Source organism: Dietzia sp. 179-F 9C3 NHS (assembly GCF_045369825.1).
GTDB lineage: Bacteria > Actinomycetota > Actinomycetes > Mycobacteriales > Mycobacteriaceae > Dietzia.
Genome location: NZ_JBIQES010000004.1, coordinates 1 through 112,651, shown reverse-complemented (window position 1 = coordinate 112,651; position 112,651 = coordinate 1). Strand labels below are relative to the sequence as shown.

The following is a 112,651-nucleotide window of genomic DNA, read 5'->3' as shown; positions in this document are numbered from 1 at the left end:
CCAGCGCGAGCGAACCGACCATGCCACCCAGCGAGCCCGACGCCTCCGGGACGTCCGAGCCGGTCGAGCCCGTTGACCCCGCAGACCCGGCCGAGCCCGTGATCAGCCCGATGACCCCGGCCAGCCAGTCGAGGGACCCGCCCGAGGACCCGCCCGAGGACCCGTCGCCGGGGCCGGGCGGCCCACAGTCGCACGAGCTCGGGATGGTCGCCTCGTCGGGCGGCGACGTGGTGGTGCCGCCGGACGGGGGCGTCCCCTCGGCGGTGGCGATGTTGCGCACGGCGCCAGAGTCGTGATCGGCCTGCGTCACGGTGTACTCGACCACGCACGTCTCGGTGCCGCGGGCGGCGAGCTCGGCGACACACGGGATCGGCGTGGCGGACACCCGGGGGTCCACCACCTCGACGTTCCGTAGCGGGACGTCGCCGGTGTTGATGACGGTGAAGGTGTAGGTGAGCACCTCGCCGACGTCGGCCCGTCCGTCGCCGCTCGCGTCCCGCACCTTCTTGACCATCGTCAACGACGAGGCGGGGGAGGCGGGCGGGATCGTTGCGCTGTCGGGCGGCGAGACCACCGGGTCACCGGCCGGGGTGGTGCCCGTCGCATGGGCCACGTTGACGAGCGGCTTCTGCGCGTCCAGGTCGGCCTGGACGACGGTGTACGTCGCCGTGCACCTCGCCACCTCCCCCGGCGCCAGGGTCGTGGGCTCGCAGACCGGCGTCGGGAGATCCCCGGTGCCGGAGAACGACTCCTCCGTCACGCCCACTCGGGTGAGCGTCACGTCGCCGGTGTTGCGCACCGTGAACGTGTACGTCAGCGTCTCGTCGAGCTGGGCGATCCCGTCTCCGGAGGCGTCGGTGACCCGCTTGTCCACGACCACGCCCGGGTTCTGCGTGGCCGGCGGGATCGTGGCCGAGTCCTCGTTGGACGGGAACTCGACCCCCGTCGGATCGGTCGCCCGGGCCACGGCGGTGTTGGCCAACAGGGGCTCCACGGTGTCCAAGTCCGCCTGCGTCACCCGGTATGTCGCTGTACACGTGGTCGAGGCGTTCGGCGCCAGCGTCGTGGCCTGGCAGGACGGGGCGTCCAGGGAGGACCTGTCGCCGGTGCCGTTGAACTCCGTCTCCACGATCCGCAGTCCGGTCACCGTGACGGGGCCGGTGTTGGTCACGGTGAACGTGTAGTTGAGCAGTTCGCCCGCCTGGGCGACGCCGTCGCCGGAAGCGTCCGTCACGCTCTTGTCCAGGGTCAGGCCGGCGGTTCCGGTCGAGATAGTCGCATCGTCAGGCGCCGACTCGACAGTCGCGCCGTCGCGGGTCGTCCCTTGCGCGGTGGCGGTGTTGACGATCGTCGGCCCGGCGGCGACGTCGGTGGCCGTCACCCGGTAGGTCGCGGTGCACCGGTCCGTGGCGCCCGGCGCGAGCGTGGCGAGGCACTCGAGGCGGCCCCCGGGGAGCCGGTCGTCGATCACGACGATGCCGGTCACCGTGGTCTCGCCGGTGTTGAGCACCGTGAACGTGTAGGTGAGCACCTCTCCCACCTGCGCGATCCCGTCACCCGAAGCGTCCGCGACGGTCTTTTCGAGCGCTAGCCCGTCCCGTGCCGGTTGCGTCGGGATCGTCGCCTCGTCGGGCGGCGACTCCACCGGGTGTGCCGGATCAGCCGGGTTGTGGGCGGTGGCGGTGGCCTCGTTGAGGATCGCTCCGGCCGCGATGTCCGCCGCCGTCACTTCGTAGGACACGTCACACGTGGCCGTCGCCCCCGGCGCCAGCGTCTCCACGCACAGGTGGTTCGGTAGCCCGAGCCGGGGATCGTCCACGAACACGTTCCTCAGGTCCGTGGTCCCCGTGTTGGTCACAGTGAAGGTGTAGACGATCCGCTCCCCGAGCTGGGCGATGCCGTCGTCGGACACCCCCTCGACGGGCTCGCCGTCCATGCCGGTCCCGGTGTCGTCCACGGACTTGCTCAGCTCGAGCTCCCGCGAGGACTCGGTGGTCACGGTCTCGGTGTCGGAGGAGTTGATCTCCGCGCCGGACGGATCGGTTCCGGAGGCCGTCGCCGTGTTGTCGTACGACCCACGGTTGACGTCGTCCTGGGTGATCACGTGCGTGCCCGTGACCGCGCACGTCACGCTCTGCCCGACGGCCAGAACCTCCGCACACGTCGTCGGCTCGATGCCCAGCTCGTCGTCGCTGATCGTCACCGGTTCCAGGCGCGACTCGCCGGTGTTGGTGACGGTGAAGGTGTAGGTGACGACGTCGCCGACGCGGAGGCCGGATGTCGGGCTCGCCACCTTGGCGACGGCGAGCCCGGGCGTCTGGACCATGGTGACCGTCTCGGTGTCGGTCGCGGTGACCGGCTGTCCCGCGGGCGGGGTGCCGGTCGCGGTCGCGGTGTTGTCGAACCGGCTCGCCAGGACGTCCGCCTGGGTGAGCGTGTACCGCCCGGTGGTCGAGCACGTCGCCGTGTCGCCCGGGGCGAGGGAGTCCACACACGGGGAGTCGGGGATCCCCAGCGTCGGATCCGACACCGTCACCGGCGCCAGTGTCACGGTCCCGGTGTTCTGCACGGTGAAGGTGTAGTTCACCACGCCGCCGGCATAGCGGCCCTTCGGCAGATCCGCGGTCTTGGTGAGTAGGAGGGCCGCCTCGCCCGTCAGCGTGACCGTCTCGGTGTCCTCGCCCGTGATGGGGGCGCCCCCGGCGGGCGGGGTGCCGGTGGCGGTCGCGGTGTTGACGTACTGTCCCGCGTCCACATCCGCCTGCGTGATCGTGTGGGTCCCGGTCGTCGTGCACGTCGCCGTCGCTCCCGGGGCCAAGGACGCCACGCACGGTTGTCCGGTGATCCCCAGCCGGGCATCGGTGATCGTCACCGGCGCCAGGGTCACGTCCCCGGTGTTGGTCACCGCGAAGGTGTACGTCACCGCCTCGCCCACCTCGACACCTGTCGAGGGGTCGGCGATCTTGTCCAGGGTCAGGCCCGCCTCACCGTCCGTGGTGACGACGGCCTGCCCCTGGGCGGTGACCGCCCCGCCGGACTGCGGGGTTCCGGTGGCGAAGACGGTGTTGGTGACACCGCCGGCGTCCACGTCGGCCTGCGACACCGTGTATGCGGCCGCGGTGTCGCACTCCACCGAGGCGCCCGGTGCCAGCGAGTCGGCGCACGGCTTAGCGTCCAGGTCAAGCAGCGGATCGGTGATCGTCACCGGCGCCAGGGTCACGTTCCCGGTGTTGGTCACCGTGAACCGGTAGGTCACGCGGTCACCGGCCGCCACGTCGGAGGAGGGAGCGGCGGTCTTGGCTACCTCGAGGGCCGGAGCCGCTGCCGTGGTGACTATCTCGGTGTCGGCGTCGGCGATCGTCTCGCCCCGGGGCAGGGTGGCCGTCGCGGTGGCGGTGTTGACGAACTGCCCCTCGTCCATGTCCGCCTGGGTGATCGTGTGCGTGCCCGTGGCCGTGCACGTGGCCGTCTCCCCTGGCGCCAGGGAGCCGACGCACGCGGCGTCCTCGATTCCCAGCGCCGCGTCGGCGATCCTCACCGGCGCCAGGGTCACCGCGCCGGTGTTGGTCACGGTGAACGTGTAGCTGACCTCGTCGCCCACCACCAGACCGGCGGCCGGGGTGGCCAGCTTGTTCACGCTCAGGCCGGCCGTCCCGTCGGGGCTCACCACGGCCACGCCCTGATCGGTCACCGCCGGTCCCGACGGGGGCGTCCCGGAGGCGGTCACCGTGTTGACGAACTGCCCCGCGTCCACATCCGCCTGCGTGATCGTGTGCGTACCCGTGGCCGTGCACGTGGCCGTCTCCCCCGGCGCCAGCGAGTCGACGCAGGGCACATCGGTCATGTTCAGCAGCGGATCGGTGATCGTCACCGGCGCCAGCGTCACCGTCCCCTTGTTGTGGACGGTGAAGGTGTACGTCACCACGTCACCGACCTCCGTGCCAGCCGACGTGTCCGCGGTCTTGACCACGTTGATCGCCGGCACGCCCGCGGTCGTCACCGTCACCGAGTCCTCGCCCGTGACGGCTGCGTTCCCGCCGGGCGTGGTGCCGGTGGCGGTCGCGGTGTTGTCGAACTGCCCCGCGTCCATGTCCGCCTGGGTGATCGTGTGCGTGCCCGTGGCCGTGCACGTGGCCGTCTCCCCCGGCGCCAGGGAGTCGACGCACGCGGCGTCCTCGATTTCCAGCGCCGCGTCGGTGATCCTCACCGGCGCCAGGGTCACCGCGCCGGCGTTGGTCACGAGGAAGCTGTAGCGCACCACGTCGCCCAGCACCAGACCGGAAGTCCGGTCCGCCACTTTGTCCAGCACCAGACCGGTGGTGGAGGCCGTGGGGAGGGTGGCCGAGGACTCCGACGTGAGCACGCCGCCGGCCGGCGGTGTGCCGCTCACGATCGCGGTGTTGGCCACCGATCCGGCGTCGACGTCCGACTGCCTCACCGTGTACTCGTACTCCGGGCAGGTGGCGGTGGCCCCGGGGGCCAGCGACTCGACGCAGGGTTCGGAGTCCAGTCCGAGGGTGGGGTCGTCGATCGTCACCGGCGCCAGCGGCACCTGACCGGTGTTGGTGACGGTGAACGTGTAGGTGAGCGTCTCACCAACCTCGGCGATCCCGTTCTGCGAGGCGTCCGCGACGGTCTTGACCAGCTCGAGGCCGGGTGTGCCGGGCGTGATGACGACGTCCGCAGTGTCCCGTGCCATGACCGGCGACGACGTGGAAGTGCCGGTCCCTGTGACAGTGGCCGTGTTGGTGACCGTCTCCGGGCCGGTGGCGGTGTGGCTGTGCGTCAACGTCTGCCGACACTCGTAGGTCCAGGTTTCCTTGAGGTCGAGGAGACCGTCGTTGTTGGCGTCCCCGCCGACACGGGTGAGGGGGGAGCACCGGTCGTCGGCCACCGCGACGTCGCGGATCGGGTCCGTCCCGAGGTTGACCACCCGGTAGGTGTAGACGACCTGCCCGGTCTCGGTGAGGGTACCGGGGTCGGCCTCCTTGTCGACGGCGATCTCCGAGCGGTTGATCGGCGTGATCGTCTGGTCCTGGCCGCCCGGCTGGGTGGGGTCGTCGGTGGGCGTCGGGTCGATCCCCACATAGTCGTAGACGCCGGAGTTGACGATCTGCGTGACGTCGGCGGCGAGCGGGTTGTCCACCCGCACCGTGACCGTGATGGTGGCGGTGTCCCCGGCGGGGACGACCCCCGGGACGGTCGCGGTGGAGCCGGTGACGGGCTGCGGGGTGGCCCAGTAGTTCACGCCGCTCGTGCCCACGGGCCGGCCGTTGAGGGTCGAGGAGACGTAGGTGGTGTGGGTCGGGATGAAGTCCTGGAACGTCACCTCCGTCGCCGCCGCCGTCCCGATGTTCTTCATCTCGATGGTGTAAGTGATCAGGCCCCCGGCCTGGGTGGCCTGTACGTCGGAGGTCTTGGTGACCTGCAGTTCGGGCTTGGGGAGCGCGCAGCTCGCCAGGTCGGCGAGCTGACCGAAGGTAGAGCTGGGGATCGGAGCGCTCACCGGGGTCGCGCCGCCCGTGGAGGTGTTGACGGTGTAGAGGAGCGAGCTGGCCGCGCTGCCGACGTTTGACGCCGACGCGTGCAGGGTCCCGTTGGGCGCAAACGCGAGGCCGTTGAACGTCACCCCGGTCCCCATCGACCCGACGAGGTTTGCCGTGTTAGTCCCGGAGCCCACCAGCCCGGCCGCGGAGATGGTGTAGAGGCTGTTGTTCGAACCGTTGGAGGCGATGAGCCACATGTTGCCGAGGCCGTCGAAGACAATGTCGCCGGAGGAGAGTGACGCGAGGTTGGCCCCGGCGTCGGACTCCACGGCGCCGCGGTCGGTCCAGGTCGTGGCCCCGGAGGACAGGGAGTAGAGCCGGCCGTTGGAGGCCCAGCTCCACAGCGTGCCGTCCGAGCTGAACGCGAAGCGGTTCGTGGTGGTGGCCGGCTCGTGGGGGGTGGTGACCTGTTGTTTCTCGGTGGTGGTGACGTTGTACCGCCACGTGCCGGCGTTGAGCTTTGGGTCATTGCGTATTCGGGGGACGTAATACACCCACTGAGGGTCCCGCGGGTTGATCGCGAGGGAGGTGACGGAGCGGTACTCGCTTCCGTTGTACGTCACGCTCGGGTCGACCCTCGGCGTGGCCCCGGAGGCCGAGACCGTCCCCAGCGAGGTGGGCCCGGTCGAGGCGCTGTAGGAGCTGTACCAGATCTGATCGCACGTGATCGCGCCGGCCGCGACGTTCACCGACTCCGTGGCCCGCGCGGTGCTGGTGCTGCCATCCGCGGGGTCGGTGAACTGGGCCGTGACGGTGTTGGTGACGGAGGTGGTGACGGTCACGGTGCACCTGAACGTGGCGGTACCGCCCGGGGGCAGGAAGAAGTCGCCCCGCGCGTCCCTGCTCATCCCGGACACGTGGCCGACGTTGGCGCACCGATCGTCCGTGATCGAGGAGTAATACAGGGTCCGCGCGGCGGACGTGTTCTGGACCGTGTACGTGTAGGTGACGGGACCGCCGCCGACGGGAAGTGCCGTGACGGAGGCGGTCTTGGTGACGCGGAGCTTGCTGTCCGGCGAGGTGCCCGTCCCGGCCACCGCGACGGGCGTCATCGGCGCCGGGGGGAACGCGGAGACGCCCGCGCTCAGGCCCAGGACAAGAAATACGGTCCAGACGAGACTCCACACCCTGCGCCCGATGCCGCGCCCCCCGTTCGTACCCATCCACCGATCCTTCGACTCGCGCCCCGCGCCGCCCGAACCTGAGCAGACGCTCATGTCACTCTAATATAGGGCACGGATCACATCGAGCGCTACGGTTCGAGGGGTACGCGCCCGGCGGGCCGGGCGACAGCGCGAGCCGGTCCCGCGGCTCAGCGCTGGGCGACGTCCGTGGGCCGGACCGGGGCGGGCAGCGCGGTCTCGCCCATGAGGTAGCGGTCCACCGCGGCGGCGGCGGAGCGGCCCTCGGCGATCGCCCACACGATGAGCGACTGCCCGCGGCCCATGTCGCCGGCCACGAAGACGCCGTCGACGTTGGTCGCCCACCCGGCGTCGCGCCCCACGTTGCCGCGGTCGGTGAACTCCACACCCAGGTCCTGGCAGAGCCCGGCCTTCTGCGCGCCGGTGAAACCCATGGCCAGCAGAACGAGGTCGGCCGGGTACTCGAAGTCGGTGCCCGGGATCGGCTCGAAGCGGCCGTCGACCATCCGTACCTCGGAGCCCTTGAGCGCGGTCACGTGGCCGCCGGAGCCCACGAACTCGGCGGTGGACACCGAGTAGAGCCGCTCGCCACCTTCCTCGTGCGCCGACGCGGTACGGAACATCAGAGGGTAGACCGGCCACGGGGTGGAGGCGGCGCGCGTGGCCGGGGGCCGCGGCATGATCTCGAAGCTCTTCACCGACGCCGCGCCCTGGCGAATGGCGGTGCCGAGGCAGTCGGCGCCGGTGTCGCCGCCGCCGATGATGATGACGTGCTTGTCGCGCGCGTGGATCGCGGGCAGCCCGTCGGCGTCCACCACGTCGTCGCCCACGGCGGCCTTGTTGGCCAGCGGCAGGTAGTCCATGGCCTGGTGGATGCCGTCGAGTTCGCGGCCGGGCACCGGCAGGTCGCGGCGCATGGTGGCACCGCCGCACAGGACGATCGCGTCGAACTCGGCGCGCAGCTGCGAGGCCGTGACGTCCTTGCCCACGTTGACGCCGGGACGGAAGACGGTGCCCTCGGCCTCCATCTGGGCCAGGCGCCGGTCGAGGACCGCCTTTTCCATCTTGAACTCGGGGATGCCGTAACGCATGAGGCCACCGATGCGGTCGTCGCGCTCGAAGACGGTCACCGAGTGCCCGGCACGGGTGAGCTGCTGGGCGGCGGCCAGGCCGGCGGGACCGGAGCCCACGACGGCGACTTTCTGCCCGGTGCGGAAAGAGGGCTTGACGGGCTCCATGCCGCCGTCCGCCCACGCCTGCTCGGCGATCTCCACCTCGATCTGCTTGATGGTCACCGGCTCCTGGTTGATGCCCAGGACGCACGACCCCTCGCACGGCGCGGGGCAGAGACGGCCGGTGAACTCGGGGAAGTTGTTGGTGGCGTGGAGCCGGTCCACCGCCGCATCCCACTGGCCGCGGTGCACGAGGTCGTTCCACTCGGGGATGATGTTGCCCAGCGGGCAGCCCTGGTGGCAGAACGGGATGCCGCAGCTCATGCAGCGGGAGGCCTGGGTCGTGAGCGCATCCCCGGCGAGGGTCGTGGACTCGTAGACCTCCTTCCAGTCCATGATCCGCAGGTCCACGGGGCGACGCTTCGGCAGCTCCCTTACGGTGTGCTTGAGAAAGCCCTTCGGGTCAGCCATTTGCGGCCTCCATGATCGCCTCGTCCACGTTCCGTCCGTCCTTCTCCGCCTGCTCGATCGCGACCAGCACGCGCTTGTAGTCGCGCGGCATGACCTTGGCGAAGTGGTTCACGTTCTGGGCCCACCCGGAGAGGATCTCCCGGGCCCGGGCGGAGTCGGTCTCCTCCGCGTGCCGCTCCACGATCCCGCGGAGGAAGTCGACGTCGTCGGCCTCCAGCGGCTCGATGTCCACGAGCTCGCCGTTGAGGTTCGCGCCCAACTCGTCGTCGGGGTCGTAGAAGTAGGCCACGCCACCGGACATGCCGGCGGCCACGTTGCGGCCGGTGGCGCCCAGGACGACGACCCGGCCGCCGGTCATGTACTCGCAGGCGTGGTCGCCCACGCCCTCGACCACCGCGGTGACGCCCGAGTTCCGGACGCAGAAGCGCTCGCCCACGATGCCGCGGAGGAACAGCTCACCGGCGGTGGCCCCGTAGCAGAGGACGTTGCCGGCGATGATGTTCTCCTCGGCCACGAAGTCCGGCGCCGCGTCCTTCGCGGGCCGCACCACGATGCGGCCACCGGACAGGCCCTTGCCCACGTAGTCGTTCGCGTCGCCCCACACCCGTAGGGTCACGCCGCGGGCGAGGAACGCTCCGAGCGAGTTGCCGGCGGACCCGGTGAAGGTCAGGTCGATGGAGCCGTCCGGGAGGCCCTCGGCGCCGTGCTCCTTGGAGATCTCGTGGCTGAGCATCGTGCCGACGGAGCGGTTGACGTTGCAGATCGGGTAGTCACGCGCGACCGGCCCGGAGGCCGGGTCGGTGACGACACCGCGGACGTCCGCGAGGATCCGGTTGTCCAGCGCCTCGTCGAGCTTGTGGTTCTGCTCCTTGGTGCAGCGCAGGTCCTGATGCATGAACGGCGAGTCGACCTGGGCGAAGATCGGCCGGAGGTCGAGCTTGGCCACGCGCTCGTTGTGGGCGAAGGCACGGGACATGTCCAGACACTCGGAGTGACCGATCGCCTCGTCGAGGGTGCGGAAGCCGAGCTCGGCGAGGTACTCGCGCACCTCCTCCGCGACGAACTCCATGAAGTTCACCACGTACTCGGCCTTGCCGGTGAAGCGCTCGCGCAGGACCGGGTTCTGGGTGGCCACGCCGACGGGACAGGTGTCGAGGTGGCAGACGCGCATCATGATGCAGCCCGCCACGACCAGCGGCGCGGTGGCGAAGCCGAACTCCTCGCCGCCGAGCAGCGCGGCCACCATGACGTCGCGGCCGGTCTTGAGCTGGCCGTCCACCTGGACCACGATCCGGTCGCGCAGGCCGTTGACGAGCAGCGTCTGCTGCGTCTCCGCCAGGCCGAGCTCCCACGGTCCACCGGCGTGCTTGAGCGAGGTGAGCGGGCTGGCGCCGGTGCCGCCGTCGTGGCCCGAGATGAGCACCACGTCGGCGTGCGTCTTGGACACGCCGGTGGCGACGGTCCCCACGCCCTGCTCGGCGACGAGCTTGACGTGGATCCGCGCTGAGGGGTTGGCGTTCTTGAGGTCGTAGATGAGCTGCGCCAGGTCCTCGATCGAGTAGATGTCGTGGTGCGGCGGCGGCGAGATGAGGCCGACGCCCGGGGTGGAGCCGCGGACCTCGGCGACCCACGGATACACCTTGCCGGGCGGGAGCTGGCCGCCCTCGCCGGGTTTGGCACCCTGCGCCATCTTGATCTGGATGTCGGTGCAGTTGGTGAGGTAGTGGCTGGTCACGCCGAAGCGGCCAGAAGCCACCTGCTTGATCGCAGAGCGACGCCAGTCGCCGTTGGCGTCCGGGGTGAAGCGGTCCACGGACTCGCCGCCCTCGCCGGAGTTGGACCGGCCCTGGAGGCGGTTCATGGCGATCGCCAGGGTCTCGTGTGCCTCGGCGGAGATGGAGCCGTAGCTCATGGCGCCGGTGGAGAACCGCTTGACGATCTCGCTCACGGGCTCGACCTCGTCGATCGGTACCGGCGGGCGGGTGCCCTTGAGCTCGAAGAGCCCGCGCAGGGTGGCCAGGCGCTCGGCCTGGTCGTCGACCAGGCGGGTGTACTCCTTGAAGATCTCGTACCTGCCGGACCGGGTGGAGTGCTGGAGCTTGAACACCGTGTCCGGGTTGAACAGGTGGTACTCGCCCTCGCGGCGCCACTGGTACTCGCCGCCCACCTCGAGCTCGCGGTGCGCCGCCTCCTCGGGACGGGGCAGAAAGGCGAAGCGGTGGCGGCGGGCCACGTCCTCCGCGATCTCGTCCAGGCCGATGCCGTCGATGGGGCTGACGGAGCCGGTGAAGTACTCGTCGCAGAGCTCCTGGCTCAGGCCGGTGACGTCGAAGAGCTGCGCGCCGGTGTAGGAGGCGAGCGTGGAGATGCCCATCTTGGACATCACCTTGAGTACGCCCTTGGCGGCGGCCTTGCGGTAGTTGGCGCACGCCGCGTCCGTGTCGATGCCCGGGAGGTCGCCGGTCTGGACCAGCTCGTCGATGGACTCGAACGCCATGTACGGGTTGATCGCGTTGGCGCCGTAGCCGAAGAGCACGGCCATGTGGTGTACCTCGCGGGCGTCGCCCGACTCCACGACCAGGCCCACGCGGGTGCGGGTCTTCTCGCGGACGAGGTGGTGGTGCACGGCCGCGGTGAGCAGAAGCGACGGGATGGGCGCGTTACGCTCGTCGGACTCCCTGTCGGAGAGCACGACGATCGTGGCCCCGTCCTCGATGGCGCGGGAGACCTCTCGGTGGATCCGGTCGAGCGCGATCCGCAGGCCGCGGCCGCCGTGCGCCACGTTGTACAGGCCCTGCACCGTGACGGCGCGCAGGCCGGGGTGGGTGTCGCCGGCTGCCATGAGGGTGGTGAGCTCGGTGTTGCCGAGGATCGGGTTCTCGAGCCGGATCTGGCGGCACGAGTCGGGGCCCGGGTTGATGAGGTCGCCCTCGGGGCCGAGGGTCACGCCGTAGCTGGTGACGAGCTCCTCGCGGATGGCGTCGAGTGGCGGGTTGGTGACCTGCGCGAAGCGCTGGGAGAAGTAGTCGAAGAGCATCCGCGCCCGCTGCGAGAGCACCGGCAGCGGGGTGTCGGTGCCCATGGAGCCGATGGCCTCGGCACCCTGGCCGGCCATGGGGCTGACGAGGAGGCGCACCTCCTCCTCGGTGTAGCCGAAGACGCGTTGGCGCAGGACCACGCGCTCGTGGCTCATGATCTCGTGCTCGACCACCGGGAGCTGCTCCAGCGGCACGAGCCCCTCGTCAAGCCACTGCCGGTAGGGGTGCTGGGCGGCGAGCTCGGACTTGATCTCCTCGTCTCCGATGATCCGGCCCCGGGCGGTGTCCACGAGGAACATGCGGCCGGGCTGGAGTCGGGTCTTGGTGACGACGGAGTCCTGCGGGATGTCGAGGACGCCCACCTCCGAGGCCATGACCACCAGGCCGTCGTCAGTGACCCAGATCCGGGAGGGGCGCAGGCCGTTGCGGTCCAGGACCGCACCGATCACGGTGCCGTCGGTGAACGTGATGGAGGCCGGGCCGTCCCACGCCTCCATCATCGACGCGTGGAACTCGTAGAACGCCCGCTTGGCGGGGTCCATGGTCTCGTGCCGCTCCCAGGCCTCGGGGACCATCATGAGCACGGCGTGCGGCAGGGTGCGGCCTGCGAGGGTGAGGAGCTCGAGCGCCTCGTCGAAGCGGGCCGTGTCGGAGCCGCCGGGGGTGCAGATGGGCAGCGCGGCGGCCAGGTCCTCGATGTGCTCGCTGGACATGAGGGCTTCGCGGGCACGCATCCAGTTCTCGTTGCCGCGGGCGGTGTTGATCTCGCCGTTGTGCGCGACGTACCGGAAGGGGTGCGCGAGCGGCCACGCCGGGAAGGTGTTGGTAGAGAAGCGGGAGTGGACGATTCCCAGCGCCGATTCGACGCGCTCGTCCTGCAGGTCCAGGTAGAAGTCCGGGAGCTGCTTCTCGGTGAGCATGCCCTTGTAGACGAAGGTGCGGGGGCTCAGCGACGGGAAGTAGACGGTCTCGGAGCCGAGGTCGCCCTTGCCGGCGCCCTTGGAGCCGAGTTCGTGCTCGCAGCGCTTGCGGACGACGAAGCACTTGCGCTCGAGCGCGAGGTCGGTGAGCAGCGCGCCGTCGGCGCCTGCGGCCTTGACGAAGATCTGGGTGATGGTGGGCTGCGCGTCGCGGGAGATGGCGCCGAGGCTCGTGTCGTCGACCGGCACCTCGCGCCAGCCGATCACGGTGACGCCCTGCTCGGCGGCGATCCGCTCGACCATGCGCATGGCGTCCATGGCGAGCATGCGCGACTGGGGGAGAAAACACAGGCCGGTCGCATACGCGCCGGCCTCTGGGAGTTCCACGTCGTGCTCCGCGAGCATGACCTCGCGCAGGAACCGGTCGGGGACCTGGATGAGAAGTCCGGTGCCGTCGCCGGTGTTGTGCTCCGCGCCCACGGCGCCGCGGTGCTCGAGGTTGACCAGCGCCGCGATCGCCTTGTCGACGATGTCCCGTGACCTGCGTCCGTGCATGTCCACCACAAAGGCGACACCGCAGGCGTCGTGCTCGTACTCGGGGCGGTAGAGGCCCTGCGGGCCGGGGGTCATCGTCATGTGCTCGCCTTTACGTGTCGGCGGACGGACACCGAATGGGGTGAACGCCCGCACTCAGGGAACGCTCGGCTCCCTGGCCCGGAAATGATAGAGGCAAAATCCCCTGCTCGCGCAAGAGTGCGCGCGAGCGATGTCGTCGGTGACGTGCGGCGGACGGTCGCCTGTGTGACATATCTCTCTGACGGTGACGGGCCCGGAAACACGCGCGAAACATGCCGGTAACACCCGACCCCGCTCGCCTGGCTCGTGCGCGGCGGACGGGAACGGCGTGCCCGTTAATGAACGTTTGCTTACCACGCGCCGTCGGCGTCGCTCCACCCACCCGTGCCGTCACCGCCCGTCGGCGGGATAGCGACCGGCCGCAGCGATCCGGGGATCAGCTGCGGCCGGCGCATCGACAGGGGCGCCACATGTGAGCCCCCTGAGATGTAGTGTAGGTCACACCGGGGATCGACAAAAGTAACCCAACCGTGATCCGAGGGTCCCCGGCAGTCCACGGCAGTACGGGCACGATGTCTAGGGCACGTCAACGACACGGCGCCCGGCGCCGGGAAACGAGGACACGGTGTCCGACGCCGACCCGTCAGCTCTCATCGCCGACGACGAATCGCTGCACCGCAAGGACGCCGACTACCTCCGCGAGCAGGGGAAGGCCAGCGAGGTCTCCGGCGCGCTCAAGCGCCGCAGCACCATGCACGCCCTCAAGCGGGCGCTCGGCAAGTTCGGCGCCGACGGCGCCACCGACATGGCCGCCGCCCTCACCTACTACGCCGTCCTCTCGCTCTTCCCCGCCCTCATCGCCCTCGTGTCCCTCCTCGGCGTCTTCGGGCAGGGCGAAAAGACCATCGACGCCATCATGGAGATGCTCGAGGGCGCCGTACCCGAGGACGCCATGGCGTTCATCCGCGGCCCCATCGAGCAGCTCGTCAACACCCCCGCCGCCGGCGTCGCCCTGATCGCCGGCCTGCTGGGCGCCCTGTGGACCGCCTCCGGCTACGTGGGTGCCTTCAGCCGCGCGCTCAATCGCATCTACGGCGTCGAAGAGGGCCGCCCCATCTGGAAGCTGCGCCCGCTGTTGCTCGCCGTCACCTTCCTCATGGTGGTCATCGTGGCCTGCGCCGGCCTCATGCTCACCCTCTCCGGCGGGATCGCCGAGGCGATCTTCGACCTCGTCGGTCTCGGCGAGGTGGCGCTCACCGTCTGGGGCATCGCCAAGTGGCCCGCCATGCTCTTCATGTTCGTGCTCGTGCTGGCCACGCTCTACCAGCTCACCCCCAACGTCCAGCGGCCGAAGTTCCGGTTGCTGTCGCTGGGCGGGTTCGTCGCGCTGCTCGTCGCGGGGCTCGGCGGCCTCGGCTTCGGCTTCTACGCCACCAACTTCGGCAGCTACAACGCCACCTACGGCTCACTCGCCGGCATCATCATGTTCCTGCTCCTGCTGTGGATCGTGAACAACGCCCTGCTCCTGGGCGCCGAGATCGACTCCGAGCTCGAGCGCGCCCGCCTCCTGCGCGCCGGGATCGACGCCGAGGAGCACGTGGCCCTGCCCCTGCGCGACGAGTCCGGCGTCCGCAAGGCCCACGAGAAGCAGGCCAAGACCATCGCCGACGCGGCCGACATCCGCCGCGACGCGGTGGCGGAGAACGCCCGCGACCGCTGACCGGACCCCGCCGGCGGGGCTGACGGCCACCTCGTCGTCGTCGCCCCGTCACCCCGACCCCCTAGGCTCACCGGCGTGTCCACCAGCGCCCACACCACCACCGTCGTCACATCACCGCTGCGCCGCATGGCCGACGGCACCGTCAAGCAGATCCACCCGTTCACCGGCACCGAGGTGTGGACCGTCCCCGGCCGCGGCAACCGACCCATCGACGTGGTCCCCGCCCACGTCGCCGCCGCCGACCCCGCCGCGCCCGAGGCGCACTGCGCGTTCTGCGTGACCCGCCTGCGCGAGACCACCCCGGAGAAGGCGCGGCTCGTGCGGCGCGGCGGGCAGGGTGACGACGACGAGGGCGGCGCCCGCTGGACCGTGATCGACGAGGTGTCGCCCGACGCGCTGGACGACACCACCCCCGAGTTCCGGCTGTTCGGCAACCTCTTCGAGATCGTCTCGCTGGACTACTGGAAGGCCAACCACGGTTACCGGATCTCCGAGCGGGCCGCCGCCCATCAGCGCGCATACCTCGCCTCCCCCGCCGGCGCCGACCACGTCCGCGACCTGGTCAAGGTGCGGATCGCCGCCGCGAAGGGCGACCCGACGGCCGTCGACGCCATGGACCCCGCCGACCTGGCCGCGCACTCCGAGAGCTTCTTCGGCGGCTGCCACGACGTCGTGGTGGCCCGGCGGCACCTCCGCGACGGCGCCACCAGCACCGACCGGCACGCCTCCTCCGGCACCCTCACCCCCGCCGAGCACGAGCGGTTCATCGCCTTCACCGTCCGCGCCATGCACGGCCTGTACCGCGACAACCCGCACGCCGCGTACGTGTCGGTGTTCCAGAACTGGCTGAAGCCCGCGGGGGCGTCGTTCGACCACCTACACAAGCAGCTCGTGGCGATCGACGAGCGGCCCGTCAAGGCCGAGCGCGAGCTCGACCGGCTGGCCGTGGACCCCGGCATGTACAACACGTGGGGCGTCGACCACGCCGCCGACGAGGGCCTGGTCCTGGCGGTCAACGACCACGCCGTGGCCGTGGTGGGCGTGGGCCACCGCTACCCCAGCCTCGTGGTGTACTCCCGCTCCGCGGCCAGCGAGCCGTGGGAGCACACGGCCGAGGAGCTGCGCGGCATGAGCGACCTGCTGCACGCCTGCCACGCCGCCACCGGCCCGCTCGTGCCGTGCAACGAGGAGTGGCACACGCGCCCGCCCGGCGTGGATGTGTCCATGCCGTGGCGCGTCGTGCTCAAGTGGCGCATCTCCAACCCCGCCGGCTTCGAGGGCGCCACCGGGATCTACGTCAACACCATCGACCCGTGGACCCTCCGGGACCGGGTGGCGCCGCGGCTGGCCGAGCTGCGGGCCTCCGGGCAGATCGCCTCGATGGCTCTCGGCGACGAGATCCGCCGGCTGCCCGACGGCGGCCGCGGGATGCTGCGCTACGGGCGCTGAACCGCCTCAGGCGCGGCCGAACGGGAGGCCGGCGGCGAAGGCCTCGCGGATCCCGGACACCGACGCCGGGATGACGACCGGCCGGGCCGAGGCCGGGTCGAGCAGCATCGCCGTGGGTGTGGACTCGGAGCCCTGGTTGATGCTGCGGCACAGGGCATGCGCCTCGGCGTCGCGCCAGATGTTCACCCAGTGGACGCGCAGGTTCTCGCGGGCCGCCTGCCGACGCAGCGACGCCGAGTACGGGCAGCCGGGACGCCATAACACCACCACGGCGGGCGCCGCATCCGGCCCGGCGTGGACCGCGTGCAGCGGCTCGTGCCCCACGCCCCGCAGCGGCGAGTACCAGACCGCGACCACGGCCGCGACCACAACCGACGTGACGATCAGTGGCGCCGGCTGGCCAAAGGCGAAGAGGATCCAGGCCACGACGGACCCCACGGTCAGGACCGCCACGGGCCCGAACCAGTGGCCGGGTTCGAGCTGGCGCCCGCCCGGCGAGAAGGGGTAGATCACGCCGACGACCCTACGCCGACACGTGTCGACACCGCTCGGGTGTCACCGAATCGTGACATGGCCACAATGCCGAGGAGCGGTGCGGCGCTAGGCTCGTCGACGCCATGGACCGGATCCTCAGGGTGTTCGACGCCGACTCCGACTGGCGGCGCCCTCTGCCCGCCGGCTATCTGCGCACTGACGCGATCGTGGCCGGCGCCGCCTTCCTGGTGGCCGCCCTCGCGCTCGAACTCGTGCGGTCCGTGGGAGCGCTCGGCTCCGTGAGCCAGCCGCTGTGGCAGCAGTACCTCGCCGTCGGCAGCGCGGCCGCCCTCCTCGTGGGGCGGCGGCGCTACCCCGTCACGGTGGGCGCCGCCGCCGCGATCCACCTCGTCGTGGTGGGGACGCTCCAGCCGGTCGTCATGGGGCAGACCTCTCAGCAGGTGCTGTACTTCGTCGCCGTCTACTCGGCCGTCGCCTGGGCCCGGGACCGCCGCCTCCTCACCGCCACGGCCGCGCTGGTCACGCTCGTCCTGGTGGGCTGGGTGGTCTGGTACTTCGCGCTCGGCCAGGGCATCCAGGAGGTGCTCGACACGGTGGAGGAGCGGGAGTCGCCGTCGGTGGGCGTCCTCGGGCCCGTCCCCGCGTTCATTCTCTATACCTCGCTGCTCAACGTGGCCTACTTCGGCGGCGCGGCCGCGCTCGGGGTGATGAGCTGGCGCTCGGCGCGCGCCCGCGCGCTCACCGCCGAGCAGGCCGCCACCATCGCCGGGCACGCCGAGCAGCAGCGCGAGCGCGCGGTGGTGGACGAGCGGCTCCGGATCGCCCGCGAACTGCACGACGTCGTGGCGCACCACGTGGCCGCGATGGGGGTCCAGGCCGGCGCCGCCCGGACCGTCCTGCCCACCGACCCGGACCGCGCCGCCGCGGCCCTGCGCACCGTCGAGGACTCCTCCCGCACCGCGGTCGAGGAGATGCGCTCACTGCTCGGCACGCTCCGCGACCCGGAGGACGGCGACGACGGGGCAGGCACGTCCCGCCGGTCCGAGCCCGGGCTCGCCGACCTGGGGTCCCTCGTCGAACGGTTCCACGGGCCCGGCTTCCGCGCCGAGCTCGCCGAGGCCGTGGACCCGGCGGTGCCGGTGGACGCGGTCCCGGCCGCGATCGGGCTCTCCCTCTACCGGACCGCCCAGGAGTCGCTGGCCAACGTGCGCCGCCACTCGACCGCCGACACCGCGCGCGTGACCCTGCGGACCGGCCTCGACCGCGCCCGCCGCTACGCCGAGATCGAGGTGATCGACGACGGGCGGCCCCGCACCGGCACCTCGGGCTCCGGGGTCGGACTGCTGGGGATGCGCGAACGCGTGGCCTCGCACCGCGGCACGTGCGAGATCGGCCCGCGCGTGACCGGCGGGTACCGGGTCCGCGTGCGCCTGCCGCTCGGGGAGGGGTCATGACGGCGAGGTCCGACCTCCGCGTCCTGGTGGTCGACGACCAGGCGCTCATGCGCAGCGGCTTCTCCCTGGTCCTCGACGCGGCACCGGACCTCACCGTGGTGGGCGAGGCGCCCGACGGTGCCCGGGCCCTCGAGGTCGCCCGCGAACTGCGGCCCGACGTGGTGGTGATGGACGTGCAGATGCCCGTCATGGACGGGATCGAGGCCACCCGAGCGATCGCCGCGGAGGACCTCGCCTCGGTGCTCATCCTCACGACCTTCGACCGCGACGACTACCTCTTCGACGCCCTGCGCGCCGGCGCGGGAGGATTCCTGCTCAAGACCTCCGGGCCCGAGGAGCTCGTCGAGGCCGTCCGCGCGGTCGGCCACGGCCACGCCCTGCTCGCCCCCGAGGTGACGATGCGGGTGATCGAGCAACTCCACGCCCCGGCCGCGGCCCCCCGCGCGGCGGACCTCGAGCGGCTCACCGGCCGCGAGACCGACGTCCTGCGCCTGGTCGCCCGCGGCATGTCCAACGCCGAAATCGCCGCCGAGCTGGTCCTGGGCGAGGCCACCGTCAAGACGCACGTGTCGTCGTGCCTGTCCAAGCTGCACCTGCGGGACCGCGTCCAGGCCGTGGTCTTCGCCTACGAGTCCGGCCTCGTCGTCCCCTGACCCGCCCCCGAGCCCCTCCCCCTCACGACGGAGGCGACTCCCCGTACGGGGCGCGCGATCTCGGTCGCAGGGCTGATCCGCTCCGGCCCGCTCGCCCCTAGCGTCGGGGACGACCGCGATCGACGACGAGGGGACGGACGATGCTCGAGTTGGACAGGCTCACCCGCCGCTTCGGCGGCGCCGACGGCGTGACCGCCGTGGACGAGGTGAGCTTCGAGGTGGCCGAGGGCCGCATGACCGGCTTCGTCGGCGGAAACGGCGCCGGCAAGACCACCACGATGCGCATGATCATGGGCGTGCTCGCGCCGACCTCCGGCACCGTCCGCTGGCGCGGCCACGAGGTGACCACCGCCGACCGGCGCGGCTTCGGCTACATGCCCGAGGAGCGCGGCCTCTACCCCAAGCAGCCGGTGCTCGACCAGCTGGTCTACCTGGGCCGGCTGCAGGGCCGCGGCGCCGCCGGGGCCCGCCGCGACGCCACCGACCTGCTCGACCGCTTCGGCCTGGGCGCGCGCACGGGCGACAAGCTCGAGTCGCTTTCTCTGGGCAACCAGCAGCGGGTCCAGATCGCCGCCGCGGTGATCGGGAAGCCCGACCTGCTCGTCCTGGACGAGCCGTTCTCCGGCCTCGACCCCGCCGCCGTCGACTCCATGGTCGACCTCCTGCGGGAGCACACCGCGCGCGGCGTGCCCGTCCTGTTCTCCTCGCACCAGCTCGACCTGGTCGAGCGGCTGTGCGACCAGCTCGCGATCCTCGCGTCCGGGAGGCTCGTGGGCTGGGGCACGGTCGAGGACCTGCGCCGCCGGGGCCGCGTGCGACACCGGCTGGTCCTGGACGGCGACGCCGGCTGGGTCCGCGGCGCGGACGGCGTCGACGTCGTCGACGTGGACGGCCCCGCCGCCGTCCTCGAGCTGGCCGACCCGGCCGCCGGCGACACCCTCCTGCGCGAGGCCCTCGCCCGCGGCGGGGTCCGCGAGTACGCCGAGATCGTCCCCGCCCTCTCCGACATCTACCGCGAGGTGACCGCATGACCACCGCTACCGACCACGCCCGGACCGACCACGCCGACTCCGACCGGACCGGCTCCGACGCGCCCTGGCTGATCGTGGCCGGGCGCGAGATCGCGGTCAAGCTCCGCGACCGGGGCTTCATCATCTCCACCCTGTCGACCCTGGCGATCATCGTGATCGCGTTCGGCGCCTCCTTCCTCATGGCCTCCCGCACGGAGACCACCACCGTCGCCGTCGCCGAACCGGCCGCCGCGCAGCTCGTCGCGGCCGCCGACGAGGCCCCCGAGCAGGCCGGCGCCGGCCCCACGGAACTGCTCGTCGAGGAGCGGGCCGACGCGGCGGCCGTGACCGACGCCGTCCGCTCCGAGCAGGTGGACGTGGGCCTGGTCCGTGAGGACGGCGGGTGGACGCTCGTCGGCCGCGACTCGGTGCCCGGCTCGGTGACCGCGTCCGTCTCCTCCGCCGTCGCCGCCGCAGCCCTCGACGCCAACGCCCGGGAGGCCGGCACCACCGTCGAGGCGCTCACCGCCGGCTCCCACGTCGGCGAGCGGCTTCTCGATGAGGGGACGAGCAACGAGGGCGTCCGGTACGTCGCCGGCTTCGCCTTTGTGTTCCTCTTCTACATGGCCGCCATCCTCTTCGGCTACGCCATCGCCAACAGCGTCGTGGAGGAGAAGCAATCCCGGATCGTCGAGATCCTCGCCGCCGCGATCCCCCTGCGCCAGCTCCTCGTGGGCAAGGTGGTGGGATCCACGGTCCTCGCGCTGGGCCAGATGGCGATCTTCGTGGGGCTGGGGCTGCTCGGCCTGAGCTTCACCGACTACTCCTCGATGCTGCCGGCGATCGGCGCCGCCGCCGGCTGGTACCTGGGCTTCTTTTTCCTGGGCTTCGTGGCCCTGGCCGCCCTCTTCGCCGTCGCCGGTGCCCTGGCCACCCGCGCCGAGGACGTGCAGTCCACCGCCTCCCCGATCATCATGGCGGTGGCCGTGGCCGCGTTCTCCGGGCTCTTCCTGGAGGGCGCCGGGCTGACCGTGGCCTCCTACGTCCCGCTCGTGTCGGTGGTGGCGATGCCTCTGCGGCTGCTGGCCGGCGACGCCGCGTGGTGGGAGCCGGTCCTCTCCCTGGGCGTGACCGCCGCGTTCACGGCGGGCGTGATCCTGCTGGCCGAGCGGATCTACCGCCGCTCGCTCATGCAGACTGGGGGCAGGCTCACCTATCGGCAGGCGCTCGCGCTGAAGGAGTGAGGGTCGCCGGGCGGGGCCGGTAGGTTCGAGGGCATGACGCAGAGCGCGCCGCCCCCGACCAGCCCCGCCGGCACCCGCAAGATCCGCGACCTCACCGGGCCCGGCATCACCACCGCGTTCGGGATGGAGGGCACCGACCTCGGCATCTGCGCCCGCACACCGTCGGGACGGATCCTCGCCGTGTTCGGCGACACCTACGCCGGCGCCGGCGTGGGCGCCCCGCACGTGGGCCGGCCCCACCCCGGCATCGAGCAGTGCACCCCCACCACCGACGAGCGCCCGGGCCCCGGCAACCCCGACTGGCGTTCCCCCGTGGGCCTGTTCACCGACACCACAGACCTCGCCGGAGGCGTGGAGTGGGCCGACGCCGCCGGGCCGGGCCCCGAGGACTACGCGGCGCAGTTGCTCGACTACGTCCACGGCCGCGGCTGCTCAACGGTGCTGCCGAGTGACGTTCTCACGATCGGTGACACGATGTACCTGCACGTCATGGTCAACGAGGGCCTGGGCAACGTCCTGCGCACCGAGATCCACCGCTCCACCGACGACGGCCGCACCTGGGAGCCCACCGGCGCCGAGTTCGCCGCCCGCCTCGAGGGCGGCCACCGTCAGCTCTGGACGTGGGAGACCGGCGGCGACGGCTGGGTGTACGTCATGTCCACCGGGTTCCAGCGCGACAAGGGCGTGATCCTCATGCGCGTCCGCGAGGAGCACCTCGCCGACCCGGACCTGTCGCACTGGCAGACCTGGGGCTTCGAGAAAGGCGAGTGGGGCTGGGGCAAGCCCACCACCGTGGTCCTGCCCGGCCGCGTGGGCGAGATGTATCTGCGCCGCTGCGAGGACTTCTGGACCCTCACCTACTTCGACGCCGAGCACTACCGGATCGACTGCCTGACCTTCGCCCACATCGGTGCGGACCTGCTCGACCCCGCCGTCACCACCCGCACCACCCTGCTGCCCGGGTGCGCGTGGGGCGACGAGTCCGACGGCACCGACCCGGCCGCCGGCCCCGCACGCGTCGCCCAGCTCTACTGCGGCTGCCCGATCCCAGGCTCCACCCCCGAGGAATGGCACGTCGTGGTGAGCCAGTGGAACACCCACGACTCCGCCGCCGGACCCGCCGGCTGGCCGTACCGGTCCATGCAGTTCGTGAGCACGATCCCCCGGCCGCCGCGCGGCTGAGTCACTCGCGGGCCCGGTCACTGACTCAGCCTAGGGGCAGCGCACCGACCGCAACGTCTGTGATACTCATCACATATCGGCGCCGGATTCGAGCAACCGACCGCCCGTTCCCGCGCCACCCCCGTAGGGGCCTCCGCGCCGCTCAGGCCCTCCTCATGTCGCCTGCGTGCGCGCGCCGCCGGACGGCCCGATCGGGGGCGTGACGGCACCCCCGGGCCGGTGGGTCAGGGATCGGCATCGGATCGTTACACCAAGCGCCGCTGACCAATTCAGGCTCCTGACAGTCGCAGAGATCGCTTGTAGGGTCGCCGACGCGCCTCGATCCGACCGGGGCGCCCGCGATGAGAGACATCGTGGCCAATGCAGATCGGAGAGCAGTTCTGTGACGAACACCCATCGGAAGACCACCACGAACCGCAACACCGCCCGCATCGCCGCCGTCGGCGCGTTCGGCATCGGCGCCGCGATCGCCCTCCCGGGTATCGCCTCCGCGCAGGAGAGCCCCGGCAGCCTTGAGGCCGTCGCCGATGCCGTCCCGTCCGAGTCCGCCATCGACACCGGCGTGGAGGCCGACCTCGGCAGCCTCACCTTCAACCTCGATCTCGGCGCCGGCGCCACGGCCCCGGGTTCGGTGAGCTTCGGCAGCCTGGGCGTCTCGCCCAACACGGGCAGCGACGTCGTGGACAACGGCTCCGGCGAGGGCTCCTCGCTCCCGGGCTCCTCCGATGACGAGGCCGACGACAACGACGAGAACGACGCCAACGGCTCGCTCGACACGGGCTCGCTGACTGGTGACTCTGGCTCGCTCCCGGGCTCCAGCGAGGAGCCGGCTGACGACGAGGACGACGAGGATCCCGCCGCCGATTCGGGCTCGCTCACCGAGATCCTCGCCGGCCTGAGCGCCGGCAGTGGCGACGACGCCGCGGACGACGCGAAGGACTGATCCCCCTCCCGCATCCACGGATGCACCTTCCCAACCCGGGGTCGCGACGAACTCTGACCGTCGCGACCCCGGGTTCGTGTCTGTCCTGGCCCGGGATGGAATGATGCAGGCGTGACGATCGTCGTGGCCTGCGGGGCCTTCAAGGGTTCCCTCACCGCTCTCGAGGCCTGCCACCATGCCGCCTGGGGCGCGCGCCTGGCCCACCCCGACGCCGACGTGGTGGAGCGCCCCGTCGCGGACGGTGGCACCGGCAGCCTCGAGGTGATGGTGGCCGGCGGCGCCCGCCCGGTGCCCGTCACCGTCCCCGGCCCGACGGGCGAGGCCATCGAGACCTCCTTCGCCGCCATCGACCCCGACACCGCGTTCGTCGAGATGGCCGACGCGTGCGGCCTGCTCCGCCTCCCCGGCGGCGAGCCCCGCCCGCTCGAGGCGTCGAGCCGCGGCGTGGGTGAGGTGATCCTCGCCGCCCTGCGCTCCGGCCGCGGCAACATCATGCTCGGTATCGGCGGCAGCGCCTCCACCGACGGTGGGACCGGCATGCTCTCGGCGCTCGGGGCCCGGTTCCTCGACGACGACGGCGAGGACCTCCCCGACGGCGGCGGGGCGCTCGCCCGGTTGGCCCGGGTGGACCTGTCCGGGCTCGATCCCGCCGTCCGCGGGGCCCGCATCCGGGTGGCCTGCGATGTCGACAACCCCCTGCTCGGCCCCTGGGGCGCCGCCCGCACATACGGCCCGCAGAAAGGCGCCACCGACGAGCACATCAAGGCCCTCGAGGCCGGCCTCGCCCGCCTCGTCGAGGTGCTCCGCGCGCAGGGTCACGACGTGGACGACGACGCCCCCGGCACCGGCGCCGCCGGCGGCGTGGGATTCGCGGCGCGGGAACTGCTCGGGGCCACCCTCGAGCCCGGCTTCGACGTCCTCGGCACACTCACCGGACTGGACTCCATCGTCTCGGCGGCCGACCTCGTCGTCACCGGGGAGGGCCGGCTCGACGACCAGACCATGCACGGCAAGGCCCCCATGGGCGTCGCCGCGCTGTGCCGCTCCCACGCCGTGCCCGTGGTGGCCGTGTGCGGCAAGCTCGACCTGGGCGCCGACCGGGTGGCCGCCGCCGGGTTCGTGGCCGCGGCCGCACTCATGGACCGCGAGCCGGACCTCGCCCGGTCCAAGGCCAACGCCGGGCCGCTCCTCGAGGCCACCACCGCCGAGGTCGTGGGCCGCGTCCTGCCCTGACCGCTGCGCAGTCCCGCGCGCTGGCCCATGATGGGGTCATGCGCAAATGGCTCCTCGGTGCCCCCCTCGCCGCCCTCGCCACCGTGGCGGCCTCCGACCTGCGTCAGAAGAAGTACCCGATCCTGCGGACCTTCCCGATCCTCGGCCACGCCCGCATGGCGATCAGCTCGATCGGCCCCGAACTGCGTCAGTACATCGTGGCGAGCAACGACGAGGAGCGGCCGTTCACCCGCGACCAGCGCGAGTGGATCTACGGGGCCGCCGACGGCGCGGCGACCACCTTCGGGTTCGGCACCGACAACGACGTGGAGTTCGACGAGGGCTACCCGATCATCAAGCAGCGGACCTTCGTGGGCGTCACCGTCTCCGCCCACGCCCACTCCGGCGAAACCCTCCCGCTCCCGCCGGCCAAGGTCCTCGGCGGCGCCCGCGGCCGCGCCCGCGCCTTCCGCCCCGAGTCGCTGGTCAACATCTCTGCGATGAGCTTCGGCTCGCTCTCCGCGCCGGCCGTCGAGGCGCTCAACCGGGGCGCCGCCCTGGCCGGCTGCCTGCACAACACGGGCGAGGGCGGGCTCAGCGCCTACCACCAGAACGGCGCCGACCTCGTCTTCCAGATCGGCACCGCCTACTTCGGCGTCCGCGACTCCGAGGGCCGCTTCGACCTCGACAAGCTCGTCGCCCTGTGTGAGAAGCACCCCATCCGCGCCATCGAGATCAAGCTCAGCCAGGGCGCCAAGCCCGGCCTCGGCGGCCTGCTGCCCGCCGCCAAGATCACCGACGAGATCTCGCAGATCCGCGGCATCCCCAAGGACGAGGACTGCGCCAGTCCGTCCCGGCACACCGCCTTCCACGACGTGGACTCGCTGCTCGACGTGGTGGAGACCATCGCCGACCGGACCGGCCTGCCCGTGGGCATCAAGTCCGCCGTCGGCGACATGCTGTTCTGGGAGCGGCTCGCCGCCGCCATGTCCACCCGCGAGCGCGGCGTCGACTTCATCACCATCGACGGGGGCGAGGGCGGCACCGGCGCCGCCCCGCTCGTCTTTTCCGACGCCGTCTCCCTGCCCTTCCGCCTCGGCTTCCCTCGCGTCTATCGCGTCTTCGCCGAGGCCGGGCTCACCGACGACGTCGTGTTCATCGGCTCCGGCAAGCTCGGGATCCCCGAGAACGCCATTGTCGCCATGGCCCTGGGCATCGACATGATCAACGTGGCCCGCGAGGCCATGCTCTCCGTCGGCTGCATCCAGGCGCAGAAGTGCCACACCGACCGCTGCCCCACCGGCGTCGCCACCCAGAACCCGTGGCTGGTCCGCGGCGTCGATCCCACCGACAAGGCCCAGCGCTGCGCCCGCTACCTGCGCTCACTGCGCCGCGAGCTCATCAAGGTCTCCGGTGCCGTCGGCGTCCCGCACCCCGCACTCATCGGCCCCGAGGACGTCGAGCTGGCATGGGGCACCCGCGAGGCCAAGCCCCTCGCCGAGGTCTATGGCTACGGCGCCGGCATGGGCTTCCCGAGTGAGGACGACCAGAAGGCCATCACCGACCTCATGATCGAGATGGGCGTGGCCGAACACACCGCCGCCTACGCCCCGCCCGGCGTCAGCCCACCTGGCCGGCCTTGATCAGGCCCAGCTCGCGGTTGAGGTTGGCGTGAGCCTGCTTCTCCCACGCGTCCCGCGCGGCGGTGGTGAGGTACACCGACCTGCGCTCGACCAGCCCCTCGAGGGCGGCCCGGCGGCCGGCGACGAACTTCTCGCCCGGAACGTGCGCGAACTCGTGCCGCACGTCCTGTGTGTACGTGTCGTAGGTCTCGGGGTCGGAGCCCAGGACCGCGAGGTCGGCGTCGGAGAGCACCTCGCCGTTGAGGTCGCCCGGCTCCACGCGGTGCCCGCCCATGAGCCGCACCAGGCGCGCGACCTCCTCGACCGGCGCCGCGGGATCGAGCAGCCGCTCGGCCACGAGCGCCGACGCCTCGCTGTTCTCCGAGGCCGCCGGGTCGAACACCGCGCAGTGGAACCACGCGGCCAGGCGCACGGCGGTGCCGTCGAACGCCTCGCCCTCGTCCTCGAGCCGGTCCACGGCGTGGAGCACGGCCCGCAGGTGGGTCTCGTTGTGGTACCTGCGCTGCGGTTCGTTCCAGCGTTCCAGCAGGTCGGCGCGGATGTCGGGGGTGAGGAACTCGACCCGGGCGTCGAGCGGATCGGTCGCGGGGGCTCGGTCGGTGTCCATGCCCCGAGCCTACCGCCGGGGAACCTCCCACCAGGGCGAGTCGGCGGCTAGGGTTCTGGACTGCACACCCCCGCGATCCCGAGGAGATCCCCATCATCCGCCGCCGTCCCGCCGCCGCCGTCCTCGTCGTCGTCACCCTGGGCCTCTGCGCCTGCGACGGTGGCACCGTCCCGGTCACCCCCCGCGAGGATCTCGCCGACACCACCGGCGGCGAGGCCACAGGCGGCGAGCGCGATGCGTCGGGGCCTCCCCGGTGCGCCGACGACCCGCGCACCCGCGACGGCCTCGAGGTGGTGGTCAACCGCGGCGAGATGGACTGCGCAGAGGTCACCGCGCTGCTCGACGAGTACTACGACATGGGACGGACGGGCGAGTACGGCAACGCGCAGATCGTCCCCGACGTCCGCGGGTTCTCGTGCGCCTCCCCCACCGCGCGCAGCTCCGAGCTCGCCGGTCTCGCCACGAGGTGCGACGACGGCGACGTCCAGGTGATCGTCCGCCCCACGACCCCGGAGGTCCCCGGGGTGCAGGTGATGACCAGCGACTTCACCCCCGAGGGCTCGCTCGCCACCGGCCGCTCGTTCTTCTCCCTGCCCTCCGGCGAGGCCGGCTGCGGCATCTATCCGGACCACGACGAGCCGCACGCCACCTGCTACGGCGCGATGCCGCCCGGCCTGCCCGACGTGCCCGATCTCGCCGGCGGCCGCACCGCGCCGAACGCCGTGGACCTGCTCTCCGACGGCGGTGCCGAGCTCGTCAACGCCGCGGAGCGTCCGCACCCGGTGGACGGCGTGCCCTTCGGCACCCTCGAGGAGGGCGAGACGCTGGTCTCCGCCGGGATCGCGTGCACCGTCCTCGCCGAGGACACCGTGACGTGCACCAATCGTGACGACGAGGGGTTCACCTACTCGCCGTCGGACGTGTCGCTGCGCTGACCGGCGGGGCGGCGCGGCCCCTGTTCCGGCCCCAGCCCTACTCCTCCAGGTCCGCGCCGGTCCGCGGCGGGTGGGCGTCGAGGAGTTCCTGCTCGTCGGGCGTGAACGTGCGCGCCCGGGAGAGGAAGCGCCTGCCCGTGGGGTTCTCCAGGCTGAAGCCCGAGCCGCGGCCCGGGATCGCGTCCAGTACGAGCTGCGTGTGCTTCCAGGTCTCGAACTGGGTGCCGGAGATCCACACGCGGACGGGCTCGCCGCCGTCCACGGCACCGTCGCCAGCGAGCACCAACTCCCCCACCAGCACGTCGCGCTGGCCCACGCGGAACTCGCCGTCGGGGTAGCACATGGGCGCCGAGCCGTCGCAGCAGCCACCGGACTGGTGGAACATCACCGGGCCGTGCCGGCCGACGAGCTCGCGGATGAGCTCGACGGCCGGCGCGGTGGCCACGACGCGCGACGGCAGGCCCGGGGGCGCGCCCTCCGGCGGGGTGGCGCGCGCCGCGATGGGCACGCTGCCGCCCGAGGGCAGACCGCACACGTCGTCGGAGTCCATCAGAAGAAGCCCTGCGGCTTGCCCGAGTAGCTCACCAGCAGGTTCTTGGTCTGCTGGTAGTGCGAGAGCATCATGAGATGGTTCTCGCGGCCGATGCCGGACTGCTTGTAGCCGCCGAACGCGGCGTGGGCCGGGTACTGGTGGTACGTGTTGGTCCACACGCGGCCGGCCTGGATCGTGCGGCCAGCGCGATAAGCGGTGTTGCCGTTGCGCGACCACACGCCGGCGCCCAGGCCGTACAGGGTGTCGTTGGCGATCATCATGGCGTCGTCGAAGTCGCTGAACGAGCTCAGCGAGAGGACGGGGCCGAAGATCTCCTCCTGGAACAGCCGCATCTTGTTGTGGCCGCGGAACACCGTCGGCTGGACGTAGAAGCCGCCGGCCAGGTCGCCGTCGAGCTCGGCCCGCGCGCCGCCGGTGAGCACGTCCGCGCCCTCCTGCTTGCCGATGTCGATGTAGGACAGGATCTTCTCGAGCTGGTCGGTGGACGCCTGGGCGCCGAGCATCGTGTCGGTGTCCAGCGGGTTGCCCTGCTTGATCTGCTTGACGCGCTCGATCGCGAGGTCCACGAAGTCGTCGAAGATCGACTGCTGCACCAGCGCGCGCGACGGGCAGGTGCACACCTCGCCCTGGTTGAGGCCGAACATCGCGAAGCCCTCGAGGGCGGCCTGCCGGAAGTCGTCGTCGGCGTCCATGACGTCCTCGAAGAAGATGTTGGGGCTCTTGCCGCCCAGCTCGAGGGTCACCGGGATGAGATTCTCCGACGCGTACTGCATGATGAGGCGCCCCGTGGTGGTCTCGCCGGTGAAGGCGACCTTGCGGATGCGCGGGTTGGAGGCCAGCGGCTTTCCGGCCTCGGTGCCGAAGCCGTTGACCACGTTGACCACGCCGGCGGGCAGCAGGTCACCGATGATCGACATGAGGAACATGATCGACGCCGGGGTCTGCTCGGCCGGCTTGAGCACCACGCAGTTGCCCGCCGCCAGCGCCGGGGCCAGCTTCCACACGCCCATGAGGATGGGGAAGTTCCACGGGATGATCTGGCCCACCACGCCGAGCGGCTCGTGGAAGTGGTAGGCGACGGTGTCGTCGTCGATCTGGGAGATCCCACCCTCCTGGGCGCGGATCGCGCCGGCGAAGTAGCGGAAGTGGTCAATGGCCAGCGGGATGTCCGCCGCCATGGTCTCGCGGATCGGCTTGCCGTTGTCCCATGACTCGGCCAGCGCGATCTTCTCGAGGTTCTCCTCCATCCGGTCGGCGATTCGCAGCAGAACCAGCGACCGCTCGGTGGCCGACGACGAGTTCCACGCCGGCGCCGCCTTCCACGCAGCGTCCAGGGCCGCCTCGATGTCCTCGGCCGTACCCCTGCCGACCTCGGTGAACGTCTGCCCGGTGACCGGGGTGACAACCTCGAAGTACTCGCCCTTCGCCGGCGCGACCCACTCGCCGCCGATGTAGTGCTCGTACCGGGACTCGAAACTCATCACCGCATCGGCGGAACCGGGCTGGGAGAAGACGGCCATCTCGACACCTCTCGCTTCTTCGCGTCGCCCACCCCTGCGGCGGGCGACTGTGATCCGCGACACTAGGCGCCCGGACGTTGCAGCACCGTTGCAGCGGGCCGATCAGGCGCCCAGGCGGTGGTCGAGCACCCGCCCCATCGACGCCGCGGAGGCACGAGCGGCGGCCGGCGCGCCGGGGTTCGCCGCCAGGACGCGCCAGGCCACGGCGTCGTCCCGCCCCGGCCCGGCCACCCACGCCCGCAGCGTCGACACGTCCCCGGCCAGCGCCGCCGCGCGCACCCGGGCGTGGAGCTCCTCGCGGAGATCGACGACGCCGGGCGCGTCCGACGCCGGCAACAACGGACCCGGGTAGGCCGTGACCGCCGCCGCGGGTTCGGCCTCGAATAGCCCGCGGACCCGCGCGGCGTCGGACTCCACGGCCCCCGGCGCCAGGCGGTACGGCCGCGAGAGCAGCACGTCCGGCCCCAGCACGCGCCGCAGCCGCGAGACCTCGGCGCGCACGGACACGTCGTCCAACCGCCCCTCCGCGAGCAGCTCGGCGAGCGCCCCGCCCGACAGTCCCGCGGGGTAGGAGGTCAGGAGCAGCAGGATCTCGGAGTGACGACGAGAGAGCGCGCCGTGACCCGTGAGCTCCGGCCGGAGTGCCCCCAACACGTCGAGGCGCCGCGGTGCCCCGTCGCCGGGCCCGGGCACCAGCACGCCGCCCGGGGTGGCCCGCAGCTCGGCCTCGGCCAGCATTGCGGTGGCCTTGACCAGCGCCAACATCTCGTCCGAGGCCGCCGATTCGCAGCCCGTCACGTCGATACCGCCGATCACCCGGCCCGTCGCGGGGTCGTGGACGGGTGCCGCCGAGCAACTCCACGAGTGGGCGGGGGCCAAAAAGTGCTCCTCGCCGCGGACGCGGACCGGGACGTCGTGGCGCAGCGCCAGGCCGGGCGCGTTGGCGCCCATGACGTCGTCGCTCCACACGGCGCCGGGGACAAAGGCCATCCGCTCGGCCCGTGACCGCACGCCGCGCCGACCGTACATCCACAGGAGTCGGCCGTCGGCATCCGCCACGGCCACGAGGTGTCCGCTGTCCACGACGCCGGAGACCAGCACCTTCTCCACGACGGGCAGCACCGCCGCCATGCGGTGGCCCGCCAGGTGCGCGGACAGGTCGGATCCCTGCAGGTCGACGAGGGGCGACACCGCCGAGGGGTCCGCCCCGCGGCGCCTGCTCCGTTCCCACGACTGCGCCACCAGGGCGTTCGCCGCGGTCCCCGTGCCGCCGGACATGGTACAGAGTGTAACCGAGGCCACACCCCGGCCGTCGCCACCGAGCCCCGGTCCCGATGAGCGTTCCCAAATAGACCGAGCTTGCACCAGGCGGGCGCCCACCCTCTACACTTGCGGGTGACCCAGGCCACATTGACCTAAGGACCTCTTGCGATGACGACCGAGTTCGCCAGCCCGCCCGCCCAGAACCCCTTCCCCGTCGAGAACCTCTCGCGGCTCGTGTTCCGCAACGCGGAGGAGGCCCCGAACGACGTGGCGGTGCTGCGGCTCGTCGGGTCGGAGTGGACGGACGTCACCTGCGCCCAGTACCTCGAGGAGGTCAAGGGCGTGGCCAAGGGCCTCATCGCCCGCGGCGTCAAGCCCGGTGACCGCGTCGTCATCATGAGCCACACCCGCTACGAGTGGTCGCTCATCGCCTGGGCTGTGTGGGCCGCGGGCGCCGTCACCGTCCCGATCTACGAGACCTCCTCGTCCGATCAGTGCGACTGGATACTCACCGACTCCGGTGCCACGATCGCCGTTGTCGAGAACGACGAGCTGCGCGACGTGCTCCTCGGCGGCACCGAGTGGAAGGGTGACGTCCTCGTCATCGAGAACAACCTGGCGGCCGAGCTCACCGCCGCCGGCGCCGACGTCAGCGACGCCGACCTCGAGACGGCCTCGCTCACCGCCGGCCACGAGGACACCTGCGCCATCATCTACACCTCCGGCACCACCGGCCGGCCCAAGGGCTGCGAGATCCTCCACGGGGGCTTCGCCGGCGTCGTCGTGGCCGTCGAGGAGCGCCTCAACGCCGCGTTCAAACCCCACAGCCGCACCCTGATCTTCCTTCCGCTCGCCCACGTCCTGGCGCGCATCGTCGAGGTGGCGTGCTTCTACAAGCGCGTCGCCGTGGCCCACGAGCCGGACACCACCAAGGTCGTCGAGCGCCTACCCGAGATCAAGCCGAACTTCCTCGTCTCCGTCCCGCGCGTGCTGGAGAAGGTCTACAACGGTGCGGCCGCCAAGGCCGAGAACGCCGGCGGCGCCAAGGCCAAGATCTTCAAGGCCGCCGTGCAGACCGCGATCGACTACTCCAAGGCCATCGAGGGTGGCGGTTCCGCCCCGCTCGGCCTGAAGATCAAGCAGGGTCTGTTCTCCAAGCTCGTGTACTCGAAGCTGCACGAGGCACTGGGCGGGCAGTGCGACCGCATCATCTCCGGCGGCGGCCCCCTCGGTTCGCGCCTCGGGCACTTCTACCGCGGCGCCGGCTTCGACCTGCTCGAGGGCTACGGCCTCACCGAGTCGTCGGGCGTGCTCACGGTCAACCCGATCGGCGAGGCCCGCATCGGCTCGGTCGGCACCCCGATCCCGGGCGTCACGATCCAGATCGCCGAGGACGGGGAGATCATGGCCAAGGCCAAGACCCTGTTCAACGGCTACTGGCAGAACCCGCAGGCCAACGCCGACTCGTGGACCGACGAGTGGTTCCACACCGGCGACATCGGCGAGCTGGACGACCAGGGCTACCTCTCGATCACCGGCCGCAAGAAGGACCTCATCGTCACCGCCGGCGGCAAGAACGTCTCGCCGTCGCAGCTCGAGGACCTGCTCGCCTCCGACCCGCTGATCAGCCAGGCCATCGTGGTGGGCGACAACCGCAACTACATCGCTGCGCTCATCACGATCGACCCGGAGACGTTCCCGGCCTGGCGCGACAAGCACGGCAAGACCGGCGAGGTCGAGGACCTGCTGCAGGACGGCGACCTCGTGGGCGCCATCCAGGACGTCGTGGACCGCGCCAACAAGTCGGTCTCCCGCGCCGAGTCCATCCGCAAGTTCCGAATCCTCGCGGCCGAGTTCTCGGTCGAGAGCGGCGAGCTCACCCCGACGCTCAAGCTCAAGCGCAACATCGTGCACGAGCGCTTCGCGGACGACATCGAGCAGCTGTACACCAAATAGGCCGGCGCTCCTCACGAAATCCGCGACTCCGCCGTCGGATCGGCAGGCCCCACACGGGTCGCCGCTCCTACCGCGGAGTCGCGGATTTCGGCGTCAGGGGTCAGCGTGATGGGCTCAGCGGTACAGGGCCTCGATCTGCTCGGCGTAGACCTCGTCGATGACGTGCCGCCTGAGCTTGAGCGTCGGAGTGAGCTCCCCGCGGGCCTCGGTGAAATCGCGTGGCAGCACGGTGAACTTCTTGATCTCCTCGGCGTGCGAGACCAGGCTGTTGGCCTCGTCCACGGCGTACTGGATCTCGGCCCGCAGCGCCGGGTCCTCGACAAGCTGCTCGGGCGGCACACCCTCGCGGTCGTTCTCCTCGGCCCAGCGGGCGAGCGCCTCCTCGTCCACCGCGACGAGCGCGGAGATGAACTTGCGACCCTCACCGATCACCACGGTGTGGCCCACGAGGCGGTGGGAGCGCATGGCGTCCTCGAGCGGGCCGGGGGCCACGTTCTTGCCGCCGGCGGTGACGATGAGCTCCTTCTTGCGGCCGGTGATACGCAGGTAGCCGTCGGCGTCGAGCTCACCCAGGTCGCCGGTGGAGAACCAGCCGTCCCGCAGTACCTCGGCGGTGGCGGGCTCGTTGTTCCAGTAGTGGGAGAAGATCAGCGGCCCGGACAGTTCGACCTCGCCGGAGTCGGCGATCCGCACGCTCATCCCCGCGAGGGGCCGGCCGACGGTGCCGATGCGCTGGCAGCCGGGGCCGTTGACGGTGGCTGCGGCGTGCGACTCGGTGAGCCCGTAGCCCTCGTAGATCGGCACGCCGAGGCCGCGGAAGAAGTGCGCGATCCGGTCCGGGAGGGCGCCGCCACCGGAGATGGCGTATTCGCAGCGCCCGCCGAGCGCGGCGCGGACGGCCCGGTACACGGCCAGGTCGTAGGCCCGGTAGCGGGCGGCGGCCAGCAGCGACGGCTCGCGGCCGTCGCCGAGTCCGTCCCCGCCGCGGGCGACGCTGGTGTCGATCGCGACCTGCTCGGCGCGCCCGAAGATCTCCTGTTGGATCCGCCCCTTGGCGCGGGCCTGGGCCGCGATACCGTCGCGAACCTTCTCGAACACGCGTGGCACGCCGAGGATCATGTGGGGCCGGAAGTCGGCGAGCCGCGGCAGGAGGGTGGAGGTGTCGGCCCAGAAGCCGGTCGTGGCCCCGCCGAGGAACATCGTGTACGTCACCGACCGGGCAAGGACGTGCGCGAGCGGCAGGAACATGAGCGTCTTGTTGCCGCTGCGCCCCACCGTGCCGATCGGGTGGTCGAGCAGGCCGTGGCACTCGGCGAGCAGGTTGGCGTGGGTGAGGACGCAGCCCTTGGGCATGCCGGTGGTCCCAGAGGTGTAGACGATCGAGGCCGGGGCGTCCGGGCTGAGGTTGGCGATCGCGTCGTCAAGGACCTGCGGGTCCACGTCGTGGCCGCGTTCCTCCAGGTATTCGAGGCCCCCGTCGTCGAGGTACACCACGGTCTCACACGTCGCGGGGACCTCGGCGGCGGCCACGACGGCGGCGTGCTCGTCGCCCTCGGCCACGAGGACGCGGGCCGCGGAGTCCTCGAGGATCCACTGGAGCTGCGCGGCGGAGGAGGACGGGTAGACCGGCACCGAGACCGCGCCGGCGGTCCACACCGCCATGTCCACGAGCACCCACTCGAGCCGTGTCGCGGCCATGAGCGCCACCCGGTCGCCCGGCCGCACGCCCGAGGCCACGAGACCGCTCGCGATCTCGTCGACGCGCCGGACCACCTCGCCCATCGTCACCGGGCGCCACGCACCGTCGTGGTAGTGCTCGAAGGGGATGGTGCAGGGGGACTCGGCGGCGCGTTCCCGCGCGACCACGGGGACGAGGTCGGCCCGGTTCACCGGGCGTCCGGCGGGGACGGAGAAGTCGCGCATGGGCGGGGTGGCCTTTCGGGGACGACGACGAGGACCGCCGTCGATTATCCGCCCCGCCCGGGCCGCGCCGCCAGTCACCACCCTTTTCCCCACCCCGCGACGCGTTTCCCGTACACTGCGGAGTAGACAGATCGGTTCATTCTCGAGAACGGAACTTCCCCCATGGCCAAGATCTACTCCGACGTCACCGAGACCATCGGCCGTACCCCGCTCGTGCGCCTCAACGCCCTGACCGACGGCCTGCAGGCCACGGTGCTGGCCAAGCTCGAGTCCGCCAACCCCGCCAACAGCGTCAAGGATCGCATCGGCGCGGCCATCATCGACGATGCCGTCGCCTCCGGCGGCCTCAAGCCCGGTGGCACGATCGTCGAGGGCACCTCCGGCAACACCGGCATCGCGCTCGCCATGGTGGCGGCCGCGCGCGGCTTCAAGGCCGTCATCGTCATGCCCGACACGATGTCGGTCGAGCGCCGCGCCATCATGCGCGCCTACGGTGCCGAGCTCATCCTCACCCCGGGGTCCGAGGGCATGAAGGGAGCCGTCGCCAAGGCCCAGGAGATCGCCGACAGCCGCGAGAACGCCGTCCTGGCCCGTCAGTTCGCCAACCCGGCCAACGTCGACGTGCACCGTCGCACCACCGGCCCGGAGATCTGGGAGGACACCGCCGGTGAGATCGACCTGTTCGTCGCCGGAATCGGCACCGGCGGCACCATCTCGGGCGCCGGCAACTACCTGAAGTCCCAGAAGTCGGACATCAAGATCGTCGCCGTGGAGCCCAAGGATTCGCCGCTGCTCACCGAGGGCAAGGCCGGCCCTCACAAGATCCAGGGACTGGGCGCCAACTTCGTACCGGAGATCCTCGACCGGGAGATCTACGACGAGGTGATCGACGTGACCCTCGAGGATTCGTTGGAGATCGCCCGACGCCTCGGCAAGGAGGAGGGAATCCTTGCCGGCATCTCGTCGGGCGCCAACGTGTGGGCGGCGCTCGAGGTGGCCAAGCGCCCGGAGAACGCGGGCAAGACGATCGTCGTGATCGTGTGTGACTACGGCGAGCGCTATGTCTCGACGATGCTCTTCGAGGACTACCGCGACTGATGAGCATCCTGAGGACCGTTCGCGAAGACCTCGCCGCCGCGCGCGCCCACGACCCGGCCGCGCGCGGCGACGCCGAGGTCGCCGTCGTCTACTCCGGCCTCCACGCCATCTGGATCCACCGCCTGTCCCACCGGCTGTGGCGACGCGGCGGGGCGGCAAAGGGGGCGGCCCGGGCGCTCAGCCAGTTCGCGCGCTTCCTCACCGGGATCGAGATCCACCCCGGCGCGACCATCGGTCGCCGGTTCTTCATCGATCACGGCATGGGAGTCGTCATCGGGGAGACGGCCGAGATCGGCGACGACTGCATGATCTACCACGGCGTCACCCTGGGCGGCGTCTCGCTCAAGCAGACCAAGCGGCACCCCACGCTCGGAGACCGCGTCACCGTGGGCGCCGGAGCCAAGATCCTCGGCCCGGTCGAGATCGGCTCCGACTCGTCGGTGGGCGCCAATGCCGTGGTCGTCAAGAGCGCGCCGGCGGACTCGGTGGTCGTGGGCATCCCCGGCGTGGCCCGGCCGGCCAAGTCGACCAAGGAGGAACTGCGGGAGGCGCAGTTCTACATCGACCCGGCTATCTACATCTGACGCACGCCGGTCGGGGTTACGCTCGTCGGCGTGCGCACGCTGCCCACCACCCCGCTCCTGCGCGGCCCTCTCGTGCTACTGGCGCTCGCGTCGCTGGTCATGCTGTTGCGGATCCCCGACGAGCGCACCCACTGGTGGGGGATCACCGGCAACCTGATCGACATCAACGTCTACCGCTGGGGCGGGCACGCGGTCCTCACCGGCATCCCGCTGTACGAAGCGGCCCTGTTCGGCGACGACTCCGGCCGCTTCTATCCGGCGATGCCGTTCACCTATCCGCCGTTCTCGGCGCTGCTGTTCACGCCGTTGGAGCTGCTCAGCGTGCCGCTCATGGAGGCGCTCTGGGCGGCATTGACCCTGGCGCTGCTCTACCTGGCCATCCGTATGTGCTTCTGCGCGCTCGGCTACGCCCCGGACCGGGTCACCGTCCAGGTCTCGCTTCTCCTCGCCGTCATCGCCCTCACGCTCGAGCCGGTCCGCACGACACTGTGGCTCGGCCAGATCAACCTCCTCCTGCTGGTCCTGGTCCTCGCCGACCAGCTCGCCTCGCGGTCCGGGCGGCCGGGGGCACGGCGGCTCGCCGGCGTGGGGTCCGGCCTGGCCGCCGGGATCAAGCTCACCCCGGCGTTCTTCTGGGCGCACTGGCTGGTCACCGGCCGGTGGCGGGTCGCAGCGGTCTCGATCGGTGCGTTCGCCGCGACCGTCGCCGTGGGCTTCGCCGTGGTCCGCCGCGACGCCGTGCGGTACTGGTCGGGCACGCTCTTCGAGTCGCAGCGCATCGGCGAGGACTCCACCGTGGCCAACCAGTCGCTGCGCGGCGTGATCGCCCGGCTCGCCGGCGTTGACATGGCACCGACGTGGGTCTGGCTCGTGGGTGCCGCCTTGGTGGGATTGGCCGGCCTCGCCGTTGCCGCCCTCGCCCACCGCGCAGGGCACGAACTGCTCGCGCTGGCCCTGTCCGGCATGACCATGACCATGGTGTCGCCGTTTTCCTGGGGGCATCACTGGGTATGGTTCGTGCCTCTGCTGGTGGTGGCCGTGCACCTCGCCGTCGTCGGGGGGCGGTGGTTCCTGTGGGCGTTGCCGGTGCTGCTGTGGGCGGCCGCCGCGAACTGGGTGCAGAGCTTCCCCAACCCGGAGTTCCCCGATGACCGCTGGGTGGCGATGGGCTTGTTCATGCTGGCCGGGGACATCCCGGAGTGGCTCTACGGCATCATCACCAACGTCTACCCGATCGTCTGGCTGGTGACCGTCGTCGCCACCGCCCTATGGTCGTGGCTGGCCCGCGGCGACTCGCGCACCGGCACCGCCGAGCCCGCGTAACGCTCACGGTAGGCACGGCGCGGCACCCCTCGGGGGTCGCCGCGCAGCCCCGGCCGGCTGGGCCTGTACGGCTTCGGCAGCTCCGCCCACCTCACCGCGCAGTCGTCGACGGCCCAGGGCGGGGTCAGCCGTCGCGCGGGTGGCGTTCGACGGAGAAGTACTGCGTGAGCCGGCTGATGACGTGGACCTCGTCGAGTTGTCGGCGCGCCCTGGCGAGCATTCCGTCAGGGTACGTCCGGTATTCGTGCCCGGTCTCGGTGAGGATGATCAGCTCGCCGTCGCCGCGAGGCCCGGGCAGATAGGTCCAGGGACCGAAGGTCTTCTCGAGGTGGTGGTTCTTGCACAGGCAGACCAGGTTCCACTCGGCACTGGGTCCACCCCTGGCCGGATCTGGCTTGCAAAAGGCCAGGACATGATCGATCTCGCAGTCCTCGGCCTTGACCTTGCACCCCGGGTGGCGGCAGGTACCGTCGCGGAGCCGGATGCGGCGCTTGATGGCCTCGGAGAGGAAATAGCGCAGCGGGTCCTGCTCGCTGTCCTGCGCCCCGGGCAGGGGATCGATCATTCGGAACCGGGCGCCACCGTTCTCCTCCGCCAGCACCTGTGAGCAGAGCCAGTCGAAGGAGGAGTAGGCGCCGCGGACGAACTCCACCCGCTCCGGGAGCCCCAGCGCGGCAGAGGCGATGACCGTGACCTCCAACCGGGGCCGCCGCGAGGATCGAGCCGCGGGGCCGGAGCCGGCGGCGGTCCCCGCGCCGAACTCGGTCGCGCCGAACTCGGTCGCGCCGGGCGGGGCGGGCTGGGCCTCGCCGAGGCCGGCCAAAGCGTCGGCGAGGCGCTGGGCGTCGGTGCGTGGATCGCCGGGTTCGGTGTCGGCGGCGGCCGCGGCACGCAGGCGCTGCTCGAGGGCTGCGGCGTCCTCCGTGGGCAGGAGCGCCCACATCGAGCTCATGCCCTGCCCGCGGGGCCGGAAGGACACGCGGCGCTCCTCCCGGGCCTGCTCGTGCTGGCGGTCCAGCTCGTCACGGTCCCTGCGCTCCATGGCGCGGTCGATCCGCTCGCCCAGGGAGCCCCGGGTGGGCGGATCGCCCGCGTCGAGCTGGCGCCTGATCCCGGTCAGCACCTCCTCCTCGACCGCGTCCAACAACCGGTCGGGCACCTTGGCGAGTTTGCAGGCCAGGTCCACGATCAATCCCTCGTCCAGCACACCCTCCCGGGCGTGGCGGGAGAGGCGGCGCAGTCGGGTGCGCATCTGCACCGCCGCGGTAACCAACCGACCGGCGTGCCAGGCCGGGACGCCCATCGCCGTGGTGACGTGCGAACGCACCAGCCGGGCAGGCTCGAGCTGCGCGTACTCCGGGCCCGGCTCACGGCCCGCAACCTCGCCCTCACCCCGCCGGATCCGCTCGCGTCGCGAGACCACCTCGACCATCGCGAACACCGCATCCAGACGGGCCACCGCCGCGAGGTTCTGCTCACGCGTGAAGTCCCGGGAGAGCTCGACAAGCTCGGACAGGTCGAGCGACTCAAGCGGACGCGCGACGTCGATCGCCAGAACCGCCACCGTCACCACCCCCTGCTTCCGCCGATCGATCACCCCTGGATCGAATCTGTGTGCGATTCTACCCCGTCCCGACATATAGCGCAAGAGTTCGAGTTCGCGAATGCTGCCCGGCGCTCGTGTCGGACCGCCCGACTACCCTTCGTCCCATGGGACGACGGACGACGCGACACCCCGCACGGCGGCTCACCTCGGCGGGCGCCTCGCGGCGCGAGGTGGCCACCCTCGCCGTCGAGGAGCCGCTCGAGGTCCGCATCGGCGGCCTGCCCTACGTGGTGGCCATGCGGACCCCGGGCGACGACATGGACCTCGCCGCCGGTCACCTGGTCTCCGAAGGCGTGATCTGGCACCGCGAGCACCTGCCGGAGATCTGCTACTGCACCACGGCGAGCGGGCGCGCCGAGCAGGACTACAACACCCTCACCGTCACGCTCTCCCCGGACGTCCCCGAGCCCGAGCCTGTCCGCGCGGCCACCATGACCAGTGCGTGCGGCGTGTGCGGCGTCGACTCCATCGACGAGGTCCGCCGGTCCACTCACTTCCCCGCCGAGCCCACGGCGCCGCTTGTCGACGTGGACGCACTGCTCGCACTGCCCGCGCGGCTGCGCGAGCGACAGGCGCTGTTCGACAAGACCGGCGGGGTCCACGCGGCGGGACTGTTCACGCCCGGCGGGGAGGTGCTCTGTCTGCGCGAGGACGTCGGTCGCCACAACGCCGTGGACAAGGTGGTGGGCTGGGCGCTGCGCGAGGGCCGGCTGCCGCTGCGGGACACGATCCTGCAGGTCTCCGGCCGCGCGTCGTTCGAACTGGTCCAGAAGGCCTCCATGGCGGGGATCCCCGTCCTGGCGGCGGTGAGCGCGCCGTCGTCCCTCGCCGTGCACCTGGCCGATGAGGCCGGCGTGACGCTGGTGGCCTTCAATCGCGGGGACCGCGCCACCGTGTACACGCATCCGGAGCGCGTGCGGGCCTGAGCGGACCCGGCGCCGGGTCCGAGGAGAAGGCCGGGATGGAAGGACGACGACGAGGTGGACATCGCGGTGACGTGGCGCACAATGGGCCCATGAGCCTGATCCCCCGTATCCGTAGCTCCGCTCCCGTCGACGACATCGACGAGGCCGAGCTGCGCGTCACCGAGCCGGAGATCTCCGCAGCCGGGCCCAAGGCCGTGTCGGTGGCGCTCGAACGGGGGATCTCGCAGGCCGGCGTGTTGCGGACGGCGCGGGCGCTGGCCCGGGTCAACCACCGCAGCGGCACCGACTGCCCGGGGTGCGCGTGGCCCGAGTCGATCACCGGCCCTCGTAAGCCCGCCGAGTTCTGCGAAAACGGCGCCAAGGCCGTCGCCGAGGAGTCCACGACCCGCACCGTGACGCCCTCGTGGTGGGCCGAGCACCCGATCGCCGAATTGCGCGACAAGACCGAGTACTGGCTGGGCAACCAGGGCCGCATCACCGAGCCGGTCGTGCTGCGCCCGGGCGACGACCACTACTCGCCGATCCCGTGGCGCGAGGCGTTCGCCCTGATCGCCGAGCACGTCCATGCCACGACGCCCGACCGCTGCGTCTTCTACACCTCGGGCCGCACGGCCAACGAGACGGCGTTCATGTACCAGCTCCTCGCGCGGAGCCTGGGCACCAACAACCTTCCGGACTGTTCCAACATGTGCCACGAGTCGTCGGGCTCGGCGATGGTTCCGACCATCGGTATCGGCAAGGGGACGGTTTCCCTCGACGACTTCGATCACGCGGACGTCATCCTCGTTGTCGGGCAGAACCCCGGCACCAACCACCCACGCATGCTCTCCGCCCTGGCCGACGCGCGGCGGCGCGGGGCGCGCGTGGTGGCCATCAACCCCCTCCCCGAGGCGGGGCTGCTCCACTTCACCGACCCGCAGTCGCCGGCCGGCCTGGTGGCGGGGCTCGCGGGCCGGCCGGGCGAGACGATCGCCGACGACTTCCTCCAGATCCGCGTGGGCGGCGACCTCGCGCTGTTCCAGGCGCTCGGGCACCTGCTGCTCAAGGCAGAGGAGGCCGCGCCCGGGACGGTGGTGGACCGCGAGTTCGTCGAGGCGTGCACAGCGGGGTTCGCGGAGTACGCGACCGCGCGGTCCGAGATCGACTGGGACGTCACCGAGCGCGCGACCGGCCTGCCCCGCGACCAGATCGAGCGCCTCGCAACGACGCTCGTGCACTCGAAGGGCACGATCATCTGCTGGGCGCTGGGGCTCACACAGCAGCCGCACTCGGTGGACACGCTGCGCGAGATCGTCAACGTGCTGCTCCTGCAGGGGAACTTCGGCAAGCCCGGTGCCGGTGCCTGCCCGGTGCGCGGGCACTCCAACGTGCAGGGTGACCGCACGATGGGGATCTGGGAGAAGCCCGGGGAGTGGCTGCTCAGGGGTCTCGACGACGAATTCGGCATCCGCACACCGAGGGAGCACGGTTACGACTCCACCGAGACGCTCGCCGCGTTCGAGGACGGCCGGATCGACGTGTTCGTCTCGATGGGCGGCAACTTCGCCAAGGCCTGCTCGGACACCGACGTGCTGGAGAGCGGCATGCAGCGCACCGGGCTCACGGTGCACGTGTCCACCAAACCCAACCGCTCGCACGTCGTACACGGCCAGACCTCGCTCATCTTGCCCACGCTGGGCCGCACCGACCGCGACGACCGCCACCCCGGCGGCGCGCAGTTCGTGTCGGTGGAGGACTCGATGTCGGTGATCCGCTCGTCGCAGGGCCGGCTCGAGCCGGTCTCCGACCAGCTACTCAGCGAACCGCAGATCGTGGCCGGCATGGCCGAGGCGATCCTGGGGCATGACCACGCCGTGGACTGGCGGGCGATGGCCGAGGACTACGACGTGATCCGCGACCACATCTCCCGCGTCATCCCCGGCTTCGAGGGATACAACCGTAGAGTGCGGCAGAAGTCGGGCTTCGTGCTGCCCAACCCGCCGCGCGACACCCGCTCTTTCGCCACGCCGTCCGGCCGCGCGCACTTCACCGTCTCGCCGCTCGAGTGGCTCGAGGCACCGCCCGGGCACCTGATCCTGCAGACCCTGCGCTCGCACGACCAGTACAACACCACGTTCTATGGGCTCGACGACCGTTACCGCGGCCTCTCCGAGGGCCGCCGCGTGATCCTGGTCCACCCCGACGACCTGCGGGAGTTGGGGTTCGAGGACCGCGCACTCGTGGACGTGGTGAGCGTGTTCCCGGGCGCCGACGGCGAGGTGAGCGAGCGCCGGGCCGAGGGGTTCCGCCTCGTGACCTACCCGACCGCCCGCGGGTGTTGTGCCGCCTACTTCCCGGAGGCCAACAACCTGGTGCACCGGGAGAACGTGGCGCGCGAGTCCAACACGCCCGGATTCAAAGCCGTCACCGTGAGGTTCGAGCCGCGCCGAGGGTCGGCCCGCCCTGATCAGTCCGCGGCGGCCGGGTCGCCGTGCGGCACGTAGCCGCGACCGGGCGCCACGAAGAGCAGGAGAACGGCGGCGCCGGCGGCCACGAGGCCGAGCGCGAAGAGCGAGCGGCCGATGCCGCCGGCGAAGATGTCGCCGGCGGCGTCGAGCACGCCCTGCGCGGCGGGACCGGCCGCGGCCGCGAACTCCACCGCGCCGGCGAAGGAGCTCTCGACGGCGACGCGGCCGGCCTCGGGCACGGTGGGCAGGACGTCACGGATGCCGGAGGCGTAGTGCCCGGCCAGGATGCTGCCGGAGATCGCGATGCCGATCGCGGCGCCCACCTCGCGCATGGCGTCGTTGACGGCCGCCGCGACGCCCTGCTCGTCGGCGGGGATGTCGGAGACGATGGCCGAGGTCGCGGGCGCAGTGGACAGGCCGAGACCGATGCTGGCCACCATCATCGGCCACAGCAGAGACCAGTATCCGGTGTCGACATCCAGTCGGGAGAGGAAGATCATCCCGGCGGCGATGGCCGTCAGCCCCACCACGGAGACCATGCGCAGCCCGACGAGCGCGGTGATCCGGGGCGAGAGCAGCGAGATCACCATGACCGGCAGGATCATGGGCGCCAGGGCGAGGGAGGCGGCGATCGCGTCGTAGCCCTTGACCAGTTGCAGGTACTGCACGATGAGCAGGAAGAACCCGAAGATCGTGAGGAACTGCATGGCCACCGAGACCGAGCCGGTGGTGAAGCCGCGGCGACGGAAGTAGCGCACGTCGAGCAGCGGGTCGGCGGCGCGGAGCTCCACCAGAACGAAGGCCACCACGGACACCGCGGACAGGATGAGGGCGGCGACGACGAGGGGTTCGCCGAAGCTCGTGTGCGCTCCCTCGATGAGCCCGAAGACCACCCCACCCACGGCGAGCGCGGAGAAGACGGCACCGAGGACGTCCGGCCGTCCGTGCCGGGAGGCCACGGATTCGCCGATGGTGAAGGCGGCCGCCAGCACGACGAGGCCGATCGCGGAGTAGACCACGAAGATCGACTTCCACGACCACATCTGCAGCATGAGGCCGGAGCCGAGCAGGCCGACGATCCCGCCGATGCCCGCGAAGCCGGCCCACGTACCGACGGCGGTGCCGCGCTTGTCGGGCGGGAAGCTGGCGGTGAGCAGCGAGAGCGTGGACGGCATGACGAACGCCGCGCCGACGCCGGCGACCGCGCGGGTGACGATGATCCACGTGGGCGTGTCGAGCCACAGCGGCGCCGCGGAGGAGGCGGTGAACAGGGCCAGTCCGGCGATGAGGGTGGCGCGGCGGCCGAAGCGGTCGCCGAGGGCGCCCGCGGTGAGCACGAGCGCGGCCAGGGCCAGCGTGTAGGAGTCGACGATCCACGTGAGCTCGGCCTGGGTGGCGCCGGTGGCCACGGCGATGTCGGGCAGCGAGGTGTACAGCGCAGACATCGTGGCCACGACCAGCGAGACGGCGACGATGTTGACGAACAGCAGCCAGCGGCGCCGCCCTGCGGACAGTTCGAGCACGAGGTCCCCTCACGGTCGGACGAAGAAACGATACCGTCGGTATCGAATCGGGTCCGTCCACCGTAGCGCACGGGACTTGCCACAATGGCGCCATGCCCTCCCCGACCGACCCCCGCCGCGCGCGCTCGCGGGGCAAGCTGCTCGACGCCGCCACCGAACTCCTGGTGACCGGCGGGGCGGCGGCTGTCACGGTCGACGCGGTGACGCGCCTGTCCGGCGTCGCCCGCACCACGCTGTACCGCAACTTCCCGTCCACGGACTCGCTCATCGCGGCGGCCTTCCGGCGGCTCCTGCCCGCCCCGGAACCATCGCCCGAAGCGGGAACGGTGCGCGAGAAGCTCGTCGCCCTGTGTGCCTCGATGGCGCGGTCCGTCCAGGAAGCGCCCCTGCAGCAGTCCATGCTCGGGTGGCTCGCGATGGGCCGGCACGCGGGTGGTGACGACGAGTTGGGCGAGCTGCGCCGGGGGGTCGTGCGCGCGTATTCCGAGCCCGTCCACGACGTGCTCTCCGAGGCCGAGGCCGCGGGCGCCATCCCGCCCCTGGACCGCGAGCTGGCCGTGGCCCAACTCGCCGGCCCCGTGGTGATGGCCCGGCTCATGGGGCTGCGGCCGTTCACCGAGGCCGACATCGAGCGGCTCGTCGACGACTTTCTCCGTGGCCGGCTCGCCGAGCGGGGCAATGCCGGCGCGACCGGGACGGGGCCGGCGTGAGCACGCGGGTCGCGGCGATCGTCCTCACCGGCGGCCGGGGCAGTCGGCTCGGCGGGGCGGACAAGGCGGCGGTCCGCGTGGGCGGGCGATCGCTCGGCGAGACGGTGCACGCGGCGGCGGCCGCGGTGGCCGGGGCCGTGGTGACCGTGGGCGCCGGCGGGACCGTGCGGGAGGACCCGCCCCACGCGGGACCGGTCGCAGGGCTCGCCGCGGGACTGGCGGCGGTCCCGGAGGCGGTGGAGATCGTCGTCGTCCTGGCCTGCGACCTCCCCGACCTCGACGCCGAGGCCCTGCATGACCTGCTCGCCGCCCTCGACGCCGCGCCCGCCGGGACCGACGCGGCGGTGGGGGTCGACGCGTCCGGCCGCGACCAGGTGCTGCTCGCCGCGTGGCGGCGCCCGGCGCTCGCGGGCCGGCTCGCCGCGCTCGGCGACCCCGCTGGGCGGCCCGTGCACGCGCTGTACGACGGCGCCGCGGTGGCGCGGGTCGGGCTCGGCGGGCGCGCGGGCGACGTGGACACGTGGGACGACGTCGCCGCCCGGGGTCCCGTCGAGCTGGACCAGCTCGGACCCGCGCTCGCGGCGGGGATTGCGCCGTTGCCCCCGCGCGCGGCTGCGACCCTCGACGCCCGTGGAGCGCTCACGGAGCCGCTGACCGCCGCGGACGCCATGCCGCGGATGCCGGTCTCGGCGATGGACGGCTACGCGCTCGCCGGCCCCGGACCGTGGCGACTGCTGGACTGCACGCGCCAGGCGGGCGACGCCGCTCCGCTGCGGATGTCGAGTGGCGAGTGCGTACCGATCGCCACCGGTGCGCTCGCCCCGTCCGGCGCCGACCGCGTGCTGCGGCACGAGCACGTGCGCGTCGAGGACGGCAGCGTCCACGCGCTGCCCACAGCCGACGGCGTCGACGACCTCCGGTCCGTCGGCGAGGACTGGTCGGCCGGCGCGCAGCTCGTGCCCGCCGGGGCGACCGCGGACGCCGCGGTGCGTTCGGTCGCGCTGTCGGCCGGCGTCGCCGAACTGGCCGTCCGCGGGCCCGTCCGCGCGAGGGTGCTCACGACGGGCGACGAGGTCCTGCCCGCCGACGCCCCGGACCCGCTGCCGCCCGGGCGCATCCGCGACACCGCGGGCCCCGTCCTGACCGGGGTGCTCGCGGCGGACGGAATGGAGGTCGCGGGCCCCGTGGCGCACGTCCCCGACGAACCCGGTGCGCTCGCCGCGGCGCTGGGTGCGGGGCAGGAGGGCACCGGGCGTGACGACGAGGTCGAGGTCCTGGTCCTGGTCGGCGCCACCGGGCGGGGGCCGGCCGACCACCTGCGCCCGGTCCTCGCGCGGCTCGGTGCCCGGGTCCTCGTGGACGGCGTCCGGATGCGGCCCGGCGGGTCGCAGATCGTCGCGGAGCTGGCCGGCGGCGCGATCCTGCTGGCTCTGCCCGGCAATCCGCTCGCCGCGGTGTGCGCGGGTGCCGTCACCGGCCGGCTGGTCGTGGACGCGCTCACGCTCCGCGTGCGCACCCCCGAGAGAGTCCGCGTCCCGGGGACGGCCGGGCTCGCCGTACCCGGGCGGGCCCGCGTGCTGCCCGCGCACCCCGACGGGACCGGCGGCTGGGAGGTCGCCCCGAGGGCGCGGACCTCGCACCTGCTCGACCTGGCGGGAGCGGCGGCCCTCGCCGTCATCCCCCGGGGCGCCGGGGACGCGGACCCGGTGGAGCTCCTGCGCTGGGCGTGATCCGTGACGGTCGTGCCCCCCCGCGCCTGCCGATGTCGACGAAGGACGTGGCCACCTACCTGTGACATGTTTTCCGGGGGCGGGTGGTCGCCTCGTCGTCACCTATTCCCCGAGCGGCACGAACCCGGCCTCCACCAGCGCGCGGCGACCCCGGTCCGACGCCACGAGGTCGCGGAAGGCGGCCGCCGCCTCGAGCTCGGCGTCGCCGGCGGACTCGCCCTGCGCCGCCGGCCCGTCTGCGAGCAGGTAGTCGGTGATCCCCACGTCCGGCAGACGAGCGCGCAGGCCGGCGACGTCCTCGGCGTGAACCTCCTCGACCCAGCCGCGCGAGGCCGCCACGTCGGTGCGGAAGACGATTCCCGCGTCGAGTGTGTTGCCGGCGAGCCGCTCGGTGAGGGTGGGCGAGTCGGAGACCCGCTCGTCGACGTCCGCCCCGACCGCCGCCGCCGCGAGGAGTGCCGCGGAGGCGCGTCCGCACGCGCCGTCCACGATGCACAGGCCCACGCGGAGCTCCGGGCGCGCGAGGTCCGCCAGCCTCTCCACCGCCGCGTGGTTGCCGGCCGGGACCGCGAGCACCACGAGGTTGCGGGCGAAGACGCGGGGGGCGGCGGCCGCCCCGGCGTCGACCGCGATGCCCATCGCCGTCTGCCCGGTGGCGGCGAAGACGTGGATGTCGTCCCGCTCCCCCAACCCGCGGGCCAGGTCGACCGAGCGGCCCAGCTCCAGCCGGACGCGCGTGCCGGGGTTCTCGGCCTCGAACTCCTCGGCGAGCTCGGTGAACACCCCGCTCAGCGAGACGCCCGCCGCGACACCGATCTCCGTGACCGGCGTGTCCGGGTCCGGCTGCCCGGTCGCGGTACAGGCGGGCAGCAACGCTGCGGTGGTCGCGGCCACCGCGGCGAGCAGGGAGCGCCGGCCCACCGCCTCACCCCCCGGCGAACGGCGGCAGCACGTCGACGGCGGTGGCGGGCCCGAGCGGCGTCGACGGGTCCCGGGTCGTCTCGTCGCCGAGGAGGAACGACGACACCGTGACGATGCTGGCCAGCGGCTCGCCGTGGCGCTCGCAGATCTCGCGGGCCAGCTCGCCGACCGTCGACGCGTCGGTGTGGAGCCGCTCGCGGGCCGTGCCCGCGGCGTCCTCCGCCGCGGCGTAGTAGCCGACGGTGATCACTCTCGGGGTGCCGCTCACGGTCTCGACTGTAACCCGGCGCGTCGGGCGGGGGCATCCTCCGAACGGACGACTCCGGCGCGGGTCAGCCGCCGATCGCGCCCATCGAGCGCCGCGGTCGCGCGAAGCGGGTGCCGCCGATCCCGTGGCCGGCCTGCTTGCCCCACATCGCCGCGCGCCACGCCTGCGCGACCGCCGCGTCGCCCGCGCCCGAGCGGAGAACGCCGAGGACGTCGGTCTCGTCGTCGCCGAACAGGCACGAGCGCACCGTGCCCTCGGCGGTGAGACGGGTGCGGTCGCAGGCCGCACTGAAGGAGCGGGTGACGGTGCCGATGATCCCCACCGTCGCCGGGCGCTCCCGCCGCGTCCCGGTGTCCCACGTGGTGTGACCGGCCACCTCCCACAGCTCGGCGGGCGCGGCGGGGTCCTCGCGCCCCGCGGCGGTCAGCTCGAAGCGCGTGGAGAGCGATGCGAGCACCTCGGCGGCGGTCACCATCTCCCCGCGGCTCCACCGCTGGTCGGCGTCGAGCGGCATCTCCTCGATGAAGCGCAGCTGCACGCCCTCCGCCAGGGCCCACGCGAGCAGGTCCGGCGCGCCCGCCAGCGTCGCCCGCAGCGGCACGGCGTTGACCTTGACGGGGTCCAGGCCCGCCTCGACCGCCGCCCGCACGCCGCGCAGCACCGACGGCAGCCGGTCCCGGCGGGTGAGCTCGGCGAACTCCGCGCGGTTCACCGTGTCCAGCGAGATGTTGATACGCGTGAGCCCGGCCTCGACCAGGCCGCGGGCCCGGTGTTCGAGGCCCACGCCGTTGGTGGTGAGTGCAATGGGCAGGGCCGGGCAGGCTGCACGCGTGCCGGCGACGATCCGCTCCAGGTCCTGCCGCATGAGCGGCTCGCCGCCGGTGAAGCGCACCTCGCGGACGCCCAGCTCGCGGTGCGCCAGCGCCACGAGGTGCACCACCTCGTCGGTCGTCATCCGCCGGTCCTCGGGGATGGGCGGCAGGCCCTCCTCCGGCATGCAGTACGTGCAGCGCAGCGAACACTTCTCCGTGAGCGAGACGCGCAGGTCCCGGGCCGTGCGGCCGAAGGTGTCGACGAGCAGTGGCGTGGCGGGGCGGCGTGGCGTCGCGGGGTCCGGGGTCGTCATGCCTGCCTCCCTTCGCCGGTTACGGCGGGCGCACCCGGCGTGCGCCCGAGTGTAGGCGCGGGCTACCCCTCGCCGGCGACAGCAGGACCCGCGCTCAGCGCGACCCGCCGCCGCCCTCCGGCATCTCCACGTCCGGGTTCGGCCCCAGCAGCGTCATCTCGTGGATCTCGTCGCGCTCGGCCTGCGCGCGTAGCCCCGGCGCGATCACGCGACCCAGGTGGTGGCCGAGCACCACGACGAGCGTGCCCAGGGCGATGCCGCCGAGCTGGAAATCGTCGGTGAGGTGCAGCGTCGTGTCCCCGACGGCGATCACCACGCCCGCCGCGACCGGCACCAGGTTGAGCGGGTTGCCGAAGTCGACCCGGTTCTCCTTCCAGATCTTGGCGCCGAGCAGGCCGATCATCCCGTAGAGCACCACGGTGATCCCGCCGAGCACGCCGCCGGGCGTCGCGGAGATCACCGCGCCGAGCTTGGGCGAACAGCCGAGCAGGATCGCGGTGAGCGCCGCGACCACGTAGGCGGCCGTCGAGTACACCCTGGTGGCCGCCATGACTCCGATGTTCTCCGCGTACGTGGTGGTGGCCGATCCGCCGAACGAGGTGGCCAGCACGGTGCCGGCGCCGTCAGCGGCCAACGCCCGCCCCATGAGCCCGTCGGTCTCGGTGCGCGTGATCTCGCCGATCGCCTTGACGTGCCCCGCGTTCTCGGCGATCAGCGCGATCACGCCGGGCACCACCAGCAACACGAACGCCAGCGAGAAGTCGGGCGCGTGGATACCCACCACGCCGGCGGCCTCGTCGGTCATCGGCGGCAACCCGATCCACGGCGCCGCGCCGACCCCCGACCAGTCCACGCGGAGGTGTTCGGTCACCTCGCCAGCGGTCGTGCTGAAGGACGTGATGGGCCCCGTCGTCACATCCAACACCCAGGAGAGCACGTACCCGAACACCAGCGAGAGGAAGATCGCGATCCGTCCCGCGAACCCCTTGAGCCCCACCGTCATAAGGATCAGGACGACCATCACCACCAGCGCCACCCACTGGTCCTGCGGCCAGTACGTCTCGGCCACGACGGGCGCGAGGTTGAAGCCCAGGAGCATCACCACGGCGCCGGTGACGACCGGCGGCAGCACGGCCGTCACCACCCGGCCGCCGACGAAGTGCACCACCAGGCCCACCGCCAGCAGTGCCGCGCCGGCCACGAGCATCGCTCCGGTGACCTCCGCGCTCGTGCCGCCCTGGGCCCGGATCGCCGCGACGGCGCCGACGAACGCCACCGACGTGCCGAGATAACTGGGCACCCTGCCCTTGACCACGGCCAGGAAGAGCAGGGTGCACACGCCGGAGAACAGGATCGCGAGCTGGGGGTTGAGCCCCATGATGATGGGGAACACGAACGTCGCCCCGAACATCGAGACGACGTGCTGCGCCCCGATCCCGATCGTGCGCGGCCAGCTCAGCCTCTCCGACGGCGCCACCACCTCACCGGGCCGGATGGTCTTGCCGTCCCCGTGGACCGACCACGGTCCGGTTCGCGCGGGTGTCTTATCTGACCGGGTCTTCGTCGTCGTACCGTCGTTCTTCTTCTCCGCCACGTCTCGCCCGTCACCTTTCGCCGTCCGCGGACCGCCGCGCGCGGGCCGTAGGCACCCTACAACGCGGTTACCGTGGAGGCATGGCCTCCTCCCACAGCGACACCGCGCGCCTGTCCCCCGACGGCTACCGCGAGCTCGTGCGGACGCACCTGGCGCCGATGCTGGTCCGCGCCGCGCGGTCCACCCGACTGCCGCTGATCGCGTGCGCCGACTCTGTGCTGGCCCGCGACCTTCGCGCCGCCGTGGACCTGCCGTTGTTCGTGAATTCGCAGATGGACGGCTACGCGGTGCGGTCGGCGGATGTGGCCGAGGCGAGCCCCGACGTGCCCGTGCGACTACGGGTGGTGGGGGCCGTACACGCCGGCCAGGAGCCGGGCTCACGGGTCGGCGACGGCAAGGCCTGCAGGATCATGACCGGGGCACCCGTCCCCGAGGGCGCGGACTGTGTCGTTCCCGTGGAGGACACCTCGCCGGACCCGGACGAGGGCTCGGTGGTGCTGGTGCGGGCACCTCGCGCGCGGGGCGAGTTCGTCCGGAGTCCCGGCGACGACGTCCGGGCCGGTGACGTGGTGATCCCGGCGGGCGTACAGCTCCGGGCGCGTCACCTGGCGGCGGCGGCCTCTCTCGGGGAGTCGGCGCTGGACGTGCGGCCGCGGCCCCGGGTCGGAGTGGTGGCCACGGGTTCCGAGCTGGTCGCGCCCGGGCGGCCGCTGAGCCCGGGGCAGATCTGGGACTCCAACTCGTTGACCCTGACGGCCGCGCTCAAGGCCTGCGGCTGCGATGTGACGGCCACGCTGACCAGCAGCGACGACCGCGACGAGTTCTCCACCGCCCTCGATTCCGCGGTCTCCGGCGCGGACCTGGTGGTGACCGTTGGCGCGGTGTCGATGGGTGATGCCGAGGTGGTGCGGCAGGTGCTCGACGGACGCGATGGTTCGCGTTTCGCGCCGATCGCCATGCAACCCGGGGGACCGCAGGGGATCTCGACATGGCGGGACACGCCCGTCGTGTGCCTGCCGGGTAATCCTGTGAGCGCGCTGGTGTCGTTCGTGGTGCTGCTGCGACCGGTCATCCTCGAGGCGGTGGGGCGGTCGCCTGTCCAACCGGTGCGGGCCCGGCTCTCGCACGACGTCACCTCCCCGGCAGGGAAGGTCCAGTTCCTGCGGGCGGCACTCGGTCCGGACTCCGGCGACGGCATCCCCGTCGTCGAGCCGGTCTCGGGCCCCGGCTCACACCTGGTTGCCTCGATGGCCCGCGCTGACGTGCTGGTGGAGATCCCTGCGGATGCGATCTCACTGGCGGCCGGGACCGAGGTCGAGGCGGTGGCGCTGTGACCCGCCACGCCCGAACGCCAACCGGACTGCCCCTGCCCACGTTCTCCCCGAAACCGGACTCGCCCGGCTCCGGACCCGGGGCGAGCGGTATCCGGTCGCGCCGAAGGGTCGTAGGGTCGGGGATGGCCGTGGGGCCGGCCCGGCCCGTCGGCGACGAGTTCACCACCAGTCGGAGGCATACATGCCCACACGTACCACGGTCGCTCGACACATCATCGACACGCTCCACGCCTCGGGGGTCCAGCGGGTCTACGGACTTCCCGGTGACTCGCTGAACGGCGTCACGGACGCGATCCGGCAGACCGACGGCGTGGACTGGGTGATCACCCGGCACGAGGAGGCGGCCGCGTTCGCCGCCTCCGCAGAGGCCGCGCTGACGGGGAACCTCACGGTGTGCGCCGGTTCCTGTGGGCCCGGCAACCTGCACCTGATCAACGGCCTGTTCGACGCCCAGCGTTCCGGGGTCCCGGTCCTCGCACTGGCCGCGCACATCCCGTCAGAGGAGATCGGGACGGGATATTTTCAGGAGACCCATCCACAGGAGCTGTTCCGCGAGTGCAGCGTCTATGCGGAGCACGTCTCGTCAGCCGAGCAGGCGCCGCGGCTGCTGAGGATCGCTATGCGTGCGGCCATCGAGAAGCGCGGCGTGGCCGTCCTCGTCCTGCCCGGCGACGTGGCGCTCGAGGAGACCACCGCCGAGGTGGCCGCCGTCCGCCCCACCACCAGTGAGGTGGTCCCGGCCGAGGAGGATCTCGCTCGCGCCGTCCGCGTCCTCGACGGCTGCGAGGACGTGACGATCCTCGCCGGCGCCGGCTGCGCGGGCGCCCATGACGAGCTGCTGCAGATCGCGGAGACGCTCAAGGCGCCGATCGTCCATGCGATGCGTGGCAAGGAATGGGTGGAGCACGACAACCCCTACGACGTGGGGATGACCGGTCTGCTCGGGTTCTCCTCGGGCTACCGCGCCATGATGTCGGCCGAGACCCTGCTGGTTCTGGGCTCCGACCTGCCGTATCCGCAGTTCTACCCGGACGCCACGGTGATCCAGGTCGACATCCGGGGCGAGCGGATCGGTCGACGCACGCCTGTCGAGGTACCGCTGGTCGGCGGAGTCGGGGAGACGATACGGGCGCTGCTCCCCAGACTGCGCACGCACACGGGCCGCAAACATCTCGAGGGCGCCACGAAGCACTACGCCAAGACGCGGCGCACGCTGGACGATCTCGCCACGCCGTCCAAGCGGACCATCCACCCGCAGTATCTGACGCGGTTGATCGACGAGGCGGCGGACGACGACGCGGTGTTCCTGCCGGACGTCGGTAGCCCTGTGATCTGGGCGGCCCGTTATCTGACGATGAACGGGCGCCGACGGATCGTCGGGTCGTTCACCCACGGGTCCATGGCCAACGCCCTGCCGCAGGCGATCGGAGTCCAGGCCGCCTCACCCGGCCGGCAGGTGATCGCGCTCGCGGGCGACGGCGGACTCTCCATGCTGATGGGCGAGCTGCTCACGCTCGTCGAGCACGACCTGCCGGTCAAGGTGGTGGTGTTCAACAACGCCTCGTACAACTTCGTGGAGGTGGAGATGAAGGCCGACGGCTTCGTGAACTACGGCACCGATCTGTCCAACCCCGACTTCTCGAAGGTCGCGGAGGCCTGCGGGCTCGCGGGGTTCCGGGCGGACAAGTCCAAGGATCTACCCGGGACCGTCAAGCGGTTCCTCGCCCACGACGGGCCCGCCCTGCTCGAGGTGGAGGTGGAACGTCAGGAGCTCACGATCCCGCCGTCCATCAGCGCCGCCCAGGCCAAGGGGTTCACGCTCTACTCGCTGCGCACCGTGCTCTCCGGCCGCGGTGACGAGCTGGTGGACCTGGCCAAGGCGAACCTGCGGCAACTGTTCTAAGACCCTGCCCAGGGCCCCTCGCCGCTGTCGAGAGCCTGCTGCCAGAAGTCGATCTCCAGGCGGGTGGCCGTCCGGAACACGTCGGTGAGCTCGTCCAGCCGACGGTCCGACAGCCCGCCCGCGGCCAGGGCATCGAGCTGGGCGATCGCGGCGCGGGAGGCGGCGGTGAACTCCTCGCCGGAGTACTCGCTGATCCACTCGCGGTACGGGTGCTCGCCACTCTGTCCGCCGTGCTCGGCCAGGCGAGGTTGGAGCCTGGCGCCGATCTCGGCGTAGCCGATCGTGCACGGGGCCAGTGCAACGCTCAGGTCGAGCAGGTCCCCGGCCATCCCCGAGTCCAGGACATAGCGGGTGTAGGCGACGGTGGCCTGCTTCTCGGGAGCGGCCTCGAGCTCGGCGCGCGGGATGCCCCAGCGCTCGGTGAGCGTCAGGTGCAGGTCGGTCTCGGCGAGAATCGCCCCGGTCGCGGCGTGCGCGGCCTTGAGGTCGGCGAGCGTGCGGCTCTTATACGTGGCCAGGGCGTTGGCGCGGACGAACTGGACGAGGAAGTGGAAGTCCTGGACCAGGTAGTCCTGGAAGACCGGCAGCGGCAGGGTGCCGGCGCCGAGCCGCTCCACGAAGTCGTGCCGGGTGTAGGCGTCCCATTCGTCGCGGCAGCGGGTCTTCAGGGTCTCGAACAGGCTCAACTCGGGCCTCCTTCAGCGCTCGGTCGACAGGCGGGCGACGATCGCGCCGTGTGGCCGGTGCCCGGGCCCTGTCCTGGTGTAGGGTCTCGATCACCTCGAAGTGTGCCATCCGCGTTACAGGCCCCGCTCCCGTAGCCGGCTCGGAGACACGCCCTCCCAGCGGGTGAACGATCGGGTGAACGTCGCGGTCTCCGAGTATCCGAGCTCGCGCGCCACCTCGGACACCGCCGCGCCCTGGGCGAGCAGTTCCAACGCCCTGCCATGCCGCACCTCGTCGACCAGCCTCCGGAACGACGTGCCCTCCGCGGTCAACCTCCGCCGGAGCGTGCGCTCGTCGACGTGCAGGTCGGCGGCCACATCCGCCATGGACGGCCAGTCACCCCGCTCGTGTCGCAGTCGGCTACGCACCTGCCCGGCCACACCGACGCGGGACAGCCGGGCATCCAGCACCTCCCGGCACTGCTGCTCGAACAGCCGCGCGGTGTTCTCATCCGCCTGCGGCAGCCGCTCGTCCAGGCGTTCGCGCGGGATCGCCAGCCGGTTGGTCGCGCACCGGGGAAACACGGCCGCAGGATCGAGCCGCCACGCCTCCGCCAGCAGTGCCGCGCTAGCGGGCCCGAGTGTGGTCTCGATCCCGACCAGCTGCAGGTCGATCTGCGCGCCACGAAACGCCGCCGCCAGCCCGGCCAGGTCCCGTTCCACCACGAAGGCGCGCACATCGGGCGGGATCTCGTCGTCGGAGGCGACCGCGTACACGACTCCGTCGCCCTCCTCCAGCGCGAACCGCAGGTGCGTCGGCGACAGCGCGAGGTAGGGGATCGCCCGCTCGAGCGCCGCGCGCACGGTGGGCCCGGCGAGCATCATGAACCCGATCACGCCGGTCCGTCCGATCGTCGAATACGCCCCGATGCCGGCTCCCAGGCCGGGCAGGTCCCCGAGCTCGGCCAACAGATTGCGGATCACCGCGAACTCTTGATGCGCCCAGATCTGCGCGTTCTCATCCGCGAGATCGGGCGGCTGGATTCCGGTACCGGCGAGGCACCTCGTCGTCGTCATCCCCTGCGCCACGGCGCCTTCCACCATGATCCGCACGCCCTCCGTGCCGCGCGGCACCGCCCACACGGGCGACCCCGACGACGACCGCGACGACGACAACGACGGCTCGGACATCGCCCGAACCTATCAACCCGTCCACCCACTTGTCCGGAAATGCCAACTTCCCGACCGGAAGCGCCATTCCGCCGGCGCGGATGCGTGGCTACGGTCACAGTCATGACCCCCGTCGGCTCCCCTGACACCGCCACCGACACCGGGCTCGCGGCCGAGCTCGGCGACCTCTACGTCCGCGCCAAGGCCGCGGTCGGCGCCGAGGACCTGGCGCACATCCGCAACGTCACCGCCTACGGCGAGGCGATCGATGCCCGCCGTCGCGAACTGCTGCGCGAGGGTGGCCCCCGCGCGATCCGCCGCGCCACCGCACTGGAGATGGCGTACCGCCTCATGCAGTTCTCCGAGCTCGGCCACAACATCATCCATGGCAGCTACGACCACCTGCCGGACTGCGGCGAGTACCACTCCGACCGCTACCGCTGGGACTTCAACGTCGACACCGACCAGTGGAAGACCATGCACCACGTGGGTCACCACCCCAACACCAATATCGTCGGCAAGGACCACGACCTGGGGTACAGCCTGTTCCGCGGCAGCGCCGGCCAGGACTGGTACGGCCACCACCTCGGGCAGGTCGCGATGATCTCGGCACTGGCCACGATGGCCCCGCTCGTGGCGCCGTTCTTCCTGGCGAACATCGCGCGCAAGGTCGAGGGACACGGGTTCTTCAGCTCCTACACGCTGCGGTCCCCCGCCCGGATCGCGGGTGCCGACATGCGCCGCCGATTCGTCGACGAGCCGTTCCGTTCGGGAGGCAAACCGCTGCAGACGCTCGCCGCGAACTACCTCGGTGGGGTGACCGGCTACATGTCGGTGCTGTTCCTGGTGTTCATCGAGCACCACGCCGGCGAGCTCGAGCTGTTCACCGACCCCGGCCCCGATGAGACCGCCGACCAGTACTACGAGCGTCAGATCCGTGCGACCCGCAACTTCCTGCCCAGCGCGCAGATGGACGACGCCCTCGCGCGGCTACTCGAGGAGGAGGTGCCGTTCGAGAACCGGCCCGACCTGCGCATCTTCTACGGCGGGCTGGACACGCACGTCGAGCACCACCTGTTCCCGGACCTCCCGCCGTCGATGCAGCGAAAGATCGCCCCGGAGGTCCGCGAGATCGCCGCGCGGCACGGGTTGCCCTACCACGAGACGCCGCTTCTGGAGACCGTGCCGCTCATCGCCAAGACGCTCACCGGACTGTCGGTGCCGTTCGGCGAGCGAGAGTTCTCCCGGCCCGGCGACCTGCTGCGCGATCCGGCTTCGCTCGTTCGCCGCGTCGCGGCCGGGCTGCGGTACCGGCGGCTGCCCGAGTCGCCCTACCTCGACAAGCCCCGTTTCCACAACGTGCCGGCACGGGTCGTGGCGGCCACCCCGGTCGCCGACGGGCAGGCCCTGTCGGTGCGCCTGGCTCGCCCGCGCGGGTGGGAGGACGTGCGGTGGGACGCGGGCGCGTACGTATCGGTGCGCCACAAGGTCGACGACGACGAGCTCGTCCGCCAGTACAGCCTGGTCCACGACTCGGTGGAACCGGCCGGGCCGTCCGACCTGGAGTTCTGCGTCAAGCGCGTGGCTGACGGCCGCGTCTCCAACCGGCTGAACGACACCCTGAGGCCGGGGGCCTACGTGACGCTCGTGGGCGTGCCGCAGTCCACCGGCGACTTCGCCCTGCTGACCGCGGACAACGGCGTCGGCACACCAAAGTCCCTGCACATCGCAGGTGGAGTGGGCATCACCCCGATCATCGCGCTGCTGCGCCGCCTCGCCCGCGACGCCGGCGCGGGCCCCGACTCCCCCGGCACGGACGCGACGCTGCTCTACTTCAACCGCGACGAACGCTCGATCATCTTCGAGTCCGAACTTCGTGAGCTGGCGCGCGACGCCGGGATCACGCTGCACCTGTTCACCGACGCCCCGGCCGCACGCGACGACCTGCGCACGGGCCGGCTCTGTCCGGAACTGCTGGCCGAGCTGGTGCCGGATCTGGCCGAGCGCGAGACCTACGTCTGCGCCCCGGCGGCGGTGATCGACCTGGCCCGCGGGTGGCTGGGGGAGCTGGGACAGCCCGCCGAGCGATTCCACGCCGAGTCGTTCACCGCGCCCGAGCTGGATCGGCCCGCCGACGACGGCAGCCGCTACACCGTCAGCTTTGCCCGCACCGGGACATCTGTAGAGATCGACGGCGGCACCACATTGCTGGAGGCGGCCGGGCGCGCGGGGATCCCGGTGCCCACCGGCTGCGAGCGGGGGTTGTGCAAGGCGTGCGTCACCACCAAGCTCGCCGGCACCACCAGCGCCGGGCAACCCGGTGCGCAGCAGGAGCGGATCACGGTATGCAACTCGCTGGCCTCCTCGGACATCGAGCTGGATCTGTAGATCAGTTCCACTTCCCCCGCGTGTACTGCGGCGGGTACGGGGCGTCGCGCCAGTCCAGGCCCAGCTCGGCCGCGGCCCGCTGCGGCCAGGCCGGTTCGCGCAGGGCGACGCGGCCGAGGAACACCACGTCGGCGCGGCCGTCGACCAGCAGGCTCTCGGCGTATTCCGGGTCGCTGATTAACCCCACCGCTCCGGCCAGCACCACACCGGACGCGCGGACCTCTTCGGTCAGCGGTACCTGGTAGCCCTGCTCGAGCGGCACGGGCGGCCGGTCGGGGGTGTTGGCGGCCGACGAGACGTCCACCAGGTCCACACCGTGCTCGGCCAGTCGGCCCGCCAGCCAGCGCGAGTCCTCCGGAGTCCAGCCGCCGTCGACCCAGTCCGTCGCCGAGATGCGCACGAACAGCGGTTTGCCGCCTGGCCACACCTGCCGCACGGCGTGGCAGACCTCCAGCAGCAATCGGGCCCGGTTGTCGCGCGAGCCGCCGTAGGCGTCGGTCCGCTCGTTGGACAGTGGCGACAGGAACTCGTGGAGGAGGTAGCCGTGGGCGGCGTGGATCTCCACCACGTCGAACCCGGCCTCGTCGGCGCGCCGGGCGGCATCGGCGAACGCGGTGACCACCTCACGGATCCCGGCGGCGTCCAGCGCCTCGGGGGTCGCCATGTCGCCGAACGGGATCGCCGACGGTGCGACCGTCGTCCAGCCGCCCTCGGAGACCGGCACGGAGCCGCCGGGGTAGCCGGGCCACGCCCGGTAGGTCGACGCCTTGCGCCCGGCGTGCGCCAGTTGGATTCCCATCGCCGCGCCCTGGGAGTGGACGAACTCCACGATGGGCGCCCACGCGTCCCGCTGCCGGTCGTTCCACAACCCGGCGTCCTCGGGGCTGATGCGCCCCTCCGGCACCACTGCGGACGCCTCGGCGATCAGCAGCCCGAACCCGCCCTGCGCTCGCGCGCCGAGGTGGACCAGGTGCCACGGCGTCGGCACGCCGTCGCGGTCCTCGCACGAGTACTGGCACATCGGGGACAGCCACGCCCGGTTACGGATTTCGAGGTCACGGATGCGGATCGGTTCGAAGAGCAACGCCATTCCCGCGATTAAACCCCACCCGGGCCGCCGCGCCGCCGGCCCCCGGTCACCGGGGAGGTCAACCCCGATCCGATCGGCCACACACGGCGCCTCGGACTAGCGTGGAGGTCATGGCAGATCCGCATCACGCCCCCTCCGGCCTCACCCACCTCGACCCCGAGGGCCGCGTGCGGATGGTCGACGTCGGCGACAAGGCCGTGACTACGCGCACCGCTACCGCCGAGGGCGTCTTCCGCACGCGCCCGGAGGTGGTGACGATGGTCACGGGCGACGTGCTCGGCAAGGCGGATGCCCTGGCCACCGCGCGCCTGGCCGGCATCGGGGCCGCCAAGAAGACGTCCGAGCTCATCCCGCTGTGCCACCAGATCCCGCTCGACTCGGTGAAGGTGCATTTCGACCTCGACGAGGAGTCCGGCGAGATCCTCGTCGGCGCCACCGCCAGGACGACCGGTCGGACGGGCGTGGAGATGGAGGCGCTCACCGCTGTGTCGGTCGCGGGGCTCACACTGCACGACATGGTCAAGGCGGTCGACCCGCTCGCCCGGATGGACGGGGTCAGGCTCCTCGAGAAGACCGGCGGCAAGCGCGGCCACTGGACCCGGGAAGCGGGGTCGGAGGACCTCGCCGTCGACCGGGCTCACGACCCCGTGGGGCGTACCGGGGTCGTGGTGGTCTCGTCCACCGCGGCCGCGCGCGGCGAGCGCGAGGACACCACCGGCCCCGCGATCGAGGCGTGGCTCCTCGAGCGCGGTTTCGGCCCCGTCGAGGTCCACGTGGTGGCCGACGCCGACATCACCGGCGCCGTCACCGAACACGTCCGGCGTGCGCCCACCGCGCTGATCACCACGGGAGGCACCGGCGTCGCCCCCGACGATCGCACTCCGGAAGCCACCGCACCGCACCTCACGGTGGAGCTGCCGGGCGTGGCCGAGGCGATGCGGGCAAAGGGGCTGCGCTCCACCCCCACGGCGGCGATGAGCCGTGGCCTCGCCGGCTTCGCCGGACGTACTCTGGTCGTGAACCTCCCGGGATCCACGGGCGGCGTCCGCGACGGACTGGCGGTGCTCGACGACCTGCTGGACCATCTGCTCGACGTGCATGCCCGGGGCGGCGGCCACTAGCGACCGCCCGCCCTCCCCGGGACCGTCCCGCTGGGAGGAGGCGCCGTGCCCAGCTTGTGTGCTCTCGCGCGGATCGACGAAGCCGTGCTCGATCCGCGAGCGGTGGAGGAGGCCGTCTGGAGTCCCTCCGACGGCGCGGTCGTCACCTTCTCCGGCGTGGTCCGCAACCACGATTCCGGCCGCGAGGTGCTCGAGATCGAGTACTCCGCGCACCCCACCGCCCCCGAGACCCTCGCGCGGCTGTGCGACCTGGTGGCGCACGAGCACACATCGCCCAAGACCGAAGACGGCGAGCCCGTCGATCCGATGCGCAGCGTGCGCGTGGGCGTGGCGCACCGGGTGGGCACGCTCGCGGTGGGCGAGGTCGCCGTGGTCGTGGTAGCCGTGGCGCCACACCGCGATGCGGCCTTCGCCGCGTGCGAGGACCTCATCCACCGGATCAAGCACGGCGTGCCCGTCTGGAAGCGTCAGCGGTTCACCGACGGCGTCTCGGAGTGGGTGGGTATCAACGAGTGTTGATCAGCCATGCGGCGCCTACCGCCTACCCCAGCCGCGTGCCCACCCACTCGGCGAGCACCCGGGCGCACGCGTCCACCCCCTCGGTCCACGTGGAGCCCGCGGACTCATCGGCCGGGTCGGAGACGTGCTTGACCAGGCGCGTCGGCAGGCCGAACGCCGCCCCGGCCGCCGCGACGGCGTAGCCCTCCATGTCCACGAGGTCGGCGACCCCGGCCAGCCGGTCGCGCAGCGGGCCGCCGGCCACGAAGCTGTCGCCGGTCGTGAGCACGGGCGCGGCGGCGCCACCGGGCGCGCGGGGCGGGGGCGCCGCCTCGGGGACCACGGCGTTCGTCGGGGAGAGCGTCAGCGGCGGGCCGTCGTGGCGGCCGGTGACGGCATGGAGGGCGACGTCGTCGAAATCGTGTTGGAACACCGTCACGATCTCGTGCGTGCCCTCCACACCGGGATGCAGCCCGCCGGCGGTGCCCACGTTGACCAGTTCGCGCGGGCGCACCCCGCCGCCGAGGACGTGTGCCACAGCGAGCGCGGCACGGACCTTGCCCACGCCGGTGACCAGCACGGGGAAGTCGGTGACGAAGTGCCGCGCCTCCTGCTCGAGGGCCACCACGACGAGGGGGTGCGCCGCGTCGACGCGTCCGAGGAGTTCCACGCCCGCCCACGCTAGTCCGCCGCCCCGCGCGGTTGTGCACCACCCGCGATGGCACAACACCTGCTGGGCAACGGCCGAGAGGACCCCGAGCTGGTGTTGTGCAAACCGGGGAGGCGGGCGGCGGAGGCAGGCGCGCCACGCAGGCGAGCCACGCAGGCGCGCGGCCAGGTCAGTCGCCGGGCCCCAGCGGCAGGCGGGCCACCACCTCGTGCCGGGCGCGCCCGCCACGGGCCTCACCGAGAAAGGAATCGACGAGCGCGATCTCCTCGACCGACCACGGGCTGCTCGCGAACGTCTCCAGCACGCGCAGCCACCGGGTGGCGTCGGTGTTCCCACGCAGCCGGGCCAGGGTGAGGTGCGGACGGAACCGGGCGCCGTCGGGGGCCCCGCCGACGGCGTTGGCGGCGTTCCGGGTGGACGTGGCCAGGGCCCGCAGGCGGCCGACCTCGTCGTCGTCACCGGCGCCCCGGACCCCCGCCCACAGCACGCGCGGCCGGTCGACGGAGGGGAAGGCACCCGCGCCGGCCAGGCGCAGGCGGAACGGCTCGTGGCGGCGGGCGGCGGCGGCGAGGCGGTCGGCGAACTCCTCGATGCGCCACTCGTCCACGTCCGGGCAGAACGCCAGGGTGAGGTGCCACTGCGAGGGCGCCGTCCAGGTGAGGCCGGGCCGCGGTTCGAGGAAGCGCTCGAGCTCGTCGCGCACCTCCTCCGGTGGCAGGACCGCCACGAACATCCGGTGCCCCATGGCAGGCCAGGGTACCCGCAGGATCACACCCCGCCGAGCCACAGCCCGCCGAGCCACAGCCCGAGCAGCGCGGCCAGGACGGTCGCGAGCATCGTGGCCACCGCGTACGCCAGGCCGGTGCCGCGGTCGCCGGCGCGGGCCAACCGGATCGCGTCGTGGCTCGCGGTGGAGAACGTGGTGTAGCCGCCGAGGACTCCGGTGCCGAACAGGGCGAGCAGGGTGGCCGAACCGCTGCCCGGCGCGGAGCCGGCCGCAGCGCCCCCCGCCGGGTCCGTCAGCGCACCCACGAGTAAACCCAACAGCAGGGAGCCGGAGACGTTGACGACGAGGGTGGCCAACGGGAATGGCCGTCGCCACCGGGCCGTCACCGCCACGTCCACCGCGTAGCGCAGCGCCGCCCCCATCCCGCCGCCGAGGGCCGCCCAACCGACGAGCGCCGCGCTCACGCCCCGGCCCCCCGCCCCGGCCCGGCGTGCGCGCGCCCGTGCCCCGTACCGATCCGGCCGCCCAGCAAGATCCCGCCGAGCGTGGCCACCGCGCCCAGCAACAGTGTGACGACGGCGTAGGCCACCGCCGTGACGGTGTCGCCGCCCCGCAGCAGCTCCGCGCCCTGCACGGCGACAGCCGAGTAGGTGGTGAAGCCGCCGCAGAAGCCGGTCCCCAGCAGTAGTCGCGCGGCGCCGAGCCGGCCCTCGTAGCCGCGCGCCCCGCCGCCGGAGAGCGCCTCGAGCAGCACGGCCAGCCCGAGCGCGCCCAGCACGTTGACGACGAGGGTGGCCACGAGCGGCGCGCCGGGCAGCGCGAGGGCAACTGTCTCGCGCAGCGCCGAGCCGGCGGCACCGCCCAGGGCCACCAGCGCCACGGCGGCCGGAGTGGGGATCACCGCGTGGCTCACACCGCGAGCCCGGCCTCCAGGGCGGCGTCGAGCGCCTGCCGGTCTCCGGACACCTCGAGGTCGGGAGCGTCGGCGCGGACGCGGCCCCACAGCAACAGCGCGAGGGTCTCCGGCGGGCCGGCCACCTCGACCTCGGGGGCGCCGTCCTCGCCGGGGATCGTCCACTCGAGGTCCCCGCCGGCGCCCGGGTCGGCCGACCCCACCGGCTCGGCCCCCGTGGACAGCCCCTCCGGGGCGTGCAGCACGGCGCGCAGTCGCAGCGTCACCGGCGGCGCACCCTTGGCCATCGCCATGAGCGGGCGCAGGGCACCACAGAACTCGTCGATCGTGTCCACGGCCACGTCCTCCGGCAGCGGGGTGGTGGCGGCGTCGCCGCCGAGCGCCTCCTCGAGATCCCAGCGGTGGACGGCGGTCTCGTGGAGCTGTCGGCGCAGCCAGTACGCGGCCTCGCCGGGGCCGGAGAAGGTCCAGGCGGGCGCCGCGGGGTTGGCGGCGGCGAAGGTCGCGAGCATTTCCCCGGCCTTCCCCGCGTACCAGTCGGCCAGGGCGGCGGCACCCTCGGTGGCGGGCGGGGCCGACTCCATGACCTCGCGCATCCCGCGGGCGCGCGAGCCGGGGTCGGCGGCGCGGACATTGGCGCCGCCCCGCCAGTTGGCGGTGCCCAGGTGGACGACGAGGTCGCGGGCGTCCCAGCCGGAGCACTCGGTGACGGGCGCGGCCAGGTCCGTGGCGTCGTCGGTGAGGGCGAACCGCACGAGGCCGGCCTGGGCCTCGAGTGCGTCGAGCAGCCGCTCGCGGGTGAGTCGTCCGGTCATGCACGCGTCCCTTCGTCGGAGGTCCGCATCGATCCTCCCCCGGCGCGGCGCGCGGCGAAGTCGATCTGGCGACCCGCGTTGGACACGGCTACCACGGCGCCGGCTCCGAAGATGCCGTCGCGGTCATAGAGGGTGGCGGTGCCCACGGCCACACCGGCGTCGCTGAGGTGTTCATCGGCCTCGAGCCCCAGGTCGCCGGAGCGGGGCAACCGGGCCAGCGTGAGGGTGAGGTCGGCGTTGATGAACCCGATGCCCTCCGACCCCCAGTGCGTCATGAGGCTCGTCGACTCGGCGAGCATCGCAGCGCGCTGGAACGGGGTGGCCGGCTCGGCGTCGACCACGTCGAGGGGGTGGTGCCAGAAGCGCTTGCGACCCGGCCCCTGCTGTGCGCCCATGTCGGTGGACCACGGTTCCGGGGCGGTGTCGCTTCCGAAGTAGGGGCGCGAGCCCGCCACGAGCGGCTCGACCTCCGCGGCGGCCGGGACCTCGGGCACCCGGCCGGACCGCCATACCTCGCCGGGCGGCTGCTCACCGCGGCGGAGCTGCACGAGCGTGGCGCGCGCGACGGTTACCTCGCCCTGGACCACCCGGGCGTCGGCCACGCGGATGCGGTTGCCCTCGCGCACCGCCTCGGTGGTCACGGTGAGCGGCACGAGAGCGACGGGGGCGAAGAGGTCGACGGTGAGGCGCGCCGGCTGGAAGCCGTCGACCCCGTGGTGGAGTTCGAGCGAGCGCGCCACGGCCGCCACCGCCGCCGGGCCGTTGAGCATGGTGTCCGACCAGGCGCTGCGCGCGTAGCGGGTCGGGACGTACACGCCGCCGGGGTCGAGGGTGAAAAACGCCGTTGTGCTCACACCGCGCCCGCCGCCGCGGCCTCGGCGCCCGCATCACCAGCCGTCCACGAGCGCAGGATCGCGGCGAGCTGGGTCTCGAAGTACTGCTCGGCACTCGGCGACTCGCGCCACACGCTCAGCTCGAGCGAGACGATCCCGTGCAGCGAGGCCCAGATCGCAGTGGCCGCCTCGTGCACGTCGACCGCCCGGAAGATCCCCTCGTCGACCAGCGCGTCCACGATCTCCAGCAGCGGCTCGCGCCACTGCGGCCCGCGCGCGCCCAGGTCCCCGCGGGGCCCCGGCACGGGCTCGCCCACGATGAGCCCGTAGAGGCCCTGGTGCTCGATCGCCCACCGGCGGTACGCGCGGCACAGGGCCCGCATGTCGGATTCCACGCTGTCGTGCCGCAGCGCCCCACGCAGAGCCTCGGCGAGCTGCCGGTCGGCGTCCTCCGCCACCGCTGCGAGCAGCCCGGCCTTGCCGCCGAACATCGTGTAGATGGCGGTGGTCGAGGTGCCCTGCGACGCGGCGAGCGGCCGCAGCCCGAGCTTGTCCGGCCCCGCCTCGACGAGCCGGCGAGTCGCCTCGGCGAGGATTCCGCGCCGCAGCGCGTCGTCGTAGGGGACGTGGGTCGCCGGACGGGTGGGGCTCGGTGCGGTCTCGCGCGCGGGTGTCGGGGTCACCCCGGCAGGGTATGACGACGAGGTCGCGGTCGCCGTGATGACGCCGTGGCGTGTCGGCGAACCGGCCCCCCGCAACGGTGTCCGACCTGTGACGACGTCGTCGCCACCCGCCCGCAGCCCCGTCACGCGGCTCTGAACCCCACGGGTCGGCACTGGTGTGCGTCGGGGTCAGTTGGCCTCGGCGTAGGCGGCCATGACCGTGGCCGGGATGCGGCCCCGCTCGGAGACCTCGTACCCGTTCTCCCGGGCCCACGCGCGGACCGCCTTGGTGTCCACGCCCGAGCCCTTGGCGGAGCTCTTGCGGGCGGTCCGGCGGCGCGTGGTGGCGCCCACCCGCTGGGCGGCGTCGATATACGGGGCGATGGCCTCGCGGAAGGCCTCGGCGTTCTCGTCACTCAGGTCGATCGAGTATTCGCGACCGTCGAAGGCGAACGCGATGGTATTGGCCTCGGCGCCGAGTTCGGTGCCGTCGATATCGTCGATGTACTGGACCTGGTACTGCTGCGCCATGATTTCTCCCCTGAATTAGCCGAATGATTCGCCCGTCATTATGCACGAGTATTCACGGCGCAGGCGAAGGGAACTCGAATGGCGCAATTCGCCGATAATGGCCGCCTAATGTGAACCGGGGATATTCCCGGAATTCTCCCGATATCGCCGCGCGATCAGATCGACGATCTCCGGATGCGCGCCCAGCGGCGCCGAGGTCACGTCCCCGCCCGCGGCGGCGAGCCGGGCGGCGAAGAACCCCGGGGCCAGCAGGTGCGAGGCCACGGCCACGCGCCGGTGGCCGTCGCGGCGCAGCGCGGCCACCGCGTCCGCGACGGACGGCTCCGCGGCCGTGGCGAACGCGGGCACCACGGGGACCCCGAGCAGCCCGCCGAGCGTCCCGGCGAGCGCCGCGGTCTCCGCGCGCGAGTCCGCGTCCCGGCTCCCGGCCGCGCCCAGGACCACCGCGTCCGCCCCGAACGCCCCCACCCCGCCGGCCTCCGCGAGCCGCTGCACCAGCGCGCGCACCACCTCCGGTTCCGCCCCGAGATGCGGCGTGAGCGCCACCGGGCCTGGCGCCTCCCGCACCGCCCCACCCACATCCTCCGACACGTGGTAGCCGCGGGCGAGGAACGCCGGGACGACCACCGTCGGCACGGCGTCCGCCAGCACCCGCTGCGGGGCGGGCGACTGCACGTCCACCCAGGCGAGGCGGCACGCCGCGCCGTCGAGCCGCTTACGGGTCTCCAGCAGGAGCCGACACAACTCGCCGCGTCCCGCCCCGGAACGGGTCCCGTGGGCCACCAGAAGGAGCCGCGGCCGCCCGCCGCTCTCGCGGGCCCGCCTCGTCGTCATCCCCCGGGTCATCCCCCGAGCATGCCGGAACCGGGGCGCGGTCCGCCGAATCGCCGTGCGTTTCCGCAGCCGCTCGGCGACGATGGGGAGATGAAGAGCAGGAACCCGCGTCGTCGCCGCCCCGAGGTGACAGTGGAGAACGCGGCCGCAGTGTACGAGTTCTACGGGCCGGGCCGCCGGCGCGACGCGTTCACCCACCCCGTGCTGCGCCTCGCCGACCTGCTCTACGCGCCCGAGGTGCGGATCCCGCCCGCGGTGGAGGCCGAGATCCACCGGCTACACGAGGCCGGTGTGGGGATCATCGTGGCCGCCAACCACCCCTCGATCCACGACCCGCTCCTCCTCGCCACCGCCGTGTGGGACCGCCGTGTGCGATTCCTCTCCGACGGCACCGGGCTCACCAAGGACCCCTTGTTCCGGGGCCCGCTGCGGCCGCTGTTCGAATACACCGGCACGGTTCCCGTCTTCCGCGCCAAGAACTACCTCGACTCCCCGCCGGAATTCCACGACGACGCCTCGCGCCGCCTCATCCAGCTGTGCGTGGACCGGATCGTGGCCGGCGGCGTGGTGCTGACCTTCGTCGAGGGCACCAACTCCTCCACCGACGACCTGCGCACGCTGCGCCTGGAGTCGGTCAAGAAGGGCGTGGGGCAGATGGTCGGGGGCACCCGCGCGGCCGGCCGTCCGGTGGCGGTGGTCCCGGTGGCGATCGCCTACCAGGGCCGCGAGCACGCCAGGACCCCGCCGCGGCGGGCCGTTGTCGCGCTGGGCGCTCCGATCCTGTGGGACGAGCCGGGGCCGAGGCCGTCGATCGACCAGGTGCGCGCCGCGGTCCGCGACGGCATCGACGCCGTCCTCGACGAGGCCTGGCGACCGCGCCGCTGAGCCTGTGTTGTGCACACGGTGGAGGGGCCTCAGGCGCCGCCGTCGATGACCCCTGGCACGACCTCGGGCGAGATCCCGGCCCCGGCCAGCGTCCGCGCCTCGGCGGCCAGCGCCGGGGCGGCGACGATCCGCACCACACCGTGGCCGGTGGCGTAACGGGCGGCCACGAGCGCGGGGACGCGGGCGGCGGACACGCCCACGCCGGCCTCGACCACCTCGACGTCGTCGTCGAGCTCGGCGAGCAGCGCGGGGTCGGCGGCGCCGTCCACCACGAGCACGTCGGCGGCGTGGACGAGGCGGCGCGCCTTGACCGTGAGGAGGTCGCCGTCACCGCAACCGCCGACGAGCGCGACCCAGCCGCCGACCGGGCGCCGCCGCGCGCGCAGACCGGCGGGCGCCGTGGCGAGCGAGCGGGCGACATGCCGACCGAGACGCACGGAGCGGCGGGGGTCGCCGGAGTCGACGGCGATCCGCACGGGCCCCGACGGGGTGGTGACGGCGGTGCGCGCGGGCACGCGGGCCGAGCCCAGGGCCACGTCGCCGGCCGCTACGCACCACAGGCGCCGCGCCTCGCACAGGGCCGCGACCTCGGCGTCGACGGCCGCGTCGCCGGTGGCGGTGTGGACGAGCCACGGGGTGTCGAGGTCGGCCGGGGTGAAGGCGCGGGTTTCGACGACGACGCCGCCGCTCGCGGCGAGCTCGGCCATCGCGGGGTCGATCCGGGGGGCCACCACGCGCACGCGTGCGCCCGCCCCGAGAAAGGCCTCGGCGCGGCGGACCGAGACGGGCCCTGCGCCGACGAGCAGGACCTCGCGGCCGGCCAGCCCCACGGTCAGCGGCAGGCCGTCGAGCGCAGGGGCGGGAGAGGGCCCGGGGGCGGGTCCGGCAGCGGGCGGCGCCGGGGCGACAAGGGCGGTGGTCACAGGTGGATCCCGCACTCGGTCTTGGACGATCCCGCCCAGCGCCCGGAGCGGGGGTCGGCGCCCGGCTCCACGCGCCGGGTGCACGGCTCGCAGCCGATCGACGGGTAGCCGTCGTCGAGCAGCGGGTTGAGCAGGCAGCCGTGCTCGGCGGCGTAGGCGTGCACGCGGTCGAGGGTCCAGGCGACGAGCGGGTTGATCTTGACCATCGCGTGCTTGGCGTCCCACTCGACGATCGCAGCGCCCGCACGGTGGTCGGTGTCCACGCGGCGCACGCCGGTGATCCACGCCTCGTAGCCCGAGAGCGCGGCGTCGAGCGGCTCCACCTTGCGCAGGCGGCAGCACAACTCGGGGTCGGTCTCGAAGGGGCGCGGGCCGAGCGCGGCCTCGTGCTCGGCGCGGGAGGCGGGGCTACGCACGTCCACCACGTTCAGACCAGGAGTGGCGGCAAGGGCGTCGCGGACGCCGACCGTCTCCGGGAAGTGGTAGCCGGTGTCCAGGAAGAGCACGTCGACGCCGGGCGCGTACTGCGCGGTCATCTCGGGCACCACGGTGTTGGCCATGGAGCAGGCCACGGCGAGCGCGTCGCCGAAGGTCTCGCCGGCCCACGCCAGCACCTCGGCGGGGTCCACCTCGCCGTGACGGCCGTAGAGGCCGCGGTCGTCGAAACGGCGGGCCGCCTCGTTCGCGATCGCCTCGAGCTCATCGGCGCTGCGCCGACGGCCGGGGCCCGGGGTGAGGACGGTGCTGCGGGGCAGCAGCTCGAGGTCGACGGTCACGCGAGCACCTCCTCGTCCACGCGGTGGGCCCACTGGGCGAAGGTCTCGTCGGCCTCGCGGCTGTCGGTGTAGCGGCGGATGATGCGCTCGACGTAGTCGGCGAGGTCGGCCGAGGCGATGCGCAGGCCGCGGACCGTGCGGCCGAGGCCGCCGGACTCCTGGTCCTGCGAGGCCAGCCCGCCGCCGAGGTGCACCTGGAAGCCCGGGGTGTCGCCGTCGAGCAGCTGGCCCTTGAGGCCGATGTCGGCGGTCTGGATGCGGGCGCAGCTGTTGGGGCAACCGTTGAGATGGATGGACAGCGGCGTCTCGAGCGGGGCGTCGTCGGCGAAGCGCCGCTCCAGCTCATCGACGAGCGCCGTGGCGGTGTCCTTGGTGTCCACAAAGGCGAGCTTGCAGAACTCGATGCCTGTGCACGCCATGGTGCCGCGACGGAACGAGCTCGGGCGGGCGTAGAGGCCGACCTCGGCGAGGCCGTCGACCAGGGCCTCCACACGGTCCGGCTCCACGTCCAGCACGAGGAGCTTCTGGTGGGGGGTGAAGCGGACGCGGTGGGATCCGGCGGCCTCGGCGAGGTCGGCGACCCGCGACAGTGTCTCGCCGCCGGCGCGGCCCACGGTGAGGGCGGCGCCCACGTAACGGCGGCCGTCCTTCTGTTCGTGGACGCCCACGTGGTCGAAGTGGCCCACGGCGCGGGTGGGGGCGGGGCCGTCGGGCAGCTCGCGGCCCAGGTACTCGTCCTGCAGTACCTGGCGGAACTTTTCGGCGCCCCAGTCCTTGATGAGGAACTTCAGCCGGGCGCGGGTGCGCATACGGCGGTAGCCGTAGTCGCGGAAGATGCTCACGACGGCCGCCCACACCTCGGCGGCCTCCTCCTGGCGGACAAAGACGCCGATGCGGGTGGCGAGCTGCGGGTTGGTGGACAGACCACCGCCCACCCACAGGTCGTAGCCCACGCCGAGCTCGGGGTGCTCCACGCCGACCAGAGAGATGTCGTTGATCTCGTGGACCACGTCGAGACTCGGGTGGCCCGTGATGGCGGACTTGAACTTGCGCGGCAGGTTGGAGAACTCGGTGGTCCCGATGTACTTCTGCTTGATCTCGGCGATCACCGGGGTGGGGTCGAGGAGCTCGGCCTCGGCGACGCCGGCCACCGGGCTGCCGAGGATGACGCGCGGGCAGTCGCCGCAGGCCTCCACGGTGTCGATGCCCACCTCCTCGAGGCGCCGCCAGATCTCGGGGACGTCCTCGATGCGGATCCAGTGGTACTGGATGTTCTGCCGGTCGGAGATGTCGGCGGTACCCCGGGCGAAGTCGGTGGAGATGCCCGCCAGCACACGGAGCTGGTCGGTGGTCACCGCGCCGCCGTCGGTGCGGACGCGCATCATGAAGTACTCGTCCTGGAGTTCGTCCGCCTCGAGTTTGGAGGTCCGGGTGCCGTCCAGCCCCTGCTTGCGCTGGGTGTAGAGCCCCCACCACCGCATCCGACCGGACAGGTCGTCCGGCGGGATCGAGCCGAAGCCCTCCTTGGAGTACGTGTCGAGGATCCGCTGGCGCACGTTGAGCGCGTCGTCCTCGAGCTTGAACGCCTCGTTGTGGTTGAGCGTGAGCTTGCCGTCGACCTTCCACTGGCCCTGCGGCTTGGCAGCGCGCGCGGGACGGGCGGGACGGGTAGCGGTGTCGGTCATGGTCGCGAGAGTAGCGGCAAACAGACCAGTCTGTCTACTCCCCCGGTTCGCGCCCACCGCCGGCGGCACCACACCTTGTCGGGGGGAAGCTCCCCTCCCGCGCCGCGAACGCGTGGACACGCGGGCGCGGTCCGCCTACTCTGACATGCGAGGACATAGGCCGACCCCCCTTCGGCCTCCTCCCGACGGGCGCCCCGCCCTCGAGCCGCCCCCCCGGCTCGGGCGAGGCGCCCGTCCTCGTCGACAAGGACACGGCATGTTCTCCGACTTCTGGGCTCCAGCTTGCGCTACAACCCGCAGAACTCCAGCCAGGAGTCGACCTCCCGCCGGGCCTGCTCGCGCCCCAGCACATAGGCCTCGGCGAGGCGGTCGACCCTGCGCTCATAGCTGCGGATCATGGTCCGCTCCGGGCGGAACACCACCGCGACGCCGGCCTCCTCCAGCTCCTCGATCTCGTCAAGGGTCTCGTTGTAGAGCACCCAGCGGCGCAGGAGTGCCTCGCCCACCGCCGGGAAGCGGCGGAAGTACGACCGGTAGAAGGGCGTGAGCCGGCGCGGCGGCACCTTGCGGTAGCCGCGCTGCTGGGTGAGGACGACGAGGAAGCGCTCGTAACCCTCCTTCCGCGCGGCGGAGAGCGGGATCCCCCCGTCCTGCCCCAGGGCCCCGTCGACGTAGTACTCGCCGTCTATGAGCACCGGCGGCATCCACACCGGCATGGTCGACGACGAGCGCACCATCCGCATGAGGTCGCCCATCGTCGCCGCGTCCTCGTCGGTCCAGAACACGGTGGCGCCGTCGGAGCACCGGAACGTCCCGATGCGGGCGGTGGTCGCACTGGACCGGTAGGTCTCGAAGTCGAACGGCAGGGCCTGGTGGGGCAGGCCGGTCTGCTCGTAGATGTACTCGGCGTTGAACAGGCCCTTGCCGCGGGCGAAGCTGCGCCAGTCGCCGAAGTTGGGGTCGGCGGCCAGTTCTACGAAGCTGTTGCGCGCCCGGGCGCCGTCGCGGGAGAGGTAGTTGGCCACGTGCGTGGCCCCCGCCGAGATGCCCGCGGCGAGTCCGCCGTGGATGCCCGCCTCGAGCAGCGTCTCGACCACCCCCGCCGAGTGGACGGCACGCATCCCGCCGCCCTCGAAGAGGACGGCGATGTCGGGGGCGGTGGGGGCGAACTCGGTCACTCCCCCACCCTAGGTCGCGCCACGCGTGGACCGGCGATCCGTTACCGTGCTCCTGTGACCGCTCTCACAGAATTTGTCGCCTCCGTCAACGACGTCTACTGGTACCTGGTGATCGCCCTGTTGGTGATCGCCGGCCTCTGGTTCTCGCTCACCACGCTGATCGTGCAGATCCGGATGTTCCCGGAGATGCTCAAGACGATCGCGGAGAAACCCTCGGAGATCGAGGAGGGCAAGAAGGGCATCTCCGCCTTCCGCGCCTTCACCGTCTCCGCGGCCTCGCGAGTGGGTACCGGCAACGTCGCCGGCGTCGCCATCGCGATCACCGTCGGCGGCCCCGGCGCGGTGTTCTGGATGTGGCTGCTCGCGATCGTGGGCGGCGCCACCGCGTTCGTCGAGTCCACCCTCGCGCAGCTCTACAAGGTCAGAGGCAAGGACTCGTACGTGGGCGGCCCGGCCTACTACATCCGCGACGGGCTGGGCTGGAAACCGGTCGCTGTCGCCTTCGCCGTGATCATCACGGTGACCTACGGCTTCGTCTTCAACGCCGTCCAGGCCAACTCCATCTCGCAGTCGGTCCGCAACCAGTTCAGCCTCGGCGAGGGCACGGGGCCGGGGCTGGCCATCGGCCTGATCCTCGCCGTCATCGTCGGCGCCGTGATCTTCGGCGGCATCCGGCGTCTGTCGGCGGTCACCGAGATCATCGTGCCGCTCATGGCGATGGCCTACGTCGTGGTGGCGCTCATCGTGGTGGCGATCAACATCTCCGAGGTCCCCGAGATGATCTCGCTCATCGTGGGCCACGCGCTCGGCCTCCGCGAGGTGGCCGGCGCGGCCCTCGGCGCGGCGATCATGCAGGGCATGCGCCGCGGCCTGTTCTCCAACGAGGCCGGCATGGGCTCGGTGCCCAACGCCGCCGCCACCGCCTCGGTCTCGCACCCCGTCAAGCAGGGCCTGGTCCAGGCGCTCGGCGTCTACTTCGACACGCTCATCGTCTGCTCGGCCACCGCGTTCATCATCCTGCTGGCCAACCCGGAGTTCGGCGGGGACCGCGAGGGCATCACGCTCACCCAGGACTCGCTCGCCGGGCAGGTGGGCGCGTGGGGCGTCCCGTTCCTCACCGTCGTCATCTTCTTCCTGGCGTTCTCCTCGATCCTCGGCAACTCGTACTACAGCGAGGCCAACATCACCTTCCTGCGCGAGTCCAAGGCCGCCCTCACCGTCTTCCGTAGCCTCGTGCTGCTCGCGGTGATCGGCGGCTGCCTCGGGTCGGTGGACCTCATCTGGAACCTCGCCGACCTGTTCATGGGCTTCATGGCCACCATCAACCTCATCGCGATCATTCCGCTCGGCGGGCTGGCGGTGGCGCTGCTGCGGCACTACCTGCAGCAGAAGGCCAGGGGCCACAACCCGGTGTTCCACCGCGACGACCTGCCCCGGGCCAGGAACGTCTCCGCGTGGGACGGCTCGGACCCCATGACGCACCAGCACGTCGCCGACGAAGCACGAGACGTGAGCCCGGGGGAATGACCGCGGCCCCCTCTCGTCGGTTCGCAGCCCTGCCCAAGGCACACCTGCACGTGCACCTCGAGGCAGCGGTACGCGAGTCCACGCTGCGGCAGTGGTGTGACGACGACGAGGTACCCGTCCCTCCCCTGGTGACCTACCCCGACTTCACCGAGTTCCTCGACGCGTACGGCCTGCTCATCGCCCTGCTGCGCACGCCGGAGCGGATCGAGCGGCTGCTCGACGAGGTGGTGGCCGACGCCGCCGCCCAGGGCGTGGTGGCGCTGGAGTTCGCCACCATCCCCGAACGGTCCGCCGCGTTCCCCGGCGGCGCGACCGCGGCCGACGCGGCGCTCGAGTGCCTGCTCTCCGCCGCCGCGGACGCCGGGCGGCGGCACGGGGTCTGGACCGGGGCGATCGTGAGCATCGACCGCAGCGCCGGACCCGAGCACGCCCTGGAGTCCGCGCGCCTCGCGGCGCGCTGGGCCGACAGCGGCGTCGTGGCCCTGGGGCTGGTGGCCGACGAACGCGGGCACCCCGTCTCCGGCGCGGCGGAGGCCTTCGCCGTGGCCCGGGACGCCGGCCTCGGGGTGGTGCCGCACGCCGGCGAACTGGCCGGGCCCGCGGAGGTGTGCGCGGCCCTCGGGCTGGGCGCCGACCGCATCCAACACGGCGTCCGCGCCGTGGAGGACCCCGCCGTGCTCGAACTGCTCGCCGAGCGTGGGGTGTGCCTCGACGTGTGCCCCACCTCGAACGTCGTCCTGGGTGTCTACCCCTCGCTCGGGGAGCACCCGCTTCCTCACCTGCTCGACGCCGGAGTGCGCTGCTCGCTCGGGGCCGACGACCCCGTGCTCTTCGGCGTGGACGTGGTCGAGGAGTACGCGCGCGCCCACGAGCAGATGGGCCTGTCCGAGGCCCGCCTGACCGAGGTGGCCCGCGCGTCGCTGGAGGTCTCGTTCGCCCCCGCGGACGTCACCGCTCCGGCGCTCACCGCGCTCGCGCAGTGGGCGTCCGCCACCGACCCGCCCGTCTGACGATCCGCACGCCCCGGCCGGTCAGGGCGGTGTCAGCACTCGCCGGCAGGCAGCTCCCCGAGTTCGGCGGCCACGGTGTCGGCGATCTGCGAGAGCAGGGCGGTGCCACCGCCGAAGTCTCCCCCGTAGGCGGCCACGGCCACGGCGACCCGGCCGTTCGGGGTCGGGAGCAGCCCGAACTGGCGGACGAGGTACCCGCTGCCGTCGGCCGTCGGCCCCCAGCCGCCCTTGAAGGCCGCGCCCGGGATGCCGCCGAGGCCCCAGCGCTGCGACGGATCGATGCGGGTCATGGGCCCGAGCACGAGCGGGCCGTCCGCGAGGCACGCCAGACCCGCCCCGAAGCGGGCCTGCCCGGTGAGCGGCCACACGGTCTGGCCGAAGATGCTGTACCCGGGGCGCAGGCGCTCGGATGGGACCACGGTGCCGGGGTCGCCGGCCTCGGCGAGGACCGCACCGACGGCGGCCGCCGCGCCAGCGCCGCCGCCCAGCGCGGCCCAGAGGGTCTCCGCCGCGTCGTTGTCGGAGACCGTCAGTGCGCGATCGGCCGCGGGGCCCAGGTCGGGGGAGGCCCGCAGCGTGGCGAGGGCCAGCGGCACCTTGATCGTGGACCAGGCGACGTCCGACGTGAGGTCGCCGCCGACCAGGGGTTCCTGCGCCGAGCCCACCGGCGCCACGGCCACTCCCGTCCCCGCTGGCAGGGACGCCACGATCCGGTCGAACGCCTCGCGGCCCGCGTCCGGCCGGGCCTCGGCCGGCGGCTGCTCCTCCTGGGGCGGCTGCTGGTCCCCGGCGTCACCGGTCCCGCCCTGGACCGGTGCATCGACGACCGTGGTCACCGTCGTCGTCGGGCCCGTGACCTCCACCCCCTCCGGTCCGCACCCCGCCGTGACGACGACGAGCGCGGTCAACCCCGCGAACAGGCGCCTCTGCGCCCGTGCCCGACCCGCCACTCCCGTAGAGCCCGCCATGTCAGTAGAGGTAGACGACGGCGTTGTTACCGCCCCGGCAGACCACGAACTCGTCGGTGCCGGTGCAGCGCATGGTGTAGGTCAGCCCCGTGACGGGGCTGAACGCCTCGATCGTCGCCGACTCCCCGCGGTTACCGGCGGCCATATACTCCCCGCGGACCGAGAGCGCGAACTGGCACGTCGTGACGTCGGTTCCCCGACCGACTCGCGGGAAGAGATCCTCGCGGGTGTCCACGCACTCCTCGAGGACCGAGGCCGGTCGCGGCGCCCGGCTCGTCGTGGTGGGGCTGGTCGACCGCGTGGTGGGGCTGGTCGGCCGCGTGGAGGTGGCCGGGGCGTCGGTCTCGACCGGCGCGGTCGAGGTGATCGTCACCACCTGGCCGTCGTCGGCGCCGACGGACCCGCCCTCACTGCCCGGTCGCAGCAGCAGAAAGGCCGCGACGCCGACCACCAGCAGGAGCGCCACCACGACCGCCACCACCGCGATCACACTGCCGTGGCCGCCACCACCGGACCCCTGGTCGTAGCCGGCCCAGTCGTCACCGCCCGGTGGGGGGCCGTAGCCGCCCTGCTGCGGGTAGCCGCCCTGGTAGCCGCCGTGCCACTGGTCGGGGCCACCCTGTCGGGGGTAACCGCCCTGGCCCGGCACCTCCCCCATGCGCTGGGTCCAGTCGGCCCCACCGCCGTACTCCGGGTCCCACCCCGACCCGCCCCACGCACGGTCGCCGTCGCCCTGTCCTGGATACATGTCCACCTCTCCGGGTCCGGGCGCCTCGCCGTCGCGGGGCCCGGTCATGAACAGACTCCCACATTCATTTCGGGAGGCCTTAGAATCGGTGGCTGATGCGCACATCGTGAACAGCCGTCCGGAACAGGTACGGCGGAGGGGGAACATCCCAGATGACCGAAGGCGACAAGCCCGTCGACCCGGGCCCGGGTGATCCCACCGCGAGACTGCCCCGGTCCGAACACCCCGGGCAGGGCGTCTACGACCCGCAGCAGGGTGGCTACGGCCAGCACGGGGGTTACGGCCAGCAGGGGCAGTACCCCCAGGGCGGTGGCTACCCCCAGGGCGGCTACGGCCAGGGCGGCTACGGCCAGCAGGGGGGCTACGACCAGGGGCAGTACGGCCCCGGCCACCAGGGGACCGGCCAGCAGATGATGTCCACGGCCGCGAACTTCGCCGGCCAGACCGCCAAGCGGGTCCAGTCCATGCCGTGGCAGGAGCGCGTCATGCGGCTACCCGGCGTCTTCGCCGTCGTCGCGGGCTTCCTCGCCCTCCTGAGCTGCCTGTTCCCGTGGTGGTCGATGTTCCAGCGGGACAGCAGCGGAGTCTACGAGTACTCGATCGCCCCGTTCCGCGGCCTGCGGGTGTCGTCCGCCAACCGGTTCGGCGACATCGCCGCGCTCAACACTTTCTCACGTGACGAGCTCGACACCTTCCGCTCCATCACCATCACCATCGGGTCGGTGCTGCTCATCGCCGCGCTGTGCCTCATCATCGGCGGGGTCCTCGTGGCCCTGGCCCGGACCCAGGTCGTCGCGATCACCCTGGTCGTGTTGGGCGCCGTCCTCCTCGGGTACGCCCGCGTCCCCTCGCAGATCGTCGGGAACTTCGTGGAGGCGGCATCCGACGCGACGTCGATGCTCTCCACCGAGTTCGGCATCATCGGGGAACTCGCGGCGTCGGCACTGCCCGAGGCGCGATTCGGTCTGGGTCTGTCCACCGCCGCGCTGGTGCTCGCCACGATCGGCATCCTCATCTTTGTGGGGATGATCGCGTACCGGGAGACGATTCGTACCAGGAGGTGGATGGCATGACCGGCCCCCAGGATCACCAGGGACAGCCGCACCCGACCGGACCGTCGAACGAGCGCGCCGACCAGTGGTACCCGTCGGGCGACGGCGCGCAGGCCGGTCCGCAGTCCGGCTATCCCCAGCAGGGACAGGGTCCCGGTGGCTACGGTCCCGGCGGTTACGGCCCCCAGGGCCAGCAGGGGCCGGGTGGCTTCGGTCCCGGCGGTTACGGACCCCAGGGCCAGCAGGGTCCCGGCGGCTACGGACCGCAGGGGCCCGGCGGTTACGGCCAGGGGCCGGGCGGCTACGGACCGCAGGGGCCGCAGGGTCCCCTGGGGCCCGGCGGTTACGGGCCCCAGGGTCCGCAGCGACCCCGGCGGCAGGGACCGGGCGTGGGCTCCCGCCTTCTCGCCTTCCTCAGACGTGACCCCGTCGCCCTCGGCGCCGCGATCGTCACGCTGGTGTCGAGCCTGCTCCTGCTCATCGCCCGCTCGCTCGGGTGGTTCGTCGACCGGTCGTTCGACGTGGTCGACGGCAAGGTGAGCGTCTCCGCCACCGGCTCGCTGGGGATCGACTCGGCCGTCGAGCGGATGCTCTCCGCCTCCGAGGCCACCGAGCTGAGCTTCCTCGAGCTGATGTTCACCGCGATGCTTCAGCCCGTCGGGTCGATGCTGCTGCTCTCCGCCCTGCTCGTCTTTGTGGGCGGACTGCTCATGCTCACCACGGCGCGCCGGCTCGGCGCGTCGTTCGCGCTACTCGGTGTGATCCCGCAGATCCTCGTCGTGGCGATCGGCGCGATCGCCGCGGCGGTGATGACCGACGACAGCCCGGGCTCGGACTCGTCCTCCTCCCCACTCGGGGACGACAGCGTGAGCATGGGCGCCGGAGCGATTATGACCGGCATCGTCTACCTGCTGATCATCGGCGCCGCGGTCGTGGCCGCGATGCGGACCACCGAGCGGCCCCGCTCCGCCGTCATGGCCTCCGGGCCGGGCGGTGGCCCCGGCGGCGGTGGCCCGTCCGGCCCGATCGGCGGGCAGGGCGGCGGACCGTCCGGCGGACGCGGATACGGCGCAGACACCCAGGGGATGCCCCCGCAGGGCGCCCCGGGCGCGGGCCACTCGGACGACACCTACCGGTCGCCCGGCGACGAGCACCGCTCGTCGTAGCCGGCCCCGGCTAGCCGAAGTAGCCGTCGGCCCAGGCGGTGCTTCCGCAGATCGTGTCGCCCTCGGCCTGCATGTGGCGGCGCCATACGGCGTCGTTGCACGCGAGCTCGCCGTTGAAGCCGGGCTCGCCCGGCAGGCCCGGCGGCGGCACGGGTCCCGCCGGGGCCGGCGGCGCACCGCCCTCCCCGGGGGCGTCCTCCGGAGTGCCGCCCTCCGGCGCGACGGCGCCCGGGTCCGCGGCGTCCGGGATGGGCTCGGGTGCCGGGCACTGCCCGGCCTCGTCGCGGATCCGGTCGAGCTCCTCGGGCAGTCGCGGATCACCGGCGTAGTCGCGCTGCTCCACGCACGGCGCCACCGGCGCGGGTGGCGCGTCGATCTCGGGCGGGTCCGGTTCGCGGGACGCGGTGGTGGCGCTCGTCGTCGTCGCCGGCTCCTCCCCCACCTCGATGTTCCCGCAGCCCGTCACCAGCAGCGCGCTCGCCGCCACCACGGCGGCGAGCCGCGCCGCACCCCTTTGTCGGCTCATGCCCTCCCCCTCTCGCGGATCTGCGGCAGCACACGGTCGGCGAGCAACCGCATCGACTCCCAGCCTGCCGCGATCGGGAGTCCGCCACACAGGGGATGGCACGAGAGCAGGCCGAGATCGCCGGTGCGGACCCGCGACACCAGCTCGTCCGGGGTGGCCACGAGGTAGACTCCCTCGGCTCGCAGGTCCTCGACGGTGGCGGCATCGCTGTGGACGAAGCTGCTGCGACCGGTACCGCTGCGGTCGCCCGGGTGGCGAGCGTCCTGCCAGGCGCGGTAACCGCGCGCGTCGGCGAGGAGGTGGCGGCCGTGCTCGGCCCAGAACGCGTCCGGGTCCTCGGCGCAGAACACCGTGGCGGGGCCGGGGATCGGTGCGACGACGAGGCCCGGCTCGTGCCCGTGGGCCCGGCACTCGGCGCGGTAGAGCCGGGTGAGCTCGGGGTCGTCCACCTGCGGCTGGTAGTGCATGCCGAGCCGTCCCGCCCGCCGTGCCGCCGGGCTCCCCCCGCCGAGGAACACCAGCGGGTGCGGGTCCGAGAACGGCAGCGGGTGGGCCGACATCCGCGTCGAGCCGTCCGCCGGGTCCGTGCCCACGGGCTCGCCCCGCCACACCGCGAGCATCGTGCGCAGCTGCTCCTCGAGGCGGGCGCCGCGGCGCGACCACTCGCGCGAGTGCAGCGCGTACTCGACGGGCCGGTAGCCCAGGCCGAACGTGTAGCTCACCCGGCCGGATGCCACGTGGTCGAGCACCGCGATGTCCTCGGCGAGTCGGACCGGGTCGTACAGCGGCGCGATGAGCGCCCACACCGCGATCTGGATCCGCTCGGTCACCGCCGCGATGGCCGAGGCCGCGATGAGCGGGGAGGGCAGGTACCCGTCCGGAGAGCCGTGGTGCTCGGAGACGTTGATCGCGTGGTGGCCCGTCTCATCGGCGAACCGCGCCATGTCGAGTGCGGCCCGGTAGCGGTCGCGGCGCTGATCGGCCGACGCGTAGGGCGCGCGGAAGTCGAAGCGGGTGACGACGTAGACCATCGCCTGCCCTCAGCTGCCCGCGGCCGCGTCGCTCAGAACCGTGTAGGCGGTGCCCCGCTCCTCGCGCTCCCACCAGGTGTCGGCGGCGGCGTCCACGCCCTCCCGGATGAGCTCGCGTTTGAGGATCTTGTTGGTGGCGGTGGTGGGCAGCGCGTCCGTGACGCGGACCCAGCGCGGCCACGCCTTGGTGGACAGGTCCGGCTGGGAGCCGAGGAACTCCTCGAAGGCGTCGGGGTCGAGTTCCGCGTCGTGGCGCGGCACGATCGCGGCGGCCAGCTGGTCGCCCACCCCGCGCGGGTCCGGCAGGCCGTACACGGCCACCCGCGAGAGGCCGGGGTGGCGCAGGAGGATCTCCTCGACGATGCCGGTGGCCATGTTCTCGCCGTCGACGCGCAGCCAGTCTCCGCTGCGGCCGGCCATGTAGACGTAGCCCTGATCGTCGCGGTACGCCAGGTCGCCGGACCAGTACATGCCGTCGCGCATGCGGTCTCCGGTGGCGCGCTCGTCGTTGTAGTAGCCGGCGAAGAACCCGGCGCCCTCGGTGTTGACGAGCTCGCCCACGCATTCGTCGAGGTTCGTCACCGCCCCGGTGTCGTCGAACACGGCCCGCGGGCACTCTTCACCCGTAGCGGGGTCGTAGACGGCGACGCCGGGGAACGGCTCACCGATCGACTCCAGCGGGGAGTCCTCGGTGCGCGTGATGATGATCGCCAGCTCCGTGGACCCGTACGCATCCCACACCCGGCAGCCGAAGCGCTCGGCGAACGCCGGGATGTCCTTGGCCGCGGCCTCGTTGCCGAAGGCCGCGCGCAGGGTTGTCTCGGCGTCGTCCGGCCGCTCCGGGGTGTCGAGGATGTAGGCCAGGGGCTTGCCCACGTAGTTCATGTACGTCGCGCCGTACCGCCGGATGTCGTCGCCGAACCGTGCCGCGCTGAACCGGCGCGCGAGCGCCATGGTGCCGCCCACCGCGATCGCCGGCGAGAAGCCGCCCATGATCGCGTTGGAGTGGAACAGCGGCATCGACAGGTAGAACACGTCGTCCGGCCCCAGGCCGAAGTTCGGCGCCAGCATCTCGCCGGACATGGTGACGGTGACGTTGCCGACCCGGACCGCCTTGGGGTCGCCCGACGTGCCGGAGGTGAAGATGAGCATGAACGGGTCGCCGGCGTCGACCGCCGGCGGGTCCTCCGGGGGCTCCGCCGCCTCGACCACCGACGCCCACTCTGCCGAGTCGGTGTCGATCACCCGGACGTCCCCCAGGTCCAGCCCGTCGAGCAGCGGCGTGAACTGCGACTCGGTGAGCAGCACCTGGCAGTCCGCCTTACGGACGTCGCGGGCCAGGCCCTCGCCCCGGCGGGTGGCGTTGATCCCGACGGTGACGTAACCGCCCAGCGCGCCGGCCGCCAGCGCGTAGAGCATCTCCGGGGTGTTCTCCATCAGCGTGCCCACGTGCCGCGGGCGCGCGCCGTCGAGCATCGGGGCGACCGCCCCCGCGCGCCGATCGGCGCCCGCCACGTAGTCCCGCCAGCTGATCGTGGTGTCCTCGTAGCGGATCGCGGGCGCGTCCGAGTCGGCGTGGCGGCGGAGCTGTTCGCGGACGGTGTCGGCCATCGTGGTGGGTCCTTCGCGCAGGCAGGCAGAGCGTGTTGTGACCTGGACCATACCGAGCGGGGCCGACGGATGCCTGGAAGATCGAAACGGCGTCGAACCCGACAGTGACCCCTCCGGAGCGACCAGTTCTGCACCATGCAGGAGTCCGGAGACCACTCGAGCCAGGAGGCTCTGGGGGCGGTGGCGCATTCCCACCGGGCCTGCAGCGTGCGTACAGGCAGTTGCCAGGTACGGCCGTCAGATTAGTGCTCACACCCACCGAAGGCTACGAGCTAGGAGTAAGCACTATGAGCCACGTTCCAGAAGTTGACCGGACCCCGGATGGGCCGGTGTACGAGGGCCGTCCGCTGGCCCGCCCGGACGATGAACTGGTCGATCAGGGCGCGGGTTTCGACGCCAGGACTCTGGTCACCCGTCGACGGATGCTGGGTCTGGTCGGAGCGGGGGTCGGTGCGGTCACCCTCGCCGCCTGCTATCCGGGCAGTTCCAGCTCGGCTGGTGCCGGTTCGAGCAACGCAGGTTCGGCGTCTGGTTCCACGACCACCGCCGCCTCCGGGGCCTCGATCGCTGAGATCCCGGAGGAGACCAACGGCCCGTACCCGGCTGATGGCACCAACGGTGTCAACGTGTTGCAGGAGTCGGGAATCGTGCGCAGTGATCTGACTTCCAGCCTCGACGGTGGAACGACCGTCGAGGGCGTGCCGTTCGAGTTGACGTTAGTCGTCACTGACATGGCCAACGGTAACGTCCCCTTCGAGGGTGCGGCGGTCTACGCGTGGCAGTGTGACGCCCAGGGCCTGTACTCGATGTATTCCCAGGGTGCTGAGGACGAGACGTACCTACGCGGCATCCAGGTCGCTGACGCCAATGGCGAGTTGACCTTCACGACCATCGTTCCGGGCTGCTACGCGGGCCGATGGACCCACATCCACTTCGAGGTCTACCCCGACGAGCAGTCCGCGACCGAGGTGGCCAACGTCATCGCGACATCCCAGCTGGCCTTCCCCCCGGACATGCTCACTGACGTCTACGCACTCGATGCCTACACCGGTTCCGCCGAGAATCTCGCCGGCGTGGGCACCGCGATCGCTGATGACGGCATCTTCGCCGAGGGCGACTGGAACCTTCAGGTGCCCACCATCACCGGTGACATCACGTCCGGGTACGTCGGCAGATTGGCCGTCGGCGTCGACACCACGACCGAAGCCACCGGCGGCGGTAGTGGTGGCGGCGGGATGCCGCCCGGTGGCGGTGGCGGGATGCCGCCCGGTGGCGGTGGCGGGATGCCGCCCGGTGGTGGCGGCGGGATGCCGCCAAACGGTGGCCCGCCGAGCAACTGATCACCCCGCCACCACGGCGGCACACCCCGCTCGATCTGTCTGTCTACCTCTAGGAGTTACACCATGTTGCACAATCTCACGGGCTGGCACGCCCTGGTCATCCTGGCCATCATCCTTCTCGTGTTCGGGGCGTCGAAGCTTCCGGCGCTGGCCAAGAGCGTCGGCCAGTCGATGCGGATCCTCAAGAAGGAAGTCCGCGACGGGGCCGACCCGGCCACGACGCCGTCTGCCGGCACCATGACCCCGGCAGTGGCAGAGGCCACGGAGCACCGGCCCGCGTCGGCCACTGGCCGCCCGGAGCTGAACCCGGTCAGCAGGGCATCATGACCGCCGCCACCGCCGCACGGGGAACGATGCTTCTCTCCGACCATGTCCGAGAAATGCGCACCCGCGCCGTCCGCGCGGCGGTGGCATTGCTCGTCGGCATCCTCGCCGGCTATCTGCTCTCCGACCAGATCCTCGACGTGCTGCGATCCCCGATCGATGAGATCGCCCACTACCGGCAGGCCAGCCTGAACTACGACACGGTGACCGGCGCGTTCGACCTCAAACTCAAAATCGCCCTCTTCACAGGTGTGCTGCTGGCGAGCCCGGTGTGGCTCGTCGAGGCCTTCGGGTTCGCGATGCCCGGGATGACCGCGAGGGAGAAAAAGTACACCGTCGGATTCGCGCTGAGCGGGATCTCCCTGTTCGCCGCCGGAGTCACGTTCGGATTCCTGCTGTTCCCGCAGATGGTGCGGTTGCTGGCCGGATTGTCCTCCACCGAGGACGCCACCATCTTGACCGCCACCTACTACGTGGACTTCGTGATGAAGATCGTGCTGGCGACCGGAGTGGCATTCGTACTGCCCGTCTTTGTCGTCCTGCTCAACTTCCTCGATCTGGTCTCGGCGAAGACCATCCGACGCAGCTGGCGTGTCATCGTCGTCGGAATCGCGCTGTTCAGCGCACTGGTGACCCCGGCCGCCGACGTGCTGTCGATGTTCCTGGTCGCGGTCCCCATGTCCATACTGTTCGCCGGCGCGCTGGCGATCACCCAGATACGGGACAGCCGGGCGCACCGCCGAGCCGCCGCCGCTGAAACCGCCACCCTGTCGGCGGAAAGGCAAGGAAATGCACAATGTTCGGTCTGACATTCGAGAAACTACTGGTAATCGCGATCATCGCCGGGGTCGTCCTCGGCCCCCACAATCTGCCGATCTACGCGCAGAAACTCGCCGAGACCATCCGCGCGCTGCGGGCCTTTATCGACACGACCCGCACAACCGCCGAGAAAGAAATGGGCATACCCCTGCAACGGGCCGACTGGCAAGCGCTGAACCTGCGGCAATACGACCCCCGCCAGATCGTGCGCGAGGCGCTCGATGAACCAGGCAACACCGCGAACCCGACCGAAGCGGACACGGACAACAGCACCGTGGCAGCGCCTGCCGACACTGGAACCGACCTGGCCGAGCAAGCACGCCACGTACGCCCCGGCCAGAAATTCATCACCACCGGATCAGCAGCCCACCCGCTTCGCCTACCCATCGACTCACTCCCACACGACGACCCCCGACGAATCGCCGCACGCGCCACAACCACGGTGAACACTCCGGAACACGTCTGAGCGCCGATCCTCCCGGCCGGGTTCGGAGACCAGTTCTCGACCGCGGCCCCCGACGTCGTCCCTCGCGACGGCCGGAGAACCCGGGAGGAGTTCAACCGCCCGTGTCGTACCCGTGGTGTCTACTGAGGGCGTGGGAGAGCGAGGCCCCGATCCGCGAGGACTCCCGGCCCCGCGCCCACGACCCGGCGGCGTTGCTCCGGCGCCGGTTCCCCTCCACTCCAGAAGGAGTGAGCCATGCCCATCACATGGACACCCACGATCGACCGCGCGCTCGCGGTCGCGGCCCGCTGCCACGAGGGCCAGACCCGCAAGGACGACCCCACGCCGTACATCGTGCACCCGGTGGCGGTGGCGATGATCGTCTCCGACTTCACCAACGACGAGGACGTCATGGTGGCGGCCATCCTGCACGACGTGCTCGAGGACGTGCCGCCGAGCGTCTACTCGGCCGGCGACATGACGGCCGAGTTCGGTGCGCGCGTCACCGAACTCGTGCGCGGCGTCTCCGAGGAGAAGACGGCAGGCGAGGAGACGCCGCCGTGGCGCGTCCGCAAGGAGGGCTACCTTCGCGCCCTCGCCGAGGATTCGGAGGAGTGCCTGCTCATCTCGGCTGCGGACAAGATCCACAACCTGCGCTCCATGGTCGCCGCGCATGGCCGACTCGGCGACGGGATGTGGGACGTGTTCAACGCCGGTCCGGCGGAGAAGCTGTGGTTCTACGGCGCCATCGCGGACACGGTCGGCCAGCGGTTGGGCGACTGCGAGGTGTCGCGGCAGCTGCGGGCCGCGGTCGACGAGGTCGCGGCGCTCGCGCCGGAGGGAGGCGCGTCCCATGGGTAGGTGGACCCTCCCCGGCCCGGACTGGTCGGCGCTCGGCGTGGCCGACGACCCGTGGGAGCCGTTCGCGGAGGCGCTCCGCCGCCATCTCCGCAGGCCGGGAGCGGTCGGCACCATGCAGTTCACGGCGCCCCGCGATGCGGCCGGCAACGCGGACCACTGCACAGTGCAGATCGCGGCGGACGCCTCACACGCCTGGATCACCTACCGCCGCGCCGGCAGCGATCTGTGCGAGGAACTCCTGGCCCAGGGCCCGCCCAGCGAGCCCGGGCCGCTGGCCGTGACCGTCGTCGCCACCTGCCGGGAGCGCATGGGCGTGCCACACCCACAGCTGCTCACGCTGCGCTGCCAGGGATTCGTCGGCCAGTTCGCCAGCAGTCTCGGCCTCCCCCGGGCCGGCGCCGTCCCCCTCGGCAACGACCCCGCGGACCCCACCGACGAGGTGGACACCGCGATCGAGGTGGACGGTCCGGAGGACGTGCGCGACCGGTTCGCGGAGATCATCGAGCGGGTCACCGGACAGGAGCCCGAGGTCACCGCGGACGGCGACCTCGTCGTCGACCACGTGGGCCGGCCCGTCCACGTCTCCTTCGACGAGGACACCCCCACCGTCCGGATCCGGGCCTGGGTTGTCCGTGGGGTGCGCTCACGCGAGGCGACCGCGGTCGAGATCGCCAGGCGCAACCGGGACGAGGAGTGGACGCAGTGGGTCCTCGTGGGCCGGCATGTCGAGCAACGCACCATCCTGTCGGCGGGGCCGTTCGTCCCCCGCACCATGCAGTTCCACCTCGAGCGGTTCCTCTATACGTTCGCCGACACCTGCGACGACATCGCGAGGCGGCTCGGGTAGCCGGGGCGGCGGGGGCCGGCGGACCTAGAGCGCCGGGAACTCTGCCTTGATCCGCAACAACGTCTTGGCCTGGGTCCGCCCCTCCAGTCCCAGGACGAGGCCGGCGTTCTTGAGCCGCCGCGCGAGGTCGGAATCGGCGGCGAACTCGGATTCGCTCTCGATGGTGATCTCCACCCGGCGGCCGCCGTTGAGCAGCACCGACTCCTTGGCAGCATCCAGGCCCGGGATGTTCGTCCACCGGATCGGCCCCGGGTCGCGCGGCGCCGCGCCGGTGCCGGAGAACGAGTAGTCGAAGTCCGTGCTCTGGGTGCGCGTGACCTTGCCCCAGCCGGCCACCTGGCCCACGCCGACCCGGGCGGCCACCGCGTTGCGGCGCGCACTGTAGGTGGCGCACTCGATCTCGCAGGCACCCAGCGTGTTCATCACCCGTAGAGCCTCCTCGAAGCGCTGCCGCAGGCTCCACGCGTCGTACTGGCCGAACGGCACGAGCAGCGACCGGCCCTCGATGGGCGCCTGCACGTACACCACGCGGGGAACGATCTCGCCCTCGATCACGCTGTAGTTGGCCCGCACCTGCATGGGCCGTTGGATCACATCGGTGAGCAGACCGCGCTTGTCGGTGACGGGCGCGGTCTCGTAGAAGGAGACGAGCTGACTCACGGGCGGCCTCGCTGATCGGGGTGACGTGCGTTGCCCAGGCTAGCCGTGCTGGACGACCCGCCGATCACCTCGTCCAGTATTCGAGCATGGCCTGATCCGAGATCTCCCGGCCGCGCTCGTAGATCACCATGCGCTGGGAGGTGATCACGTACTCCACGCCCTGGTTTCGCACGGTCGCCGAGTTCCCGTAGACCTCCGGGTCGTCGACCTCCACCCCCAGACCGCCCGAGGACCCGCGGTAGTAGTAGCGGCCGTTGTCCGGATTGATGCAGATCGAGAATCGCGACCGGGTGGTACGCCCGATCATGGCCGCCGGGTCGCCCGCGTTGCACCGGGCATTTCGGTCGCTGATCCATCCCGAGCGGTCGGCGCCGGCCGGGTAGGAGTCCGACGGCGTCGAGGTCGTGAGCCGGGAGGTGGTGGTCTGCGTCCGCGTCGTGGTGCGGGTGACGGTGGTGGTCTGCTGCCGGGACGTGGTCGGCGGGGTGGACCACGCCGGCGCATCCGACGTCGGGGGCGCGGCGACCGGGCTCCCGGAACCACCGGAATCGACGGCGAGGTAGACGATCACCCCGAGGAGCGCCGCCGCGAGAACCGCCACGACGGCGATCATCGCCAGCACCCCGCCGGAGGGTCCGCTCCGCTGCTGCTCCCCGTCGTCGTAGGACCCCTGGTCGTAGTACCCGCCCTGGCCGTACCCGTACGGGTCCTGTCCGGACCAGTCCGGGCCGGGGCCGTCCCATCCCCCACCCGAGCCGTACGACATTCCGCCCCCTGTGTCCGGCACGGCCGCCGGTCGGCCGTCCACGGGGGAACGTAGCAGGTCCCCCGCACTGTGTCGTACCCGTGGGGCACCATGACCACGTGACCGCCACCCAGGAACATCCGACCCGCCCGGAGCCCGGCCCAGGCCTCGTTGCGGTCGTGCGTGAGGTCCAGCGCCTCCGTTCGGCCGACGCGCTGCGCCGGATCACCGTGCTGGTGCCGTCGTTCGCTGCCGCTCGGGATCTCGTGCGGGTACTCGCGTTCCACGGCGGTGCCGTCAACGTGCACGTGCGGACCGCCTCGCAGGCGGTGGCGGAGCTCGCCGGTCCGGAACTCGCCCCGCGGGCGCCGCTCCCGTCCCCGCTGCTCGCCGCCGCGGTGGAGAAGGCGCTGGACGAGGCACCGGGCGATCTCGCGCCGGTGGCCGGCGAGCCCGTCACCGCCGAGGCCGTGGCCCGGGCCTGCCTCCGCCTGGGGACGGTCGAGGCCGACTCCGTCCGTGGCGAGACCCGCCTGCACGACGAGGTGCTGCGCCTGGCCGCCGCCGCGCACGCCACCACCCACGGCGCCTATTACCCGCAGATCGAGGCGGTCACCGCCGCGCTCGGACGGCTCGACGCCCTGGGGCACGTCGTGCTCGCCGGGCCGCTGCACGGCGGACAGTTGGAGCGGCGGCTCGGTGCCGCGCTGGCGGCCCGCGGGGTCACGCCCCCGGTGGGGGCCGGGGCGGAGCACCTCGCCCCGGCCGCCGAGCCGGACGCCGAGGGCGCGGTCACGGGAACCCACGTGCTGCACGCCTCGGATGCCGACGACGAGGTGCGCGCCCTCGTGCGGTTCGTCCGGTCCCGGCTGGCCGAGGGCGTGCCCGGGCACCGGATCGGCGTCTACTACCCCTCCCCCGACCCCTACCTTCGCCTGCTGCACCGGGCGTTCGCCGAGGCCGGCATCGCCGTGTACGGGCCCGGTACGAGCGGGCTCGGGCACACCGCCGCCGGCCGCTCCCTGGTGCGCCTGCTCCGGCTCGACGCCGAGGCGATGCCGCGTGGCGACCTGCTCTCGATCGTCGCCGAGGGTGCACTCGTGGTAGATGACGGCGAGGGGCGGCCCGTCTCCTCTCGACGCCTCGAGCTGCTCACCCGCACACGCGTCCCCGTCATCGGCGGCACCGACTGGGATCACCTCGCCGCCTTGGCTGCCCGGCCCGCCGGGGAGCGCGCGCCGGGCGACGGGGAGCTCTCCCCCGCCGAGCGTCCGGCCGCCGTCGCGCTCCTCGGGCTCGTCTCGCGGGTCCGTGCCGCCCTGACCGGCGTCGATTCCGCACCCTCGTGGTCCGCATTGGCGGACGCCGTGGACCACCTGCTCACCTCCCTGTTCCGGGCGAGCCCCGACGTCGCGGCACTGCGCGCGGTGGCGGCCTCTCTCGCCGAACTCGACGTGGTGGCCCCCGCACTCACGCGGGAGCGCGTCGTGGGCGCGGTCGTCTCCCGGCTCGACGCCCTCACCGACCGGGTCGGCGAGGAGGGCGTCGGCGTGGCCCTGGGGCCGATCGACGACGCCGTGGGCCGGGATCTCGACACGGTCTGCGTAGTGGGGATGGCCGAGGGTCTCCTGCCGGTCCTGCACCGTCCCGACCCGCTGCTGCCCGAGGGCGCCGTGGACCCCACCCCGGCGGAGTTCCTCGACGAGCGGTACCGCGTCCTCCAGTCCGCGCTGGCCGCCGGGAACCGGCACCGCCTCTGTTCGTTCCCGCGGGGGTCGCTGCGTGGCGGCGGCGACCGCATCCCCTCCCGCTGGCTGCTTCCCACCCTCTCCCGGCTCGCCGGTCGCCCGGTCCACGCGACGAAGTGGGAGGAGGGCGTCGACGGCTGCGCGGACGTCACCGCCGTGGACTCCTTCGCCGAGGGCGTCCTCGCCCCGCCTGCCGTGCTCGGCGACGACCCGGCCACCCGCACCGAGCTGACGCTGCGCGCGCTCGCCGCGCGCGGGTGGAGGCCGGGACCGGGGGACCCCGCGCTGCTCGACCGCGCGCACGAGATGCGCCGCGATCGGCGCACCGGTGCCTTCACCCGGTTCACCGGCAACGTCGAGTCGGTCCGCGAGCTCGTCACCGTCCTCGACGGCCCCGTCTCGCCCACCCGCCTCGAGGACTGGGCGCAGAGCCCCTACCTGTTCTTCCTGGCCACCGTGCTCCGAGTGCGAACGCTCGACGAACCGGCGGCGACGATCGAGATGGACCTGCTCGACTACGGCACCCTGGTCCACGCGATCCTCGAGGTCTACGTCGACGAGCGCGTCCGCGAGGGGCACGCGCCGAGCCGCGAACGGCTCGAGGAGATCCTCCGCGAGCAGTGCGCGGCGGCGGTCGCCGCGGCCCCGGGGCTGGTGGAGTCGCTGTGGCGCCGCCGCGAGGAACTGCTGCGCGCCGAGCTCGACCGCTGGTACGCCGACGACCTCGCCGACCTCGACGCCGGCTGGACTCCCGCCGTCACCGAGGCGATGTTCGGGCGGGCCGACGCCGACGGGGTCACGGTCGAGGTGCCCTACCCCGTCCTCACCGCGACCGGGGAGCGGACGCTCCTGCTCAGCGGGTCCATCGACCGCATCGACACGCGGACCGGCGCCCGGCGGGTGACCGACTACAAGACCGGAGGTGCGCCCGGGAAGAAGGAGCGCCCGCACGCCGACGACCCCACCCTCGCCGGCACCCGCTTCCAGCTGCCGCTCTACGCGGCGGCCGCAGAGGCCATCGCCGCGGCTCGTGGCGAGGAACGCCGGCCGGTCACCGAGGTGCGGTACTGGTACTGCACCGAGAAGGGCGGCTTCGAGTCGATCGCCCTGGCCGTCACCGAGGAGCTCCTCGAGAAGGTCCGCGCCGACGTCGGCCACCTCGTCGATGCCATCGACCGCGGCTGGTTCCCGCTCAAGGGCGGGCGCGGCTCCGCCCGCGACCTCGCCGACCTCCTAGGCGGCGCCGACCTCGACCGTGCGTGGGAGCGCCTCTCCCGACACGAACCCGTGAGCAGCCATCCCGCGTTCGCGGGCATCGTCGTCCCCGACCCCGACGCCACCCGACCCGAGGAGTCCGCGTGAGCCCCACCCACACCCTCACCGACCAGGCCGCCCGGGACCGCGTCGACACCGACACCCGAGCCACCCTGTTCGTCGAAGCGGGGGCCGGCACCGGCAAGACCTACCACCTGGTCCGCCGCCTGTCCCGGCTCGTCGTCGAGGACGGGGTGCCCATCGATGAGATCGCGGCCATCACCTTCACCGAGAAGGCCGCCGCCGAGCTGCGGGACCGGCTGCGCGTACGCCTCGTGGCGGAGGCCGCCGACGGCGACGACCGGGCCGCGCAGGCGCTCGCCGGACTCGACACCGCCGCCATCGGCACCCTGCACTCGTTCGCACTGCGCCTGCTGGCGGAAAACCCCCTCGAGGCCGGCATCCCGCCCCGCGTCACCACCCAGCACGACACGGCCGAGGACGCCGCCCTCGAGGCACTGTGGGACGACTGCACGGACCTGCTCTTCGGGCCCGGCCGCGAGGCGCACGACGGCGGGATCACCGCGCGGGCCGTCGACGAGATGCTCGACGCCGGCGTCGGCACCACGACCTTCCGTGAGGTCGTCGAGGCACTACACGCCGACTGGGACCGTCTGCCCACCACGCCGCTGTTCACCGGCACCCTGCCCGGAGCCCCGGACGTCACGGACGCCGTCTCCGCCGTCGGGTCGATTCTCGCCTGGCGCGACGCCTGCCAGGACGAGACGGACAAGTTCTACCTCCACCTCGAGTCCGTCGAACGCTGGCGGGACGACCTCGTCGCCGCCGTCGATCCGGACACCGCGGCGGACGCCTCCGCGCCCACGTGGACCCAGCTGCTCGGCAATCCGCCCGGCCCCTCGCGCTACGGGCGCGGTGCGTCGTGGGGGGACAAGGCCACGCTCGACGGCGTCAAGACCGAGGCCAAGGCCCTGCCCGCACTGTGCGACGAGATCCTCGCGACGTTCTGGCGGCCGCGCATCGCCGTGGTCCTCGACGCGCTCGCGCCCGTCGTGCTGCGCCACGCCGCCGACCGTCGCCGCCGCGGCACCCTGCAGTTCCACGACCAGCTCGTCCTCGCGCGCGAACTCCTGGGCAACGCCGAGGTACGCGAGCGCGTCCGAGCCCGCTACACCCGCGTCCTGCTCGACGAGTTCCAGGACACCGACCCCATCCAGCTCGACCTGGCCGAGCTCATCACCGTTGTCGCGGCCGACGAGGGCCCCGAGCCCGGCCGCCTGTTCACCGTCGGCGACCCCAAGCAGTCCATCTACCGCTTCCGCCGGGCGGACATCGCCACCTACCTCCGGGCGCAGACCGGCCCCGGCGTGGAGGTGGAGCGTCTGAGCACCAACTTCCGCTGCACGCGCGGCGTGCTCGACTGGGTCAACAGGGTGTTCGCCGCGGTGTTGGTGCCCTGTGAGGGAGTGCAGCCCGAGTACCGGCCGCTCGAGCCGGCCCCCGGGCGCCCCACCCACGATCCGACGCACGGGCCGGCGCCGTTCGTCTTCCGCAGCGACGAGGTGCCGCCGCACTGCCCCGCCGAGGCGAACGACGACCACCGGCGCCACTGGTCCGAGGCCGCCGACGTCGCCCGCGTCATCGCCACCGCGCTGCGGGAGGGCTGGACCCACGAGTCCAAGGACGGGACATACTCGCCGCTGCGTCTCGGCGACATCGCGATCCTCCTGCCGTCCCGCGGCTCACTGCCGATGATCGAGACGTGCCTGGACCACGCCGGGATCGACTACCGCGCCGAGGCCTCCTCGATCGTCTACGGCACCCCCGAGATCCGCGACCTGCTCCTCGCGGTCCGGGCGGCGGCCACCACCGCCGACGAGGCCTCGATCGTCGGGGCGCTGCGCTCGCCGCTGTTCGGGTGCGGCGACGACGACCTCCTGCGCTGGCGCGCCGCCGGCGGCACGTGGGCGCCCGGCGCCCCCGCCCCCGAGGGCCTGGACGACTCCCCCGTCGCCGAGGGCATGCGCTACCTCGCCGACCTCTCCCGCGGCAGCCGTCGCCCGGGCGAACTGCTCGCGCGTCTCGTCGAGGACCGGCTCGTCCTGGAATCCGTCGCCGAGTCGCCCCGCCGGCGCGACCTGTGGCGACGCATCCGCTTCGTGATCGAACACGCCTGGCAGTGGGAGGAGTCCGCCGACGACCCGGCGCGCGCCGATTTGCGCGACTACGCCGACTGGGCGCTCTCCCTCACCGCCGAGGACGCGCGCGTCCCCGAGGCGGCGATCCCCGAGATCGGCGTCGACGCCGTGCGGATCACCACCATCCACGCCTCCAAGGGACTCGAGTACCCGATGGTCGTCCTCGCCGGCATGAGCCGGCGGTGGCCCGCGGACCGGTCCCGGCTGCTGTGGACCGACCCCGCGGACGGCGGCCCCGCCGTCCCCGCCGCCTCGTTCGGCGGGAAGCTACGCGACCCGGCCTTCGACGCCGCCGCCGAGCTCGAGAAGCAGCACTCCCTCGCCGAGCGGATCAGGCTGCTCTACGTGGCCACGACCCGCGCCGAGAGCCGCCTCGCCGTCTCCGGATACGGGCACGCACTCACCAAGGACAAGAAAAAGCCCCTGTCCCTCTGGGGCTCCCTGCTCGGCACGGTCTCCGCCCAACCGGACGCCCCGCCGCTCCTGCCGTACGGCGAGACACTGCTCGGCGCGGCCGGCGCGCCGGTCGTCGAGGCCCCCGACGCCGAGACGTGGGCCGCCCAGACCCGCGAGGTCGCCGCGCGCTCGGCCGAACGCGCCGGCTGGTCCGCGACTCGGATCGTCCACCCGGAGGCCGCCGCGGCCCCTGCCACCGATCCGGCTCCCTCCGACGCCACGCCCGACGCCGCGCCGCCGCTGCCCGCGCGGCTGGCCGCGGCGCTGCGCGAACGGTTCGCCCCCGCGCCCGCCAGCGAGGCGGAACTGCCACCGCCGCCGCGGACCGCCCCCGTCGCGGCCGGTCCCGACGTCGGCACCGCCGTTCACCACCTGGCCGAGGTCACGGACCTCGCGCGTTCCCTCGACGCCGACTGGGAGACCTGGGCGGCCGGCCAGCTCGCCGCGCTCGGCCTCGGGGGCGGCGGCCGGCCCCGCGGGGTCGAGGCCGTGGCCGAGATGGTGGGGGTCGCGCGCACGGCCCTGGCCTCCGAGCCGGTCCGGCGTGCGGGGACGCTGCCCCACTGGTCGGAGCTGCCGCTGGCGGGGACGCTGTCGACGGCGGACGGGGAGACCGTCGCCGTGGACGGTGTCGCCGACCTCGTCGTCGACGAGCCGGACGGCACCCTGTCGATCATCGACTACAAGACCGACGTCGGCGTCACCACCACGACCGTCGACGAGTACCTGCTCCAGCTGTGCGCCTACGCCGAGCTCCTCCACGCGTCCACGGGCCGGCGGGTCTCGCGGATCGCGCTGGTGTTCTGCCGCGGCTCCCGGGCCACCGTCATCGCCCGCGACCTCACGGTCCGGCCGACCGGGGTCTGAACGCGGCGGACCCTCAGCCCAGGTTCGTCCACACCACGCGGCCGTCGACGACGGTCGCGACCGCCGCGTCGCACGGCGCGCCCGACGACAGCGCCTGGTACAGCTCGACCAGCATATCGACGACGGAGTCCCACAGCAGGTGGAGCGGCTCACCACCGCCGTACGCCCACACGGCTCCCGCGCGCGGGCCGCGACGGTAGTGGACCGCGTAGCCGTAGCCCCGGCGGTCCGCGATCGGCCACAGGCGCCCCACCCAGGGCGCGCCGTTCTCGGGATCCGCACCCAGCGTGCCCGCCGTCATCGCGGCCTCGAACCGCGTGGCCTGCACGTCAAAGGCCTCTCGGGGCGACAGCAGGTCGACGAACGGAAGCAGTCCCGGGACAGCGGAGAGACCCGTGCGATCCAGGTGCCAGAGCAACGTCCGGACACCCGTCTCGTCGCCGACCCCACAACTGTCGAGGAGTTCGCCCGAGCGGGTCCGCGCGGCCCGCGGGTCGTCCAGCTCACGCGCGGTGGGGGACGCGACGCCCACGAGCTCCGCTATCCCATCGCACAGCTCACCGATCTGCTCGTCCAGCACCACCGACTCGGGCTCCCGTGCGGTGGACCGACGCGGGGTCCGGGCGGTAGGCGCAGCGGCCGGCGCCGCGCCGGCGCCCATCGCGGAACGCAGGGCCCCGAGAGCGCCCTCCATCTCGGCCTCCCAGCGGGCCATCGTCTCGCCCAGGTCGGCAGCGGGCCGCGGCGGCGGCGCGAGGTATCCGGGGAGCCCCTGGACGGGGCCGGCCGGCGGCGGCGTCGCCGGCGGCTCGGACGCGGAGGGCGGCACGGCAGCAGGCGCGACGGCAGGCGGCTCGGGGTCGGCGTCCCGCACGACCGGGATCCGGCCGGTCACGTCGGCGAGCAGGGCCATCCGTGACCGCCGGCCCTCGGCCAACCGGTCCCGTTCGGACCGCGTGAAGGACAGCACGGGCAGCGTGAGCAGCAGCGCGGCCTGCCGACCCGTGAACCCGTGTTCGAGCTTGAGTGCGCGGCGCGCGGCCACCGGCGACTCGGCGTTGCGGATGGTCGCCATGACGCCCTCGATGTCGTCACACGCCACGAGAACTGCTTCGGCCTCGTCCCAGGTACGGCCGACGTCGTCGCCGGGCTCGAACAGACCACCGGCCATTTCTCTGGCACCCACGAGCGGACCCCCTCTTTTCCTGCGGCGGACGAACTCTCGGCCCCCCTGCCGAGCACCACGGCATCGTACGCCTCCGCCCGGCATCCGCTCTGTGCCACCCGACCCGCCGCGGGACCGCGCCCGATACCCGCTTCCCGGCCCGTCGACAGCAGAATCGGCCGAACGTGTCCCACATCTCACCCTGGAGCAAGGTCCTGACCAGCACCTTCCTCCACTATGGGCGAGACCACAGCCGGTCAACACGTTCCGGAAGGGTGACTGTCCGTAGGGTCCAGGGTATGAGTGACCAACTGGCCGTCGAGGACCGGGTGCTGGATGTCCCCGCCCCGGCGATCAGCTCCGCTCCGGACATCGACGAGGCCGCGCAGGGGCGCGGACCGATCGAGATGTCCGGCGTCGCGGTGTTCCCGGCGCCGCTCACGACCCTCGCCGCCGGCGCGCTCGGCGCGCTCCTCGGCTTCGCGACCGTCTACCTGCTCGTGGCCTTCCGGGTGAACCCGCTCTACGGGGCGGGCGTCATCCTGGTGCTGTTCGCCATGGCGCTCTCGGGCCCCAAGCTCCTCTCGGACGCCCGGACGGAGGCGGGTCGCGCCGTGGCCGTGGTCCTGGACGGGATCGCGTTCGGCGGCACGCTCGGCGGGCTGGCCGTCCTGCTCGTCTTCTGACGGCCCGCGGGCGCTGCTCAGCGCCAGCGCAGCCGCTCGGTGAGCGCCTCCACCACGGGCTCCTCGAGCCCGGTGCCCTCGACGAGGTACCGGCGGGCGTCGCCGAACTCCCGCGTCAGGTGATCCAGGGAGCGCCGCAGGTACTCCTCCTCGACGCCGATGAGCACCTCGATCACGGCGAGGTGCTCGGGCATCTCGGCTTCCACGAAGCCGCGGATCGCGGACACGAAGTCCACGGAGTACGTGCGCGTGAGCAGGTAGTCGGCGAGCACGTCCTCCTCGCGGACCCCGGCCAGCAGCTGCAGGACGGCCGACACCCAGCCGGTGCGGTCCTTGCCGGCGGTGCAGTGCACGATCGCCGGCCCGGGCGAGGCGGCCAGCGCATGCACGGCCCGGCCGAAGGCGGCCCGCTCGTCGGCGCCCAACACGAACCGTTCGTAGGTGAGCGCCATCTCGCGGCGCGCGTCCTCGACCCCGATGTCGTCGAACGTCGTGAGCGTGGCGGCCGAGGTGTGCCCGGCGAGCACGTCGACGGCGACGTAGTCGGCCCCGGCCGGGACCACGTCGGGCTGCTTGGCGATCTCGTCCTCGGTCCGCAGGTCCACGACGGCCGTCACGCCGAGGCGCTCGAGGACGTCGAGGTCCTCCTCGCTCACCGCGAGGGCCGTGGACCGGTAGACGACGCCGCGGGACATGGTCCCGTCGGGCACGAGGGGGTACCCGGGCCCGGCCACGTCCCGGAAGTTGTGGACGCTGGTCAGTCGCACGTCGGGAACCGCTCGGTCGTTCACGTTTCCGGACACTAGCCGAACCGACGAGCAGCGCGAGGAGCTGGCCGACCGGTTCCGCCTGCACGGCCGGCGACCGGCGGGGGTGTGACCTGCCCCGACGAGACCCGGACATGGCCGCGGATCTGATTATCAGATAACCTGAGGGCATGCGTACGATCACCGCCACGGAGGCCTCCCGGCGGTTCTCCGACCTCCTCGACGCGATCGAGAGAGGGGAGACCGTCACGGTGACGCGTGGGAACCGTCCGATCGCAGAGATCAGGCCGGCGCCCCGGCGCACCGGCCGCTCGCTCCGCGAGGCACTCGTCGGGACCGAGCCGCCGGACGAGGCCTTCGCCTCGGATGTCGTCGACGCGATCGCCGCCCTCGGAGAGGACACCGACCCGTGGGCCGCAGGCTGATCCTCGACACGGGCGTGCTCATCGCCTACGAGCGTGGAACCCTCGCCCGCCGGGCCTTCGACGAGGACGACCTGGCGATCGCCGCGATCACCGTGGCCGGGTACCGGACGGGTATAGAGCTCGCCGATTCGGCGGAGCGGGCCGCACAGCGCTCGCGCGCCCTGGCCGCGATCGTCGACGCCGTCGAGGTGCTCGACTACACCGCGGCCACCGCCGCACACCACGCCCGCCTCATCGCCCACGCCCGCCGGGCCGGCCGCCCGCGGGGGGCACACGATCTCGTGATCGCGGCCCACGCCGCCCAGACTGAACGCGTCCTCGTGAGTACGGACGCCCTGGCCCGTTTCGGAGACCTGCCGGGCGTCACGGCCCTGGCGCCCGGGTAGTCAGCGCAGGACGCGGATCTGGAACGGGTAGTTCATGGTCCGCCCCTGCGTGGCGCGGACCGTGCCGATGATGTGGCCGATGATCTGACCGAGGTAGGAGATCACCAGCAGGACGATCCCCAACGGAATGCCGATGATCGTGATGATGAGGATCCACCCCACGATGTTCATCACCCACAGGCCGAGGTTGAAGTTGAACGACCCGGCGGCCGCCTGGCGCACGAACGGGCTGCGGTCCTTGTAGAGCAGCCACATGACGAGCGGCCCCACGAGGGATAGCCACCCGGCCGAGAGGACCATGGCGATGAGGCTCGAGGCGTGGGCGAGCGCCGCGGGGGTGCGGTCGTCGGGTCCCGCGGTGCCGGGCTGCTGTCCGTACTGCTGGTGTCCGTACTGCTGGTGTCCGTACTGCGGCTGGCTCATGAGCCCAGTCTCCCCCCGGCGCCCCGCCTGCAGCCACCGGGCCCGCCGCAGCGGGTTCACGCACGTGTCACACGCTGCGCCTACCCTGGCGGCCATGGCCGGTACCGATGCGCAGTCCCCCGACCCCGACGCCCAGCCCGACCCCTTCGAGGAGGCGGTCGCGCCGCTGCGCGATGACGTGCGCTTCCTCGGCACCCTGCTCGGCGACACCGTTCGCGAGCAGGCTGGACAACGCGTGTTCGACCTGGTGGAGACCGCCCGCCGCACCGCGTTCGCCGTCCGCCGCTCCGAGGCCGAGCGAGACGAGGTGGCCGCCCTCTTCCGCAATGTGAGCGCCGCCGAGGCGATCCCGGTGATCCGCGCGTTCTCGCTCTTCGTCCTGCTGGCCAACGTGGCCGAGGACCTGCACCAGGAACGCCGACGGCGCATCCACACGGCCGCCGGAGAACCGCCCCCGGACGGCGATCTGGAGGCCACGTGGACGCGCCTGGCGGGCCTTCTCGAAGAGGCGGGCGGCGGCGAGGGGACGTCCTCGTCGTCGTCACCCACCCGGCTCGACGACGTGCTCCGCACCGCCCGCGTCTCCCCCGTGCTCACCGCGCACCCCACCGAGACCCGCCGCCGCACGGTGTTCGAGCTGACCCGCCGCGTCCACCGGCTCATGCGGCGCCGCGACGCCCTGCGCACCGGCGTCCAGGACCCCGTCGCCGAGGCCGACATCGCGCGCGTAGAGGCCGACCTGCGCCGCGAGGTGCTCACACTGTGGCAGACGGCGATCATCCGCAGCGAGCGACCGCGCATCGAGGACGAGGTCCTGGCCGGGCTGCAGTACCACCAGGCCACGCTGCTCGACGTGATCCCGCCGCTCAACGCCGAGATCGCCGAGCGGCTCGGGTGCACGGACCGTGCCGTGGTGCGCCCCGGGTCGTGGATCGGAGGCGACCGCGACGGCAACCCGTACGTCACCGGCGACGTCGTGCGCTTTGCCACCGGCCGCGCCGCCGAACTCCTCCACGTCCACTACGCCGAACAGCTCCGGCTGCTCGAGCGCGAGCTGTCCATGTCCGCCCGGATCGTCGCGGTGGACCCAGCGCTGGCGGCGCTCGCCGACGCGCTCACCGACACCGAGGCCGAGGAGACCGCCGCTCGCGAGGACGTACCGTTCCGCCAGGCCGTGCGGGTGATCCGCCGTCGACTCGCCGCGCGCGCCCGGGCCACGGGGTCGTCGTTGCCGCCGTCGGTACTGCTGTCCGCGGGGCGGCCCATCGGGAGGGACGACGACGAGCCCTACAACTGGCCCGAGGAGATGCTCGCCGACCTGGACACGATCGACGCCGCGCTCGACGCGGCCGGCTCCGGCAGCCTGCGGTCGCCGCGCCTCCGGGATCTGCGGTGGGCGGTGCGCTCGTTCGGGTTCCACCTCCAGGCGCTGGACATGCGGCAGAACTCCGAGTCGCACGAGGAGCTGCTGAGCGAGCTGTTCGCGATCGCCGGGGTGGCCGAGGACTACGCGGCGCTCGACGAGCCCGAGCGCGTAGAGCTGCTGCTACGCGAGCTCTCGCACGACCGGCCGCTGCTCGGGCCCCGCGCGGAGCTCAGCGAGTCGGCCACCCAGGAGCTGGGGGTGCTGCGCGCGGCCGCCGACGCCGTGGATCTGCTGGGCCCGCAAGTGGTGCCGCACTACATCGTGTCCATGTGCGGGTCGGTCTCGGACCTGCTCGAGCCGGCCGTGCTGCTCAAGGAGGTCGGGCTGTTCTCCGGCCACCCGGACGAGCCGCGCTCGAGCGTGCGCCTCATCCCGCTGCTCGAGACGATCGACGACCTCGCCGCAGGCGCCGGGATCCTCGACGACGCCCTGGCGATTCCGGCCGTGCGGGCGTTGGTCCGCTCGCAGGACGACGTGCTCGAGGTGATGCTCGGCTACTCCGACTCCAACAAGGACGGCGGCTACCTGGCGGCCAACTGGGCGCTGTACGAGGCCGAGCTCGCTCTCGTCGAGGCGGCGGCCCGCGCCGGCGTGCACCTGCGGTTCTTCCACGGCCGCGGCGGCGCGGTGGGGCGGGGCGGTGGCAACTCCTACGACGCGATCGTCGCCCAACCGCCCGGCGCGGTGCAGGGCGCGCTGCGGATCACCGAGCAGGGTGAGGTCATCTCGGCGAAGTACTCCGAGCCCGGCCGTGCGCGCCGCAACCTCGAGGCGCTGGTCGCGGCCACGCTCGAGGCCTCGCTGCTCGACGTCGAGGGCCTGGGCGAGGACGCCGACGAGGCCTACGCCGTGATGTCCGACCTCGCGCGCCTCGGGCGCGCCGCGTACGCCTCGCTCGTGCACGACGACCCCGGGTTCATCGAGTACTTCACCACCTCCACCCCGCTCAGCGAGATCGGCGAGCTCAACATCGGCTCCCGACCCGCCTCCCGCAAGCAGACCTCGACCGTCGACGACCTGCGCGCCATCCCGTGGGTACTGTCGTGGTCGCAGTCGCGCGTCATGCTGCCGGGCTGGTTCGGCGTCGGCACGGCGCTGCGGCAGTGGCTGGAGCCCGATCCCGACGAGCGCCTGGCCACCCTGCGCCGCCTGCACCGCGACTGGCCGTTCTTCCGCACGACCCTGTCCAACCTCGCGCAGGTCATGGCCAAGGCCGACATGGGTCTGGCCGGGCGCTACGCCGAACTGGTGCCCGACGGCGAGGTGGGCCGCCGCATCCACGGGGTCATCTCCGAGGAGTTCGAGCTCACCCGCGAGATGGTCCTGGCGATCACCCAGCAGGAGACGCTGTTACACGACAACCCGGCGCTCGCGCGCTCGGTCCGCAACCGCTTCCCCTACCTCGAACCGCTCAACGTACTGCAGGTGGAGCTCCTGCGGCGCTATCGCGCGGGCGACCAGGACCCCGACGTTCGCACCGGCATCCAGCTCACGATGAACGGCCTGGCCACGGCCCTGCGTAACGCAGGTTAGACCCCGGCGGGCAACAGCGCTATCGCCTACCAACAGCGTCCATGCACAGTGCTGGTGGGCGAGAGCGCTGTTGGTCGCTGTTACCGCACCCCTTCGCCGCCGGCGAGGCGCCGCTCGACGCGTTCGACCTTGCCCCGCAGCTCACCGTTGCGGCCGGGCCGCAGGTCGGCCTTGAGCACGAGGCTCACCCGTGGCGACACGGCGAGTACCGCGTCGGTGGCGGCCTTGACGACCGGCATCACCTCGTCCCACTCGCCCTCGATCGTGGTGAACATGGCGGTGGTCTCGTGTGGCAGCCCGGATTCGCGGACCACGCGGATGGCCTCGGCGACAGCGGCGCTCATCGAAGCGCCGGCGTCGTCGGTGGTGGTGGGGGCGACGGAGAAGGCGAACAGCATGCCCCCACCGTAGGTCCGCCGCGTCAGTGCCGCGAGGGCTCGGGCGGGGCGCGCAGCTGGGAGATCGTGAGCGGGATCAGCGCGAGGCAGGCGAGCGCCCCGGCGGCGATCCACGGGGCGGGCCCGCCCGCCGGCGAGAGCAGGGCGATGACGTACGGCGTGGACATCCCCAGGTAGGTGATCACGTAGAAGACGGCCACGAGTCCGGCGTGGTCGCGCGGCCCGGACTGCAGCTCGACCTCGACCAGCCCTGCCACGAGCAGCGTTCCGTAGGCGGCGCCGAGCAGCACTGCGACCGGGACGAGGAGCAGCGCCCGGCCCGGCAGCCCCGGCATCGCGACCAAGCAAGCGCCGATACCCATACCCAGCGCGGCGGCCGTGAGTCCGGCGACGGGCAGCCGGGCCGGGTCCGAGGCCGCCGCGAGCCGCCGCGCGGCAGGCTGGACAAGCACGCCCGCGCCAAGGGTGATGCCCACGATCGCACCGGCGAACGCGGTGGGGCGACCGGCGGCGTCCTCGCCCAGCTGGTCGGCGAGCACGGCGAACGACATGCTGGCGCAGGTGAACACCAGCGGTGCCCAGGGGGCGACGCCGAGGAGGAAGCGGCGGGTGCGGGCGGTCGCGGGGACGAGCGCGGATGGGTGCCGCTCGCCGTGGGGGACGTAGGGGTCAACGGCCCGCCACGCGGCCGCCACCGCGACCACGCCCAGCACGAGGTGCGGAACGTAAGCGCTGACCAGCGGCGCGGGTGCGACCTCCCCGACGAGGCCGGCGACGAGCCCGCCGAGGCCGAATCCCCCCGAGAGTGCGACGGCCGCCCGGCGCGCGCCGGTCCCGGGCGGCGCGCCGGCGCTCAGCTCGCGGACCCACGCGCTGCCGGCCCCGAACGCCGCCCCGGAGGCCACGCCCGCGAGGAACCGGCCGAGGTAGAGCCATGCCGGGTGCCACGGCCCGGCCAGCATGAGCACGGTGGCGACCAGCGAGAGCACGAGCACCGGCCGCATGAGCACGCGCCTGCCGTGGGCGTCGGACCATCGCCCGGCCACGAGCAGGGCAGGCAGCAGGCCCACGATGTAGACGCTGAAGACCGCGGTGACCGACGACTGCCCGAGCCCCTGCTCGACGCGGTACAGGTGCAGCAGGGGCGCGAACTGGTTGGCGCCCCAGCCCACGGCGAACATCGCGAGCGCCGCCCGCAGCCAGGCACGGTCCGGCTGTTGCCGTGCCGCGCCGAGTCCGTCCATGCCGCCGAACCTAGCCGCCGTGTCGCACGCCGGTACCGCGACCGGTGCCGCCACCCCCGGCCGACCGGCTTCCCCCGCACTCCGGCGAGCGAGAGTCCGGGGGCGGGGGAGTCCAGGGGCGGGGGGAGTCCAGGGGCGGGGGGCGGTACGCCGTCACGATGCTCTGGGTTTTCGCTCACTCGCTCACTCGGCACGCGATCCCGGCAGTCCCATCATCATCACCCGTCCACCTGTTCTCACAGGCCACAGGCCAGGCGGCGGTCAACGCACACAAAGTGCGCGAGTAGGCCCGGTAGACCGCGCGAGTCTGCGCACCGAATCCGATTCGCGCAGCCCTGAACAGGCGTCTCGCACACATCCCGGCCACCTGCGGGCACAGCGGCCTCCTCCGGTGCGCTCTCTGGGACCCGGTCTCCTCAGGCGAGCGCCGGGTACAGTCCGCTACCAGCGCGTTCTCTTTCCCTGACCTCCCGGCCCACCCCGCGTCCTGTGCGCGAGTGAGCGATTTGCCGGAGCGTCCCGAACGGCGGTGCCGGGCGAACCCGACCCGCCCCCGGGTAGCGTCGGCCCAGCGCAGCCCTCCGCAGCGCCGGCCCAGCGCAGCCCTCCGCAGCGCAGCACCGGTGCGGAACGGCGCCCGCCCCGCGGTCAGCGTCCCAGCAGCGCCGCGCCGGCGAATACCGCCCCCAACACCACGAACAACCCGCTCACCACGAGGTCGATCCACGGCAGGGCCCGGCCGATCCGGCGATACACCCGCGGGTGCGAGGCCGCCAGCGCCAACCCGCAGAACCACGCGAACGCCACCGCGACCATCCCGGCGACCAGCAGGACGGACGCCCCCGCCGAGACCTCGCCGGTGAGGAACGGGGTGAGAATTGCGCCAAAAAAGACGAGCGCCTTGGGATTGGCGAGGTTGGTGGCCAGGCCCCGCAGCAGATCTCCGCGGGCGCTCGCCGGAGCCGAACCTGGATCGGCGGCAGCGTCGCCGTTGCCGTCGTCGGAGCAGCTGCGGCCCTCGTCGTCGTCACCGCGCCCCCGGACCCTCCACCATCCCCGCAGGCCGAGCGCGCCGAGGGTCGCCAGGAGCCCGCCGCCGGCGACCTGGAGCACCGTCATCAGGCCCGGCTGCACACCGACCAGCGCGGCGAGGCCGGCGAAGGCCGCGACGATCCACACGGTGATCCCCGCGACCACACCGACGGCCGCGGCGACCCCGTGGCGGCGGCCGGCGAGGGCCCGCTGCAGGACGACGGCGAGGTCCGGGCCCGGCGAGGCGACCGCCACCGCCCATACCCCGAACAGCGCCGCGACCTGCGACGTCGTCACCCGGCGGCCTCCAGGGCGAGCAGCCGCTGCTTCACCTCGAGTCCGCCGCGGAAACCTCCGAGCCCGCCGTCCGAGCGCAGGACCCGGTGGCACGGCCACACGAGCGGCAGCGGGTTGGTGGCGCAGGCGGTGCCCACGGCCCGCACCGCGCCCGGCCGGCCGAGGTCGGTGGCGAGCTGTGTGTAGGTGGCCGTGTGCCCGTAGGGGATGGTCGCGAGGTGAGCCTGTACCTGCCCGCGGAAGCCGGTGGACAGGGCGGTGTCGAGCGGCAGGTCGAAGGCGCGGCGGCGGCCATCGAGATACTCGACGATCTGCCCCGTGGCGTCATCCAGCACACCGGCGGCGGGATCGGGGTGAGCAGCGAGGCCGACGGCTTCCGTGGCATCGTCACGCCGCACCGACGCGCCGAGGTGGGCGGCGAGGGTCGCGGGCAGCGCCGCGGTGTCCTCGACCTCGAAGCCCACATAGGCCAGCCCCCGCGGAGTCGCGGCCAGGAGCAGGTCGCCGATCGGCGAGCCCACCACGCGGTAGGCGGCCCCGGGCTCGGTCCCGGTCGCGCGCTCGGCCCCGGGCTCGACCACTCGCTCGGTCATGGCGCCCCCTCAGGTTTGGCACACGCCAGTGTGCCGAATCGCGCGGCGTGAGCACACATCGACGTGAGCTCGCGCCGTCAGAGCCGGGAGACGGTCTGTGCCACGCCGGGTTCGTAGCCGGCCTCGGTGAGCAGCTCGCGCACCCGGGGGATGACACGACGGCCGTAAAGGTCGATCGAGGCCATGAGGTCCTCGTGCGGGGTGGGCCCGCTCGCGTACTTGAGGTCGAAGCGGTCCAGGCCGAGCGTGCGGACAGTGGTGGCGATCTTCTGCGCGACCGTCTCCGGTGAGCCCACGTACAGCGCTCCCGAGCGGACCTCGCGGTGGAACTCGGCCTCGCCGGCGTCGCCCCACCCGCGCTCGCGGCCGATGCGGTTGCGGTTGTCCAGCCAGTGCGGGAGCGCGAGGCGGGCGGCGGCGTCGTCGGTCTCGGCGACCAGGCCCGGGGAGTGCACGGCGATCGGCAGGCGGCCGGTGCCGAACCGCCCGCACGCCTCCCGGTAGAGGTCTGCGAAGGGCGCGAAGCGGCCGGCGGGCCCGCCGATGATCGCCAGCATGAGCGGGAACCCGTACCGGGCCGCGCGGACCACGGACTCGGGGCTGCCACCCACGGCGATCCACGCTGAGAGACCGCCCTCGGTCTCGGGGTAGACGCGCTGGTCGACGAGCGGCGGCCGCAGCTCGCCGGACCACGTGACGGGCTCCTCCGGCAGGAGTGCGGCGAAGAGGTCGAGCTTCTCGGAGAAGAGCTGCTCGTACTGTGCGAGGTCATAGCCGAAGAGGGGGAAGGACTCGGTGAACGAGCCGCGGCCCAGCACCACCTCGGCCCGGCCGTTCGAGAGCGCGTCGATCGTGGAGAAGCGCTGGAAAACGCGGATGGGGTCGTCGCTGGAGAGCACGGTGACGGCCGAGCCGAGGGTCATGCGCTCCGTGCGGGTCGCGATGCCGGCCAGCACTACGTCAGGCGCGGAGACGGCGAAGTCGGGCCGGTGGTGCTCGCCGATGCCGAACGCGTCCACGCCCACGGAGTCGGCGAGCACCGCCTGTTCCACCAGGTCGCGGATCACCTGGGCGTGCGGAACGGGCTCGCCGGCGCGGTCCACGGTCACGTCGCCGAAGGTGTCCAGCCCAAAGGCGACGGCCGCGGCGGGGGAGGGAAGGGACGACGACGAGGCGTGCGCTGCGGTGCTCATCCCCCCACCGTAGTTGACGCATCAACCACGCGCCAGGTGTGCGGCGAGGTCGAGGTGCCAGCCCAGTGCGAGATCGCACCTGACGCCCCGAGAGCGCCGCTGCGGGGCATGATGGAGGGAGCCGTCCGGTCCGCCCCGGACGCACCCGCCCGAGCAGAGAGGACGCCATGAGCACCACCGATCACGGCCCGAACCCCTACGTCGTCAACATCGAGGACGAGACCCTGGGCAACACCAACTACCGGACCACGCTGTGGACCGGCAAGTACATGCAGATGACCGTCATGGCGATCGCGCCGGGCGACGACATCGGACTCGAGGTCCACGAGGACCACGACCAGTTCCTCCGCGTCGAGCAGGGACGCGGCCGCGTCCAGATGGGCCCGGCGAAGGACCAGCTGGACTTCACCGAGGAGGTGGGTGACGACTGGGTGATCCTCGTGCCCGCCGGCTCGTGGCACAACGTCACCAACATCGGCGACGAGCCGCTCAAGGTGTACTCGCTCTACGCGCCCGCCGAACACCCGCACGGCACGGTCCACCCGACCAAGGCCGACTCGGAGGCCGACGAGCACGACCACTGAGCCCGGGGCGCGGTAGGTCTCGCGACCACGGGGTCGGCCGCGCTCCGCGTCACCGCAGGACCGCGCTCAACGCCTCCGCCAGGTCCTCCCGCGTCCCCACCCCGATGCGCCGGCACGCCCGCATGACGTGCCCCTCGACCGTCCGCACGGACAGGCCCAGCTCCTCGGCGATCCGCCGGTTGGTCATCCCCCGCGAGACGAGCTGCGCGGTTTCGCGCTCCCGCGGGGTGAGGTCGGCGACCCCGGACAGCAGCTGGAGCGACGGCACCCGTGGCGCGCCGGACTCGGCAGAGAGTTCGCGGGCGATGGCGGCCGCCTCCACGGACCGGGCGGTCAGCCCCTCGGCACGGTAGGCCTGCGCCAGACGGACGTAGAGGGCGATCGCGAAGACCCGGATGCCGCGCCTTCGGTAGTCCTCCGCGAGTCGCCGCTGGACCCCGCGGTCCCCGGAGAGCACGGCCTCCCGGTACCGGCGGAGCTCCCCGAGGCCGAACTCCGGGCCGGACGCCGTGTCGACCGCGCGCGCGGCCTCCTCGCCGCCGACCCGGATGAGCTCCATCGCGAACGACACCGCGAGCCCGGACTGCCCGCGTTCGGCCGCCGCGCGGCAGGCCTCGGTGAGGTGGCCGACCGCCTCCTCGCCCCCGTCGGTCGCCCACGCCCGCGTGGCCGCCGCCGACGCCGCGAACAGGCCCCACTCGGCCGGGATCCGCTCGACCTCGGCCCCGACCAGGGCCCGCCCGGCTGTGTCGCCGAGGAAGTCGCTCACGATCGCGAGCCCACACAGGGCGTAGACGGCCCAGCCGGTCCAGGGCTCGTCGGCGAACTCGGCGACGACGGAGGTGAATCGCCGGCGCGCGCGCTCGAGCTCCCCGGCCGCGATGTCGGAGATCGCGCAGGCCCCGACCGCCACCGCGCTCAGGCGCGGCCGGAACCTGTACCTGCGACGCAGGGCGTCCGCAAGCGCCGCGGACTCCTCGATCCGCCCGCCCAGTAACAGCCCGTAGGTCTCGAACAGCGCGACGGCGGCCGCGATCCGCGGGTCGGTGGCCTCGAGGGTGCGCAGCGCCCCGGCCGCGGTCCGGACGTCCTCGTGGTTCCCGGAGAGGGCCGCGACGGCGAGGTCGTGCAGATCCCGCGCCGGGTCCGCCTCCGCGGGGTGGGCGGCCCCCATGTCGTCCGTGTGCGGCAGGCACATCCCCGACCGGGCGAGGACCTCCAAGGCAGTGACCCCGGGCGTTCTCCCGGGCTCCCACGGCCCGTCGAACAGCAGGGCGTCGGCCGGCAGGTCCGCCGGGGGCCGCAGGGGGACGGTGTCGTCCGCCCCGATTCGCGCGGCCGCGGCGTCCACCTGCCCGAGGCGGTGCCGCCGCAGTCCCGGGTCCATTTCCGCGACCCGGCGGTGGCGGGCCAGCTCGGGCACGTGGTGCAGGATCGACCCGTCGTCATCGGGGAGGAGTTCCCCCTCGGCGATGAGGTCCTCGACGGCTTCCTCGCCGCCGAGTTCGACGAGCACCGCGTAGGGCAGGCCGTCGGCGAGCGCGGCGCCGTCGAGGATCCGCGCCACCGCCGCCGTCTCGCGGCCCATGGCGTCGAGGTAGAGGTCCGCCCGGCTCAGCGGGATCTCGCCGCGGAGCCGGAGCACGCCGTGCCGAATCGCGAACAGCGACGCGTCGAGGGCGTCGTCGACCACGGCGCGCAGCACGCCCACGGCACCGCCCGAGAGCAAGTGCAGCCGGGCCACGGTGTGCTCCTCGGCGATCACCGGCCACCGCGCCTCGAGCATCCAGGCCACGTCGGCCTCGGTGAGCGGCGCCAGAACGCGCCGATCGGTGCCGGCCGCGCGTAGCGCGCGCAGGACCTCGGGCGCGAGCTCGTCGTGGGGCGAGGACGAGGCCAGGACCATCGCCCCCGGGGTGGTGAGGGCGGCGAGCACCTCCGCGGGCGGGACGCTGTCGAGGTCGTCGAGGAGCACCGTCGCAGCCCCGCGGCGCCGGCCGGCGCCCGCCCCCGCGGCGAGCCGACGCAGGGCATGCGACTTCCCACTCCCCGGCGGCCCGACGATCCACGTGCACCGTCGTTCCGGGGGTCTCTCGATCCCGGGTCGCGAGAGCCACGACCACGGGCTCGACGCGTCCGGCCGCGTCTCGGTGTCCACTTTCGCCCTCCCAGAGGATCGAACCCGGTGGGTCCGTCCCCTAATCATGAACCGTTCCGCGGGCCCCTCCACCGTGTTCGCACAAAACACATGAGCAGATTCCCACCCGGGTCGGTGCTGCTCAGCGGATCGGGATCCGGACGACCCGCGCCCGAGCGTTTGACGGCCGTCAACACCGGGACATAGTGTGATCTGCGCCATAGTTGTCCGGCCGGAGAGGTGCCCATGTCCCCGTCCCCTTCCGTCGCCGTCATCGGCGCCGGCATCAGCGGCCTCACCTCGCTCAAGATGCTCGGCGACTACGGGATCGACGCCGTCGGCTTCGAGGCCTCGGACCGGATCGGCGGCAACTGGGCCTTTGGCAACCCCAACGGCAGCTCGAGCGCGTACCGCTCGCTGCACATCGACACGTCCAAGCACCAGTTGAGCTTCCGCGACTTCCCGATGCCGGACGAGTTCCCCGACTTCCCGCACCACACGCAGATCAAGCAGTACCTCGACGCCTACGCGGAGGCCTTCGAGCTGCTGCCGGCGATCGAGTTCGGCAACCGGGTGCTCCACGCCGAGCGCTTGCCCGATGGCGGCTGGGAGCTCACCACCGAGCGCACGGGGACCCGCCGGTTCGACGCGCTCGTGGTGGGCAACGGGCACCACTGGGACCCGCGCTTCGCGGACCTGCCGGGCGAGTTCACCGGCGAGATGATCCACTCCCACGCCTACGTTGACCCGTGGGACCCGCTGCACCTCATGGACAGGCGGATCCTGGTGATCGGGATCGGCAACAGCGCCGCCGACATCGCGGTGGAGTTGTCGAGCCGGGTCATGCGCAACGAGGTGGTCCTGTCCACCCGGTCCAGCGCGTGGATCGTGCCCAAGTACCTGGCCGGGCAGCCCGCCGACAAGCTGTTCGCCACCTCGCCGTGGATCCCGTACGCGTGGCAGCGCAAGGTCATCCAGAAGCTGCAGCCGATGACCGCCGGCCGGCCCGAGAACTACGGCCTGCCCACGCCCAACCACCGGTTCTTCGAGGCCCACCCCACGCAGTCGGTGGAGTTGCCGCTGCGCCTGGGTTCCGGTGACCTCACGGCTAAGGGGGACATCGCGCGGGTGGACGGGCGCACCGTGCACTTCGCCGACGGCACGAGTGCGGACTTCGACGTCGTCATCCAGGCCACCGGCTACACCACGTCCTTCCCGTTCTTCGACCCGGAGTTCCTCTCCGCCGACGCCCACAACCACATACCCCTCTACAAGAGGATGTTCTCGCCGGGGATCGACGACCTCGTCCTCGTGGGCTTCGCCCAGTCCACGCCCACCCTCTTCCCCTTCGTCGAGGCCCAGGCCCGGCTCGTGGCGGCGTGGGCCGCCGGGCTGTACCGGACGCCGCCGGTGGCGGAGATGGAGCGGGTGATCGTGGCCGACGAGAAGAAGTACATCGGCCACATGCTCGACACCCCTCGCCACCAGCAGCAGGTCGACTACTTCCTCTACGAACACGACCTGAGGACCAGGGAGATCCCGGCGGGTCGCGAGCGCGCGCGGCGCCTGGGAGGCATGATCCGCTCGGAGAAGGAGGTCGCATGAACGCGGGCAGGTCGGACACGGTCGGGCCGAACGGAGCCGCCGGGACGGGCAACGGGGGGTCACCGCGGGGTGACCAGCGCCGAGAGGCCCTGCTCCGGGCGCTCGATGAGCAGTTGCGGGTCCGCAAGCTCGACGATATCTCGGTGGCGGACCTCACCGACACGGCCGGGATCACCCGGTCGGCGTTCTACTTCTACTTCGAGTCCAAGGCCGCGGCCGTGACGGTCCTCCTGGCGGACGTCCAGTACCAGGCGGAGGACTCCACCGCTTCCCTCGTCTCCGGCGAGGGTACGTTCCGCGAGCGGATGGCTGCGGGCATGGAGCGGCTCGCCGACCGCGTGGTCGAGAACGCGCACCTGTACCGCGCCCTGCTCACGGCCCGGAACACCCACGACCCGACGCGGTCTATGTGGGACGGCGGCCGGGTGCTCCTCGCCGAGTCCATCGCCGACTTCATCCGCGCCGAGCGCGCCGCGGGCCGCGCGCCCGACGGGCCGGACGCGCAGATGCTCGCCGAGTCGCTCATCCGGATCAACGAGTCCGTCCTCGAGTGCCTCGCCTACAACCCGGACGATCCGCGCGAACCGCTCCTGCCCACCGCCGCGGACATGTGGGTCCGCGCCGTCTACGGCCGACCCGACCCGGAGGTCGACCGCCCGGCCGGCGGATCCCCCCCGTGACCGACCGTCTCGCCGCCGTCGACCTCGCCTTCCCGTCCGGGACGGGCGCGGCCGCCGCCGAGTGCCGGGGGTGGTTCCTCCCCGCGCGCGGCGCCACCGCGGACCGACCGGCCCCCTGCGTGGTGCTGGCACACGGACTCGGCGGGACCGCGGACTCCGGGCTGAGGCCGTTCGCCGAGGCCTTCGCGGACGCGGGCTACGCCGCGCTGGGCTTCGACTACCGCGGCTTCGGCCGCTCGGCCGGCGCACCGCGCCAGGTCGTCTCCCCCGCCCGCCAGCAGGAGGACTACCGGGCCGCGATCGCCGCGGTGACCGCCCGGCCGGAGGTGGACGCGGACCGGATCATCCTGTGGGGCTGCTCGCTCTCCGGAGGTCACGTGCTCGAGGTGGCCCGCGGCCGGACCGACGTGGCCGCCGTCGTCTCCGTGATCCCGCTGGTCGACGGGCGAGCCGCCGCCGTCACCGCCGTCCGGCAGCACCGGCCCTCGGCGCTGCTGCGCTCGACCGGGTCCGCGCTGGCCGCCAAGGTCGCCTCCGCGCTGGGCCGGCCCGAGCCGACGGTGCCGCTCGTCGGCCCACCCGGCTCGGCCGCCCTGCTCTCTCTCGAGGGCTACGAGGAGGCCTACACGTCCGTGGCGGGGCCGACGTGGCGCAACGAGGTCGGGGCGGGTATCGGTGCGGACCTGGGCTCGTTCCGGCCCGGCGCCCACGCCGCGGACCTGGCGGGGATCCCCGTGCTCGTCCAGATCGCGGACCTGGACCGTAGCGCGCCCCCGCACGCGGCCGCCGAGGCCGCGTTCGCCGCGCGAGCCGAGGTCCGGCACTACCCGGGCGACCACTTCGACCTCTTCCCCGGGCGGCCGTGCCACCGCCGCGCGGTCGAGCACGCCCTGCTCTTCCTGCGCCGCCACGTGCCCACGCGACCGAGATAGCTGACGCATCACCCAGTTGTGACCGACTCCACACCGCCCACTTGTTGACGTGTCATCCTTTCTGGCCTACGGTGAGAACCACACAAGGCAAGACCAACCGACACACCACAGACCACGAGGAGTCACCATGACCACCGCCACCCCCGCCGCCGTCACCGATCTCTCCGGCACCTGGACCCTGGACCCCACCCACACCCGGATGGGCTTCGTCACCCGCCACGCGATGGTCACCAAGGTCCGCGGCGGCTTCAACGAGTTCACCGGCACCGCCACGGTCCCGGCCGAGGGCGTCGAGGGCGCGACCATCGAGGTCACGATCCAGGCCGCCTCGATCGACACCCGCAACGCCGACCGCGACGCTCACCTCAAGACCAACGACTTCTTCGACATGGAGAACTACCCGGAGATCACCTTCCGCTCCACCAAGGTCACCGCGAAGGGCGCCGACGAGCTCGAGGTCACCGGCGACCTCACCATCAAGGGCCAGACCAAGTCCGTGACGGTCCCGTTCGAGTTCGAGGGCGCCGCCACCGACCCGTTCGGCAACCTCCGCGCCGGCTTCGAGGGCAAGACGGTCATCAACCGCAACGACTTCGGCCTCACCTGGAACGCCGCGCTCGAGACCGGCGGCGTGCTGGTCTCGGAGAAGATCACGCTCGAGTTCGAGGTCTCGGCCATCAAGCAGGCCTGATCCCCCGAATCGGCCCGGCCCCCCGCCTGCAGAAGGTGGGGGGCCGGTGTCCGTCGACGGTGCGGCGGACCTAGGAGACTGCTGAACAAGGCGCTATTGGGGTTGGCGGTCGTGTGAGCGGCGGGCCCGGGCGTCACCGGTGGGAT

At 72.4% G+C, this 112,651-nt stretch carries 92 protein-coding genes and 1 pseudogene; 46 read left to right on the top strand and 47 right to left on the bottom strand.

Annotated features, from left to right (window positions below; translation table 11 throughout):
- The 3 genes and pseudogenes from ACH0BZ_RS06765 to gltB form a co-directional block, all read right to left on the bottom strand.
- A pseudogene (locus ACH0BZ_RS06765) lies at positions 1-6,709 on the bottom strand (hypothetical protein); the annotation flags it as partial.
- A gap of 149 nt (positions 6,710-6,858) precedes the next feature.
- Positions 6,859-8,331, bottom strand: a complete 1,473-nt coding sequence (locus ACH0BZ_RS06760; protein ID WP_406897235.1) for a glutamate synthase subunit beta — start codon at positions 8,329-8,331, stop codon at positions 6,859-6,861.
- The gene (gene gltB, locus ACH0BZ_RS06755) at positions 8,324-12,925 is read right to left on the bottom strand and encodes a glutamate synthase large subunit (RefSeq protein ID WP_406897234.1); all 4,602 of its coding nucleotides are present in this window, start codon (positions 12,923-12,925) and stop codon (positions 8,324-8,326) included. Before gltB ends, ACH0BZ_RS06760 begins: the two co-directional genes overlap by 8 nt.
- Before the next feature lie 565 nt (positions 12,926-13,490).
- Between gltB and ACH0BZ_RS06750 the strand changes: the two genes are divergently transcribed.
- Positions 13,491-14,585: a YihY/virulence factor BrkB family protein gene (locus ACH0BZ_RS06750; RefSeq protein ID WP_406897232.1), complete on the top strand. Its 1,095-nt coding sequence runs from the start codon at positions 13,491-13,493 to the stop codon at positions 14,583-14,585.
- Positions 14,586-14,660: 75 nt separating this feature from the next.
- On the top strand, positions 14,661-16,034 hold the full coding sequence (locus ACH0BZ_RS06745; protein WP_406897231.1) for a DUF4921 family protein: 1,374 nt from the start codon (positions 14,661-14,663) through the stop codon (positions 16,032-16,034).
- A 6-nt stretch (positions 16,035-16,040) separates the two neighbouring features.
- On the opposite strand, the gene ACH0BZ_RS06740 is transcribed toward ACH0BZ_RS06745, so the two are convergent.
- A complete protein-coding gene (locus ACH0BZ_RS06740; RefSeq protein ID WP_406897230.1) occupies positions 16,041-16,547 on the bottom strand; it encodes a hypothetical protein in 507 nt (168 codons plus the stop codon).
- Positions 16,548-16,651: 104 nt separating this feature from the next.
- Between ACH0BZ_RS06740 and ACH0BZ_RS06735 the strand changes: the two genes are divergently transcribed.
- The 8 genes from ACH0BZ_RS06735 (at position 16,652) to ACH0BZ_RS06700 (ending at position 25,870) form a co-directional block, all read left to right on the top strand.
- The gene (locus tag ACH0BZ_RS06735; RefSeq protein ID WP_406897229.1) at positions 16,652-17,983 is read left to right on the top strand and encodes a sensor histidine kinase; all 1,332 of its coding nucleotides are present in this window, start codon (positions 16,652-16,654) and stop codon (positions 17,981-17,983) included.
- Complete coding sequence (locus ACH0BZ_RS06730; RefSeq protein WP_406897227.1) at positions 17,980-18,636, top strand: response regulator; 657 nt, start codon at positions 17,980-17,982, stop codon at positions 18,634-18,636. Before ACH0BZ_RS06735 ends, ACH0BZ_RS06730 begins: the two co-directional genes overlap by 4 nt.
- A gap of 140 nt (positions 18,637-18,776) precedes the next feature.
- On the top strand, positions 18,777-19,667 hold the full coding sequence (locus tag ACH0BZ_RS06725; RefSeq protein WP_406897225.1) for an ABC transporter ATP-binding protein: 891 nt from the start codon (positions 18,777-18,779) through the stop codon (positions 19,665-19,667).
- Positions 19,664-20,890, top strand: a complete 1,227-nt coding sequence (locus tag ACH0BZ_RS06720; RefSeq protein WP_406897224.1) for an ABC transporter permease — start codon at positions 19,664-19,666, stop codon at positions 20,888-20,890. The genes ACH0BZ_RS06725 and ACH0BZ_RS06720 overlap by 4 nt, the downstream gene beginning before the upstream one ends.
- A gap of 33 nt (positions 20,891-20,923) precedes the next feature.
- Entirely contained in the window at positions 20,924-22,072 is a 1,149-nt protein-coding gene (locus ACH0BZ_RS06715; protein WP_406897223.1) for a DUF4185 domain-containing protein, read from the top strand.
- 382 nt (positions 22,073-22,454) lie between these two features.
- Positions 22,455-23,015 carry a hypothetical protein gene (locus tag ACH0BZ_RS06710; protein WP_406897222.1) on the top strand — a complete coding sequence of 187 codons (561 nt, stop codon included), beginning with the start codon at positions 22,455-22,457 and terminating at the stop codon, positions 23,013-23,015.
- A gap of 111 nt (positions 23,016-23,126) precedes the next feature.
- Positions 23,127-24,248, top strand: a complete 1,122-nt coding sequence (locus ACH0BZ_RS06705) for a glycerate kinase (RefSeq protein ID WP_406897220.1) — start codon at positions 23,127-23,129, stop codon at positions 24,246-24,248.
- A 38-nt stretch (positions 24,249-24,286) separates the two neighbouring features.
- Positions 24,287-25,870, top strand: a complete 1,584-nt coding sequence (locus ACH0BZ_RS06700; protein ID WP_406897219.1) for a glutamate synthase-related protein — start codon at positions 24,287-24,289, stop codon at positions 25,868-25,870.
- Here the strand turns inward: ACH0BZ_RS06700 and ACH0BZ_RS06695 are convergent.
- Positions 25,848-26,477: a hypothetical protein gene (locus ACH0BZ_RS06695; protein ID WP_406897218.1), complete on the bottom strand. Its 630-nt coding sequence runs from the start codon at positions 26,475-26,477 to the stop codon at positions 25,848-25,850. The two genes, ACH0BZ_RS06700 and ACH0BZ_RS06695, sit on opposite strands and share 23 nt — an antisense overlap.
- 293 nt (positions 26,478-26,770) lie before the next feature.
- On the opposite strand from ACH0BZ_RS06695, the gene ACH0BZ_RS06690 reads away from it, so the two are divergent.
- Positions 26,771-27,412 (top strand): hypothetical protein, encoded by a 642-nt coding sequence (locus ACH0BZ_RS06690; protein ID WP_406897217.1) that lies wholly within the window; start codon positions 26,771-26,773, stop codon positions 27,410-27,412.
- A gap of 37 nt (positions 27,413-27,449) precedes the next feature.
- Here ACH0BZ_RS06690 and ACH0BZ_RS06685 read toward each other — a convergent pair whose 3' ends face one another.
- The 3 genes from ACH0BZ_RS06685 to ACH0BZ_RS06675 all read right to left on the bottom strand — a co-directional run bounded on the left by ACH0BZ_RS06685 (position 27,450) and on the right by ACH0BZ_RS06675 (position 30,763).
- On the bottom strand, positions 27,450-27,962 hold the full coding sequence (locus ACH0BZ_RS06685) for a DUF779 domain-containing protein (RefSeq protein WP_406897216.1): 513 nt from the start codon (positions 27,960-27,962) through the stop codon (positions 27,450-27,452).
- Positions 27,962-29,485 carry an aldehyde dehydrogenase family protein gene (locus ACH0BZ_RS06680; RefSeq protein ID WP_406897214.1) on the bottom strand — a complete coding sequence of 508 codons (1,524 nt, stop codon included), beginning with the start codon at positions 29,483-29,485 and terminating at the stop codon, positions 27,962-27,964. The genes ACH0BZ_RS06685 and ACH0BZ_RS06680 overlap by 1 nt, the downstream gene beginning before the upstream one ends.
- A 102-nt stretch (positions 29,486-29,587) precedes the next feature.
- A complete protein-coding gene (locus tag ACH0BZ_RS06675) occupies positions 29,588-30,763 on the bottom strand; it encodes a GAF domain-containing protein (RefSeq protein WP_406897213.1) in 1,176 nt (391 codons plus the stop codon).
- A 153-nt stretch (positions 30,764-30,916) separates the two neighbouring features.
- Here ACH0BZ_RS06675 and ACH0BZ_RS06670 point away from each other — a divergent pair, with 153 nt between their 5' ends.
- Entirely contained in the window at positions 30,917-32,704 is a 1,788-nt protein-coding gene (locus tag ACH0BZ_RS06670; RefSeq protein WP_406897211.1) for an AMP-dependent synthetase/ligase, read from the top strand.
- A gap of 114 nt (positions 32,705-32,818) precedes the next feature.
- Here the strand turns inward: ACH0BZ_RS06670 and ACH0BZ_RS06665 are convergent, their stop codons facing one another.
- Positions 32,819-34,627 carry an AMP-dependent synthetase/ligase gene (locus ACH0BZ_RS06665; protein ID WP_406897209.1) on the bottom strand — a complete coding sequence of 603 codons (1,809 nt, stop codon included), beginning with the start codon at positions 34,625-34,627 and terminating at the stop codon, positions 32,819-32,821.
- Between the two features lie 162 nt (positions 34,628-34,789).
- On the opposite strand from ACH0BZ_RS06665, the gene cysK reads away from it, so the two are divergent.
- The 3 genes from cysK to ACH0BZ_RS06650 are packed head-to-tail and all read left to right on the top strand — an operon-like array spanning position 34,790 to position 37,632.
- Positions 34,790-35,725 carry a cysteine synthase A gene (cysK, locus tag ACH0BZ_RS06660; protein ID WP_406897208.1) on the top strand — a complete coding sequence of 312 codons (936 nt, stop codon included), beginning with the start codon at positions 34,790-34,792 and terminating at the stop codon, positions 35,723-35,725.
- Complete coding sequence (gene epsC / locus ACH0BZ_RS06655; RefSeq protein WP_406897206.1) at positions 35,725-36,309, top strand: serine O-acetyltransferase EpsC; 585 nt, start codon at positions 35,725-35,727, stop codon at positions 36,307-36,309. The genes cysK and epsC overlap by 1 nt, the downstream gene beginning before the upstream one ends.
- Before the next feature lie 30 nt (positions 36,310-36,339).
- Positions 36,340-37,632 carry a glycosyltransferase 87 family protein gene (locus ACH0BZ_RS06650; protein WP_406897205.1) on the top strand — a complete coding sequence of 431 codons (1,293 nt, stop codon included), beginning with the start codon at positions 36,340-36,342 and terminating at the stop codon, positions 37,630-37,632.
- Between the two features lie 124 nt (positions 37,633-37,756).
- Here ACH0BZ_RS06650 and ACH0BZ_RS06645 read toward each other — a convergent pair whose 3' ends face one another.
- Positions 37,757-39,229, bottom strand: coding sequence for a DUF222 domain-containing protein (locus ACH0BZ_RS06645; RefSeq protein ID WP_406897203.1), 1,473 nt, complete (start codon positions 39,227-39,229; stop codon positions 37,757-37,759).
- A 113-nt stretch (positions 39,230-39,342) separates the two neighbouring features.
- On the opposite strand from ACH0BZ_RS06645, the gene fdhD reads away from it, so the two are divergent.
- Together fdhD and ACH0BZ_RS06635 are read left to right on the top strand one after the other, a co-directional pair.
- Positions 39,343-40,164, top strand: coding sequence for a formate dehydrogenase accessory sulfurtransferase FdhD (fdhD, locus tag ACH0BZ_RS06640; protein WP_406897201.1), 822 nt, complete (start codon positions 39,343-39,345; stop codon positions 40,162-40,164).
- An 89-nt stretch (positions 40,165-40,253) separates the two neighbouring features.
- Positions 40,254-42,647 (top strand): FdhF/YdeP family oxidoreductase, encoded by a 2,394-nt coding sequence (locus ACH0BZ_RS06635; protein WP_406897200.1) that lies wholly within the window; start codon positions 40,254-40,256, stop codon positions 42,645-42,647.
- On the opposite strand, the gene ACH0BZ_RS06630 is transcribed toward ACH0BZ_RS06635, so the two are convergent.
- A complete protein-coding gene (locus ACH0BZ_RS06630; RefSeq protein ID WP_406897199.1) occupies positions 42,611-44,134 on the bottom strand; it encodes an MFS transporter in 1,524 nt (507 codons plus the stop codon). The genes ACH0BZ_RS06635 and ACH0BZ_RS06630 overlap by 37 nt on opposite strands.
- A 92-nt stretch (positions 44,135-44,226) precedes the next feature.
- Here ACH0BZ_RS06630 and ACH0BZ_RS06625 point away from each other — a divergent pair, with 92 nt between their 5' ends.
- Positions 44,227-44,844 (top strand): TetR/AcrR family transcriptional regulator, encoded by a 618-nt coding sequence (locus ACH0BZ_RS06625; protein WP_406897198.1) that lies wholly within the window; start codon positions 44,227-44,229, stop codon positions 44,842-44,844.
- On the top strand, positions 44,841-46,574 hold the full coding sequence (locus ACH0BZ_RS06620) for an NTP transferase domain-containing protein (protein ID WP_406897197.1): 1,734 nt from the start codon (positions 44,841-44,843) through the stop codon (positions 46,572-46,574). Before ACH0BZ_RS06625 ends, ACH0BZ_RS06620 begins: the two co-directional genes overlap by 4 nt.
- A 102-nt stretch (positions 46,575-46,676) precedes the next feature.
- Here the strand turns inward: ACH0BZ_RS06620 and ACH0BZ_RS06615 are convergent, their stop codons facing one another.
- The 4 genes from ACH0BZ_RS06615 to ACH0BZ_RS06600 all read right to left on the bottom strand — a co-directional run bounded on the left by ACH0BZ_RS06615 (position 46,677) and on the right by ACH0BZ_RS06600 (position 50,384).
- Positions 46,677-47,495 carry a substrate-binding domain-containing protein gene (locus ACH0BZ_RS06615; protein ID WP_406897196.1) on the bottom strand — a complete coding sequence of 273 codons (819 nt, stop codon included), beginning with the start codon at positions 47,493-47,495 and terminating at the stop codon, positions 46,677-46,679.
- A gap of 4 nt (positions 47,496-47,499) precedes the next feature.
- A complete protein-coding gene (locus ACH0BZ_RS06610; protein ID WP_406897195.1) occupies positions 47,500-47,763 on the bottom strand; it encodes a MoaD/ThiS family protein in 264 nt (87 codons plus the stop codon).
- A gap of 64 nt (positions 47,764-47,827) precedes the next feature.
- The gene (gene moaA, locus ACH0BZ_RS06605; RefSeq protein WP_406897194.1) at positions 47,828-48,889 is read right to left on the bottom strand and encodes a GTP 3',8-cyclase MoaA; all 1,062 of its coding nucleotides are present in this window, start codon (positions 48,887-48,889) and stop codon (positions 47,828-47,830) included.
- A gap of 94 nt (positions 48,890-48,983) precedes the next feature.
- Positions 48,984-50,384: a uracil-xanthine permease family protein gene (locus tag ACH0BZ_RS06600; RefSeq protein WP_406897398.1), complete on the bottom strand. Its 1,401-nt coding sequence runs from the start codon at positions 50,382-50,384 to the stop codon at positions 48,984-48,986.
- 179 nt (positions 50,385-50,563) lie between these two features.
- On the opposite strand from ACH0BZ_RS06600, the gene glp reads away from it, so the two are divergent.
- Together glp and poxB are read left to right on the top strand one after the other, a co-directional pair.
- Positions 50,564-51,817 (top strand): gephyrin-like molybdotransferase Glp, encoded by a 1,254-nt coding sequence (glp, locus tag ACH0BZ_RS06595; protein ID WP_406897193.1) that lies wholly within the window; start codon positions 50,564-50,566, stop codon positions 51,815-51,817.
- A gap of 181 nt (positions 51,818-51,998) precedes the next feature.
- Entirely contained in the window at positions 51,999-53,720 is a 1,722-nt protein-coding gene (poxB, locus tag ACH0BZ_RS06590) for a ubiquinone-dependent pyruvate dehydrogenase (RefSeq protein ID WP_406897192.1), read from the top strand.
- On the opposite strand, the gene ACH0BZ_RS06585 is transcribed toward poxB, so the two are convergent.
- Both ACH0BZ_RS06585 and ACH0BZ_RS06580 read right to left on the bottom strand, forming a co-directional pair.
- Positions 53,717-54,406, bottom strand: coding sequence for a TenA family protein (locus tag ACH0BZ_RS06585; protein WP_406897191.1), 690 nt, complete (start codon positions 54,404-54,406; stop codon positions 53,717-53,719). The genes poxB and ACH0BZ_RS06585 overlap by 4 nt on opposite strands.
- A 114-nt stretch (positions 54,407-54,520) precedes the next feature.
- Positions 54,521-55,576 (bottom strand): AraC family transcriptional regulator ligand-binding domain-containing protein, encoded by a 1,056-nt coding sequence (locus tag ACH0BZ_RS06580; RefSeq protein ID WP_406897190.1) that lies wholly within the window; start codon positions 55,574-55,576, stop codon positions 54,521-54,523.
- Between the two features lie 102 nt (positions 55,577-55,678).
- On the opposite strand from ACH0BZ_RS06580, the gene ACH0BZ_RS06575 reads away from it, so the two are divergent.
- On the top strand, positions 55,679-57,943 hold the full coding sequence (locus ACH0BZ_RS06575; RefSeq protein WP_406897189.1) for a fatty acid desaturase: 2,265 nt from the start codon (positions 55,679-55,681) through the stop codon (positions 57,941-57,943).
- Position 57,944: 1 nt separating this feature from the next.
- Here ACH0BZ_RS06575 and ACH0BZ_RS06570 read toward each other — a convergent pair whose 3' ends face one another.
- Positions 57,945-59,033, bottom strand: a complete 1,089-nt coding sequence (locus ACH0BZ_RS06570) for an NADH:flavin oxidoreductase/NADH oxidase (protein ID WP_406897188.1) — start codon at positions 59,031-59,033, stop codon at positions 57,945-57,947.
- Between the two features lie 110 nt (positions 59,034-59,143).
- Here ACH0BZ_RS06570 and moaCB point away from each other — a divergent pair, with 110 nt between their 5' ends.
- Positions 59,144-60,154 (top strand): bifunctional molybdenum cofactor biosynthesis protein MoaC/MoaB, encoded by a 1,011-nt coding sequence (gene moaCB / locus ACH0BZ_RS06565; protein ID WP_406897187.1) that lies wholly within the window; start codon positions 59,144-59,146, stop codon positions 60,152-60,154.
- A 45-nt stretch (positions 60,155-60,199) separates the two neighbouring features.
- Positions 60,200-60,673 (top strand): molybdenum cofactor biosynthesis protein MoaE, encoded by a 474-nt coding sequence (locus ACH0BZ_RS06560; protein ID WP_406897186.1) that lies wholly within the window; start codon positions 60,200-60,202, stop codon positions 60,671-60,673.
- A gap of 22 nt (positions 60,674-60,695) precedes the next feature.
- On the opposite strand, the gene ACH0BZ_RS06555 is transcribed toward ACH0BZ_RS06560, so the two are convergent.
- The 9 genes from ACH0BZ_RS06555 to ACH0BZ_RS06515 all read right to left on the bottom strand — a co-directional run bounded on the left by ACH0BZ_RS06555 (position 60,696) and on the right by ACH0BZ_RS06515 (position 66,637).
- Complete coding sequence (locus ACH0BZ_RS06555) at positions 60,696-61,322, bottom strand: nucleosidase (RefSeq protein WP_406897185.1); 627 nt, start codon at positions 61,320-61,322, stop codon at positions 60,696-60,698.
- A 169-nt stretch (positions 61,323-61,491) separates the two neighbouring features.
- Complete coding sequence (thpR, locus tag ACH0BZ_RS06550; protein ID WP_406897184.1) at positions 61,492-62,067, bottom strand: RNA 2',3'-cyclic phosphodiesterase; 576 nt, start codon at positions 62,065-62,067, stop codon at positions 61,492-61,494.
- 23 nt (positions 62,068-62,090) lie between these two features.
- On the bottom strand, positions 62,091-62,513 hold the full coding sequence (locus tag ACH0BZ_RS06545; RefSeq protein ID WP_406897183.1) for a fluoride efflux transporter FluC: 423 nt from the start codon (positions 62,511-62,513) through the stop codon (positions 62,091-62,093).
- The gene (locus ACH0BZ_RS06540) at positions 62,510-62,950 is read right to left on the bottom strand and encodes a fluoride efflux transporter FluC (protein ID WP_406897182.1); all 441 of its coding nucleotides are present in this window, start codon (positions 62,948-62,950) and stop codon (positions 62,510-62,512) included. The genes ACH0BZ_RS06545 and ACH0BZ_RS06540 overlap by 4 nt, the downstream gene beginning before the upstream one ends.
- Positions 62,951-62,958: 8 nt before the next feature.
- Positions 62,959-63,777, bottom strand: a complete 819-nt coding sequence (locus tag ACH0BZ_RS06535; RefSeq protein ID WP_406897181.1) for a maleylpyruvate isomerase family mycothiol-dependent enzyme — start codon at positions 63,775-63,777, stop codon at positions 62,959-62,961.
- Positions 63,774-64,631 (bottom strand): acyl-CoA thioesterase domain-containing protein, encoded by an 858-nt coding sequence (locus ACH0BZ_RS06530; RefSeq protein WP_406897180.1) that lies wholly within the window; start codon positions 64,629-64,631, stop codon positions 63,774-63,776. Before ACH0BZ_RS06530 ends, ACH0BZ_RS06535 begins: the two co-directional genes overlap by 4 nt.
- Positions 64,628-65,293: a TetR/AcrR family transcriptional regulator gene (locus tag ACH0BZ_RS06525; RefSeq protein ID WP_406897179.1), complete on the bottom strand. Its 666-nt coding sequence runs from the start codon at positions 65,291-65,293 to the stop codon at positions 64,628-64,630. The genes ACH0BZ_RS06530 and ACH0BZ_RS06525 overlap by 4 nt, the downstream gene beginning before the upstream one ends.
- A 168-nt stretch (positions 65,294-65,461) precedes the next feature.
- A complete protein-coding gene (locus tag ACH0BZ_RS06520; RefSeq protein WP_406897178.1) occupies positions 65,462-65,803 on the bottom strand; it encodes an Lsr2 family protein in 342 nt (113 codons plus the stop codon).
- Positions 65,804-65,908: 105 nt separating this feature from the next.
- Positions 65,909-66,637: a sirohydrochlorin chelatase gene (locus tag ACH0BZ_RS06515; RefSeq protein WP_406897177.1), complete on the bottom strand. Its 729-nt coding sequence runs from the start codon at positions 66,635-66,637 to the stop codon at positions 65,909-65,911.
- 90 nt (positions 66,638-66,727) lie between these two features.
- On the opposite strand from ACH0BZ_RS06515, the gene ACH0BZ_RS06510 reads away from it, so the two are divergent.
- A complete protein-coding gene (locus ACH0BZ_RS06510; protein WP_406897176.1) occupies positions 66,728-67,522 on the top strand; it encodes a lysophospholipid acyltransferase family protein in 795 nt (264 codons plus the stop codon).
- 29 nt (positions 67,523-67,551) lie between these two features.
- Here ACH0BZ_RS06510 and ACH0BZ_RS06505 read toward each other — a convergent pair whose 3' ends face one another.
- The 4 genes from ACH0BZ_RS06505 to ACH0BZ_RS06490 form a co-directional block, all read right to left on the bottom strand.
- Positions 67,552-68,445, bottom strand: a complete 894-nt coding sequence (locus ACH0BZ_RS06505; protein WP_406897175.1) for an NAD(P)-dependent oxidoreductase — start codon at positions 68,443-68,445, stop codon at positions 67,552-67,554.
- The gene (locus tag ACH0BZ_RS06500; RefSeq protein WP_406897174.1) at positions 68,442-69,221 is read right to left on the bottom strand and encodes a phosphoadenylyl-sulfate reductase; all 780 of its coding nucleotides are present in this window, start codon (positions 69,219-69,221) and stop codon (positions 68,442-68,444) included. The genes ACH0BZ_RS06505 and ACH0BZ_RS06500 overlap by 4 nt, the downstream gene beginning before the upstream one ends.
- Positions 69,218-70,906: a nitrite/sulfite reductase gene (locus ACH0BZ_RS06495; RefSeq protein ID WP_406897173.1), complete on the bottom strand. Its 1,689-nt coding sequence runs from the start codon at positions 70,904-70,906 to the stop codon at positions 69,218-69,220. The genes ACH0BZ_RS06500 and ACH0BZ_RS06495 overlap by 4 nt, the downstream gene beginning before the upstream one ends.
- A gap of 287 nt (positions 70,907-71,193) precedes the next feature.
- Positions 71,194-72,084 (bottom strand): patatin family protein, encoded by an 891-nt coding sequence (locus ACH0BZ_RS06490; protein WP_406897172.1) that lies wholly within the window; start codon positions 72,082-72,084, stop codon positions 71,194-71,196.
- Positions 72,085-72,138: 54 nt separating this feature from the next.
- Between ACH0BZ_RS06490 and ACH0BZ_RS06485 the strand changes: the two genes are divergently transcribed.
- Together ACH0BZ_RS06485 and add are read left to right on the top strand one after the other, a co-directional pair.
- The gene (locus ACH0BZ_RS06485) at positions 72,139-73,611 is read left to right on the top strand and encodes an alanine/glycine:cation symporter family protein (protein ID WP_406897171.1); all 1,473 of its coding nucleotides are present in this window, start codon (positions 72,139-72,141) and stop codon (positions 73,609-73,611) included.
- Positions 73,608-74,621: an adenosine deaminase gene (gene add / locus ACH0BZ_RS06480; RefSeq protein WP_406897170.1), complete on the top strand. Its 1,014-nt coding sequence runs from the start codon at positions 73,608-73,610 to the stop codon at positions 74,619-74,621. Before ACH0BZ_RS06485 ends, add begins: the two co-directional genes overlap by 4 nt.
- 32 nt (positions 74,622-74,653) lie before the next feature.
- Here the strand turns inward: add and ACH0BZ_RS06475 are convergent, their stop codons facing one another.
- Positions 74,654-75,529 (bottom strand): hypothetical protein, encoded by an 876-nt coding sequence (locus tag ACH0BZ_RS06475; protein WP_406897169.1) that lies wholly within the window; start codon positions 75,527-75,529, stop codon positions 74,654-74,656.
- A 61-nt stretch (positions 75,530-75,590) separates the two neighbouring features.
- Positions 75,591-76,385: a hypothetical protein gene (locus tag ACH0BZ_RS06470; protein ID WP_406897168.1), complete on the bottom strand. Its 795-nt coding sequence runs from the start codon at positions 76,383-76,385 to the stop codon at positions 75,591-75,593.
- A 104-nt stretch (positions 76,386-76,489) separates the two neighbouring features.
- Here ACH0BZ_RS06470 and ACH0BZ_RS06465 point away from each other — a divergent pair, with 104 nt between their 5' ends.
- The gene (locus ACH0BZ_RS06465) at positions 76,490-77,410 is read left to right on the top strand and encodes a hypothetical protein (RefSeq protein WP_406897167.1); all 921 of its coding nucleotides are present in this window, start codon (positions 76,490-76,492) and stop codon (positions 77,408-77,410) included.
- Complete coding sequence (locus ACH0BZ_RS06460) at positions 77,407-78,555, top strand: hypothetical protein (RefSeq protein WP_406897166.1); 1,149 nt, start codon at positions 77,407-77,409, stop codon at positions 78,553-78,555. Before ACH0BZ_RS06465 ends, ACH0BZ_RS06460 begins: the two co-directional genes overlap by 4 nt.
- 10 nt (positions 78,556-78,565) lie before the next feature.
- Here the strand turns inward: ACH0BZ_RS06460 and ACH0BZ_RS06455 are convergent, their stop codons facing one another.
- Genes ACH0BZ_RS06455 through ACH0BZ_RS06445 form a run of 3 tightly spaced genes read right to left on the bottom strand, consistent with a single transcriptional unit; the run spans position 78,566 to position 81,723 of the window.
- On the bottom strand, positions 78,566-79,081 hold the full coding sequence (locus ACH0BZ_RS06455) for a hypothetical protein (protein WP_406897165.1): 516 nt from the start codon (positions 79,079-79,081) through the stop codon (positions 78,566-78,568).
- Positions 79,078-80,112 (bottom strand): LLM class flavin-dependent oxidoreductase, encoded by a 1,035-nt coding sequence (locus ACH0BZ_RS06450; protein WP_406897164.1) that lies wholly within the window; start codon positions 80,110-80,112, stop codon positions 79,078-79,080. The genes ACH0BZ_RS06455 and ACH0BZ_RS06450 overlap by 4 nt, the downstream gene beginning before the upstream one ends.
- A 9-nt stretch (positions 80,113-80,121) precedes the next feature.
- Positions 80,122-81,723, bottom strand: a complete 1,602-nt coding sequence (locus tag ACH0BZ_RS06445; RefSeq protein ID WP_406897163.1) for a long-chain-fatty-acid--CoA ligase — start codon at positions 81,721-81,723, stop codon at positions 80,122-80,124.
- 287 nt (positions 81,724-82,010) lie between these two features.
- On the opposite strand from ACH0BZ_RS06445, the gene ACH0BZ_RS06440 reads away from it, so the two are divergent.
- The 6 genes from ACH0BZ_RS06440 (at position 82,011) to ACH0BZ_RS06415 (ending at position 86,359) form a co-directional block, all read left to right on the top strand.
- Entirely contained in the window at positions 82,011-83,063 is a 1,053-nt protein-coding gene (locus ACH0BZ_RS06440; protein ID WP_406897162.1) for an intradiol ring-cleavage dioxygenase, read from the top strand.
- A 63-nt stretch (positions 83,064-83,126) separates the two neighbouring features.
- Positions 83,127-83,390: a twin-arginine translocase TatA/TatE family subunit gene (tatA, locus tag ACH0BZ_RS06435; protein ID WP_406897161.1), complete on the top strand. Its 264-nt coding sequence runs from the start codon at positions 83,127-83,129 to the stop codon at positions 83,388-83,390.
- A complete protein-coding gene (gene tatC / locus ACH0BZ_RS06430) occupies positions 83,387-84,196 on the top strand; it encodes a twin-arginine translocase subunit TatC (protein ID WP_406897160.1) in 810 nt (269 codons plus the stop codon). Before tatA ends, tatC begins: the two co-directional genes overlap by 4 nt.
- Entirely contained in the window at positions 84,184-84,672 is a 489-nt protein-coding gene (locus ACH0BZ_RS06425; RefSeq protein WP_406897159.1) for a twin-arginine translocase TatA/TatE family subunit, read from the top strand. Before tatC ends, ACH0BZ_RS06425 begins: the two co-directional genes overlap by 13 nt.
- A 234-nt stretch (positions 84,673-84,906) precedes the next feature.
- Entirely contained in the window at positions 84,907-85,512 is a 606-nt protein-coding gene (locus tag ACH0BZ_RS06420; RefSeq protein WP_406897158.1) for an HD domain-containing protein, read from the top strand.
- Positions 85,505-86,359 carry a T3SS (YopN, CesT) and YbjN peptide-binding chaperone 1 gene (locus ACH0BZ_RS06415; RefSeq protein ID WP_406897157.1) on the top strand — a complete coding sequence of 285 codons (855 nt, stop codon included), beginning with the start codon at positions 85,505-85,507 and terminating at the stop codon, positions 86,357-86,359. The genes ACH0BZ_RS06420 and ACH0BZ_RS06415 overlap by 8 nt, the downstream gene beginning before the upstream one ends.
- Before the next feature lie 24 nt (positions 86,360-86,383).
- Here the strand turns inward: ACH0BZ_RS06415 and ACH0BZ_RS06410 are convergent, their stop codons facing one another.
- Together ACH0BZ_RS06410 and ACH0BZ_RS06405 are read right to left on the bottom strand one after the other, a co-directional pair.
- Positions 86,384-87,019, bottom strand: coding sequence for a hypothetical protein (locus tag ACH0BZ_RS06410; protein WP_406897156.1), 636 nt, complete (start codon positions 87,017-87,019; stop codon positions 86,384-86,386).
- Positions 87,020-87,083: 64 nt separating this feature from the next.
- Positions 87,084-87,785, bottom strand: coding sequence for a hypothetical protein (locus ACH0BZ_RS06405; RefSeq protein ID WP_406897155.1), 702 nt, complete (start codon positions 87,783-87,785; stop codon positions 87,084-87,086).
- 98 nt (positions 87,786-87,883) lie between these two features.
- Between ACH0BZ_RS06405 and ACH0BZ_RS06400 the strand changes: the two genes are divergently transcribed.
- On the top strand, positions 87,884-90,874 hold the full coding sequence (locus ACH0BZ_RS06400) for a PD-(D/E)XK nuclease family protein (protein WP_406897154.1): 2,991 nt from the start codon (positions 87,884-87,886) through the stop codon (positions 90,872-90,874).
- Complete coding sequence (locus tag ACH0BZ_RS06395; protein WP_406897153.1) at positions 90,871-94,308, top strand: UvrD-helicase domain-containing protein; 3,438 nt, start codon at positions 90,871-90,873, stop codon at positions 94,306-94,308. Before ACH0BZ_RS06400 ends, ACH0BZ_RS06395 begins: the two co-directional genes overlap by 4 nt.
- Positions 94,309-94,321: 13 nt before the next feature.
- Here ACH0BZ_RS06395 and ACH0BZ_RS06390 read toward each other — a convergent pair whose 3' ends face one another.
- On the bottom strand, positions 94,322-95,494 hold the full coding sequence (locus ACH0BZ_RS06390) for a DNA gyrase subunit A (RefSeq protein WP_406897152.1): 1,173 nt from the start codon (positions 95,492-95,494) through the stop codon (positions 94,322-94,324).
- A gap of 278 nt (positions 95,495-95,772) precedes the next feature.
- Here ACH0BZ_RS06390 and ACH0BZ_RS06385 point away from each other — a divergent pair, with 278 nt between their 5' ends.
- On the top strand, positions 95,773-96,159 hold the full coding sequence (locus ACH0BZ_RS06385; RefSeq protein WP_406897151.1) for a hypothetical protein: 387 nt from the start codon (positions 95,773-95,775) through the stop codon (positions 96,157-96,159).
- Positions 96,160-96,176: 17 nt separating this feature from the next.
- Here ACH0BZ_RS06385 and ACH0BZ_RS06380 read toward each other — a convergent pair whose 3' ends face one another.
- Positions 96,177-96,950 carry a tyrosine-protein phosphatase gene (locus ACH0BZ_RS06380; RefSeq protein WP_406897150.1) on the bottom strand — a complete coding sequence of 258 codons (774 nt, stop codon included), beginning with the start codon at positions 96,948-96,950 and terminating at the stop codon, positions 96,177-96,179.
- Positions 96,951-97,096: 146 nt separating this feature from the next.
- On the opposite strand from ACH0BZ_RS06380, the gene ACH0BZ_RS06375 reads away from it, so the two are divergent.
- Complete coding sequence (locus tag ACH0BZ_RS06375; protein ID WP_406897149.1) at positions 97,097-97,351, top strand: type II toxin-antitoxin system Phd/YefM family antitoxin; 255 nt, start codon at positions 97,097-97,099, stop codon at positions 97,349-97,351.
- A complete protein-coding gene (locus ACH0BZ_RS06370) occupies positions 97,336-97,737 on the top strand; it encodes a PIN domain-containing protein (protein WP_406897148.1) in 402 nt (133 codons plus the stop codon). The genes ACH0BZ_RS06375 and ACH0BZ_RS06370 overlap by 16 nt, the downstream gene beginning before the upstream one ends.
- Here the strand turns inward: ACH0BZ_RS06370 and ACH0BZ_RS06365 are convergent, their stop codons facing one another.
- On the bottom strand, positions 97,738-98,160 hold the full coding sequence (locus ACH0BZ_RS06365; protein WP_406897147.1) for a DUF4870 domain-containing protein: 423 nt from the start codon (positions 98,158-98,160) through the stop codon (positions 97,738-97,740).
- Positions 98,161-98,254: 94 nt separating this feature from the next.
- On the opposite strand from ACH0BZ_RS06365, the gene ppc reads away from it, so the two are divergent.
- Entirely contained in the window at positions 98,255-101,119 is a 2,865-nt protein-coding gene (gene ppc / locus ACH0BZ_RS06360) for a phosphoenolpyruvate carboxylase (protein ID WP_406897146.1), read from the top strand.
- An 80-nt stretch (positions 101,120-101,199) separates the two neighbouring features.
- Here the strand turns inward: ppc and ACH0BZ_RS06355 are convergent, their stop codons facing one another.
- The 5 genes from ACH0BZ_RS06355 to ACH0BZ_RS06335 form a co-directional block, all read right to left on the bottom strand.
- Positions 101,200-101,517 (bottom strand): MTH1187 family thiamine-binding protein, encoded by a 318-nt coding sequence (locus tag ACH0BZ_RS06355; protein ID WP_406897145.1) that lies wholly within the window; start codon positions 101,515-101,517, stop codon positions 101,200-101,202.
- A gap of 23 nt (positions 101,518-101,540) precedes the next feature.
- Complete coding sequence (locus ACH0BZ_RS06350; RefSeq protein WP_406897144.1) at positions 101,541-102,761, bottom strand: MFS transporter; 1,221 nt, start codon at positions 102,759-102,761, stop codon at positions 101,541-101,543.
- A gap of 648 nt (positions 102,762-103,409) precedes the next feature.
- Positions 103,410-104,090 (bottom strand): LysE family translocator, encoded by a 681-nt coding sequence (locus ACH0BZ_RS06345; RefSeq protein WP_406897143.1) that lies wholly within the window; start codon positions 104,088-104,090, stop codon positions 103,410-103,412.
- A complete protein-coding gene (locus tag ACH0BZ_RS06340; protein WP_406897142.1) occupies positions 104,087-104,683 on the bottom strand; it encodes a methylated-DNA--[protein]-cysteine S-methyltransferase in 597 nt (198 codons plus the stop codon). Before ACH0BZ_RS06340 ends, ACH0BZ_RS06345 begins: the two co-directional genes overlap by 4 nt.
- A gap of 77 nt (positions 104,684-104,760) precedes the next feature.
- Positions 104,761-105,876: an LLM class flavin-dependent oxidoreductase gene (locus ACH0BZ_RS06335; RefSeq protein WP_406897141.1), complete on the bottom strand. Its 1,116-nt coding sequence runs from the start codon at positions 105,874-105,876 to the stop codon at positions 104,761-104,763.
- Between the two features lie 167 nt (positions 105,877-106,043).
- Between ACH0BZ_RS06335 and ACH0BZ_RS06330 the strand changes: the two genes are divergently transcribed.
- On the top strand, positions 106,044-106,460 hold the full coding sequence (locus ACH0BZ_RS06330; RefSeq protein ID WP_406897140.1) for a cupin domain-containing protein: 417 nt from the start codon (positions 106,044-106,046) through the stop codon (positions 106,458-106,460).
- Positions 106,461-106,509: 49 nt separating this feature from the next.
- Here ACH0BZ_RS06330 and ACH0BZ_RS06325 read toward each other — a convergent pair whose 3' ends face one another.
- Positions 106,510-108,435 carry a LuxR C-terminal-related transcriptional regulator gene (locus ACH0BZ_RS06325; RefSeq protein WP_406897139.1) on the bottom strand — a complete coding sequence of 642 codons (1,926 nt, stop codon included), beginning with the start codon at positions 108,433-108,435 and terminating at the stop codon, positions 106,510-106,512.
- 408 nt (positions 108,436-108,843) lie between these two features.
- Here ACH0BZ_RS06325 and ACH0BZ_RS06320 point away from each other — a divergent pair, with 408 nt between their 5' ends.
- From ACH0BZ_RS06320 to ACH0BZ_RS06305, 4 genes are all read left to right on the top strand, one after another.
- Positions 108,844-110,202, top strand: a complete 1,359-nt coding sequence (locus tag ACH0BZ_RS06320) for a flavin-containing monooxygenase (RefSeq protein WP_406897138.1) — start codon at positions 108,844-108,846, stop codon at positions 110,200-110,202.
- The gene (locus ACH0BZ_RS06315; RefSeq protein WP_406897137.1) at positions 110,199-110,882 is read left to right on the top strand and encodes a TetR/AcrR family transcriptional regulator; all 684 of its coding nucleotides are present in this window, start codon (positions 110,199-110,201) and stop codon (positions 110,880-110,882) included. The genes ACH0BZ_RS06320 and ACH0BZ_RS06315 overlap by 4 nt, the downstream gene beginning before the upstream one ends.
- The gene (locus tag ACH0BZ_RS06310) at positions 110,879-111,814 is read left to right on the top strand and encodes an alpha/beta hydrolase (RefSeq protein WP_406897136.1); all 936 of its coding nucleotides are present in this window, start codon (positions 110,879-110,881) and stop codon (positions 111,812-111,814) included. The genes ACH0BZ_RS06315 and ACH0BZ_RS06310 overlap by 4 nt, the downstream gene beginning before the upstream one ends.
- A 127-nt stretch (positions 111,815-111,941) precedes the next feature.
- Entirely contained in the window at positions 111,942-112,505 is a 564-nt protein-coding gene (locus ACH0BZ_RS06305; RefSeq protein ID WP_406897135.1) for a YceI family protein, read from the top strand.
- Positions 112,506-112,651: the final 146 nt, after the last annotated feature.

Coding starts and splice junctions, on each gene's coding strand:
- ACH0BZ_RS06760 (WP_406897235.1), bottom strand. CDS start 8,331: ATGGCTGACCCGAAGGGCTTTCTCAAGCACACCGTAAGGGAGCTGCCG.
- gltB (WP_406897234.1), bottom strand. CDS start 12,925: ATGACGATGACCCCCGGCCCGCAGGGCCTCTACCGCCCCGAGTACGAG.
- ACH0BZ_RS06735 (WP_406897229.1), top strand. CDS start 16,652: ATGGACCGGATCCTCAGGGTGTTCGACGCCGACTCCGACTGGCGGCGC.
- ACH0BZ_RS06730 (WP_406897227.1), top strand. CDS start 17,980: ATGACGGCGAGGTCCGACCTCCGCGTCCTGGTGGTCGACGACCAGGCG.
- ACH0BZ_RS06725 (WP_406897225.1), top strand. CDS start 18,777: ATGCTCGAGTTGGACAGGCTCACCCGCCGCTTCGGCGGCGCCGACGGC.
- ACH0BZ_RS06720 (WP_406897224.1), top strand. CDS start 19,664: ATGACCACCGCTACCGACCACGCCCGGACCGACCACGCCGACTCCGAC.
- ACH0BZ_RS06715 (WP_406897223.1), top strand. CDS start 20,924: ATGACGCAGAGCGCGCCGCCCCCGACCAGCCCCGCCGGCACCCGCAAG.
- ACH0BZ_RS06700 (WP_406897219.1), top strand. CDS start 24,287: ATGCGCAAATGGCTCCTCGGTGCCCCCCTCGCCGCCCTCGCCACCGTG.
- ACH0BZ_RS06695 (WP_406897218.1), bottom strand. CDS start 26,477: ATGGACACCGACCGAGCCCCCGCGACCGATCCGCTCGACGCCCGGGTC.
- ACH0BZ_RS06685 (WP_406897216.1), bottom strand. CDS start 27,962: ATGGACTCCGACGACGTGTGCGGTCTGCCCTCGGGCGGCAGCGTGCCC.
- ACH0BZ_RS06680 (WP_406897214.1), bottom strand. CDS start 29,485: ATGGCCGTCTTCTCCCAGCCCGGTTCCGCCGATGCGGTGATGAGTTTC.
- ACH0BZ_RS06675 (WP_406897213.1), bottom strand. CDS start 30,763: ATGTCCGGCGGCACGGGGACCGCGGCGAACGCCCTGGTGGCGCAGTCG.
- ACH0BZ_RS06670 (WP_406897211.1), top strand. CDS start 30,917: ATGACGACCGAGTTCGCCAGCCCGCCCGCCCAGAACCCCTTCCCCGTC.
- ACH0BZ_RS06665 (WP_406897209.1), bottom strand. CDS start 34,627: ATGCGCGACTTCTCCGTCCCCGCCGGACGCCCGGTGAACCGGGCCGAC.
- cysK (WP_406897208.1), top strand. CDS start 34,790: ATGGCCAAGATCTACTCCGACGTCACCGAGACCATCGGCCGTACCCCG.
- epsC (WP_406897206.1), top strand. CDS start 35,725: ATGAGCATCCTGAGGACCGTTCGCGAAGACCTCGCCGCCGCGCGCGCC.
- fdhD (WP_406897201.1), top strand. CDS start 39,343: ATGGGACGACGGACGACGCGACACCCCGCACGGCGGCTCACCTCGGCG.
- ACH0BZ_RS06635 (WP_406897200.1), top strand. CDS start 40,254: ATGAGCCTGATCCCCCGTATCCGTAGCTCCGCTCCCGTCGACGACATC.
- ACH0BZ_RS06625 (WP_406897198.1), top strand. CDS start 44,227: ATGCCCTCCCCGACCGACCCCCGCCGCGCGCGCTCGCGGGGCAAGCTG.
- moaA (WP_406897194.1), bottom strand. CDS start 48,889: ATGACGACCCCGGACCCCGCGACGCCACGCCGCCCCGCCACGCCACTG.
- glp (WP_406897193.1), top strand. CDS start 50,564: ATGGCCTCCTCCCACAGCGACACCGCGCGCCTGTCCCCCGACGGCTAC.
- poxB (WP_406897192.1), top strand. CDS start 51,999: ATGCCCACACGTACCACGGTCGCTCGACACATCATCGACACGCTCCAC.
- ACH0BZ_RS06580 (WP_406897190.1), bottom strand. CDS start 55,576: ATGTCCGAGCCGTCGTTGTCGTCGTCGCGGTCGTCGTCGGGGTCGCCC.
- ACH0BZ_RS06575 (WP_406897189.1), top strand. CDS start 55,679: ATGACCCCCGTCGGCTCCCCTGACACCGCCACCGACACCGGGCTCGCG.
- ACH0BZ_RS06570 (WP_406897188.1), bottom strand. CDS start 59,033: ATGGCGTTGCTCTTCGAACCGATCCGCATCCGTGACCTCGAAATCCGT.
- moaCB (WP_406897187.1), top strand. CDS start 59,144: ATGGCAGATCCGCATCACGCCCCCTCCGGCCTCACCCACCTCGACCCC.
- thpR (WP_406897184.1), bottom strand. CDS start 62,067: ATGGGGCACCGGATGTTCGTGGCGGTCCTGCCACCGGAGGAGGTGCGC.
- ACH0BZ_RS06535 (WP_406897181.1), bottom strand. CDS start 63,777: ATGACCGGACGACTCACCCGCGAGCGGCTGCTCGACGCACTCGAGGCC.
- ACH0BZ_RS06520 (WP_406897178.1), bottom strand. CDS start 65,803: ATGGCGCAGCAGTACCAGGTCCAGTACATCGACGATATCGACGGCACC.
- ACH0BZ_RS06515 (WP_406897177.1), bottom strand. CDS start 66,637: ATGACGACGAGGCGGGCCCGCGAGAGCGGCGGGCGGCCGCGGCTCCTT.
- ACH0BZ_RS06510 (WP_406897176.1), top strand. CDS start 66,728: ATGAAGAGCAGGAACCCGCGTCGTCGCCGCCCCGAGGTGACAGTGGAG.
- ACH0BZ_RS06495 (WP_406897173.1), bottom strand. CDS start 70,906: ATGACCGACACCGCTACCCGTCCCGCCCGTCCCGCGCGCGCTGCCAAG.
- add (WP_406897170.1), top strand. CDS start 73,608: ATGACCGCGGCCCCCTCTCGTCGGTTCGCAGCCCTGCCCAAGGCACAC.
- ACH0BZ_RS06470 (WP_406897168.1), bottom strand. CDS start 76,385: ATGACCGGGCCCCGCGACGGCGAGGCGCCCGGACCCGGAGAGGTGGAC.
- ACH0BZ_RS06465 (WP_406897167.1), top strand. CDS start 76,490: ATGACCGAAGGCGACAAGCCCGTCGACCCGGGCCCGGGTGATCCCACC.
- ACH0BZ_RS06460 (WP_406897166.1), top strand. CDS start 77,407: ATGACCGGCCCCCAGGATCACCAGGGACAGCCGCACCCGACCGGACCG.
- ACH0BZ_RS06455 (WP_406897165.1), bottom strand. CDS start 79,081: ATGAGCCGACAAAGGGGTGCGGCGCGGCTCGCCGCCGTGGTGGCGGCG.
- ACH0BZ_RS06450 (WP_406897164.1), bottom strand. CDS start 80,112: ATGGTCTACGTCGTCACCCGCTTCGACTTCCGCGCGCCCTACGCGTCG.
- ACH0BZ_RS06445 (WP_406897163.1), bottom strand. CDS start 81,723: ATGGCCGACACCGTCCGCGAACAGCTCCGCCGCCACGCCGACTCGGAC.
- ACH0BZ_RS06440 (WP_406897162.1), top strand. CDS start 82,011: ATGAGCCACGTTCCAGAAGTTGACCGGACCCCGGATGGGCCGGTGTAC.
- tatA (WP_406897161.1), top strand. CDS start 83,127: ATGTTGCACAATCTCACGGGCTGGCACGCCCTGGTCATCCTGGCCATC.
- tatC (WP_406897160.1), top strand. CDS start 83,387: ATGACCGCCGCCACCGCCGCACGGGGAACGATGCTTCTCTCCGACCAT.
- ACH0BZ_RS06425 (WP_406897159.1), top strand. CDS start 84,184: ATGTTCGGTCTGACATTCGAGAAACTACTGGTAATCGCGATCATCGCC.
- ACH0BZ_RS06420 (WP_406897158.1), top strand. CDS start 84,907: ATGCCCATCACATGGACACCCACGATCGACCGCGCGCTCGCGGTCGCG.
- ACH0BZ_RS06415 (WP_406897157.1), top strand. CDS start 85,505: ATGGGTAGGTGGACCCTCCCCGGCCCGGACTGGTCGGCGCTCGGCGTG.
- ACH0BZ_RS06405 (WP_406897155.1), bottom strand. CDS start 87,785: ATGTCGTACGGCTCGGGTGGGGGATGGGACGGCCCCGGCCCGGACTGG.
- ACH0BZ_RS06385 (WP_406897151.1), top strand. CDS start 95,773: ATGAGTGACCAACTGGCCGTCGAGGACCGGGTGCTGGATGTCCCCGCC.
- ACH0BZ_RS06375 (WP_406897149.1), top strand. CDS start 97,097: ATGCGTACGATCACCGCCACGGAGGCCTCCCGGCGGTTCTCCGACCTC.
- ACH0BZ_RS06365 (WP_406897147.1), bottom strand. CDS start 98,160: ATGAGCCAGCCGCAGTACGGACACCAGCAGTACGGACACCAGCAGTAC.
- ppc (WP_406897146.1), top strand. CDS start 98,255: ATGGCCGGTACCGATGCGCAGTCCCCCGACCCCGACGCCCAGCCCGAC.
- ACH0BZ_RS06355 (WP_406897145.1), bottom strand. CDS start 101,517: ATGCTGTTCGCCTTCTCCGTCGCCCCCACCACCACCGACGACGCCGGC.
- ACH0BZ_RS06350 (WP_406897144.1), bottom strand. CDS start 102,761: ATGGACGGACTCGGCGCGGCACGGCAACAGCCGGACCGTGCCTGGCTG.
- ACH0BZ_RS06340 (WP_406897142.1), bottom strand. CDS start 104,683: ATGACCGAGCGAGTGGTCGAGCCCGGGGCCGAGCGCGCGACCGGGACC.
- ACH0BZ_RS06335 (WP_406897141.1), bottom strand. CDS start 105,876: ATGAGCACCGCAGCGCACGCCTCGTCGTCGTCCCTTCCCTCCCCCGCC.
- ACH0BZ_RS06330 (WP_406897140.1), top strand. CDS start 106,044: ATGAGCACCACCGATCACGGCCCGAACCCCTACGTCGTCAACATCGAG.
- ACH0BZ_RS06320 (WP_406897138.1), top strand. CDS start 108,844: ATGTCCCCGTCCCCTTCCGTCGCCGTCATCGGCGCCGGCATCAGCGGC.
- ACH0BZ_RS06315 (WP_406897137.1), top strand. CDS start 110,199: ATGAACGCGGGCAGGTCGGACACGGTCGGGCCGAACGGAGCCGCCGGG.
- ACH0BZ_RS06305 (WP_406897135.1), top strand. CDS start 111,942: ATGACCACCGCCACCCCCGCCGCCGTCACCGATCTCTCCGGCACCTGG.